The following is a 115,343-nucleotide window of genomic DNA, read 5'->3' as shown; positions in this document are numbered from 1 at the left end:
CTACGACTGGAGCAGGTGTAAACAATGGTAAACCGACTGCCAAAACCCAGCCAGCAAGTACTGTAACAACAAAGGCGAGGATGTCTCTTCGTTTCATAGAAAATCGTGTTTATCTAGACTCTGCATCAAGGGATAGAGGCTTGGTAGGATCGTACTTAGATAATTTCGATATGTACCAACCTAATTGGTAACATTATGCCAAGAAAAGAACAAGGATGGATCACTTTTCAAACATCAGAAGAGGAGCGCAAGATTCTCGAAGAGGTTTGTCAGCAGTCTCAGCGTACCAAAACTGAGATTTTGCGAGAACTTGTGCGTGGACTCAATCAGCCTGCGCCGACGGCTAAATCAATACCAACCAAGCAGGCACTCAAAATAGAACCAGAGGTGACTGAAATATCTGAGTTGGAAGTTATTAGCACCAAAAGACCTTTTAAGGTTAGTTCCCGTAATATTCTTAAAGGAGTCATCAAAAAAGTTGTTGTTGGTTCTGTTAACAGCGAAGTGACATTAGAAATTGTTCATCGAGTTGAGCTAACCTCGATTATCACGAGAATGTCAGCCGAGGAGCTAGAACTAACTGAGGGTGCAGAAGCTTATGCTGTAATTAAATCTAACGATATCGTTATAGCCAGAGATTAGGCGAGTAAACAGGCGTTAGGAGAGAATATCTTACTCAGCATTTATTATTCACTTTTTATATAGGAGGATAACCTGTCTTTAAAAGTTCGGTTATGCGAACGAGGAGATAAGAATTAAATTGCTAAATTAGTGGATAGTTGAGCAACATTTGAGATAGTGACCATGAGTGAAAATTCCCATCGTAATCCAGATGATTTTGCTAATGAAGCATTTAACAATAATGGGCTGTGGGAATATGTACAATCAATGAGTCCTCAAACTGTTACCCAGTTATCTAAACCTGGTTCAAGAGAAGTCCTGCAATTAATTCAGCGTGCTGTTGTGGCGACTTTGGGTAATTTACCTCATGAGCAATTTAACACAAATATTACTACCAGCCGCGAAGAGTTGAGTCAGCTTTTAGGCGCTGCAATGGTAGATGGGTATTTCCTGCGTAATGTTGAACAGCGACTGGAGTTAGAGAAATCATTTTTTCCTCTAGGTGATGAAACTCCAACTCATCTTTACTTAACAGCCGAAACTCCGGTAAATGATGAGTTGCAAGAACAAAACCAGGAAAATTAATCGAGTAACGTTTGTTTGGGAGCTTTTTTATTGTGCTTCCCTGCGGGACGCTCCGCTTAACGCGGAGCTATGCCGAAGGCTTTACGCGTGTCAGTTGTTGAAAGGATCTGCTGGTTTAATACCCCATCCCAAGAATTGGTGGTTTTTAGACATTTTTGCCATTGACCACTGACCAATAACAAAAACTTCATCCACAAGCGGGTGGAGTTTTTTATTATTAATTAAGTTTTTGAGACTAATTGATAATAAAAAGGTTATGTTTTTTGCAGCGAAAATGTTCAGTAAAATATACTGAGACCTTAGCTACAAGTAATACAGGAATCCGACTTGATTTCTGTTGGCGTAGCCTGCGCTTGCCCATAAAATTCTCAGTATTTGTAGGGTAGGCAAAGTGTACCGACTCATGGTTTTGGTCGGCATTACCCAACGCCACTTGCTCCAAGCCGGGAAACCCCGAAGTTCTGATCGTAGGATTCCTCTGTTCAGACTTCTCTTCGTCCAACGCAGTGGCTCCCCTACGTATATTTCAAAAATCAAGCATGAGTCTTATACCAGTAGTTTGTCAATCATGGTAATCATAAATTAAATGTTTATATTTACGAAGGCAAGCAAAATTACTGCTTTGATATAAGTTAGCCTTAGAGTGTGATTTTTAAACAGATTTTGTATCCAATTATTTATTTTTGGCAATTAATAATAAGTCGTAATTGCGGTGATTTACCGCCATGAGAATTTTATTAGTAGAAGATGACGAACTGATTGGCGAATTACTTGTTAAGTCGCTAACAAGTCAGCATTATACTGTTGATTTCGCCAAAGACGGACAAGAAGGCTGGGATTTTGCGGAGTTATATACTTATGATTTGATTCTGTTAGATTTGATCTTGCCTAAGCTGGATGGAATTAGTTTCTGTCGGCAGTTACGAGCTAGTGGTAATCAAACTCCTATTCTCCTGTTAACCTCCCAAGATACAAGTATCACTAAGGTTACAGGCTTAGACGCTGGAGCAGATGATTATGTGGCAAAACCTTTTGATTTTCAAGAGTTATTAGCTAGAATTCGGGCTTTATTACGTCGGGGTGGTTCAGCTTTACCGCCTCTGTTGGAATGGAATAACCTCCGGCTTGACCCAAGTACTTGTGAAGTCGCTTGTGATGGAAAACTCTTACATTTAACTCCTAAAGAATACGGTTTGCTAGAACTGTTTCTCCGCAATAGTCACCGCATTTTTAGTTGTAGCGCTTTAATAGACCAATTGTGGTCATTTGAAGAACCACCAACAGAAGATACAGTGAGATCCCATATCAAGGGATTGAGGCAAAAGCTGAAAGCAGCCGGAGTAGTTGAAGATCCCATTGATACAGTTTATGGGATTGGGTATCGGCTCAAACCGGTGCAACCAGGAAGAGAAGAAGAATTAAATACTGAAAAAGTTGTCGCTGCGATCGCCAATCCGGTCGAGAATGAGGTAAGAAAAGTCTGGGAAGATGTAGTAGAGAAAATAGAACAGCGCGTAGCCGTAATTGAACAAGCTTCTCATAAACTGCTACAGAACAAAGTCAGTGAGGAAATACTGTCAAAAGCCAAGGTAGAAGCTCACAAATTAGCTGGTTCTTTGGGAATGTTCGGCTCTGATGAGGGTTCCCAGATAGCACAAGAAATAGAATCTTTGTTAGATAATGGCAAAAAGCTGAAAGCTTCAGGTGGGAAGCATTTGGGGCAAGTGGTTGAGGCATTACACCAAGAATTAGAAAATTTAAAATCTGGGTATAAAACAGAACTATCAGTAGTTGAAACAAAAGCAGACGATCGCCCCTTGGTACTAGTTATTGATCAAGACCAGGAATTAGTCAGGGAGAGCAGGAGTCAGGGTTCAGAGGCGATCGCCCCTGGGCAATTAACAGATGCCAGAGTGATGATTGTAGACGATGACCCGCAAATATTAACTACACTCCAGACTTTACTCAGTGCTTGGGGCATCAAAGTCTATACTCTCCCTCATCCCCAGGGATTTTTGGCAGCGAGGTTAGGGAATTTAGCAGAAATAGATACGCTGACCTTGGTAGCTAATCGCCGTAAATCCACCCAGGAATTAAACCATTACCTTCAGTGGTGTCATACTCACCAGCAAACCCTGAGCTTCGCTGTTGTAAAACTGGATGGACTCAAGCAAATTAATTATAACTATGGTCATGAAATAGGCGATCGCGTCTTATCTCAACTGGGCGAACTGTTAAGGCAAATGTTCCATAGTCAAGATGTAGTCGGACGCTGGGGAGGCACAGAGTTTATCTTAGGAATGGCAGGAATAACCAAAGGTGAAGGGGTAAGGCGGCTAGGGGAATTACTGAAAACTTTCCGGCAAATTGAATTTATTAATACAAGTAATCAATCATTCCACGCCACCTTGAGCGCCGCAGTAGTGGAATATCCCCAAGATGGCGACAAACTTGAAGTGCTATATCAAGCTGCTGACATAGTTCTTCACCAATCAAAGGCAACTGGAAGAAATCGGGTGTTGAGTAGTTGAATCAGGTAAGGAACAGGAGAAAAAATTTTTATTCCCCATTCTCCACTCCCTTTTCTAGGAGAACATATAGCCGTAGCCAGATAGATTAGGACATCAAGGCAATATAAAACCCTGACAACACAAGGCTTTCAAGTCTGTCAACCGTCAACCGTCAACCGTCAACAGCTATATGTCCGAATTATTATATACATTTTTTATCTCAGTCCCTTATTGGCATCCTCATGATTGGTTATCTGGAGTCATCAAAACGATTACAGCCATCATTTCTCTGTATACAGCGTTTATATGTGTGAAACTAATTGCAAAAGCTGGGAAATTTCCTAGCCAAGTACAGTTAGAAGTAACAAATCAAAAATTGCAACAGGCAATTTTAAACAGTGCCAATTACACAATTATTTCCACCACACCAGACGGCATAATTCTGACATTTAATGCGGCTGCACAGCGATGGCTGGGATACACCGCCGAAGAAGTGATTGGTAAAAAAACCCCAGAGATGATCCACGACAAAAATGAAGTCGTGAAAGTGGCACAAGAACTATCTCAAGAATTAGGGGTAACCATTGAACCTGGATTTGAGGCTTTTGTGGCTAAAGCACGACTGGGACAGGTGGAAGAACGGGAATGGACTTACATTCGTAAAGATGGTTCGCGTTTCCCAGTGCTGCTATCTGTTACACCTTTGTATGATGCAGAGAAAAATATTACGGGTTTTCTGGGTATTGGTAGTGATATTACTGCACGCAAGGCAGCAGAAGCAGCTCTACGAGAAAGCGAATATCGTTACGCCACCCTGGCGCAAACTGCACCAGTCGGAATTTTTCGTAATGATGCTTTTGGGCGGTGCATTTTTGCCAATGAAAGAGCTTGCAATTTAATTGGTTCACCTCTCAAAGACATATTGGGTGAAGGCTGGATACAATCCTTGCATCCAGACGATCGCCTGCGTATTGTGAGGGAATGGAATCAAGCAGTACAACAAAATTTACCGTTTAAAGCAGAGTATCGTTTTCGCCATCCCAATAACGTCATTAACTGGGTGATTTACCAAGCAATCCCCGAAAGAGGAAGTAATGGAGAGGTGACAGGATACATTGGCACAATGACGGATATTAACGATCGCAAACGAGCAGAAGAAGAACTGCTTCACCTCAGCCAAGCCTTGGAAAGCGCTGTGGAAGGTATCTCTCAGTTAGATACTCAGGGACATTACATCAAAGTAAATCCAGCCTATGCCAAAATAACTGGCTACAAACCAGAAGAAATGATTGGTATGGAGTGGGCATTAACTGTCCATCCAGATGACAAAGAAAAAATGATGGCTGCCTATCACCAAATGCTGAAAAACGGCAAGGTAGAAATCGAAGCTAGAGCCATGCGTAAAGATGGTTCAGCCTTTTATAAACAAGTAGTAATGGTCAAAGCCTATAACCAACAGCAGGAATGTATAGGCCATTATTGCTTTATGAAAGATATCAGCGATCGCCGTGAAGTCGAACGTCTCAAAGATGAATTTGTCTCTGTCGTCAGTCACGAATTACGCACCCCCTTAACTTCCATTTCCGGGGCTTTAGACTTATTAGCTAGTGGAGTGGTGCCGGCAGGTTCTGAAGATGCCCAAAGGATGCTGAACATAGCCGCTAATAATACTGATAGATTGGTGCGTCTGATCAATGACATCCTAGATATTGAACGCATTGAGTCGGGAAAAATCCAAATTGCCCCCCAAGCTTGCAATGCTGCCGACTTAATGACCCAATCAGTAGAAGTTATGGAGGAATTAGCAGAGCAAGCGGGAATACAATTATCAATGTCACCTCTATCGGCTCATCTCTGGGCAGATTCTGATCGCATCATCCAAGTATTTACTAACCTCATCAGCAATGCGATTAAATTCTCCCCTACTGGTGCCACAGTTTGGGTGACTGCTAAAATTCTCGAAAAAGGGGAATTAGAAAAATCCCAAACCCCTATACCCCTATACCCCCAAACCCCTATACCCCTATACCCCCATACCCCTATTATCCTGTTTGCAGTCAAAGACCAAGGTCGGGGTATTCCGGCTGATAAACTGGAATCTATCTTTGAGCGTTTTGGGCAAGTCGATGCCTCCGATTCTCGTAAAAAAGGTGGCACAGGTTTAGGCTTGGCTATCTGTCGCAGCATTTTGCAGCATCATGGAGGACAAATCTGGGCTGAAAGCACTTCGGGCGAGGGCAGTACCTTCTCTTTTACCTTGCCAATTTTTCCAGAAGAGCAGAATAAAGAGGAAGAGTTTCTCCATCTTTCCCACGCCGCACCTCAGCAACCCACTGAATCAATCTCTCCTCTGATATTGCATTGCGATGATGATCTTTCCGTGCGGGCTGTTGTGCAAGTCATCCTCGAAAAGCAAGGTTATCGAGTCATGACCGTAGCATCAGGAAAAGAAGCTGTAGAAAAGGCGAAAGTCAACCAACCTGATGCAATTATTCTCAATCTCATGATGCCAGAGATTGATGGTTGGGAAACATTAGCACTGCTAAAACAGCAGCAAGAAACTAAAGACGTTCCCGTAATTATTCTTAGTGGTGTCATACCTGATCATAGTAAAGAACTTCCCCATGATGTTAGTGATTGGATTATCAAACCTCCCGACGTGAAGTTGTTATGCCAAGCTTTAGAAAAAGCCACCACCAAGCAACAAGTCATCAAAGTACTAGTTGTAGAAGATGACCCAGATTTAGCACAAGTATTGATTGCTATGTTCAATCGTCATGGTATTTCTACCTTCTATGCTCAAACAGGACGAGAAGCCATTCAAATTAGTCAAAATATCATTCCTGACTTTTTGGTACTAGATTTGGGATTACCCGAATGCGATGGTTTTGCCGTGGTGGACTGGTTACGGCAGTATCAGCGTTTGTATCATGTACCTTTAGTAGTTTACACAGCCCGCGATTTAGATGAGAGCGATCGCCAAAGATTAAAATTAGGGCAAACATTGTTTCTCACTAAAGGACGCATTAACCCCCAAGAATTTGAGCAGCGTGTCATTACCTTACTCAACAGAATAATTTGCAATTAGGCTAAAGAAAGGGCTGAGTCATGAGTGCTGAATCAGATATTCTACCCCTGCCTCTGCCAAAAAATAAGTGAACAGTATTGTGTTATGGCTACGAAACGCATTCTCATCATTGATGATGAATATGATATCCGAGCAGTGGCTGAACTCGCTTTAAAAGCGGTGGGTGGTTGGCAAGTCTCAACTGCTGCTTCTGGTAGTGAGGGAGTGGCTAAAGCGGCGGCTGAACAACCCGACGTAATTCTTTTAGATGTGATGATGCCCGACATGGACGGAATCGCCACCTTTCAAGCCCTACAAGCCAATCCAGTGACTCAGCCGATTCCTGTCATTTTGCTGACAGCAAAGACCCAAACCGCCGAACAGAGACGATTTGCGGAACTAGGAATACAAGCTATTATTACCAAACCCTTCAAGGCGATGAAATTGCCTGCTCAAGTTGCCGCAGCTTTAAATTGGTAAATTAAAAAGATCTCTAACTTTAGACGTATCTCCACAAGTTCTGCATTTTTCAAGTTTAAAGTTAGAAGCAACTAAGAAGATAACAGTTTAACAGTAATTTTACTTATAGGGTAATAAATAAATACCTATTACTTAGATTGGAACTTGGACATTAAATGCCAGCAATTATTTCCCACCGATAAAATAATTTAATTAATCGTTTTTTATTACCATTTAAAAAAAATGAAAGATTTAGAATTATTCCAATTTCATCTCGATAGAGCAATTTATATTTTAAGGTTTCAGGATAAAAAGCTAATTGAAACTTGGGTAACTGAATTAGATCAGCATTTAGCACCGGAATATATAGAATCATGTCTCACAGCAGCGATATTAGAATTATCAATATCTCATTCTCAAACATTTCACTGGATTTTAGATCATTTAGCTGATTGGAGACCTTATAAGCAATTACTAGAATCAGTAACTAGATTTGCTTTAAAAAAACTTGTCCAAAAAGGTTTTATGCCTGGTGGAGAATTTAGTTTTACTGCTGATGGCAAAATATTATTGACTGAAAATGCCAAAGCAACAATTATGAAAGATACTGCGAAAACTGACCGTCTCTTGCTAGAAAAAATACTCTTAACTCCCCAACAAATTCACTCACTCACAATATGATGTCTAGTATCACATTCAGTTTCGTCTTTGTTGTAAATCTCCTACTACAACCAATCCGTCAATGGCTGGAATCTCTAAAAATCAAAAATCACCGATTAGCCCGGTGGCTGTGTACAATTATTCCTGCCAGTTGTCCATTTGAAAGAGAATTTAAATGGGGCGATCGCATCCTAGTTCACATCCCGCCTCTATGTAAACTCAATCCTTTCTACGAACAGTTAATAGAAATTCGCTTTAAAGCTTTAATGTACTTAGCAGACGAATGTGGTGAAGATGTCACACAGTTCTGTTAAAAGACGAGTGGCAGAATATCTTACAGAGGCATCACAAGTCAAGACTTATACTTATCCATTTTGAGGTTTTACAGGTTCCGCAGTCACAAAATATAGCGCCGATACCAGAAAGCTGGTACTGTGGATTCTCAAGCATACTGACTGAGCTTAAAAAAAGTAGCTGATGAGTCCATGACAATTACGATCGCACTCAATACAGACACTGTTAATAATCTTGATTTATCACCTGCACATCAGGTAATCAACCAACTGCTGCAAGAGGGAAATATTGCTTCCCACGAACAGCAGTTAAGTTTTGCTATTGAATACACTCTAGAGCCTGGCGATCCCCGCGAATTGTCAGAAATCCCCGAATTAAGGCTGTGGTTTGTGCGTCTGGATGCCAAGTATCCCTGGTTGCCATTTTTACTAGATTGGAAAGCTGGTGAACTGGGGCGTTACACCGCTATGCTTGTACCACACCAATTCAGTGCAAAAGAAGGCATCCAGTACAATCCCGAAGCTTTAGAAATCTTTTTGATGCACAAGATTTTTGTTTTAAGTGACTGGTTAAAAGAACAAAAAATACCCTCGCAATCGCGTCTTAAGTCTATGGCGCAAATGCTGGGTTACGAATTAGAAGATGGGTTTTTTGAAATGTTTTAGTTGGGGACAAAAAAGTAAAAAGTAAAAAGATAAAAGATTTTTTCTTTTGACTTTTACCTTTTTACTTTTGCCTTGGACTGGGGATTGGGCGAAAATCTTGCAGTCAGTTCTCCCCCTGCCTCCCCTACCTCCGATCAACCTCCCCAAACTTTTTCTAATACAGCTTTGGGTAAAATATCTGCCACCCTACCTGTGGAAGATTTAATGCCCAAAAGTTTATCGCTGTTCGGTAATAACTTTACGGGATCTGTGGAACCAAATAGAGCAATAGTATAGGTTTGTACTGCCACACTTAAGTGCAGTGGCGCACTATCAGTGGTCAGCATTAAGTTAGCTCCAGCAATCATCGCCGTTAGTTTACCAACATTATCAGGGGAGGTCACCTTGATATCTAAAGAATAATCTCGAAGCGATCGCACAAATTGCTCATCATCTGGGCCTTGTATGACTACAACAGGCAAATCTGGCTGCTTTTGTCGAAAGTCTTGAATGATTTCCTGCCAGTTTTCCGCAGGGTAAATGGTCTCTAGGGCTTGAGGCTGAGACACCCAGCTAGAGCCACCATAAATCAAAACGTAACCTGTTTCGTTGACCCCAAGGCGTTTTTGTTCGCTATTTGCCCAGTCAATATCTGGTTTCGGCACATTTACCGCTAATTCTGGAGTAGGGGTTGTGATGCCGATGGGTGCCAGCAAGTCGTGGTAAACCGCCGCCGCGTATTGGGATGGTTTGAACGGTACAGTTTTGGTCAGAAATGATCTGCCTTTACCTTGGTAGCCGATACGGGTGGGGATTCCTGTTAACCAGAGGAATAAACCCACTAGCCAGCTTTGCCCAACAGTTATCACCACATCATACTCACGATCACGAATTGTGCCTACAAGATTTCCCCAATCGGCTAGGCTGTTACGGTCTTTGTAATCGAAGGTCAGTATATCGTTTACTGACTTGCTCACCCGGTAGGCAGCCTTTGACCGGGGTTCCACTACAACATCTAACTGAGCGTTTGGGTAATAGCGCTTCAGGTCGTCTAGAGTCGGAAAGAACAGAATTTGATCGCCAATTCCGCCAGGTACAAGGGCTACTACTCGCATAATATTTATTGACGCTTATCGCTCCTTATTTTAGGTGAATACGGGAAAGTCAAGTCGCTTCGCTCCAATTCAAAATTCAAAATTAAAGACAGCCACCCACAAGGGGGAGCCACTGCGGTGGACGGGTTCCCCGGCATAAAGGAGGCAGTGCCGTGGGGGGGTTTCCCGACTTGAGGCAACTGCCGTCAAGTGGCGTTGGAGCTTGAACCTTCCCCCAAAAAATGTCAAGTCGCGTCGCTCCAATTCAAAATAGCCTACGGCAAGGCTGTGCCAACAAAATTCAAAACTAAGTCATTTTCAATTCATAATTTTGAATTGGAGGTAGCCAAGTTTCCCTGTATTCATTCCCTAGTTTGGCATTAAAAGACAGTGTATTTACTAATTCCCGCCGCCGGCGTTGGCAAAAGAATGGGATGTGACCGCAATAAGCTGCTGCTAGAAGTGCGATCGCAACCTATTATTGCTTGGACTCTTTTAGCTGCACAAGCAGCCAGTGAAATTAGTTGGATTGGCATTATTTCCCAACCCACTGACTGGCCAGATTTTAAATCTATTCTTGCTAACTTGCAGCTGACTAAACCAGTGGAATTTATCTTAGGAGGCTCCACTAGACAAGAATCGGTTTACAACGGCTTACAGGCGCTACCAACAGCCGCAGAGCAAGTTTTAATTCATGATGGTGCTAGATGTCTGGCGACACCGAATTTACTCAACTCCTGCGCTCAAGCAATTCGTCACTGTTCCGGCTTGATTGCGGCTGTCCCTGTAAAAGACACGATTAAAGTTGTGGATGAAGATGGCATAATTCAAAATACACCAGACCGACGCAATCTTTGGGCTGCACAAACCCCCCAAGGCTTTAATGTTGAATTGTTGAAACAGTGCCACGCTGAAGGTGTTCGTCAAGGTTGGGAAGTGACTGACGATGCGGCTTTATTTGAAAAGTGCGGTATCGAAGTGCAAATTGTGGAAGGTGAGGAAACAAATTTGAAAGTAACAACTCCCCAAGATTTAGCGATCGCTGAATTTATTCTTAACAGTCGAGATAATTCGTAATTTAGGCTGCTAAAAGTCTTGTGTTTTGCTGCTTTGACGAACTTGGGTAAGCATCTTGACTGAAAATCAAAAAATATGTATAATCCCCCACATTTATTGGGAAGCATAATTAACCGTTAGAGTAAAACTAGGCAAAGGTCAACCGTCATACACTAATGACCATTGACTAATGACTAATGACTAATGACTCTTGATTAAATGAATACAGCCACAGCAACTAAGATAGAAGCGATTCTCTATTTAAAGGGTAAACCCCTATCGGTCGGTGAAATTGCCGAATATGCCGCGTGCGATCGCGCTACCGTAGAGGAAGGCATCATTGAATTAATGGACAGCTACGCCCACCGAGATAGCGCCTTGGAAGTCGTAGAAACTACAGATGGTTACAGTTTGCAACTACGTTCAGACTTCCAAGACTTAGTGCAGACAATGATTCCTGTAGAATTGGGGTTAGGTGCATTGCGGACATTAGCAGCGATCGCTCTCAATAGTCCCATCCTGCAAAGCGACTTGATTGAGCTACGCGGTTCCGGTGTATATCAACACGTACCAGAACTAGTTGAACTCGGTTTTGTCCGTAAGCGCCGAGATAATGAATCCCGTTCCTATTCACTCCAAGTCACACCAAAATTTCATCAATATTTCCAAATAGAGCAACTTCCTCAACCCTTCGACAATGACCAGAAAGAACAGCAGTTAGAACTAGACTTAGCTGTGGAGAGTAGGGGAGTAGAGAGCAGGGAGCAGGGAGCAGGGGAAACAACGGACAACGGACAACTGACAACTAACAACTGACTAAAGCACTACTCTTGTACTATGGTTTAGAGTAGAATTAGCAACTAAGCTAAAAAAAATTGCCAATGGTGTTTGATCCTGACTTCTTAAACGACAACTCCGAAGAACACACCAACCAAATTCTTTCTGACCATTTTGGGGAACACCCAAATCAGTTACTAAAGTATCTACAACATCAGTCTCCCGAAGTTCTAGCCCGTGTAGCCCAATCTGTCAGCCCGGAAATTAAACAAATTATTTCCCAGAACGTCCAAGGGTTAGTGGGAATGCTCCCCGCAGAAAATTTCAATGTCCAAATTACTACAGACAAAGAAAATCTAGCGGGGTTATTAGCATCGGCAATGATGACTGGATACTTCTTACGCCAAATGGAACAAAGGATGCAGTTAGATCATTTGTCTAATGGCTAAGTGTCAGTTATTAGTAGCTAGTAGTCAGTTGCAAAAGCAATCACAACTGACATCTGACCACTGACCACTAGCTATCTGTTGGGATAAACTCCCGACTGAACCTTTAAGGTGAGAATTTCACCACTGCGATTAACTTCGACGGCTAGGATATCTCCAACTGTGCTGGATTCGACCAATTTTTGTACCTGGGCTGATGTTTTCACCGTTTTACTATTGATTTTTTGAATTACATCACCAGGGAGCAAGCCTGCTTTTTTGGCTGGGGAATCATCCAAGACACTTTTAATTACCACCCCAGTGTCTTGTCGAATATTTAACTTGTTTTCAATATTTATTTGCTGTTTTTTGCTAGGGGACAAGTCTGTCATTTCAATCCCTAAAAACGGATGTTGTACACTCCCCTTAGTAAAAAGCTCATTAGCGACACGGGCGGCTGTTTCTATAGGAATAGCAAAGCCAAGACCTTGAGCATCTGCACGAATAGCAGTGTTAACTCCAATTACTTCCCCTTGAGCGTTTAACAAAGGCCCGCCAGAATTACCAGGGTTAATTGCTGCATCTGTTTGAATGAAACTGACTCGCTTATCAGGAACACCGACTTGGGCGCTGGTGCGGTCGGTAGCGCTGATAATGCCGATAGTCACAGTATTATCTAAACCGAGAGGATTGCCAATAGCGATCGCCCATTGTCCCGGAATGAGATTTTGCGAATTCCCCAAATCCACTGTCGGCAAGTTTTTTCCGGGGATTTTGACAACAGCTACATCTGTAATAGGGTCAACTCCCAGTACCTTCCCTTCAAAAGTCCGGCCATCCTTAAGAGTTACTTGTACGGTGTCTGTATCAGCTACTACATGAGCATTAGTGAGTAATTGCCCATCTTCGCTCAAAATAAATCCCGAACCTGTACCCCTCTCAATTCGTTCTTGCGGAATTGGCTGTTCATCTTCACCGAAAAATCGACGCAATAGAGGATTCTTTAAAACATCAGAGATGGGATTGGCGACTTTACGGGTGGCATTAATTCGCACTACAGCCGGGCCAACTTTCTGCACAGCACTAGCAATAAAATTGACATTATCCCCTCCATTATTTGCCGCAGAGCCTTTTACAGCATTAGGCGCTACAGACTCCGAGGGCAAACCGACTGTGACATTTTTGAGTTGTTGGAACGAGCGATTTTGTGGGAGGAGATAGCGACTGCCTAACAAACCTGCACTACCACCAACCACTAGTAGAGACAGATAAACGGCCAGTTGCTTTAGGGATAAATTCATAATGACTACGCTCAAGGACAGCAATGCAGTTGCTAATTTCTAAGTGTAGTCAAGCAATCCCTAACTGGACAGATAAATTTAACATAGAGTTGCTTTTTTAGGGATTGGGTAATGGGTAATTGGTAATGGGTAATTGGTAACGGGTTCTTCCCCCCAGTCCCCAGTCCCCAGTCCCTAATCTCCAATTCCCAAACTAAAATTTAAGGTTAAGGCTCTCTTGTAATTTGTCAACATGACTGTTTCCTACCGTCTGCTTTTACTCTGTAGTTTAGCCAGCACTATTGGACTGACGACTATACTCCCAAATGCAAACAAGGTTAACGCTGCTGTGGCGGGTTGCCCAATTCCAGCTTTATCTCGCTTCAAGCGCCATAAAGTGGTTCGTGGCGATACGTTAGTAACCATAGCCCAACGCTACAATCTCAGCCCGGAAACGCTGATTGGCATGAATCCATCTCTCCATGATGGTTCTTCCCCATCTGTGGGTAGCGAGTTACAAATTCCTCCTTACAACGGGGTGGTGGTGGAAGTGCCTCAGGGTCAAACTTGGCGGCAGATAGCTACGAGATACAAGGTTCGTCCTGATACTCTATTTGAGATTAATGGCTGTCAAGCAAATCCCAGAATTGTGTTTATTCCTGGGGTGAATTGGTCGCCTAATGGCTCTTTTACCCATTCTCCTAGACCTTCCACTGCTAGAGCTTCTGCTCAGTTAGCTGGCTATCCTTTTTCTCAGGCTGTGGAGGTAGGGTTACCTTATGGCTGGCAGATTAACCCCAATACGGGTGAAGTATTTTTCCACAGTGGTGTGGATTTATTGGCAGCATTGGGGACTCCTGTTGAGGCGATCGCACCAGGTACGGTAGTCTTTGCTAAGGAGCAGGGTACTTACGGCAATTTGGTCATCATTAACCACAATGGCGGACTCCAAAGCCGCTACGCCCATCTTGACAGCATAAATGTTAAGGTTGGTCAAAAAGTTAATCAAGGCCAGTTACTCGGCACTGTCGGCACTACAGGACAACCTACAGCCAAACAACCTCATCTTCATTTTGAAGTGCGTGTTAGTTCATCTCTAGGTTGGGTGGCAGAAAATCCTAAAGACTATTTGAAACCATAATCACGGACTGTTGGGTGACCTTTTGGTTGGTTTAAGTAGTTTCCTGTAACCATTTATCGATAGATTCAGTAGATTTAACAATTTGCATCCCTGCTGCTTGGAACTTAGCAAATGCGGCATCTGCTTGTTCTGTATAATCTACAACACCAGGAACCACAACAGGAGAAGAGGCATCTTCTAGTAAATAAACTTTTTTAGCAAGGGCTGTATCTACTTGTTGAATTTCTGTTAATAAATCATCAATTGTCCAAGCAACGCAATGACTTTTTGCTTGTCCAGCAATAATCACAGCATCAAATTCTAAAAGCTGCTTAATTAATTTTTGATTTTTATCAGCTAGCGGATTTTCATCAAAACCAATTAATACTTCTGGACGTAACACAGAATAATTTTCTGTTAACGGATTGTCACCCTTAATCTCAAACTGTGTTTGACTGTGACGAGCTATACCATGAAAAAATATTGCTTCTTCCACAGCAGAAACTAACGCATGACCTATACCACCCAACATAGAATGGTAAGGCCAAACAGTCAAAGGATATTTCCCATCTTGACTTAGTTGTTTTACGTAATGATAAGCGTGTTTTTCTAATAATTCATAATCCCCATGAGTAATACTGTTAGCCACATCTGGGTTAACTTTCCAAATCCCTTTTTCAATATCTGTAAGAGTAATACTAGTAGCTGCTGGTGTAGGATGTTCGCTTGACTCATTCACCCAAAATATGGGGTGAAAAATCTGCGTGGCAGTATGGGTATCTAAGGTAGGAATAATTTTTGTGATTAGACCCAAGTTGTGATAGATAAATTCACATATTCTCCGATTATCATCTACAGCACCAGTCCCAGATTCACCACCCACAAATAATTCAAATTCTGGGATGCAAAAGGTGTTCTGCACATCTATTAGCAATAAACAAATACGGATTTTATCAAAAGCTGCTGGTTGGATGTTGTGTTGTTTTGCCCATGCTTCCGCTTCTGCTGCACGTTCTTGGTAAGGTACGCGCCAAACTTCGCCAACTTTTGCTGAGTTAAAGTGTGGGGGTATAGGTAGCTGCATATGACATCTATGGTTATTTTGTTGAATCTACTGTAACCAGTGATATGAGCAATGGGCTACACCTAACCGGAGGTCAAACTAATTTAGGTTCTCGAAAATAAGACTGCACTAACGTGTAATATACCGGAACTCGCTCTTATTATTTCCTAGAAAAATTAAATTGGTCTTTTCATGATGCAAGCAACTTCACCATAACCAGGATTGCCAGTTAAACCTTGTAAATTATTATGCTCTATATCTTCATCTTGACCAAGCTTGCTTGTCCATTTACCGTCAGGTAATTGCCTAGCAACATGAGTTGGTACTTTGCTGGAATTAATATATATTGAAATTTTTTGAAATCTTGGTTCTAAACTATCATCTTGGCAAACTTCATAACCAAGTGTCCGAAATGCTGCTTGAAACGCCTCAAGAGTTTCTTCTCTAGGAACATCAGGCGGCCAATATTCTTGATTTTGAGCATCTGGCCACCACCAAGTTTGATCATCTTCTCCTGCCCATGCAACACAGTTATATTCAGTTGTATCTGGACTCGTTAACTTGTATCCGTGGATAATTAAGTTGGGATAATCACGTTCAATAAAAGTTTTTACATAGTTATCCCAAGCGTTATTACCTACCACTCATAACCCCTTTGCTTACCCCACTCCAGCCAAGCTCTAGTCATTTCTTTTGTGTTTCCTCTAAACTCCGAAGGTACAGGATCTTCTCTAGAAATAGATTTTAATGCCCAAAACCAACGTCCAGATTTTCTCTCAAGCTCTCTTAACAATAAAGGTATGATAGTTTCACCCATTCCTATTATTTGTTGATAAGCAGGGTGCATTGACATTTGATTAGTAGATGATATACCACGAGTTTCATCACGCCATTGCTTGGCTAGTGTTATGAAAGTTGATTCTATTTCTCCCTGACTAGAGGTGCTTTGAGAAAAATTAGAATTATTTTCATGCGATATTTGCAGTTCTTCTGTCTTCGTCAGTTGTGCCGCATAAGCAATTGCAGCTTTGATTTTTTCTAATGTTAGTGCTGGATAATCTTTGACTATTTCCTCAAATGTCAATCCTTCCGCAAGGTTATCAAGGATGACTGAAACCATTACTTGTGTACCTGTAATGTGTGGTTTACCATGACAAGTTTGAGGATTAATATTAATATGTTCGTGCCAGTTGGTCATGTTTTTGAATGATGTTGGTTAAGGTTGTTTATAAGCAAGTTAATCTCTAAACAGTAAATATTTTTTTTGCCATTTTTAGTAATTTAATTTTTCTTTGTTGGAATTGCTGGATATTCCAGTCGTCCAATTTTGCAAGTTCTCTATTTAAAGTTACATTGGAAAGCTCATAAAGATTTCTTTTATCAGCAAATAGCTTATTACTTGCAGTGCTATTGTTGCGTCCAGGCCAAAAAGATAAATTACCAATGTCATGCTTCCACGGTTCAAGCTCTTCTGAGATTAAATTACTATTGACGTTTTGTGGATATATATGCTCTATCGTGACTTTACTCAAATCGAAAATGCTAATCTCGTTTGGCTTTGGTTTACCATTTGCACCATTAGAGTACCAGCCAGTATGATCTTCCAAGGTAGTTAAAAAATGTCTTATGATCATCTTTTTGGAAGAATTATCTTGATAGCTTAATTTTTGCATTAATAAAGATTCAAAAGTTTCGTCAGGAGCATACTTCTCTTGTACAGCTTTTAGTTCACTTCTTAAAGTGGAAATTTTATAATCCTGAGGTGCTTGTCTGATCAACTTTGCATGGTCATAATATATTGTAGATATTTTTTCAGCGTGCGCTCCTACAATAGTAATATAACGAAAAGCAAAACGCTCTAAAATGTCTATGACTTCTATAAATTCTTTTTCTGAAAGGCAATGATAAAAACTCAATAATAGTGGTATACAAAGTGTATGCCTTAATACTTTTATTAAACGTTGTAGCCTTTCTTGTTGCCAATCGGAAGCAGTTGCTTCTCGATATGGCCATCTTCGTTCTGATACTTCTATAAAAACTTGTTGCTCGTTTTTTATATCAGAAATAGTCTTAGATACTTTTTTAGCTTCTTCAGTATCAGAACTTTCTAAAACAAATCCGGGCGGAAATTTAAATATATCATCTCGAAAAGTATCTGCTAAATTTCTCTTAGCTGCACCTTTTCCCTGATGAGAAGCATAGTAATTTCTAAAGAATTGTTCTACTTCTGTTGCTGGATAACTCAGTATTGTGTCCCAGTTATCTTCCACAACACTTTGTTCTCTTTCATGTTTTTCTAATAGTTCAAGAGTATCTGAACGAAGTTTATTTCCATCACTTAACTCTCTACCCCTATCGTTTAATACAGCAAATAACCTATAAGCTTCGCTTCTATCTTCACTTACAATATAGATTACATAACAGTCCTCTATGACAGATTTTCGTAATTGTAGAAGAGAATTAAGCTTATCAGAAACGCTAGCTTTACTAATATCACTTATAACTTTCTCAATAAGATTTGTCCTAATCGATTCCCATGCGCTTTGTAGTTTTTTATGAGAATCTCTTGAGCATTTAGGGCTACGACCATTTATTAGAGACCATTTATAAAGTAAATCTTTAGACGACTAGACGACGTAGCATAATACGAGTCATAACGGCATATATGGCAGCCTCACTCATTTCTGGGAGACGCTCATAATCCTTACTGAGACGACGGTACTGGTTTAACCAGCCAAATGTTCTTTCTACTACCCACCGTTTGGGCAAAACCTGAAATTCTTGATTAGTACGCCGGATTACCTCAACATGAGCTTGAATCATCAGCCAAACAGAGAGCGCAAATTTATCACCGTCATAGCCGGAATCAACCCAGATGACTTCAACTTTTTCCAGTAATTCTGGACGCTCTTCTAACAGTTCCATCAAAGTATAGGCGGCAAGTAATCTTTCTCCAGCATTTGCTTCACTTACAACCACTTTTAACAAAAGTCCCAGACTATCAACCAAAGTTTGCCGCTTTCGTCCTTTTACCTTCTTGCCACCATCAAAACCGTACACATCCCCCTTTTTTCAGTCGTTTTTACCGACTGGCTGTCTGCCGCGATCGCCGTGGGTTGAGTTGACTTCCCCATTTTTTGACGAACTTGATCGCGCAAAGTATGATTCATTTGCTCCCAGATACCTCGTTTTTGCCATTTACGATAGTAGCTGTAAACAGTTGAACTAGGAGGAAAATCCCCTGGAAGCATATCCCACTGACAACCTGTTTTCAGATGGTAGTAGATAGCGTTGCATACTTCTCGCATATCAGTTGTTCGGGGATGCCCACCGCATTTAGCGGGTGGAATCAAAGGAGCTAAAATTGCCCATTCTGAGTCATTAAGGTCTGTAGAATAAGACTTTCGTCTCATTGTTTCCTATGTAAATACACTCTACAAACAGTATCTTATCGCTGCCTTTTTATCTGATGGCTCTCCTTTAGATTTACTTTATAAATAGCCTCTTAGGTCTTCAAAAAAGACATGATCTGCTTTTGAGAGAGTAAGACGAAGACGAGGCTGTAATTGACCATTAATTACTTCCTTATATACTAAATATTCGTCTTTTGTCGTACTTGCATAAGATTTAGCTGCTTGTGCGATTTCTGTATTTTTTTCAATTTCAGATTCATTAGCAAGTGATTCAAAAGCATTAACAAGGGAAGCAATTGTTAATGTAAAAGTTGCTAGCCTTTGCTGACCATCTACTAAATCATATAAATTTCCTGTATAACTGTTAGGTATATGCTGTTTTATACTTACTAATCCACCAAAGAAATGCTTTCTTGGCTGGTTTGGATTAATTTTTCTTGAATTATACAGCACTAACAAATCTTTAATAAAGTCATCAATTTCTTCCTGCTCCCAATCAAAAGCTCTTTGGTATTTTGGCACTTTGAAAGGAATTCGGCGACAAAATAAATCTCCCAAGGATGTGCTTTCGGGCTGCATAGTCATAGTTTTTCTACAATAAATACACTTCTTCTATTAGAGTAGCGGAAGATACTCAATAGTGTATATTTAATAACTACTTAAGATAGATAAGTAAAAATCCCCTACCTTGCGGCAGGGGATTTTTTTACTTACCTACAAAACTAGCAGCCAGATCAACCGAACTTACCAGCAGTGGAGGCGATGAGGAAAGCTGCATAGGTGAGGACATAGCCGACGGTGAAGTGAGCTAGACCAACTACACGAGCTTGAACGATGGAGAGAGCAACGGGCTTGTCTTTCCAGCGAACGAGGTTAGCGATAGGAGTACGTTCGTGCGCCCAAACTAGGGTTTCGATCAACTCTTGCCAGTAACCTCTCCAGGAGATGAGGAACATGAAGCCAGTAGCCCAAACTAGGTGTCCGAAGAGGAACATCCACGCCCAGACAGACAGGTTGTTCACGCCGTATGGGTTGTAACCGTTGATCAACTGAGCAGAGTTAGCCCAGAGGTAGTCACGGAACCAGCCCATGAGGTAGGTGGAATTTTCGTTGAACTGAGCAACGTTACCTTGCCAAATACCTAAATGTTTCCAGTGCCAGTAGAATGTTACCCAACCTACTGTATTTAACGCCCAGAACAAAGATAGGTAGAAGGAGTCCCAAGCGGAGATGTCGCAAGTACCGCCACGGCCTGGACCATCGCAAGGGAAGGCATAACCGAAGTCCTTTTTATCGGGCATCAGTTTAGAACCACGAGCATCCAAAGCACCTTTGACTAGGATGAGGGTGGTGGTGTGCAGACCTAAGGCGATCGCATGGTGTACCAAGAAGTCGCCAGGGCCAATTGTTAAGAACAGGGAGTTAGTACCAGAGTTAATGGCATCTAACCAGCCTGGTAGCCAAACGTTGGCGTAGTTAGGATAGGCTGTGTAGGCAACGCTATCGGGGTTAGACAGCAATGTATCTAAGCCGTAGAGTACCTTACCGTGAGCAGCTTGAATGAACTGAGCAAATACTGGCTCAATCAAGATTTGCTTTTCAGGTGTTCCGAAAGCAACTACTACGTCGTTGTGAACGTATAAGCCTAAGGTGTGGAAGCCTAAGAATAGCGATACCCAGCTGAGGTGGGAGATAATCGCTTCTTTGTGCTGTAACACACGCTCAAGCACGTTACCTTTGTTTTGTTCAGGATCATAGTCACGGACTAAGAAGATAGCACCGTGAGCAAAAGCACCAACCATTAAGAAAATGGCTATGTATTGGTGGTGAGTATATAGTGCTGCCTGTGTTGTGTAGTCCTTAGCAATGAATGCGTAGGAAGGCAGAGAGTACATATGCTGCGCTACCCAAGAGGTAACAACACCCAAACAAGCTAGGTGCCAACCTAATTGGAAGTGCAGAGAGTTGTTGTAGGTGTCATAAATGCCTTGGTGAGGCATATTGAAGGGACCTTCAACAGGTTTGCCAAAGAAAGTTTTGGCATTCATCATTTCTTTGATGCTGTGACCAATACCAAAGTTGGTACGGTACATATGACCAGCAACAATGAACAGTACAGCGATCGCCAAGTGGTGATGAGCCATGTCTGTCAACCACAGGGATTCTGTTTGAGGATGGAAACCACCCAAAAAGGTCAGAATCGCTGTACCAGCACCTTGAGATGTGCTGAAAATGTGACCTGCTGTATCAGGGTTTTGAGCGTAAACACCCCAGTTGCCTGTGAAGAAGGGTTGCAAGCCTGCTGGGTGGGGTGCAGTGCTTAAGAAGTTATCCCAACCTACGTGCTGTCCGCGAGATTCGGGGATAGCAACGTGAATCAAGTGACCAGCCCAAGCTAGAGAGCTAACGCCGAACAAACCTGCTAAGTGGTGGTTCAGACGAGATTCAGCACTCTTAAACCAAGCTAGGCTAGGACGGAACTTGGGTTGTAAGTGCAACCAACCAGCAAACAAGAACAAGGACGCAAACAATAACAGGAATACTGAACCTGTGTATAGTTCGGTGTTTGTCCGCATACCGATGGTGTACCACCAGTGGTAAACACCAGAGTAAGCAATGTTTACTGGGCCGTTAGCGCCGGCTTGGGTAAAAGCTTCAATAGCTGGTTTACCGAAGTGGGGATCCCAAATTGCATGAGCAATTGGGCGGACGTGTAGAGGATCTTTAATCCACTGTTCAAAGTTACCTTGCCAGGCTACATGGAACAGGAGGCTAGAAGCCCATAAGAAAATGATTGCCAGGTGACCGAAGTGAGTAGCGAAAATCTTTTGGTAAAGATTTTCTTCGGTCATGCCGTCGTGGCTTTCAAAGTCGTTGCCCATAGCCATCGCATACCAAATGCGACGGGTAGTTGGGTCCTGTGCGAGATCCTGGCTAAATTTTGGAAATTTTGTTGCCATTGATATTTCCTCTGACCTTTAGCCATCAGGTTTCAGATTCCAGAGTTCTGAGTTTTGAGTCCTAAGTTCTGTTTTTACCCAGCACTTAGTACTCACTACTCAGTACTCTTTATAACTAATTGCTAGCCTACCGAAAGTATGTGTGCGTGGAAGAATGCCCAGGTTGTAGCAATTCCTCCCAGGAGGTAGTGAGCTACACCAACAGCGCGACCTTGAGTAATGCTGAGAGCGCGGGGTTGGATTGCAGGAGCTACCTTCAGTTTATTATGCGCCCAAACAATGGACTCAATTAATTCTTGCCAGTAGCCACGACCACTGAACAGGAACATTAAGCTGAATGCCCATACAAAGTGAGCGCCCAAGAACATTAGTCCATAAGCGGACAACGCACTTCCGTAGGAGTTGATTACTTGAGAAGCTTGCGCCCACAAGAAATCACGCAACCAGCCGTTGATTGTGATGGCACTTTGGGCAAAGTTACCACCAGTGATGTGAGACACATTACCTGCTGCGTCTACCGTTCCCCAGACATCAGACTGCATCTTCCAGCTGAAGTGGAAAATTACAATTGATAGGGAGTTGTACATCCAGAATAATCCGAGGAATACGTGATCCCAACCGGATACTTGACAAGTACCACCACGACCAGGACCATCGCAAGGGAAGCGGAAGCCCAGATTAGCTTTGTCTGGAATCAGACGAGAGCTGCGGGCGAACAATACACCTTTCAACAGAATTAGAACTGTTACGTGAATGGTGAAGGCGTGGATGTGGTGAATCAAGAAGTCGGCTGTACCTAATGCGATAGGCATCATTGCGACTTTGCCACCTACAGCCAATACACCGCCGCCAAAGGCGTAGCTAACAGGTTCTAAAGCGTTTGGTGCAGTGCCACCAGGAGCTAGGGTGTGCAGGTTTTGTACCCACTGAGCAAATACCGGCTGCAACTGAATTGCTGTGTCGGAGAACATATCTTGGGGACGACCCAAGGCACGCATTGTGTCGTTGTGGATGTATAAACCAAAGCTGTGGAAGCCAAGGAAAATACAAACCCAGTTCAGGTGGGAAATAATTGCATCTCTGTGACGAATCACCCGATCCAATACGTTGTTTTGGTTAACAACAGGATCGTAATCCCGCACCATAAATATTGCTGCGTGAGCAGCACCACCGACGATGAGGAATCCGCCGATCCAAATGTGGTGGGTGAAGATACACAACTGTGTTGCGTAGTCAGTTGCTAAGTATGGGTAGGGAGGCATCGCGTACATATGGTGCGCGATGATGATTGTCAAGGAACCCAAGAAAGCAAGGTTAGTTGCTAATTGAGCGTGCCAAGATGTGGTCAGGTTTTCGTAGAGACCTTTGTGGCCTTCACCTGTGAAGGGGCCTTTGTGGTTCTCTAGAATTTCTTTGATGCTGTGACCGATACCCCAGTTGGTGCGGTATTGGTGTCCTGCAATGATGAACACTACAGCGATCGCTAGGTGGTGGTGAGCAATGTCAGTCATCCACAAGCCACCGGTTACAGGGTTTAAACCGCCCTTGAAGGTCAAGAAGTCAGCGTACTGACCCCAATTCAAGGTGAAGAAAGGTGTTAAACCAGCAGCAAAGCCGGGGAATAAATCAATCAACAGGCTCTTGTTGAGGATGAACTCGTGAGGCAAGGGGATATCTTTAACTGCGACCCCTGCATCCATTAGCTTGTTGATTGGTGCGGAGACGTGAATTAAGTGTCCAGCCCATCCTAAGGAACCGCAGCCTAGCAAGACTTGCAGGTGGTGGTTCAACATCGACTCCACATTCTGGAACCATTCCAGTTTGGGAGCGCGTTTATGGTAGTGGAACCAGCCAGCAAATAGGAACAAGCCTGCTAATACCAAGCCGCCGATAGCTGTGCAGTAAAGCTGGAAGGAGTTGGTGATACCCCAGCCACGCCATACTTGGAACAAGCCTGAGGTGATCTGAATACCGTGGAATCCACCACCGACATCACCATTCAATATGTCTTGTCCAACAATGGGCCAAACGACTTGAGCACTGGGTCTCACGTTCAACGGGTCACTTAACCAGGCTTCGTAGTTAGAAAACTTCGCGCCATGGAAAATCATCCCGCTCAACCAAATTGTCACAACTGCCAGGTGGCCGAAGTGCGCCGCAAATATTTTGCGGGAGATGTCTTCTAAATCGCTTGTATGTGTATCAAAATCGTGGGCGAGAGCGTGGAGGTTCCAAATCCATGTGGTGGTTTTTGGACCTCTAGCGAGAGTTCTGTCGAAGTGTCCTGGCTGAGCCCATTTTTCAAATGAGGTAGGAACCGGATCTTTATCGACGATTACTCTTGCTTTCTTTTCCTCTCGCTCCGGAGGACTAATTGTCATTCGACCTCCTCTGGTGATAAGGAATGAGGAATCATGAAACCACAAAGTGATACTTAGTCGCTTTCTCCAGAGTGTGGCTGGAGCAGCGATGAAAGCGCTATGTGGAAATTTGTTTCTGTTGAATTATAAAGTCTTTACTTGTACTTTGTTAGACACATTTTAACAATAATTCAAAATAGCCAGAATATTTGTCTAATCTGCCTTTTCACTGCAAAGTGTTTAGCAAAAAGTCAATACTTTCTCTATTTAATTTACAAAGGATAACAATTCGTAAAACTTATGTCCTCTGATACCAAAACAACGACAAATTTGCTGAGTTTGCTTTGGGTATATTTATTTTCATCTAGTTTTTGATGTTTACAACAAATTGTAAAAAAAATCCTGATTTTTAATTTTTACTAAAAACTCATGGTATGTGATGAAGATTTCAGCTTGTAGGTGATAGTAGGCGATCGCTCAATTCAGCCACAATAATTGCAGTTGTTCAAGACTATAACTAGGTATAAGGTATGAACCCTTGGCACAAAAGGCCTTTCAGGAAAGTTCTTCTGGGAAGTTCGACTATTTTGAGGTGGCTGATCACACTAGTACTAGTCTTAGGTTTGGCTAGTTGTAGTGAGAAAGCTGTTAGTCAACAGGTATCCATTAGTGCAAGAGACAAACCTCAGCAGATTTCTCAGCAATTTTCCGAAGTCTCACCACCAGATGTGATTCAAGAATTACGTTCTAATTTAGAAATTTATCAACCACAGGTGACAATAGTTAACCCTCAACCAGAGGAAGTGATTAGTGACAATACTGTCTCGGTGAGGTTCCAAGTTAAGGATCTGCCAATTTTTAAGCATCCTCAATGGCAGTTAGGCCCTTATCTACACGTAATTGTGGATAATCAACCTTATATACCCGTTTATGACTTAAGTCAGCCTTTGGTGTTGTCTGACTTGTCTCCAGGTACTCATACTCTGCGCGTCTTTGCTTCCCGTCCTTGGCATGAAAGTTTTAAAAATGAGGGTGCTTACGCCCAGACGACATTTCACGTTTTTACGAAAAGCGACGACAATAATCCAGACTCCAGACTACCTCTATTGACTTACAGCAGTCCTCAAGGCAGTTATGGGGCAGAACCAATCTTGTTAGATTTTTACCTGGCTAACGCCCCTTTACATCTAGCTGCGAAAGAGCAATCCAATGACCAATTTAGTGATTGGCGTATTCGCTGCACTATAAATGGTGAGAGCTTTGTATTTGATCGCTGGCAAGCAGTTTACCTCAAAGGCTTTAAGCCTGGAAAAAATTGGGTGAAGCTGGAATTCCTGGATAATCAAGGAAATCCAGTCAAGAATGCTTTTAATACTACAGTCAGACTTTTTGACTACCAACCCAATAGTAAAGATACTTTGTCCAGAATTGTTAGGGGAGAATTGAACGCTGAGGAAGTACGTGGCATTGTAGACCCGATTTATGTGGCTAAACCATCGGTTGCAGAACCAACACCTGTGGCAACTCCTAGCCCAGAACCAGAAAAGTCAGCGTTACCGGAAGTTACGGAAATAGTCCCTACCCCTGAAGCTACTGAACCACCACAAACAACAACTCTTGAACCAGAAAAACCTAAAGGCGGTGGATTCTTTAGCCGCCCTCGTCCTCAACCATCTCCTAGTCTGACTCCGACATTACCAGAGGTAACTGAGTCGCCTCTACCACAACCAGAGGTGACACCCATACCATCACCCACAATTACCCCGGAACCGCAACCAGAGGTAACACCCACAGCATCACCGACAGTTACCCCAGAACCACAGCCAGAGGTAACACCCACAGCATCACCGACAATTACCCCAGAACCACAGCCAGAGGTAACACCTACATCACCAGCTGAATTAGAAAAACCAGTGACTCAACGGAAGAAAGTCAACTTGGGCGATTACTTCAAACGTCGTCCCCGCCCTACAGTAACGCCAACACCTACAGTCACAGAACAGCCGACAGAATCATCAGAATCTAGTTGAGTGAATTTCATCGGTACGGTGTGTTGTCGCCTAGCGCAACGCACCATCCGAGATTTTTGGTGCGTTCCCCACTAGATTCACTCCTAAGGCTATTGGGGTTTACTTGTAAAGCCCTACACCGAACTTGAGGAGACTGAGCTGAATACGGGTTCTCGTCGTCTGGGTACTTCATAAGTCATAAAATCATAGGCCATATCTGTACGCGGAAAGATGGCACGGGCTTCTTGTAGCAAATCTTTTAACTCTATAGTGTTACCAGGTGCATAGCGAGGACTGAAGTGAGTCATCAGTAATCGACGCACTCCAGCAGCTAAGGCTGTTTGTGCTGCCATTGTTGTTGTTGAGTGTAATCGCTGAAAAGCCATTTCTGAATCTTGATGGGCAAAGGTGGCTTCGTGAATTAACACGTCTGCATCTTGAGCTAATTCAACAGCACCATCACAGTATATTGTGTCTGTGCAGTAGGCCATTTTCCGCCCAATTTCTGTAGGGCCACATAATTCTGCACCGTTAATGACACGCCCATCTTCAAGGGTAACGGTTTCACCACGCTTGAGTTGACCATAAATTCTCCCAGGAGGGATTTGTAATTCTTTGGCTTTTTCTATATCAAAGCGTCCAGCTCGGTCTTTTTCGGCTACGCGATAGCCAAAGGCGGTGATGCGATGATGTAATAGTCCACAAGTTACGGTAAATTCATCATTTTCATAGATGACACCAGGACGGACAGTATGGACTTTAATGGGATAGGAAAAATGTGTATGAGAATAGCGAGAAGCCGATTGGATATAATCGTTTAAACCCGATGGGCCGTAAATATCAACTCTTTGAACATTACCCGCCAAGCCACAACTAGCAAGAAGACCCATTAAACCAAAAATGTGATCACCATGCAGATGGGTAATAAATATTCGGGACAATTGGCTGACTTTTAAGTCACTCCGCAAAATTTGGTGTTGAGTACCTTCGCCACAGTCAAATAACCACAACTCTGCCCGTTGCGGTAGTCTCAGCGCAACGCTGGAAACATTGCGCGCTCTTGTGGGTACACCAGAACTTGTCCCTAAAAATGTAATCTGCACAGCGTTTTCTAGCCTTCTTTTTGCTATGTTTAAAGCTATGTTTTCTATAGTGGCATGGTTGCTGGGCAAATTGCAGGGAATTGGGGATTACTATCTCCAAAACTTGCTGACTGGCCAAGATAATTCACAGATGGTTCCTTGGGGGATTTGGGGCGATCGCTGGAATTTTCCCCCTAGTTGTCGTGCTAAATTGATAAACTGTTGGGTTCCTCGTCCTTTTTTAGATGAATTTACGCCTAAGCCATTATCTATAATTTTCAACGTGTACCAACCTGCTATTAGCGAGCAAGTGACTTGGAGTTTAGTGACTCCAGTAGCGTGTTTACCTACATTACATAAAGCTTCTTCTAAAAATCTACAAATTCCTCGTTTTTGTTCCATACTTAAGCTTTGTTCATCTATTGGTTCAAAGCTACGTATAGCAACTTTAATTGTTTTAAAGCAAGGAAACTCCCGATCTAAGGTGTAACTATAAACTTGATAGAGGACTTCGTGTAGTGGATCTTGCAAACTGAGTACTAAATTATTTCCTAAATAGAGCTTGATATCTTGACTGGGATATTCTTGCTGCAAAAATTCGTAAATTCCTCGTAGCTCATGATTTAATTTCTCTAGTTCTTTTTCAATTTTTGGGAGCAATTCCTGAGTATTTGTATTCTCGCAGCGTATCAATTTCAAAACTTGGGCTAAACTTTGTAGTGGGCCGTTATGGATAGTTTCAAAGGTACTTTCTATTACGTCTTGACGGGTTTTCATCCCTAAGCGTAAAGCTTGGTCATATTGATATAACGCTATCAGTTCCATACCATTTATGGTCAAAACTAAAATTGCAGGTATGACTGGAACCCACCACCCCCAAATTAATAGTAGGTAACTAATAACTAATAAACTACTGATAGTTATTCCCACAACCAAAAAATTTATTAATGGGGATTTAGTGAACCTAGCAATCACTATTCCTAAAAAACCCCAGGCAAAAATCCAAGTATATTCCCATCCATCATTCCAAGTATTAATGAGGGGTCTACCATCAAGCACAGCACTAATAATTTGACTGATGGCGTGTGCTTGAATTTCCAATTTGTTAACTTGTGTAGAGGCTGATTTAACTGATGTAATTGCTGAAGTGGGGATAAAGCCCTGATTGTGAGTATTTGTGATACCGATAATGACTATGCGATCGCGTATCCACTCAGGGTTAAATTTACCATTTTTAATGTCCTCCCCAGATAAAGTTCTAAATCTTTGGTTACCACTCCGAAAATTTATTAGTACTTGAAATCCACTTGCATCAGCACGGATATATCCTCCAGAGTTTGGTAAAAAGCGGGGTAGTTTCGTTTTTCCTAACCGACTATTTTCTAAACTAATATTTTTCTCAGCCAAATAAATTCTTGCTAATTCCATAGCCAAAGATAATTTGTAGCCATTAGATGTATTAATTGCCAATAGACTACGCCTAGATTTACCATCATTATCTAGGATTTGGTCTGCAAAAGTAATCTGTTCATTAGGTAAATCTAGATACGAATGAACCTGGAGAGGCAAAATTTTTTCGTTAGCAATCAAATTTTTGTACTTTTGGAAAATCTTTGCTAGTTTATCCTCTTGAGAATTAATGAGTAAATGCTGATCAACTTCTAGACCAATAACTTTAGGCTGATAAACTTGTAACTTCTCTATCACCCCTATGAAACTACTATTTGATATAGTTGATGTTAGAGAATAATTATCATTTTGATTAATTTCTACTAACAAAATTCGTGCATCTATAGATTCTTCGGAACGCCAAAGTAGGAAGCTATCAAAAGCCATCCATTCTAATGACTCTAGTGAACCGATGAGTCTTGTAAAAACGACTAGTCCAATGACTGCTAATCCTGGTAATATACCTACACGCCAAATGGCAATTTCTGCTTTAATTCCACTCCAAAGTCCAGGTTGCATCATGCTATTCTCCTAGTCTTTAGTATGAGTAATTGGTCAGGTTTAATTAATTAGGGATAGATCAACTACCACCATTAATTACTCATAGTCATGTAATGTTCATTTTCAATCAATCAACCCTTCTTCTCTAGCCCGCTTTTCGGTTTGAATGCGGATATTTTTTCCCTCATCAGGATAAACACCCAAAGCATCTTGTAATTTACTCCAATAATGCCGTACCATGCGTTCTGAAATACACATTTGTTCGGCAATAGCTTTATCTTGTAATCCTTCCTCAAAAGCCAAGGTTAAAACTCTCAACCATTCTGGTTTTATTTCTAGTCCCGCATGGATTCCCTTAATATCTTTTGTATGAGTTAAGCCTTGTAATGCCCAATCTACTCTAGTCAACATTTCTTGCGTAGATAGACTTTTATCAGCAACGGTGAAACCTCCCTTATGAGTATCAATATCTGGTCGGATTCTCACTAGTGTTCTAATATGAGCGCTCTGTACAATGATGTTCAAACTGGGATAATTTTTCATCAGTGTTCTCAGCAGTCGCACACCTGTATCTGGGCGGGCTTTAATTCCTAATTTTTCAGGGATGGAAAGATCCATGACTATCAGGTCTGGTGGACAAATAGTTAGCTGATTAAAAGCACTTTCCGCATTAATCGCTACGACAAAATTGCCTTCAGGATAATGTCTTTTTAATACTTCTACTGTGCCGCTTAGAACTGATTCATGATCATCAATTACTAGAAAATTCCTTAGTGCTTTTTCAGATATGGTCTGTTGCATAATTAATCCTTTGCTGAACAAATAATTGACTAGTGATTGTTTGTAATGTCTGCCGAAAAATATTTTATGTAATAAACAATAGGTACATCTATTTGATGCAAAATCAATTTAAATGGATTAATGTCGTTAAATTCATGATAATATCTACCAATAGAAGTACCAATAAACTCTAGAGCCTTGAGTATTATAAAAGCATTTGGCTGAGGTCAAAAATTGACAACTTTGACATAGATGATCCAAGGTAGATAAACTAGAATGAAAAAGAATAGCACCTACTTCAGAATAATTTATTTTTACAGATAATTGTCCTAGTTCCTGCTTTTGTTTTAGACTTATATAGATGGAATTAGGCATCAATATCTCGGAAATTGTAATTGTTAATAACTCTTCTAGAGAATTTAAAATAATTAAACCAGATTGGGGTGGTTCTTGTCGCCAATAAATGGGCATATCTATATGAAAATATAGATGGGGATTGGCGACTAGCCAAGACTTTAATAATCCCTCAATTGCTAGAGGAAAGCTATCTTGTAGCGACTCAGGAAATAAGCGATCGCTTATGTCTACCAAAGAATGATGCAAATGATCAACTTTATCTAAATATTGTTTTATTTTTTCACTTGATAATTCCCAAGGATTCGTAGATAATAAATCTAAGTTACGTCGCATGGTAAAAGTTTCCTGTAATAGACTATCCCGAATGTTTTCAGCCTCCATAATGAATTTAGACGATTGTCTATAAGACCACCATTGTAGGGCTTTTTGAACTCTGTAATAGGATGTCAGAAACGGGATTATGGTCATAACTCAGAGGGTGAAAAGTATAATTTGTGTGCTTATTTTCAGAGACACAAAATCTATCTATTAATTATTTTGTCATCATAGGTCAATACTATTAATGAATTCACTATAGATTTATGACAAATAATCTGTCTAAAATTTCCAATTTTCTATCCAAAAATTGATAGTATACTTCTGAGAAAAGGTAAAATATCTGAATTAGTGGATATAGACAGCTTAAGATCCCCGACTTCTTTGAGAAGTCGGGGATCTTAAGTTTTAATTTGAGTATAACCCCTAGTCTCTAGCCCCTGAAATCAAGGACATATAGTTACTAAAACGAGAAACACTATACCTGGATTAACTTACAAATCAGTGATAAGTCTTGCTTTTCGTAGGATAAATCGTAGTGCTGTCTCCTCTTGAGAAATAATATGAGCCTCTGCCTGCATACCTGACTGGATATGACACTGACGATCGCCATTCCCAAATGCGAGTTTTTCTGGTTGGATAGTAGCTTCAAAATAAGGAGTTGCAGCAGCCGACAATGCTCCCCCTGGATTGTTATTTTGAGGTGCGATCGCATCTGGAGAAACAGCACTCACCACAGCATGGAGAACACCGTAATCTGGGTAAGGACAAGCATTAACACGCAATTGGACTTTCTTCCCCACCGCCACCTTTTTAATGTCTGCGGTGGGAATCATGGCTTTAACTACTAGCGGCGCATTTTGTGGTGCAATTTCCGCGATCGCCTCACTAGTGCGTACCACTTGACCAGGGTTCCGCAGATTTAACTTCAGGATAATCCCGTCACTGGTAGCGCGAATGACGCTACTTTGCAGTTGCTTTTCTACTTGTTGTAATTCTTTTTGGGATTGGTTGAGTTGGGAAAGCATTTCTAAACGTCGCTGAACTAAAGCTTGCTGTTCTTTCTGCAACGTAGCGATGGTAGCCTCACCCCTAGCAACTTCTTGAGCAATACGTTCTTGCGCGATCGCCACCGTTGCCATGCTAGGATTAACCCCAGCCTTTGCCGATTGCATTTTGGCTTGAGCAATTTCCACAGAGCGTTTTCCCGCTTCCAAGGCTGATTTAGCCTGTTCTACCACAAGTTTTTTCTGTTCATATTCCCGCCTACCAATCGCACCAATATCAGCTAGTTGCTGATAGCGATCGCGATCTGCGTTAGCAAAATTCAAATCAGCTTGAGATTTACGTAAATCTGCTATGGCTTTTTGTAAACTAGCTTCAGAAGCAATATATTCACTTTGTGTAGTGATTTGACGTTCTTGATATTCTCGTTGATTACGAACCAGGTCTGCTTGAGCAGAAGCCACTGTACGCTCAATTACCTTGGTTTCCGCGAGTATTTGACTATTGAAAGTACTGATTTGAGCATCAATTTGGACAAGCTGTAATTTAATTTGTTGGATATTACCTTGTAGTTGACTTTGCTTGATTTGTAATTGTTCTGTATTGAGAGTAGCGATCGCATCACCCCGCTTGACAACTTGATTTTCTGTAACTAACAGGTTCTGAATTGTCCCCTCAATTTCTGGCTGTACCAAGCGAGTTTCGCCTATAGGACGAACAGTAGCCGCCGCTTTGATGACAACATTATATTTAATCCATGAGGATAAGGCGATCGCTGAACCAACAGACACTACAAGAAATAACCCCAGCAAAGATGTCCAAATACCAACTGGTGGTAAAGCATCATCATCTTGCAGGGGAGGGATAAGTTTCTTATTTTGAATATACAGCATACTTCACCAAATAATTATCAGTATTTAAATAGGAAAAAATCAATAGAGAACAGGGAAAACTAAGTTACTCATATTGCACTCTTTCTCATTACCCCTAGTCCCCACTTTTCTTAAAATTCAAGGAATTAAGAAATCTAAATGCTCTCCTGCTTTAGTCCGTAAATCTTCTATGGAACCTTGAAGTTTTAAACGTCCTTGATCTAGTAAAACAATCCAATCAGCCCGATTAATTACTTTGGGACGGTGACTAATTAAAATTGTGGTTTTACCTTGGCGATGGTGTAATAATTCATCTAAAACTTGGGCTTCACTCACTGGATCAAGTCCACCAGTAGATTCATCCAAAATTAGAATTGGTGGTTCTGTAACAATAGCTCTAGCTATCGCTAAACGCTGGCGTTGTCCACCAGAAATATTTGCGCCAAATTCTCCTAAAATCGTTTGATATTTATCAGGTAGTCTACCAATAAACTCATCGGCTCCAGCAACTTGACAAGCTCTAACAATTTGCTCAAATGTAACAAATGGCGAGCCTAAACGAAAGTTTTCGATAATAGAACGACTCCAAAAATGGGCATCTTGAGGAACTAAAACTACTTGCTGGCGTAAACAATCAAGGGCAATATCTTGAAGGTTATATAGTCCAATCCGAATATTCCCAGATTGCAGAGTATATAAACTAGTAATTAATTTGGCGACGGTACTTTTACCACATCCCGATTTGCCGATAATAGCAGTGACTTTACTACCAGGAATTGTCAACGTAAAGTCTTCTAGTAAGTCAACTCGACCAGTATAGTGAAAGTTGACATTTGTACAAATAATATCAGCATCACCAGAGATCGAGGTAAAAGGCTTTTTCCCATCTCCTTCGTTTTCAGGTGTAGTATCTATGACTTCTGTGAGCCTTTGTACAGCAGTTTTCGCAGTAGTAAATTCATCAACAAAACTTATCAGAGTACTAATTAATCCTAGAAAGTTGCCATTCATTGAGTTAAAAGCTAGTAGCTTCCCAATACTCAAATTTTCTGCCGGATTAATTACTAAATTACCACCAAACCACAACAACGCTATCGAACCAATCCCAGAAACCAAACCTGAAAATGTACCATTAATAATCCCAATTTGAATTGTCCGTAATGTGATGTTAGCAAGATGACCAAACCGACTTTGTAATTCATCTAAAAAATGCGGACTAGCTGTGGTCGTCTTGACCGTAAGAGCGCCTTTAAATGTTTCTACTAAAACACCTTGAGCTTCTGCATCTTTGACTAAAAGCTCACGAGTTTTTTGCTGCAATGTCGGCTGAAACACAATAGTAGATATAGTCATGAAGGCAGATACAATCATGGCTACTACTGTTAGCTTCCAGCTATAGAAAATCATGATACAAAAAGAAATAGCCGCAATAAAAAACCGACTTGGTAAACTGATAACGACTTGAGCGACTAACTGATTAATTTGATTAATATCTCGGAGACGACTAACAATTTCCCCACTGCGCCGAGATTCGTAATATGACAGGGGTAACTGGAGAATCTGCCGACAAAATTCTAAGACTAATCCTAATTGTAGTCTTTGGGCAAAATGAGCGATTAAATTTGATTGTACCCAAGAAAGACTACTAGAAATTAAATTCATGACTAATACAGCGATCGCCATCGTAGTCAGTAGTCTTGTATCACCCCGGACTAAAATATCATCGGTAAGGACTTGTAAAAGAAACGGAGAGGCTAAAGATAGAACCCCCAACAGTAGATTTAGGGGGATAGCTTGGGCTAAGATATGACGAAAATGCCAGACACGTTTAAAGAAACGCCAAAAGCCGCTAACTTTATCATCTTCTAGCTTCCAAAATAGTTCTGGATTTGGTTCTACTAACAGCATTAACCAATCCGTCCAACCTTCAACTAAATCTTTCTCAGATAGATAACGAATACCAACGGCTGGATCTGCGATTACACATTTTTTGCCCTTCTTACCATAGAAAACAACCCAGTGATTTCCCTTCCAATGAATAATTGCAGGTAAAGGCGCTTCATGTATTTGGTTTAGAAGTTCCGGTGTAGTTTTAACTGGGCGCGCATTAAAACCAAGTGTTTCTGCACCTCGTTTTAACCCCAATAAAGTTGTCCCAAATTGCCCTGTACCTACAGCTTCACGGATACGGCTGAGAGTAAAATTGCGTCCATAATGTTTGGCGATCGATGCAATACAAGCTGCACCACAATCTTCTTGACTATGTTGTTGAACGTAAACATATTTCATGATCAAACAAGTTTTTGTTTAATAAGGTAAGTACATCGGTATTAAAAGTTGTCGTTATGACAAGGCAGGAGACAGAGGTAAAGAGGTTTTTAGAGAACTTTATTTTTTTTAAACCTCGGTTTATTTGCGCTAGTCTACTTAATTAATATGATGAAAAGTGTGGCAATTAATAAATTCAAATTAATGAATTATTATTAATAATAACTGTCATCAGTTATTGCTCTTCTAGTTCTCCGGGAAAATGTGTAATTATCATGAAATATGAAGGCTGATTCCCATGCAAATTGAATTTCCTCTGGAGTCAGTCCAGAATTGCCATATACAACACCAACACCTAAAATGAATAGATAAATGTTCAAATCAAAATCAACTCTAGTGTATCCTCCACTAACAGACTCAGATTTCTCAGGGTAAATATCTATAAAAAGATTGGTATCAATGTCTATCACTTTTTTATTACCTTGTTTTATGTGTGATGAAATTGATAAAATGTATTATATGATAATGGATTAGTATGCAGTTAAATAAAGCCATAAAATCAAAATATTTATCTCATAATCATTTCAGATTTTTATTGATTTATGCAGTTCACAATAATTTTGTATGAAATACTGGAACACTTAAGTATGTTCCAGTATTCCATAATTTGCTTATTTTCCAATTATCCAGTTTTTCTAGAGAGAGTTGACAAATTTAATGTTGCCATTTGCTGGCCTTATACTTTTATGTCATCTCCTCAGATTTTGGATTATCAGAAACTCCTATCTGTCTAGTGGGAAGTATTTTGGGTTCACATCATTAAAAGGACTAGCGAATATTGACTTCTGGGCAGCATATTCTCTAATTTCTGTGAGTTGAAGAAGAGTAGGAGGATCAACAGGAAATAGTTTGTCAATTGCAGTACCGACAATGAAGTTATAGATAGATTGATCGAAATAAACAGTAGCTCCCCCAGCAGCTACTCCAGATTCTTCTACAGAAATTTGTGTAAACAGATTGTTTTTTTCGATAACTTGCATGATTCTTACTCCGTCAAAAGAATTGTTTTAGGTTAATCCAAGCTGGTAGTTGATTACTTCTTACAAGCTACTCAACGTGTCGCTTGATTAAAAGAATAACTAGGAGTCAATATCTAAGTCATTTACATTTTGTGCCAAATTAATTTCCTATTTGATCAAACTTATTTACATACTTAAATCAGTGCAGATTCAGAAAAATACAGACATAATTTTTCTGTTCATCATACTAAAATTTATCTAATTAGATTCAATGTGTATTTTTTTCTATATATTTAAATTTGGACAAAATATCAAAAAAGCCAGAACATCATTAGATGTTTTGGCTTCTATAGTATGACAAGTTTGTATTTCAGATGAACTATAAATATAGTTCATTTGAGTACTTTATTGGATTTTATTTTTGTCACAGAAAATATGTTGATATAGAATCAATCCATTGGAGTAACTCTACAATCAGTTGAAACTAATTCAGTTCATTCCACCCTAAAAATAAAAGTGGAAATTTAATGTAATATGCCCATTAGATGTAATAGGTTTATTAGGTTTAGGAAAACCATCGCCTTTTACAAAATCTTTATCAACTTCAGCATATTCAGGATATCCCTCTTGTCTTCCTTTACCCTTGACTGGATATTCTGGATATAGTTGAAATTTTCCACTTGCACCAACTACCATTTCTTGTTGCTCAAGAGATACGTTTCTAAACAATTGGTTAGACATAATTAAAAACTCCGTAATTTAATTGATATCGAAGATTGATTGCCCTCAATTGGCTTCTTCAATCCTCGCTTGATTAATACAATAGCTGGTAGTTATTAGTTAATTCATTTATGATTCATGCAAACTTAATTGCCGATTTTTTCTGATAAAGTTACATAATTATATAATTGAATCTTCATAAAAATACAGACATGAACTACGCATTAATTATACTGTATTTTATATAAATTTTATTTACATACTTACATTTGAAAAATCTCAGGATATGCAGTAGGGCGTTTATTGCCCATAAAAAACAGCATATGTTAGGCAATACCAACGCTTCAGGCACCTAAATTTTCTCACAAATCAAATCGGATGCCTATATGATTTATATATTAGAAAAACTGGAACATCATCTGATGTTCCAGTAATTACGGAGTGAACAAATCTATGGGATTGACAAACTATGTTGAATGGATTGAGCCTAGTATGTCAATTTCTTAAAGTATTGATTGTTTTATATGTATTCAATATTTGTATATATGCAGTAGCAAGAAATGCAAATTTGTGCAAAAGTAACTACAAGCAAATAACTTTTTAGAATGTCCTTTGCTTGTACTGCTGTAAATACCTTGTAGAGAAATTGAGATAAACCGACAGTACATCGCCTAAAAATAATTACCAAATGAGCTTTCAGCATCATCTTTAGAAGATGCAATAACTAGAGTTATTTGTGTGTAGTGATATATAGTTTCTTGGTATGATGTAATTGTTTGATCATCCTCTGTAGCACTCGTTTGACTTTTGGCAGTAGTTAAAAGATTGGTTATTTGCATAAAAATGTTAGAGTTGGGAAATAAATAACCACCGCATATAATCTCTTGTTCCTGTTCGGATAAATCTTGAAGATACTGAGATTTGTTTAGGTTGATGTTTTGAGACATAGTTGTATTTACCTGCTCATAAATTTGCTGTTTGTTTGTCGTAGAGTCGCGTAAATATGCGACCCTACAGCTCATGGCTCAACTTATAACTGGATTAGTTTTCTGGCAATGACCATATTTTGTCATTATCTAGAGCTAATAAAGCCAGTCCAGCAGTTTTAATTCTCATGGAGCTACCGTTAGAGAAAGCAGTGCTACCGTTAGGGCCGGAAGTTGTACCACCATTTAGTACATTGCGATAAGTCTCGTAGAAAGTAGCATCGAGTTGAAAATCAGTACCACCAGTAACAACTGCTTGTTGTGTATCAGATAAATTGATAAATAATTGGCAATACATCGCTGACAACCTTGTATTTTTGATGGACTTAGTTATTCGTAAAGTGAGTGCTAGAAGGAATTAGAAAAATAAGATCCGCTAATTCCTTCATGACTATGCAGATGCCATCAAACTCACTTTTTAGTTGATTAGTTGATGTTGTAGCTCAACGTCATCACTGGATTAAGCAATGCTTAAAACTTCGTCTGCACCCAAAGCTAGGAAGGCTATACCAGCAGTCTCAACCTCGGTGGAGGTACCATTAGAAGCAGCAGTGCTTCCGCCAGGGCCAGAACTTGTACTACCATTTAATACATTTTGCTGCGCCTTATAAAAAGTAGCATCAAGTTGGAAATCAATACCACCAGCTACAAATGCTTGCTGTTCGTCGGATAAGTTAATAAACAATTCGTGAGACATAACTGACAACCTCGTAGTTTTAATGAACTTAGTTTGCTTATGAGTAACGTGAGTTCCAGAAGGAATTAGAAAAATAAGATCAACTAATTCCTTCATGACTATGCAGATGCCATCAAACTCACTTGCTAGTTGATTAGTTGATGTAGTAGCTCAACGTCATCACTGGATTAAGCAATGCTTAAAAGTTCATCTGCACCTAAAGCTAGGAAGGCTATACCAGCAGTCTTAACCTCGGTGGAGGTACCATTAGAAGCAGCAGTACTACCATTAGGGCCAGAACTTGTACTACCATTTAATACATTTTGCTGCGCCTTATAAAAAGTAGCATCAAGTTGGAAATCAATACCACCAGCTACAAATGCTTGCTGTTCGTCGGATAAGTTAATAAACAATTCGTGAGACATAACTGACAACCTCGTAGTTTTAATGAACCTAGTTTGCTTATTAGTAACGTGAGTTCCAGAAGGAATTAAGCACATAAAATATGCTAATTCCTTCTTGGCTGTACAAATTTCATCCAACTCACGTATTGATTGATTAGTTGATGTTGTGAATCAACTTAATCGCTGGATTACGCAATACTTAAAATATCTTCTGCACCCAAAGCTAAGAAAGCTAGACCAGCAGTCTTAACCTCGGTGGAGGTACCATTAGAAGCAGCAGTACTACCATTAGGGCCAGAACTTGTAGTACCATTCAATACATTCTGCTTTGCTTCATAAAAGGTGAAATCGACTTGAAAATCAGTACCATATCCACCTTTAACAACTGCTTGTTGTTCATCGGATAAGTTCATAAACAATTCGTGAGACATAACTGACAACCTCGTAGTTAACAATTTAAATTGACTGGAAGCTCTGAGTTGATTACCTGTTTTGTTTGCTCAACTCGTTGCTTGATTAACACAATAGTTGAAAAGCAATAGTTAATTCATTTGTAATTAATGCAAACTTTTATTCTCGGTTGTCCAGAATGAATCTCAGGAATGAGTAAATATAAGTCACGAAAAAATTAAGGTAGAATAATGCTGATTTAATAATTATTTATAGTAGATAAATTACGTACAACTTACTGTTTTAACAAAATCATACACAGTAGATTTCTAGGTGTAACAAACTTTCTTCCATGAATAAAACAGTAAGACTCCTGAAAAATACATACAAAAATTCCTAATCACAGCACAATACGGTTCAGTTAGAGTTAAAAACCTGATTTTGTGTGGGTTGCTTTCAGGAAAGAAACTCAAACTACAATTCGCGTTGGAAAACACGCTGTCATTTCCCAAGAAGCCAAACTTTTTTTTCTCTGTACCAGCATTTTGATAAGTTAGTACATAGTTTGCAACAATTGTAGTTATCGCTAAGAGGGGATTGAAGTTGAGTCAGCATCCAGATGCCATTGCCGCGCACGGTGGACAGTTGGTTAATCGCGTAGCCACACCAGCACAAAGAGAAGAGTTTGTTTCCAAAGCTGAGTTTCTGCCCCGTGTACAACTTGACGAACGGGCAGTTTCTGATTTAGAAATGATTGCGATCGGTGGTTTTAGCCCACTCACAGGGTTTATGAACCAAGAAGACTACGATCGCGTGGTTTCGGAAATGCGCTTGGCTAACGGTCTTGCATGGTCGATACCAATTACATTATCGGTCAGTGAAGAAGTAGCGTCTTCTTTACAGGAAGGTAGCCTAATTCGTCTGGATAATCCCGCAGGTGACTACATTGGGGTTTTGCAACTCACGCAAAAGTATCGCTACGATAAAACCCGTGAAGCCATCAACGTCTACCGCACAGATGATGCCAAGCACCCAGGGGTACAAGTGCTTTATAATCAAGGCGCTGTGAATCTGGCAGGTGATATATGGCTACTGGAACGCAGTTCTCATCCTCTATTCCCTGATTATCAAATTGACCCAGTTGCTTCACGGCAAATGTTTAGAGACAAGGGTTGGAAGACCATAGTCGGCTTTCAAACTCGTAATCCCATTCACCGCGCCCATGAATATATTCAAAAGTGTGCCTTAGAAACCGTGGACGGTTTATTTTTACATCCCTTGGTAGGCGCAACCAAAGAAGATGATATTGCAGCTGATGTGCGGATGCGTTGTTATGAAATTTTGCTAGAACACTATTACCCCGAAGATAGGGTGATATTGGCAATTAATCCTGCCGCCATGCGTTACGCTGGCCCCCGCGAAGCAATTTTCCATGCTTTAGTTCGCAAAAACTACGGCTGCACCCACTTCATCGTCGGACGAGATCACGCGGGAGTCGGTGACTACTACGGAACCTATGATGCTCAATATATCTTCGATGAGTTTGAGCCTGGTGAGTTAGGCATTGTACCCATGAAGTTTGAACACGCCTTCTACTGCACCCGCACCAAACAAATGGCGACTACCAAAACCAGCCCCAGCAGACCAGAAGAACGGGTTCACCTATCGGGAACTAAAGTTAGAGAAATGCTGCGTCGCGGTGAATTACCCCCACCAGAATTTTCTCGTCCTGAAGTAGCAGCCGAATTGGCGCGGGCTATGCGAGTACAGGTATTAGCGTAGAAATTAGGGATTGGGGACTGGGGATTGGGGACTGGGGGATAACAACTGTCAACTGTCAACCGTCAACTATCAACCGTCAACTGTCTTTACACTCCAGTCCTCAGCCCTATAAGCTGTTAGCTGACGAGCTGAGGACTGATTGTTTTTATGAAACGTCGGACTTTTGTACAACGGATTGGCTCAATACTGGCGGTGTTGGGTGTAGCTGAAACTGAGTGGTTGGCGATGAATAATCACTATTATCAAGCCTTAGCACAACCTACACCACGAAAATTAGCATTATTAATCGGGATCAATCAATATCGGAAAAGTTCTTCACTGAGTGGTTGTCTGACCGATGTGGAATTGCAAAAAGAACTTTTAGTGCATCGGTTTGGCTTTCAAGCTACTGATATTTTGACGTTAACAGAGGAACAAGCAAGTAGAGAATTTATTGAAGCAGCTTTTTTAGATCACCTCACCAAGCAAGCTAAACCTGGCGATGTGGTAGTTTTTCACTTTAGCGGCTACGGTACTCAGTTACCAGTAGAATCGGGTACGCTACAAAACGCTTTAGTGACAACTGATGAAAATCAAGAAGCACAGGATTCTCAGATAGCTAATTATTTATTAGAAGATACATTATTATTGTTGTTGCGATCGCTTCCTACAGATCATGCCATAGCAGTTCTGGATACTAGCTACACTTTTACTGGCATCAACCAGCCAGCAGGTTTAAAAATCCGCGCCCGCCCAGAGTCACCTGGAACGCGTTTAGCAGCAGCAGAAATCGATTTCCGCCAACAAATCAAAAACCAAAACCCTGAATTTAGCCCGCCTGTTATTCTATCCGCTACATCAGACCCCCAGCAGTCGGCTAGGGAAATATTAATGTCTGGGTTTAGTGCAGGTTTATTCACTTATGCTTTAACACGACAACTTTGGGAATCAACACCAGCAACAACAATTAGAGTCAGCCTCTCCCATGCGGCAAGTTCTATCCACCAATTGGGAAGTAAACAGCAGCCAGGGTTATTAACGAAGAAGAATCAACAAGGAGTAGCGACTGTTGAAAATTTACTATTAGACAGCCGCACTGGTGCAGAAGGGGCGATTCTGGCTATAGAAGAAGATGGAAAGACAGCCCAAGTATGGCTAGATGGATTACCTGCACAAGTTTTAGAAAATTACGGTACTAATTCTAGATTTACTCTAGCAACAGGAGAGGAGTTAGTATTGCGATCGCTTATGGCGGGGCGTAGCCCATCGCGCACAGGATTAATAGCTAAAGCCCAATTCTCTAAAGTTACAGAGACAATTCCCCTACAAGTCGGACAACTGATTCAAGAAAATGTGCGGGTATTATCCCGAAACATTAATTTGATATTAGCCCTAGATACTAAACTGGAAAGAATTGAGCGAGTAGATGCTACCAGCGCCTTTGCTAGTGTTGGTCACATTTCCACTGTAGTTGCAGGAGAACAACCAGCCGATTACTTATTTGGGAAACTCCCACAAACTCCCAGCCGTTACGGTCTGTTTACATTGGATGGTGAACTAATTCCCAATACAGATGGGGGAGTTGGGGAAGCTGTGAAAGTAGCAGCCCAGCGATTATCATCAAAATTATCCACTCTTCTGGCAGCTAAGTTATGGAGGCTGACAGAAAATCAAGGGTCTTCCCGGTTGCCCGTTAAGGTAAATTTAGAGGTTGTCAATAGCATATCGTCACAGGCAGTAATGCAAAGAGAAACCACAAGGACAACCACTACTGACACCCCCACAAAAAAATCACTCCCCACTCCCAACTCCCCACTCCCCACTCCCATCATCCCTATTGGTAGTCGGATACAATACCGCATCCAAAACTTAGGCGATCGCCCAATATATTTTATGCTGTTGGGATTAAAGAATAACCGTAGTGCGATCGCTTTTTATCCCTGGCAAAGCCGCCAAGAAACCAACAATCCGGAAAATCAGCCCCAACTGCAACAAGTAGTTATTGCCCCAAACGAAACAGTCACTCTACCGCAAACAAAAGCAACATCAGGCTGGGTAACTTCCAGCCCCGCTTACGAATGCGAACACCAATTAATTTTCGGCACCGCACCCTTTAACTCCACCCTAGAAATCTTAGATAATGCCAAATATTCCACAGCCGACCAACAACCGATTGCTACATTAGTCAATCCTTTAGAAGTGGGACAAGCCCTACTACAGGATTTACATAACGGCAGTGCAGTCAAAACAGAAACAACCACCACAGCTACAGATTATTTTGTATTAGATGTAAATAATTGGGCAAGTCTCAACTTTAGTTTTCAAGTAGCGTAAGTCAATTCAAAATTCAACATACCCTGCGGGAAGCGCACGCGCTACAAAATTCAAAATAAATTGAGTTGTGAAGTGAAGAGAAACCCTCACACCCCTAAACCCTTACACCCCTACACCCCCATGCCATCAGTCAGGGATACAGCAAATATCATTTTCAATTTAGTCCCAAAGCTGGATAGTCAACAAGATACAGAAATTGTCGATTTATGGGCAGCAAATGGGCGCATTTTGGCCACACCTGTAAATAGCACCCTAGATTTTCCTCATTGGGATAATTCAGCGATGGATGGCTATGCGGTACGTTATGAAGATGTACACAACTCCAACGCCGAACAGCCAGTTAGCCTAGAAGTTGTTGCAGAAATTCCCGCAGGCTATCAACCCAAATTTACCCTACAACCAGGACAAGCCGCCCGGATCTTTACTGGCGCAGTCATGCCCAGTGGTGGTGATACTGTAGTCATGCAAGAGAAGACACGCCAAGAGAATAACCGCGTCTTCATCCTCACAACACCAAAACCAGGGGAATTTGTCAGGCTGAAAGCAGCTTATTACCAAGCCGGGACACAATTATTACCAGCTAATACCCAATTAAATGCAGCCGAAATCGCTATATTAGCCGCTTCTCAATGCCCACAGGTAAAAGTTTATCGCCGTCCTCGTGTAGCAATTTTTTCCACTGGGGATGAATTAGTAACACTTGACCAGCCTTTACAACCAGGGCAAATAGTTGATTCTAATCAGTATGCCCTAGCAGCTTTAGTAAAGCAAAATGGTGCAGAACCTATATTATTCGGCATTGTCAAAGACAACCCAACCGCCCTTGGGGAAACAATCAGCAAAGCCATAGCTAACGCCGATATAGTCATTTCTTCCGGTGGCGTTTCCGTTGGTGATTATGATTACGTTGACCAAATTCTAGCTTCCTTAGGGGCTAAAATTCACATCCGTTCTGTAGAAATGCGCCCAGGAAAACCCCTCACTGTCGCCACCTTCCCTACACCCCCAGCCCCCATTTATTTGGGTTTACCAGGAAACCCTGCGGCTGTTTTGGTAACATTTTGGCGATTTGTGCAGCCAGTAATTCGGAAATTAGGGGGATTAGCTAAAGGTTGGGAACCAGTATTTGTAAAAGTGCGATCGCATGATGAGTTACACTCAGACGGTAAGCGTGAAACTTATATTTGGGGAAGTCTGCATCTAGTTGATGGATTATACGAGTTTCACAAAGCTGGTGGTAGCCATAGTTCCGGTAATTTGATTAATCTAGCTCAAACTAATGCTTTAGCTGTTTTACCACTAGGTGAAACATTCATTTCATCAGGAAAAGATGTATTGGTTTTACAACTACCAATTTAACGACATAAACAGACTCTATAGTCCAATTACCAATTACCCATTCCCAATTACCAGTTACCAAAATCCCTTGATTGTAAAAACTATAGTGTCTGTTCAGAATCTGATGCTTCTTCATTATTAAAAAACAACAGCCGGGCAGCGAGAATGGCGAATCCTACAGCAGCGATCGCTTTTAATATTCGTGTAGGTAATAATTCTGACACTGCGCCACCTGCTAACGCTCCTAATAAACTAGTTAATAAGAGTGCGCTAGCGGTGCCAAAAAATACAGCCTTTACAGACTGACCACGACCAGAAAGAGCGATCGCGGCTAACTGGCTTTTGTCGCCTAATTCGGACAACAAAACTGTAATAAAACTTAGTCCTAAAAGATGCCAATCCATAATATTTGTATGTATTTATAATTATCCGTGGAATATATCCCAAAACAAAGTGAGGGAGATGAACAACAACATGATTCCGGCTGATTTATCCAAAGTTTTGGGGCTGAAGCGTTTAGAAACCCAACTCCCTAGTAGTACACCTAACAAACTTGTAGTAACTAATGCTGCTCCCGAACCGAGAAAAACTACCCAAGGTAAATGAGACTCTGCACTCATTAATAAAGTTGATAACTGGGTTTTATCACCAATTTCTGCCAGAAAAATAGTCACAAATGTAGTTGCAAATACAGCCAAAGCTGGTTCCTGCTTTTTATGACTATCCTCAACTGGCTCAATAATTGCAGTAGCCAGATGGGCTTGAGTGCTTTCTTGTATTTCTGGCTGGCTGATAGTCGGATTTAAGCCAGCAAGGGTAACAGGTGCAGAGTCGAGTTTCACAGGCAGTAGATTTATTACTAGATGTTTTTCATATTCTTCTCATTTTCTCAGATTGTTGTAATAAATTGCAACCGTACCGAAAAAAAATGCAACTTTTTCGTGAGATGGCGTAGTTACAATAAGTGGTATCATTATTTGGTTGCAATAAATTCTATGGAACGTGAAGCTTTAACCATCCGTTTTCCTTCTGAACTACTTACCAAAGCCAGAAAACTGAAGGGAAGCAACGAATCTTTTAATGATTTAGTTGTTGAAGCATTGGAATCTGAAGTCAAGCGTAGAAGAGGATGGGCTGCACATCAACGAATTCTTGCCCGTAGCGAAACCATCAAAGCTAAAACTGGCATACAACCAAGTTCTACAGAGATGATTCGTAGTCTCAGAGAAGGTGAGGGAAGACGTGACTAGAGTTTTGTGCCTAGATACCAGCGTTTGGATTCCTTACCTTGTCCCAGAAGTTTATCAATCTCAAGCTGTAACTCTAGTAACAGAAGCATTGAGCTTAAATATACGTTTAGTAGCACCTGCTTTTGCTTGGGCAGAAGTTGGGTCTGTGCTACGGAAAAAAACGCGCATGGGAGTTATCACCGCAGAGGAAGCACTAGGCTTTTTTGAGGACTTTTGCGAACTGCCGATTGATTACATTGAAGAAGAAGCAATTCGCCTCAGAAGTTGGGAAATTGCGGAACAATACGGGTTATTAACTCTTTATGATGCAGCATTTCTGGCTTGTGCCGAGATGACATCTGCTGAGTTTTGGACTGCTGACGCTGCACTGGTTAAGCAAGTTATACCCAGACCGTCTTATTTGCGAGAGATCGGGGAAATATAAAAGTTTTTAAAGCTAGATAAATTACAATAACTCGGATTAATGTTTCACAAAATAATGCTTTTTAAAGTAGTCAATTGCTTCTCTAGGGGAAGAATTATAATTAGATTCTTGTATCCAGTCATGAAATTTATTAGTTTCTCCCTTCAAAACTTCAAAGTAATGAATTCTTAGTGCTACCCTGAACGGCATTTCATGGTGGTAAAAATCATCGTCATGTATTTTTAAATTTTTTTCATAGTAACTGTTTATAACTTGTAGGGCTGAGTCATCTGTATGACAGAAGTATTTCTTGAGACACCAGATAACTATTTGAAATAAGCGCACAGTGTCCTCATCGGTTTGGAAGGAGAAACTAACCATCAAATATTCCTATTAAATCTGACATATTAATTATAAAAAATACTTAATACCTGACATTGTTAGAATAGTTCTATAACAGTCTCATGCAATCAACCTCTCCTGCTCAACAAGGTTGAGGAAAAATATTATGGCTACTAACATCCTCGACAATATCAACCTGGGGACACTGGGAGAACTCCTTCAACAAGCACGTAAGAAGTGTAGTATGACGCAGGCTGATGCAGCTAAGGTGATTGATGCTGCACGTACCACGATGATTGCGATCGAAAAAGGAGAACGCCGCATTAAACCCAATGAACTGATCAAACTGGCTCGTGCTTACGGATGTTCTGTTAGTGACTTTGTGCGTCCGCGTCCGGTGGTACAACCTTTTGAGGTACAGTTTAGGGCAGTTTATCAGCGCAGTGAGGAAGAAGAGGCAGAAATTAAACCATTTATCCTCAAATTAGAGGAACTTTGCCAGAATTATCTGGAACTTGAGCAGATTATGGACGCGCCACTGCCGCAAAACTATCCTCTGGAGTATCAGGTAAAAAATATGCCGATTAAATCGGCTGCGGAGAGTCTAGCAATTGCAGAGCGTCAAAGGCTGGGTTTGGGGGATGCTCCTATTCCTAAACTTCGAGACATCCTTGAACAAGATGTGGGTTTACGTATCTTCTATTTGCAGATGCCACAAAAATACTCAGAAGTGTACAGCTATAACGAGCAAATAGGTGGATGTATGGCTATCAATGCTCATCATCCAGAGGAGCGAAGACGTTGGTCAATGGCGCACGGATACCTGCATTTTTTGGCACATCGGCGAAAACCAGAGTTCCATTTTGATAATCAGTATCAAAGAATGCCAGAAAGTGAGCAATTAGCGGAAACTTTCCCCAAATATTTTCTGATGCCTACCAGTGGATTGCTTAAGCGGTTCAATGATATGTACCGTACTCATGGCAAATTCACTCCCACTAATCTATTTACACTAGCCCATTATTACGGTGTTTCTGTAGAAGCACTTGTTTATCGACTTGAGGAAATAGAACTTCTGCCTACTGGAACTTGGGAAAAATTGCGAGATAGGGGATTAAAAGTTAGGAAAGTGCAGCAGGAACTTGGTTTGGAAGACATACCCCAAAGGGTTGATATGATGCCTCTCCACTATCAACACTTGGCAATTGAGGCGCTAGATCAGGGTTTGATTACTGAAGGGCGTTTTGCTGATTTCCTCTGTGTTGACCGCTTGGAAGCACGACGCATCGCCGAAGCGTTACGGGAATATTCAAGTGGAATGATGGAAGAAGCTCCTGATTTCGACCTGCGTCAGATCCAGGCTGGTGGGAAGTGAGAACAATTTATGCAAATTAATCATTCCCACCTGATTCTTGATGCTTGTTGTGTTCTCAACTTTTGTGCTTCGGGTGATTTTCTGGGCATCTTGAAATCTATTCCTGCTGAGGTTGTGGTTACTACAGTTGTTCAGGAATATGAGTTAAAAACACTCCAACGCCTCAAGGAAAAAGAAAACAAGGGTGCAATCAAATTTGAGGAAGCGATTAAGCAAGGTTTACTCAAAGTCGTAGATTTTGAGTCAGAACAAGAGGAAGAATCTTATGTAAACTATGCGGCTATTCTCGGTGATGATGGTGAATCGGCTACTTGTGCCGTTGCAGTTCATCGACAATGGGCGATCGCTACTGATGACAAACGGGCGATCGCATTCATACAAAAGGAAGCCGCAAATATTCAGATTTTATCCACCCCAGAAATCATCAAGCATTGGGCAGAAATAGCCAGGCTTGATTCCTCTGAACTACGTAATGTACTCAACACAATTCGGCTTCAAGGTCGCTACTTACCCGCTAAAAATCATCCTCTCCGAATTTGGTGGGAAGCAGCTTTAAAATGATGTTTCAGATTAAAACTAGCTTCACATAACTTTAAATACCCACAGCTTTATCAAAACGCAGCATTTCCAGACTTCTGTCACCGTAGACCCCTTCAATTTGTTGGCGACAGCACTCAATAGCAAAATCATTTAGTTCTTCTGACTCAATACCATACATATCCTGAAATATATCTGGCTCTACACGGCAGAAACGGGGACGTGTTGAGTAGATGCGACATTCTCTTGTGGTATGGTCAAAGTTAACGCACCATCCACCTTCGCCTACCATGCTGAAGTAAATCTCTAGTTCATCTGGTGTGAGATAGTCTTCTATTTCTGGGCGTTCTGCTGGGTCAAGATTGCAGCAGGCTCCACATTGTTTGACGCATTGCCAGTTTGCCATTTTATGTTTTTTCCTATACTTTTATTAAGTAAATTAAATATTACAGGCGATCGCCGGATATGATCTAATACGGGTTTTGCAACTGCAACTGAGTAATTCTAAGACAATTGGGAGGAATAGAGACAAATGTTTGACGCTTTAGCCAACATCAATTGGGAAGTTATTTTCCAGCTAACCTCTGTTGCACTAATAATCATTGCTGGGCCTGCTGTGATTTTTGTGCTGGCATTCCGCAACGGCAACCTATAAGAGTAATGAGCGCTGAGTGATTGTGAAATTTATACTCAGCACTCAGCACTCAGCATTGATAATGCTTGCATAGCGGCTTGAATAATAGAATCATATTGGGGTAAAGTTAAATCAATTTCTAGGGCATCTTCACGACTAGTTCCTAGTAACCCGACTATGTTTCCTGGCTGCATCACTAGAACTTTGCCATCTGAGTTTTTGATTCTGAGTTCGGGGAGAGAATTATTTTGATAAACCCCACAAGTATATTGACGTTGATTGTGCTTGAAGGCGGTTCTTAAAGGTTTGGGAGAAGCTTGATAAATAAGTTGTAACTGGTTTGACTGCTCCTCAATTTGTTTCTTTGCCAGTCTCACACCTAATAATTCTAACTCCAGACTAGTATTACCATTAAAGTTATTTTCGCGCAATTTGTAAGCTATATCTAATCTTGATGGTAAGGGGTAATAATCACGCCAACGCCAAGCGATCGCCTTAAATTGATATTGTTGACCGTTGATAGTTTGGCTGAGTGTGACTTTGATATGACCTTTGCCGACTATTTGCTGTTCTACAACTTGAACGTTGGGTGTCCAAAAAACCGGATCAGGGTTATCGATACCGCAAGGGTGGAGAGAATTTAGCTGTTGATACAGTTCTTGATGGATTTGATTAAAGTTAGCCTCAACATCAATTTGCAGTAACGGCTTGAGGTGTTGGGGTTGCAAACATTGATTAGCAAACTCACGCAGACGCGATCGCAACTTCGGTAAATTAGTAGCGGGGAAGGAAAATCCGCCGGCGGCTTTGTGACCACCATATTTACCCAGCAAGTCGTGACAATATTCTAATGCAGTAAATACATTAAATTCCGGGATACTCCTAGCTGAACCGCGAATTAGTTCTTCATCTTCATAAGTACCAATAAAGACGGGAACGCCGTAACGTTCTACTAAGCGGGAAGCGACAATACCAATTACACCATGATGCCAATGGGGTTGGATCACAACCAATACCCGGTCTTGTTGTAGAGACGTTGCATACAACTCCTCTACGTGGGCGATCGCTTGTTGTTCGATTTCTTCGCACATTTGCTGGCGACTAGTATTAGCCTGTTCGCACTGCATAGCGCGTTCCAAAGCTAGTCCCTCATCATCTGTTGTCAGTAATTCAATTACCGTCAAAGGGTCGCCAATCCGCCCCACCGCATTGATACGCGGCCCCAAACGAAAACCGATATCTTCTGGCTTGAGAGTTTTAGGGGTGGTGGCTGGGGATTGGACAGGGAGTATTAGTTTGTCTTTCCCTACACCCTTAGACCCCTGCACCCCTACACCCTCACCTGTGGCTTGTACTCCCGCAACTTGAATTAACGCTTGGATTCCTGGTAATTGGGATTTAGGTAAAAGCTTTAAACCGCGCTTTACCCAGCGACGGTTAACACCACTTAAAGGAGCTAAATCTGCGATCGTTCCCAAGGTGAACAGTGCTAACATCGGCTGAATTAAGCCTTTGGTTTTGTCTAGCTTTTGTGCCAAGGTTACTGCCAAAATATAGGCAACACCAACACCAGCCACACCCCGATATGGCGAAGATTCAGCGATCAATTTCGGGTTGAGGATTGCATCGGCTGGGGGTAGTTTTTGGGGGATGTCGTGGTGGTCGGTGATAATGACATTTAAACCCAGTTCTTTGGCTCTAGCGATTGGTTCAAATGCAGAAATACCATTATCAACAGTCAGGATTAATCTCACACCCTCATTATGAAATTCTTCTACAATCCGCTTATTAATGCCATAACCTTCGTGCATCCGGCTAGGAATAGCATAATCTACTTGAGCGCCTAAGCTGCGGAGACTACGCAAAAGTAAAGCCGTGCTAGTCATCCCATCAGCATCATAATCACCGCAGATAGCTATTTTACTTTGGCAAGCGATCGCCTCTTGTAATAACTCCACACTCATCGCCAAGTCTGGAAATTCTGCTAATGGCGAGGGTAAATTTAAGGATTCAGGTTCTAAAAATGCTTGTGCTTGTTCTGGTGTTTCAATACCCCGATTAATCAACAATTGACAAACAATAGGCGAAAGATTTGTTACATCTGCTAGTTTTTGGGCTAAATCTGTTTTTTGTAGGTGAATATGCCAACGCTGATTAGGTAAGCGCCTGCGAGGTTTTGAGAGTTCCGTAGGAGGTCGGTCTAGCATTTAGATACTATAGCTGTTGACGGTTGACCGTTAACAGTCAACCGTTAACAGCCTTGATGAGTAGTTATGCGATTTAGGGGCGCATGAGCTTACCAACAAAACCAAATATATCGTAATTGATGCGATCGCCAATTCAACGCAAAATCTGTTCTATCATTCGATTGGCTTGGGAAGCATAACCACCACCAAATAAATTGAAGTGATTGAGGATGTGATACAGGTTATATAGTGTTTTCCGTTTTTCATAGCCAGCATCTAAAGGAAAGACTTGGTTATAACCTTTATAAAAAGCTGCGGGGAAACCGCCAAAAAGTTCTGTCATGGCAATATCAACTTCTCTATCCCCAAAATAAGTGGCTGGATCAAATATCACGGGTTCCCCTGAAACTGTACATCCAGCATTCCCACCCCATAAATCACCGTGTACTAAAGATGGTTGCACTTCATGATCTGCCAATAGTTCTGGAAGCGCCCCTAGTAACTCATCTTGTTTGGGAAAACTACCACCCCGTCGCCTAGCTAACTGAAACTGATAACCAAGGCGATGTTTGCTATAAAATTCCGTCCAATCTTCCGTCCAAGTGTTGATTTGGGGTGTGGAACCGATGGTGTTATTCATATCCCAGCCGTATCCTTTCTGGCTAGTGGCTTTGTGCATTTTCGCCAAATTGCGTCCCATCTCTTCCCAAGAATTGGTGTTACCACTTCCCATTTCTAGCCATTCCAAAACAATGTAGCCAGAATTACCAGCGATTCCCCAACAAATCGGCTTGGGAACACGGATGCTATTCGTCGTCAGCATTTGCTCTAAACCCAGGGCTTCCGCCTCAAACATGGCAACTTGAGATGCTTGGTTGAGTTTGACAAAATAGGTCAATGTACCATCAGCAACAGCATAGCCTTGGTTAATACAGCCACCACTAACCGATCGCCTCTGCTGACTCTGGAACCTTTCGCCAGTCACCCGGCTAATTTGGGTATCTATTTCAGTCCACATTGTGAATTAGGGGTATGGGGGTGTAGGGGTATGGGGGTGTAGGGGTATGGGGGTGTAGGGGTATGGGGGTGTAGGGGTGTAGGGGGTGTGTGGGTGTGTGTGGGTGGTGAGTATAGAGGTATGGGGGTTAGGAGAAGAATAGTATTTATGAGGTATCTTGATTTAATTAAATTATTAGTTGTTTCCCTTAAACCCTTAAACCCTTAAACCCTTAAACCCCTACACCCCTATACCCTTAAACCCCTAAACCCAATCTACGCTGGTTTCATGACAACTACACCATAAGCTTCCGGGCAAAGATACTGGTTAGCAGCCAAAAGTAAATCTGGTGCTTCTTGGGTTTGAATGTGGGCTGGGTAGTTAAATGCTGGTTCTAAATCTCCTACCAGTGATTGATAGAAGCCATATAATCCAGCGCGATCGCTTGGTGTTTCGTTGCCAAAAATAAATCTGTTGGCTACACGCTTACGGACACGGGCGATTTCTTTTTCTGTGACTAACTCTGTTTGTAGTTTACGGATATGTTGGGCGATCGCTTCCTCTACAGCCGCTAAATCTTCTACCGCACACTTAGCGGAAATATAAAACGTTCCTTGCAAGCGATTACTCATATTGCTGACAGAAATCGAAGTCACAAGTCCTCTTTCTTCCCGCAAATCTTGAACTAGTCTAGATGTTCTGCCATGTGCCAGAATACCAGCCAAAACATCTAAGCCATAAGTCTGTTCTAGCTGGTTCAACCCAGGAACTCGCCAAACCATGATTAGTCTTGCTTGCTGGAGACTTTCATCCACAAATTCCCGACGGACAATTTCTGTAAATGCAGGTTCGAGATGAAGGGAGTGGGGAGTAAGGAGTGGGGAGTGGGGAGTTTTTTTGAGTTGGTTGAATCCTTCGGTAATGGTTTCAATTAACTGTTCTTCCGGTAAATTACCCACAGCTACAGCCGTGATTGACTGGGGTTGATACCAACTTGCGTGAAAATCTCGCATCTGTTGGGGTGTAAGTTGGGAAATTATCGATTCTGGCCCCAATACTGGACGGCGGTAGGGTAACTGTGCAAATGCTGTTTCCATTGCCCGACGGAAAGTACGGCGGCGGGGATTGTCTTCAGAACGTTTAATTTCTTCCAAAACCACAAAGCGCTCACGTTCAAAGGCTTCATCAGGAATACTGGCATTTAAAACTACATCTATTTGTAATGGTGCTAATTTGGCAAAGTCTTGAGGAGCAGTATTTATATAGTAATGAGTATAGTCTTGACTAGTGGCGGCATTAGTCACAGCACCCCGTTCTTCTATGTGACGTTCAAATTCACCACTGGCAAGGCGCTCAGTTCCTTTAAAAATCATGTGTTCTAAAAAGTGAGCCATACCGTTAATGGCATCAGATTCTACAGATGAGCCAACATCAATCCACAAACTGAGATTCACGGCTTCAACTGGCATTTGCTCCACTATGATCGTCAAACCATTGGGTAGTGTATGTAGCTTTGGGGCATTAAGTCGGGGCAGTTTCCGCAGGGTTGATGTCATGGGTAGTGGGGAATGAACTGATCTGTTACTTCTTTATCTTATCCGTCACCCCAAAATATATTTGATTGTTGCATCTGAAACGGACACACAAAGATTTTTTGAGGCTGGGTTGAAGGTTTTTTCTCAATCGGGCAAATACTCCATTCCTACCACTTCGCCATTTTTGAAATAAACATTTACCACTTCTGCATTGTAACGACCATCGTTTAGGTCAAGAATGTAGTTTAGACACTGGTTAGGTACAGCTAAAAAGCCTTTTTCTTTTGGGTTAATATTTTCTAGCACACCCTGATGTTCATCAAGAAGTTGCGATTCTGGCTGAGGAAATCTTCCACCTTTGGGAAAACGCTGGTTTAATCTGCTTTGCACTTCTTGAATTGTCATCCCATGTTTAATGTCAAGATAAAACTGAGTGAAGGGTTTGACAGGCGAGAGAGTTACAAAGTACAAAGCTAACAGACTTAGATTGAACCCGATAAACAGCCACAATTCTTGTTTCCGCCGAGATTGCAAGTACACTGGCAAAAGTAAAATGAGGGCTAAAACAGCCATAAATAAGTAATATTTCCAATATAAGGAAGCAGCGTATTTATAATCCAGAAAAAATCCCAGCAGAAATAAGACCACTAAAAAAATCACCTCGACAATAAGCTCAATTTTGTTAGCGTGACGCTTGATATATTTCATGTGACTGTATCTTGTATTTTTTTCTCAAAGCAATTTTCTCAGAAACTGAAAATTAATGTCCTCAGTGCAATTGTTAGGTTTTTTCTTTAGCGATCGCCCCAACTTCACCGCAATTAGCTTGTAAAATTATGAGTAGTAATATTAATTTTTGTAAACTAAATGTCTAATATTGTTAAGCAAAATAAACCCCGTGTAGTCGTGATTGGTGCGGGAATAGGCGGACTAACGGCTGGTGCATTATTAGCCCATCGCGGTTACAGCGTCCTCATATTAGACCAAGCCCTTGTTCCTGGGGGTTGTGCTTCCACATTTAAACGCCAAGGATTCACCTTTGATGTGGGTGCAACTCAGGTTGCAGGCTTAGAACCAGGGGGAATCCATCACCGCATCTTTTCGGAACTGGAAATAGATTTACCAGATGCAACACCTTGTGACCCTGCTTGTGCAGTTTATTTACCGGGGGAAAATACACCTATCAATGTTTGGCGCGACCCAAAAAAGTGGCAGGAAGAACGCCAAAGACAATTTCCTGGGAGTGAACCATTTTGGCAATTGATGGCTACTTTATTTGATGCCAGTTGGGAGTTTCAAGGACGTGACCCAGTTTTACCGCCGCGTAATTTGTGGGATTTGTGGCAGTTAACCCAGGCGGTACGTCCTAGTACCTTAGTTACTGTACCCTTCACACTATTTACCGTGGGTGACGCTTTAAGGTTGTGTGGTTTGGGAAATGACCACCGACTGAGGACATTTTTAGATTTGCAACTCAAACTATATTCTCAAGTCAACGCTGAGGAGACGGCTTTACTTTATGCTGCAACGGCGTTGAGTGTGTCCCAACTACCACAGGGATTATTTCACCTAGAAGGTAGTATGCAGGTATTAAGCGATCGCCTAGTCGAAGCGTTAGAAAGAGATGGCGGTAAATTATTGATGCGTCATACCGTTGAACAAATCAAAGTGGAAAACGGTAAAGCATCTGCTGTCGTCATCAGAAACCAAAAAACAGGGGAAGTTTGGACAGAAGAAGCAGACCACATAGTTGCTAACGTGACTGTGCAGAACCTAGTGCAACTATTAGGCGACAAGGCTCCATCAGGTTATAAGCAGCGTGTCAATAAACTCCCCCAAGCATCAGGGGCGTTTGTTGTGTATTTGGGTGTAGATGCTAGTGCTATCCCGCCCGAATGTCCCCCCCATTTGCAGTTTTTATATGATGCTGATGGTGTGATTGGGGAGAATAATTCTTTGTTTGTGTCGGTGAGTCATGCTGGTGATGGTCGCGCGCCAGAAGGAAAAGCTACAATTATTGCCTCATCTTTCGTAGACCCCGAACGGTGGTGGAGTACGGAAGATTACCCTGGTTTGAAACAGAAATTTACCCAAGAAGCGATCGCCAAATTAGCCCAATACTTTTATCTCAAACCAGAGACTATTATTTATCAAGAAGCTGCTACACCGCGTACCTTTGCCCATTACACAGCACGCGATCGCGGTATAGTCGGTGGTATTGGTCAAAGAATCCCCACATTCGGCCCCTTTGGTTTTGCCAATCGTACACCCATTGACCATCTGTGGTTAGTCGGTGACTCTACCCACCCAGGTGAAGGGACAGCCGGCGTAAGCTACTCGGCTTTAACTGTAGTTAGGCAAATTAATCATAGTCATTAGTAAGAAATATTCGACTTTTGACTCAATCAGCAATTTATGACACCTGTGTAACTCCTAACAGATAAGGATATATTTATCCTAAACTTACACTTTAGATAGTAATAAATTTCGCATAACATAAGTATCTAATTGTGTAAACATCTACACTAGGCTGGATAGATGAATTACGAGATAGCTCACAAACTCCTAGTAGGACAGACAATAGCAAGTGAGGAAAACCCTGATGCCTTGTTGATGCGAATGAGACACGGCAAACCGCCAGTGCCTGGTCAAATTACCTCAATTTTATTAGCGTTGAAAGTAGTATTTGAGGCGCTGAAAGATTCCCCTAGTCTGGACAGGGAATTAGTTTTTGCACTTTATCAGTTAACCGTTAAGGCTCAACAGCTATTTGTGGCAGGGCGTAGAGCCGGTGTAGATTGGCCACCACTACTCAAGGAAGATTTGCTACGAATTGCTTTAGCTACGGAAAGTATTTTTTCTGGTGTTTGGCAAACCCTACCGCCTGGAAATTTATAATAGAAACATCCCCGACTTTTTATAAAAAGTCGGGGATATAAATATAACAGCCATATCCTAGCTAACGATTTCGCAGTTCTGCTTCTAACTTGTCCAAGTCATTCTTGAGTAAAACAGTCATCTGCCCAGTAAAAGCCTTGCCGTTTCTAGGTTGGGCGACTTCTAGCCAATAAGCATAGCGATCGCCTACACGTAATTCTCCCTTCAAAGCTTCCCGGATGGGAGTTTTCGCCAGCCGCGCTGAGTTAATGGCGCTTTCGTTGGGATATTCGTACACCACTTGGGCGCGTTTAAAGTCTTGATAAATATCTAAACCATAAATCACCCGCAAGGATTCTTGTAAACGCTGCAAGCTCATACCGTTAATGGCATCATACATAGCAATGCGTTCAGTCCGAATTACACTCCGGTCTTTGGTAAATCCTACTTTACCAGGGGGTAATACCGACGCTTGAAAAGTGAATCGCTGGGCGGCTGTATCACTTTTCTGCACAAATAATTTTTCTCCAGCCCTGGGACGGAGAGTGGGATGGGCTTTAATCCAAGTACCCACTTCTTCCGTACTTTGTCCGGGTAACGCATCAGCCTGGGGGTTAGTCAATATTCCTAGACACAACCAGGAAACTAGAGAAAAGGGCAAAATCAAAAAGTTCAGCCGAAATTTTTTGAGCATTTTCCTATTCGGGACTCATATAGAAATTTACCCGTGAGGGAATAACCATAGTTTTCCCGTTTTGCAGGAAGATTATTTCAATCACCTGCCTAATCAACAAAAGCAGATGTCTGAACTATCGATGAGTTAATATCTTAGCAATAAGTATAATAGGCGTTGATTATACATAGATTTTACTGATAATTACTCAACTTGAGGCGTTAGGTGTGAGGTTCCAATATGCTGACTGGACTAGTCTTATTATCCTTAGTGATTCTTTGGCTGATTTTTCACAATTCTGAGCGAGATTGGCGTAGTGCTGTGTTATCAGCAGCAGTTTCCTGGGGTGTTCTAGTCACGATTTCCACGGAAGTTTTCAGCCTTTTGCGAATCATCACCTTTGGTTGGGTGCTAGCTTTGTGGTTGCTGGCTAATCTTGCTTTGGGATGGATTTACTATCGCCTCGTTAAAACAGGAAAGCGCACGCTCTTTTCCCCAAAACTTCCCTCAATCACTCCCGTTTCCTTAGTATTATTGGGTGGTGTAGCTTTTATTATTGCCACCATTACTATAATTGCGATCGTTGCTCCCCCAAATAACTGGGATTCCATGACTTATCACATGGCGCGGGTGGTGCATTGGATACAAAACCGTAGTCTGGCTCATTATCCTACCTACTACTCAGCCCAATTAGTTCACCCACCTTTTGCGGAGGTGGTGATTTTACATCTGCAAATTTTGAGTGGGGGCGATCGCTTTGCCAATTTAGTACAAGTGTTTAGTATGATTGGTAGCATCATCGGCGTATCATTAATTGCCCAGCAATTAGGAGCAGATAAGCGAGGACAGATTTTTGCTACCGTATTCTGTGCTACTCTCCCGATGGGTATTTTGCAAAGTTCTAGCACTCAAAACGATTATGCGGTTTGTTTTTGGCTAGTTTGTTTAGCCCATTTTGTGCTGTTGACTTTACCTGATAAAAATCCTCCCACGCACTTAGTCTTAAGTATTGGCGCCAGTTGTGGATTAGCCGTGTACACAAAGAGTTCTGGTTATATCTTTGCTTTTCCCTTCATGGTTTGGTTATTTATCTGGTATGTCAACTCAATGCGCTGGAAAATGTGGAAGTCAGGAGTGATTGTAGCTGCTATTTTCTTCACCTTAAATATCGGGCATTATTTACGTAATTTTGATTTATATGGTAATCCTATATCAGCAGCAGAATACTCCAAAGAATACAAGATAGAAATATATAGCCTACCTACATGGATTTCTAATATCATTCGTAATTTATCTTTGCATACAGATATTGTTAGACACTTAGGTTTGCAAAAAATTATAGAACCATTGACGGGTAAGCTAACTAAAATAATTACTATAATTCATGGCTTTTTAGGGGTGGATATGACCGACTCGCGGATAACCCATCCCCCCAACTCTTACAATGGTGTACCAGGGCTGTCTTTTGACGAAAATGTTGCGGGTAATCCTTTACATTTGTTACTGACTTTAATAGCTATAGCCATATTTATCTTTCATAAAAGATTGAGGAGCAATAAAGAATTACTAGCTTATGTCTTATCTTTGGTTGCTGGCTTTTTACTGTTATGTTGGATGCTAAAATTGCAGCCATATCAAAGTCGTCATCATCTTTCTTTATTCGTACTGTTCTCTGCTTTTGTCGGCTTAGTTTTCTGCCAAGTCTGGAGCCGTTATTTTGTCACATTCTTAGCGGTGATTCTTTTAGTAACATCCATGCAGTTTGTGTTTATCAATAAATTCCGACCCATAGCAGCAGAAAATAATATTTTTAATACTAGTAGAAACGAACTTTACTTTACTAATCGACCTCATCTGATCAATTCATATTTTGAGGCAACTAATTTTGTAAAAACTATACAATGTGAAAATATTGGACTTTCCTTGGGAACCGAACAAACTCCATCTGCCCGTTATTGGGAATATCCATTTTGGGTTCTATTAAATAATCAGCAGCAGCGAGTAATTAAGTTTGGACATATCTTAAACCCTACTAATTTTACTGCTGTGAAATCTCAAGTGTATCCACATAATCAATTTCAACCTTGTGGTATTATTGCCGTGAGAAGAGACGAAGAAGCGCCAGTAGAGTCAATGATTTTTAAAAATGTAAAATATACGAAAAAATTATTTTCTAAACCAGTGACTGTGTTGATGAAAGAGTAAAGATAGTTATGTAATGAAATCAATGAATCAAAACGGTGTTAGCGATCGCCTTCCTTAGTCAAAAACAGATCGATGAACGGGACTGCGTTCATCAGATGTCAGGTTGAACAACTAGGAGTCTTAATTAATGCTGAATGCTAAAACCAGTTTCGCCTTATTGATGGCTGTGTGTCTCATAGCCACAGGAGTTACAGGATATCTACTGGGGGGAATTAATCCAGAGTTAATTCAAGCTTGGTTAAAGGCTGCGGGAATTTGGGCCCCTGTTACTTATGTAGCTGTATACGTGGTGGCGACTATTTTGATTTTGCCATCAACGGCATTGAATTTAACTGGTGGAGCGATTTTCGGCCCTTGGATGGGGACATTCTGGACAAGTGTAGGTGCAATTATTGCGGCGATCGCTGCCTTTATTTTTGCGCGGACAGTAGGACGGGAAATTGTGGCTCAAAGACTGGCTGGACGTTGGCAAGCTATCGATGCCGAAGTTAGGCAGGGAGCCGTTTTTTATATGTTTGCTATCCGGCTGATGCCCATCCTACCCTATGGATTAGTAAATTTTGCTGCCGGTTTGACATCAATCAGCTTTAAGGATTATCTAATTGGTACAGCCTTGGGAACAGTACCCGGAATCTTACCATTTGTCCTTTTGGGGAGTTCTGGTTTAAAAGCCATCCGTACTGGTGAGGTTCTACCATTAGTTGGTGCTTTGGCATTGATTGGAATGCTAGTTGGTGGTTCCACTTGGTATCGTCGTCGTCGCTCTTTTCCCACTCGTAAAAAACCCTAACAAATTTCAACTATGCCACCTAAATATTCTTTTATCGTCCCAATTTACAACGAAGAAGAAACCATCACAGAAATGTATCGCCGCATTTCCCAGGTAATGGATCAGATGGATGGTTCAGTCGAGTTGTGTTTAGTCAACGATGGTAGCCGCGATCGCTCTCTAAAAATGATGCGAGAATTACATCAAAAAGATCCGCGTGTTGTCTACTTAAGTCTTGCCAGAAATTTTGGTCACCAAATCGCCGTCACCGCAGGTTTGAATTTTGCCCGTGGACAAATAGTTGTGATTCTCGATGCTGATTTACAAGATCCACCAGAATTGATCGCGGAAATGGTGGAACTATGGCGGCAAGGATATCATATAATTTATGCCCAAAGAATCAAACGCCGTCAAGAAGGCTGGTTTAAACGCTTTACCGCCTACGCTTTTTATCGGATTCTCAAACAGCTAGCAGATGTTGATATTCCTACAGATACGGGAGACTTTTGTTTATTAGATAGACAAGTTGTCGATGTACTCAATGCCATGCCAGAGCGAAATCGTTACATTCGCGGCTTGCGTTCTTGGGTAGGTTTTAACCAAACAGCCGTTAAATTTGAACGAGATCCGCGTTTTGCTGGCGATGTCAAATATACTTTTCGTAAATCTTTCGCATTGGCAATTAATGGCATAGTTTCCTTTTCTAAAGTGCCATTAAGGCTTTCAACTTATTTAGGACTATTTGCCGCAATAGCCTCATTATTAATGTGTCTATTAGTTTTATATTGGCGGATTTTTACACCCCATTCTCCCCTAACTGGAATCGCCATTATTCTCATAGCTATCTTCTTTTTGGGAGCAGTACAACTTGTCAGTATTGGTATTTTAGGTGAGTATATCGGGCGAATTTATGAAGAGGTTAAACAAAGACCACTTTATACATTGTCAGAAGTTAGCGGCTTTGAGCAGCAATATCCTGATGTTCAACAATCATTAGATACTTCCTCATCTTCATCAAATTAAGAACCAATTATTACAGTTAAGTAAATCATTAGAACTGAGTTCGTAGCTGTATTTTCTAACTACAAACCATTGCTACCTTAATTACTTTCCGCGCTTTCATGTCATAAAATACTTGTTCTAAATCTTTTAATGGGCGCTGTTCACTAATTAATAATTCAAAAGGAATTTTACGGCTAGCTATTAGAGCCAGTGCTGCACGTACATATTCAGGGGTGTTGTGAAAAACGCCTTTGAGAGTCAGTTCGCTATAGTGGAGTTGTTCTGTATTGACTGTAATTGTTGTATCCCGTGGACAACCACCAAATAAATTGACGATCGCACCAGGACGAGCGCAGGCGATCGCAGTTTCCCAAACGCTGGGTACACCAGTGGCTTCAATCACTACATCTGCACCCCAACCTTGGGTGAGTTCTTTCACTACATGGGGAATATCTGGATTTTGATGATAATTAAAGGTTTTCGTCGCCCCCAACTTTTGACCAATTTCTAGCCGTTGGTCGTTACCACCCCACAACAATACCTCAACCTTATCAGCCAAGACTGCCACAAACATTAACCCAATTGCCCCATCCCCCAAGACAACAACCCTATCTTGAGGTTTAATGTGAGAACGAGCTACCCCATGCAGCACACAAGCCAAGGGTTCAGTCATAGCGGCTAATGATAACGGCAACTCATCAGGAACCTGCAATAAATTATGCTGTACTATGGGGGCGGGGATTTTTAAGTATTCGGCAAATGTGCCATTATTCCAAGTCAAATTGGGACATAGGGAATATTCTTGACGTTGACAAAAAAACATTTCATGCAGGGTGCAGAATTATTGGCAACTACGCGATCGCCTATTTGCCAACCCGTCACATCCGCACCTACCGCCACAATTTCCCCAGCTGCTTCATGACCAAATAAAGTGGGCAATTTTAACATCTTGGCATGACCACCACGCCGCCAAACTTTTAAATCTGTGCCACAAGTTGTTGCTGCTCCCACTTTAATTACCACCTCCCCAACGTCTGGAGATGGGTCAGCAACTTGTTCTAAGCGTAAATCTTCCTGACCATAAAGCAAGGCTGCTAACACAGCTTTAACCCATAAAACTTAGTTTTCATGATTGTATCAGGAGAAGTGGGCATCGGTGATGGGTGAAAGTAATTACACTTCTGCCATTAAGTACTTTGAGGAAAAACCGTATTTATGCTGATGATTACTGTAAAAAATATAGAGATCATGTGTAATTAAACATACCCGTTAAACCAAAGTATCGGGATTTAAATATATGAATGTAAATTCAGAATTATTAGTTTCATATACAGAAAATTCCATTACTAAACTCAAACTTCTCAAATATGCTTTTGTGGTAGCAGCAGTATTATGCGACTATCATCCAGCGATCGCCCAAACACCTGACCCTGGCTCCTTGCCAAAGGATCGTTTAGAAGATATTCCTACGAGGACTTTACCGTCGGAAGTATTGCAAAAACCATCAGATCAAGAGCAATTACCTGCTCCTACGGATCTACTAGAGCAGCAAAATCCAGTAGAAAATGATACTAATGCCAAATTTCGAGTTGATCGTATTGAAGTTGTTGGTAGTCAAGTTTTCCCACCAGAAAAATTTACCCCTATTACAGATCCCTTCGTGGGACGAGAAGTATCATTTGCAGAACTGTTGCAAGTTAGAGACGCTATCACCAAACTCTACACTGATAACGGCTATGTAACGACAGGGGCTGTAATTACACCGCAGACAGTAGAAGCTGGAGTAATTACTATTCAGATAGTAGAAGGCAGTTTGCAGGACATTAAAATAGTTGGTAATCGGCGACTGCGTAGTCAATACATTCGCGATCGCATTCAATTGGGTGCTGGTAAGCCACTCAACGTACCGCGCTTAATAGAAAAGCTACAACTACTGCGCCTCGATCCGCGTATTCAAAATTTGTCAGCCGAGTTGCAAATGGGTGTAGAACCTGGAACTAACATCTTGCAAGTTGAGGTACAAGAAGCCGATACCTTCTCACTGACAGCAACTTTAGATAATGGGCGATCGCCTAGTGTGGGTAGTTTTCGCCGGGGGGTAAATCTGCAAGAGGCAAATTTACTAGGTTTAGGCGACACTCTCAGCGTAGGGTACAACAACACAGATGGCAGTAATGCCATTAATTTAAATTACCAACTGCCCATTAATGCCCGCAATGGTACCGTATCCTTCGGTTTTAACCAGGGGTGGAACCGTGTAATTGAAGACCCATTCAGCGTCCTAGATATTCAATCCAACACGACCTCTTATGAATTTGGCTATCGACAGCCACTCATTCAAAAGCCAACCCAAGAATTAGCGGTGGGGCTATCCTTCTCGCGCCAAGAAAGCCAGACTGAGTTAGGGCTGGATAATATTGGTGGGTTTCCTTTATCACCTGGTGCAGATGCAGAAGGAAGAACTAAGATTTCTGCCTTCCGCTTTACCCAGGAGTATACCCAACGCAGCAATGAGCAAGTTTTTGCAGCGCGATCGCAATTTAGCTTGGGAGTAAATTGGTTCGATGCTAATGTGAATCAGGATGAACCAGATAGTCGCTTTTTCGCCTGGCGGGGACAGGCGCAATGGGTAAGACAGTTAGCACCAGACACCCTATTTTTAGCCAGAGGCGATATTCAACTAGCCTCAACTTCCCTAGTACCCTTGGAACAATTTGGTCTTGGTGGTCAGCAAAGTGTCCGGGGTTATCGCCAAGATACATTACTTACAGATAATGGTTTATTGTTGTCTGGAGAATTGAGGTTACCGATTGTCCGTGCTGATAACTTGGGAGGCGTGCTACAACTAACACCATTTATCGACATAGGCACAGGCTGGAATACCCAAGGTAGTAACCCGTCACCAAGTACCTTTGTGGGTACTGGGTTGGGGCTGCTATGGAAACAAGGGGATAGTTTCTCAGTTAGGCTAGATTGGGGTATTCCTCTAACATCCGTAGATGGTGAAAAGCGATCGCTCCAAGAAAATGGTTTGTACTTCTCATTACAATATTCTCCGTTTTAATACCTGTTTTGCCCCTGAGGCCTTCTTGTAGTTTATTTGTGCCTAAGATACGGATATTTATACATTGGGCGGATCGCTTACACGCCCTAACCTCTAATCAGTCCCCCTGGTTACTATTGTTAAAAACAATACTATTTAGGGAATTATAAATTGAGTATTATCAGGAAACTCTGAAGATGAGACAGCCTTTTTTTGGGTGGGGTTTGGCAAATCGAATCATTACAAGTTCGCTGCTGTTGCCATTAGGAATCATTCTATGGAATAGTTGTGCCTCTGCTCAGGTCACTTCAGACGGCAGTCTCAATACTGATATCACTAAAAATGGCAATCATTTCACAATCACTAATGGTAGTGCCTCAGGTAGTAATCTATTTCACAGCTTTGGGCAATTTTCCGTTCCCAATCCAGGTTCAGCCACATTTGATTTAGTCAATACACCTAATATTTCTACTATCTTTAGTCGAGTCACTGGAGGTAGCATTTCCCATATCGATGGCTTAATTCAGACTATCAATAGCAAAAACCCTGTTAGTCTGTTTCTACTTAACCCTAGCGGAATTGTATTTGGGCCTAATGCCCGCCTCAACATTAGTGGGTCTTTTGTTGGAACTACTGCCGAAAGTATTCAATTTGCTGACGGGAGTAAATTTAGCGCTACCGACTCTACAACACAGCCTTTATTAACCATGAGTGTGCCTGTGGGACTACAACTAGGCAGCAATGCTGGAGCAATTCGTACCCAAGGCACACCAGCACTTAATTTCCTGTTTCGCCCCGCGCAAAGTTTTAAGGCTCAAACCGTCGCTTTAGTTGGTAGTGAAATTGATCTTAATCAAACTAGTCTTGCCAATCCAGACGGCAGAGTGGAATTGTGGGCATTGCGGAATGCAGAGGTAGGATTAAATAATCAAACAGGATTACAACTAACTAGCCCTACGACAGCTGACTGGGGACTGATTTCCCTCAGACAAGCCTCATATATCGATACTAGTGGAATAAATGGGGGAGCTATTAACATCCGTGGCCGAGGTTTAACACTTCAGGAAGGTTCGGGGATTACTTCGGCTACAGGAGCATCTGGACAAGGACAAGGGATTACCGTCAAAACCACTGAATTTATTGATTTGTTGGGAGTATCAGATCCACAAAATTATGACACCCCTGGATTATTCACTACTGTATCTGGAAGTGGGGCAAAGGCGGGAGATATTACCATCGAGACTGAAAGTTTACGGATTCAGAATGGAGCATGGTTGCAATCTATCAACAATGGTTTTACCTTCGATTTCTCAACCTTCAGCCTTACTCCCATCAACGATACTACTACAGGCAACATTACCGTTTCTGCTAAGGACGTGGAAGTGAGTGGCTATAACCCATTTCCCAATCCTTTTACTGGAGTTGCTAATTTTAGACCTAGTGCTATTACCACCTTAGTTAATAGTGGCAAAAGAAATAATAGCGGTACTATCACCATTGAAGCTAATCAAGTTCGTCTGCTGAACGGTGGACGTATTAGTGCCAGTATAATAGGTTTCCCAATTCCTGGTTTAGACTCAATCACCATCGGTAATTCTGGAGATATCTCTATTCAAGCTAGCGAGTCTCTGGAAATTAATGGAACTACGGCTGGGGGATTGTCTGGTGCTATCATTAGTTCAATTCAAGCTTTTGCTCAAGGTGAAGCTGGCAATATTACTATTAACACAGGAAATTTGCGCGTCACAAATGGTGGGTCTATCGCTAGTGAACTATCAGGTACTGGCAATGCCGGGAATATAGCAATTCAGGCTCAAAATGTAGAAGTCAGTAAGCCAACGCTCGATAGTTTTAGTAATACAGTTAGTGGTATTACTGTGGCAGTGAATAAAAATGCGATTGGTGATGGTGGTAATATCAATCTGCAAGCTGAACGCTTACGCGTGTTCCAAGGTGGCCAGATCACTTCATCTAGCTTGGGTCAAGGATCTGCTGGCACGGTGAATTTACTGGTTAATGATATTGATGTACAGGGTCTTTCTAAACCTTTAAGGGATGGTCGGATACTGCCTAGTACTATTACAGCATCTGCCACCAATAATTTTTCTGCTCGGTCAGTTAATATTAATGCCGACCGCTTGAGTGTTCGTGATGGGGCAGAAATTACTGTCAGCAATCTTGGTTCCGGGGATGCTGGTAACTTAAATATTAATGCTAGTCAGATATTTTTAGATAATGGCGCAAGTCTGCGAGCCGAGGTGAATGGAGGTGGTCGTGGTAACATTCAACTTAGCGCCAGTGATTTTGTTCTCCTCAGACACGGCAGTAATATTGTTACCAATGCTCGTGGTACTTCCACGGGTGGTAACATTAATATTAGTGCCGAGTCGATTATTGCTGTCCCTAAAGAAAACAGTGATATTGCTGCCAATGCAGTCTTAGGACGAGGTGGTAATATTCTAATTACAACTCAAGGTTTGTTAGGGTTTGAGTTCCGTGACCGACTCACCCCTGATAGTGACATCACCGCCAGTTCCCAATTCGGGCTAAGTGGTACGGTTCAAGTCAATACTATCGGCGTTGATCCCAACTCAGGTTTAGTAGAATTACCAGCAAATGTAAATGATCCGTCACAAAAAGTGTCTACAGGTTGTTCTGGTGATAATGGTAGTAGTTTTGTCGCCACAGGCAGGGGTGGAATACCACAAAATCCCAATCAGGAAGTGAGGAGCGATCGCACTTGGTCTGATGTGCGCGACATCTCTGCATTCCACAAAACTGGTAATGTGACGGCCCAAATACCGACAACACCACAAGTTCTCATCCGGGCTACTTCTTGGCATCGCAACGCCCAAGGCAAAATTGAACTGGTTGCAGATAACTCTCCGAATCAGGTACAACCATCATTAACCTGTGCTGCTGTTCCTAAAATTCAATAATGTTATTTTTCATACCTTCAAGGGAACTTTAACTTTAACGAGGTCAATCTAAGGTATTGGTGATGAGAATTAACTACAAAGAATCAAATCTCTGGTTTCAATTGTTGTTAACAGCATTGACCACTGGCTTGTTCACTTCCACTCTCTCACTACCAACCCTAGCTCAAGTCACATCTGATAACACAACTAACACTACTGTCAACGCCATTGGTGATGATTTTTCTATTCTCAATGGTATTGATAAGGGAAATAATTTATTTCACAGCTTCAGTAATTTCTCTGTGCCGACAGGTGGCAAGGCAACCTTTGATTTAACAAATACGCCAAATATTACAACGATATTTAGCCGAGTCACAGGCGGTAATGTTTCTCAGATAGATGGGTTGATTCGGACGCTCAGTAGCAATAACCCAGTCAGTTTATTTTTGATGAATCCTAACGGGATTGTATTCGGGCCAAATGCCAGCCTAAATATCGGTGGTTCGTTCGTCGGAACAACAGCGAGTAGTATTAAGTTTTCCGATGGGACAGAATTTAGTGCAACTAACTCTGCTGCACTGCCATTATTGACTATGAGTGTACCCGTGGGGTTACAGATGGGAAGTAATGCCGGAGCAATTCAAGTCCAAGGCTCACCAATTCAAGTGCAAGGGCTTCCAGAGTTAGGTTTCGGTTTGTTCTTTGTTAGATTACCAACATTATCAGTGATTCCCAATCAGACTTTAGCTCTTGTGGGTAGTCAGATTGATATTGATAGTGCCAGTATTTCTGCTCCTGATGGACATATCGAATTATGGGCGCTGCAAAGTGGAGAAATTGCCCTAGACAAGGAAACCGGATGGCAACTCACTTCTTCGCCAAATACTGTCAACGGGGGTACAATTACACTTCAACAAACTTCTTTTGTTACTGCGGATGGTAGCAACGGTGGCGCAATCAATATTTGGGGACGGGGATTAACCTTAAAGGATGGCTCGAACATAGGTGCAAAAACATTTGCTGGACAAGGAAAAGGTATTACTATCCACACTACAGAATTTATCGATCTTTTAGGAACCATTGATTTTGTTAACCAACCTCTTTTCGCTGGGATCAGCACTTCCGTAGGCAATTCATTAGGATTATTTGTACTTCCAGGGCCACCAGCAACAGGACAAGCAGGAAATATAACCATCGAAACTGGACGTTTAAAGATGACGAATGGAGCTTGGCTTGTGTCCAGCACTTCTGGTAATAACTCTAGGACTGGAGACATCACCATACACGCTACAGATGTGGATCTATTGGGATATGAAACTTTATTTGGAGCTTCTGCAACTTCAATTGGTAATTTACTTCTATCGGGAAGCAATAATCAGAGTGGACAAGTTACTGTTGATGCTCAAAGGATTCACCTATTCAATGGTGGTCGTATTAGTAGCAGTGTGTTGGGAGGGAATGGTAGAGGAGGAGAAGTCACCATTCGAGCTACCGAGAGTTTAGAGATTCAAGGCGCTAACCCTGTTGGTATATTTAGTGCGGTTCTTGCTTCACTGGAATCTGGGACAACAGGACAAGGAGGACGCATTTCTATCGATACAGGGAATCTCATATTATCAAATGGTGGGGGCATTACTAGTGAGGTAGTAGGTTCTCAAGTAAATTTCTTGGGTCTTTTTATACCAGGAGCAAACGGTACAGCAGGAGATATTGAGATTCGAGCTAAAGATATACAGGTCAGCGAACCGATGATTGATGGATATAGCCAAACTATCACAGGTATCAAAGCCTCTCTGGGCAATGGTTCTACGGGTTCAGGTGGCAACCTTAACCTGACAGCCGATAACCTGCGTGTGTTCAACGGTGGACAAATTACCTCCTCCGCAGATGGTAATGGTGCGGCGGGTAATGTTAATTTGCAAGTCAACAATATTACTGTAGAGGGTATGTCCAAACCCTTAACTGATGGTCGCATTCTCCCAAGCACCATTACGGCAGCTTCTACTACAACCTCTGATGCTGGTTCAGTTAATCTAGTGGCGAATCGGCTCAATGTTCTTAATCATGGGCAAATTTCTGTCAGTAATACAGGTGGTGGCAATTCAGGTAACTTGATCGTGAATGCCAACCGGATTAAGCTGGAGCAAGGAGGCAGTCTGCTTTCAGAAGTTTCTGTAGGCGATCGCGGTAATATTAGTCTAGCTGCTGATGTTCTACTGATGCGTTCTGGCAGTAAAATTAATACTAATGCTACAGGTACAGCCACAGGTGGCAATATCAGTATTCATGCACCGATTATTATTGGTTTAGAAAACAGTGATATTACTGCCAATGCGATTGAAGGGGCTGGTGGTAACATCGATATTCAAACTCAGGGTTTATTTGGACTAAAATTCCGTCCCCAAGCTACCTCCGAAAGTGATATTACAGCCAGTTCTCAATTTGGAGTTAGCGGCACTGTACAAATTAATAACTTTGGTGTTGACCCTAATTCTGGCTTAATTGAACTACCTGGGAATGTTACTGACTCGTCACAACAAATTGCTACAGGTTGTTCAGCAAATACTGGTAGTAGTTTTGTCGCCACAGGCAGGGGCGGAATACCACAAAATCCCACGCAAGATATGAGGAGCGATCGCACTTGGTCTGATATCCGCGACATCTCTGCATTCCAGAACACCCCTTCAATACAAGCACAAATACCCGCACAGCCACAAATTCCCGTCCAAGCTACTTCTTGGCATCGTAATGCTCAAGGTAAAGTTGAGCTAGTCTCTACACTCTCTTCCACATTGCACTTATCACAGTTGACCTGTACTGCTATAGTCGAAAATTAATTAATGTTCCAAAACTTACCAAAATGGGAACAATAGATTGCAGACGAAGAAACAAAAACTGGATTCATGAAATTAACTTTTGTCGGGTTTGGTGTGCTGAGTGTAATCTGGTTATCTGTTGTTTACAACAATAGTGTTCACGCACAAGTAAGTCCCGATAATACCCTCAATACTTCTGTTACGTCCACTACTTCCATAAATGGAAGCAATAGTTACATTATTAACAATGGCACTCGTATTGGGAATAATTTATTTCATAGTTTCAGCCAATTTTCCTTGCCTAGTGGTGGTTCTGCTTCATTTGACAATGCCACTGATATCCAAAATATTTTTAGTCGGGTGACTAGTGGTAATATTTCTAACATTGATGGTGATATTAGTGCCAAGGGTAGTGCCAACTTATTCTTACTCAACCCCGCAGGAATTATTTTTGGGCAAAATGCCAGCTTAAATATTGGTGGTTCATTTATAGCCACAACTGCCAATAGTATCAAGTTTGCCGATGGGACGGAATTTAGTACTGTGCAAGGTGCTGATAAACCTCTGCTGACAATGAACGCACCAGTGGGGTTGCAAATGGGTAGTAATTCTGCTGCTATCAAGGCTCAAGGAAGAGGATATACAAATAGCGGTTTTTTTATCGTTCCAACACCCAACTCGACAGAACTACAAGTGAAACCAGGAAAAACCTTAGCATTGGTAGGCGGTAATTTACAAATAGATGGGTTTATATTGACTGCCCCAGAAGGACGGGTAGAATTGGTTAGTACCAATGGAACTGGGCAAGTTGATTTAATCCCAAATGCACAAGGTTATATGTTGGGTTATGAGAATGGACAAATTTTCGGTTATATTCAATTAGCAGAAAAGTCACTGATAAATGTAAGTGGTGTAAATTCAGGTTCTGTTCGTTTACAAGCCGGAAATATCCGTTTAACAGATGGTTCATTGATACTTGCACAAAATTATGGCTATCTTCCTGGTGGAGAAATTAACCTTCAAGCATCAACAGGAATTGATTTAATTGGCACAAGTAGCGATGGAGAAGTGTTGAGTGGAGTTCGTAGCGAAACTTATGGAATTGGAGCAGGGGGAAATATTGGTATTTTTACGCGAAAATTTACCCTCCAAGAAGGATCTGGTTTAAATAATCTAACTTCGGGAATTGCTCCTGGTGGTAATATTGAAATTGATGCAAAAACAGTTGAAATATCTGGTTTTTCGCAAATAAACCCCAACAGAGTTACTGGTATTAGCACTTTGAGTTTTGCTTCTGGCAGTGCTGGTGATATATTCGTTAATGGTGATAATTTACTAATATCCGGTGGAGCTTCCCTTTCTTCAGTCACATTTGGCAGTGGAAGTAGTGGTAAAATTTCAATTCGCAATCAAAACACCACAGTGGTCGGAAACAGCCCTTCCGGATTTGACAGTGCGATTACTTTAGCTACATTCGCGTTCGGAGATAACAAAGATTTGATATTGAATACTGGCAAATTACAAATTTTAGATGGGGGAAGAATTGGTTCATCTACACTGTTTGCTGGTAACGGGGGAAATGTCAGTATCAATGCAAGTGAAGCGATCGCAATTAGTGGTCGTAATAATAATAACAACAGTGCAATTAATTCTTCTGCAATGCGTCTTAATGCACAGTTGCGTCAATCATCTGACTTTCCAGATATGCTGACGGCAGATGCTGGTAGTCTTAGCATTACAACACCAAATCTGAGCCTGATGGATGGTGCTACTGTGACTGTAACGAGTGAAGGTACTGGTAATGCCGGCAACCTGAATATTACCGCAGATATTATCCAATTAAAAAATCAGGCTTTGATTCAAGCACAGACTGAATCTGGGAATGGTGGAGATATAGACTTAAAAGTGGGAAGTTTGCTGTTAATGCGCGATCGCAGTAAAATGACAACCACAGCAGGCAGTACGGGTAATGGCGGCAATATCAACATTAGTTCACCCACCATTGTCGGCTTAGAAAACAGTGATATCACAGCTAATGCTGTTCGAGGTCAAGGTGGCAATATTAACATCACCACTCAAGGAATTATTGGTTTAGAATACGGTTCTCAACTGACACCAGGAAATGATATTACAGCCAGTTCAGAGTTTGGAGTAAATGGTACAGTACAAGTCAATACCATCGGTGTAGACCCGAATTCGGGTTTAGTTGCATTACCAACAAATTTCACCGATTCATCGCAAAAGATTGCTAGTGGATGTGCAGAGAACAGTGATAGTAGTTTTGTCACTACAGGTAGAGGTGGAACACCGCAAAATCCCAATCAGGAGGTAAGGAGCGATCGCACTTGGTCTGATGTGCGCGACATCTCTGCATACCGGAATACTGGCGCAGTGACAGCACAAATCCCCGAATCTCTGGTTCTTGTCCAAGCCACTGGTTGGCGACGTAATGCTCATGGCAAAATCGAGATACTTGCATATAAATCTCTTACTCAGGTGCAACCACCATTAACCTGTGCGGCGGCGGCTCAAAGTTAATTGGAGTGTTGAGTCAAACAAATATTGTGGGAAACCTAAGTATAAAGTTGTATTGTGGGAAACCTAAGCATAAAGTTGAAATGGAGAAGGGGTGATGAAAGTAACTTCTGTATGCTTGGGTTTAGCCTGTGTGTTCTTAGCTGCGGGAAGGTCTTTACCAGCAACGGCTCAGGTGACTTCTGATGGTACTACAAACACTACTGTCAACCCAAGCAGTAATAATTTTCAGATTATTAACGGTACTGCCAGAGGCAATAATTTATTTCACAGCTTTAGTAATTTCTCTCTACCAAAAGACACTTCAGCAACTTTTGACTTAACAAATACACCAAATATTACAAATATATTTAGCCGAGTTACGGGTGGTAATATTTCTCATATTGATGGACTAATTGAGACTATTAAGAGTAATAATCCGGTAAGTTTGTTTTTAATGAATCCGGCAGGGATTGTGTTTGGTTCCAATGCCTCCTTGAATATTGGCGGGTCGTTTGTAGGAACAACGGCAAATAGTCTTAAGTTCGCTGACGGGACAGAGTTTAGTGCAAATAATCCCAGTTCAATACCATTGCTGACAATGAGTGTTCCAATTGGCTTGCAAATGGGCAGTAATCCCAACCCCATAATAGTTGAAGGCACAGGTCATGCCCTAACCGCGCCCAGTACCGTCGCCCCCATCACTCAAAATCCCAGTGCCTCAGAACTGAGGGTAAAGCCAGGAAAAACCTTGGCACTGGTAGGGGGTAACTTGAATCTCATTGGTGCAACCTTGAATGCACCCGAAGGACGTTTGGAATTGGGAAGTTTAAGCGGAGTGGGAATGGTTAGTTTAAACCCCATCGCTCAGGGTTATCAGTTAAGTTATCAGAGCGGACAAAGCTTTGCAGATATCCAACTTACCCAAAAATCCTTGCTGACTGTAGGAGCATTATTAAGTGCAGGGGCATTGAATGCTGGTTCAGCACAATTACAGGGACGGCACATTCAAATCAGTGATGGATCAATTATATTTTCCAAAAATCTGGGAAATGTTGCTGGGGGTGAAACTTTTTTACAGGCTTCAGAAGGGATTGAGATTTTTGGTACAACTGCCAACGCCCAAATTCGTAGTGGTATCCGCTCTGAAGGGTTAAATACTGGCACAGGTTCATCCATTTATATCATCACTCCCCACTTAACCATCTCACAAGGTGCAGGAGTCAACACCAATGCTTTTGGATCGTCTGCCAGTGGCGATATTCAGATTGATGCCGAGAGAGTGGAGTTATCTGGTTTCTCTCCCATCAATCCTACAGGAGTAACCTCCCTGACTACCTCTTCCCGAACAGCTAAATCAGCAGGCAATCTCTCCATTAACAGTAATAGTCTACTGGTTTCTCAGGGAGCAGCCATCTCTTCACTGGCATTGGCGAGTGGTTCCACGGGACAAGTAACTATTCGCAGTAAAAATACGACTGTCACAGGAGACAATCCGGCAGGACTCTATAGCAACATTAGTGCAATCACTTATGGCACAGGCGAAGCCCAAACCTTAACGTTAGATACGGATCGATTACAACTGCTCAATGGGGGAGCAGTTGCTACCACATCCTTCTTGATTGGTGAAGCTGGAAATTTAAACATTAACGCGAAGGAATCAATTTTGATTGACGGACGCAGTCAAACTAACAATAGCAGTATTAACTCAGCAGTCCTTTCCTCTACGGCATTAATCAAACAATTATTCAATTTGCCAAATATTCTGTCGGCGAATGCCGGAACTGTGAATGTAACCACCCCTACCTTGACGTTAACCAATGGCGGCGCAGTTAGTGTGACTAATGAAGGGACAGGCGATGGGGGTCATATAAACATTACTGCCAATAGGATATTTTTAGATCGTCAAGGTAGCATTCAAGCTCAAACGTTATCGGGTGAGGGAGGTAATATTACCTCACAAGTCAGTGATCTGTTGTTACTACGTCACAATAGCTTGATTAGTGCGACATCCGGGGGTACTGGTAATGGCGGCAATATTAGCATTAATGCTCCTGTGATCGCTGGGCTAGAAAACAGTGACATTATTGCTAATGCAGTGAAAGGAAGAGGCGGCAATATTGATATCAGCACTCAAGGTATTATTGGTCTAGCATTCCACAATACTCTTACCCCAAGAGTTGACCAGACCAACGACATCACAGCCAGTTCCGAATTTAATATTAATGGCACGGTAAAAATTAATAACATTGGTGTTGATCCCAATTCTGGTTTAGTTGAATTACCAGAAAATATAACCGACCCATCGCAGCAAATTGCGACAGGTTGTTCTAACACCTTTGGTAGTAGTTTTGTCGCCACTGGAAGAGGGGGAATACCGCAAAATCCCACACAGGACGTGAGGAGCGATCGCACTTGGTCTGATACTCGTGATATCTCTGCATTCCAGAACAGACCACAAATACAAGCACAAATACAGAAATCCCCAGAAACACTCGTCCAAGCCACAGGTTGGCGACGTAACGCTAATGGCAAAATTGAGTTAAGAGTCGCTCAATCACCTGCTCATGTGCCATCGCCATCATACTTAACTTGTGCTGCCGTTTCCCAAAATTAACTGTCCTGAATCTCCACAAGTGAGGGTTAGAAGTATCTATCTGAAGGGAATCATAAGCATAAATCATTAAGTATCACAGACATAAGTGATGAAAGTAAGTTCTGTTGGTTTAGTTTTACTCAATCAATTGTCATTAGGTTTCATGCTGATTTGGTGTCATACTGCTCATGCTCAGGTGACATCTGATGGTACGACTAACACCATTGTTAACCCCAGTGGCAATAATTTCCATATTCTTGATGGTATTGAAAAAGGTAATAATTTATTCCATAGTTTTAGTAATTTTTCTGTGCCAACTGGTGGTTCAGCCACTTTTGATGTTACTAATACACCAAATATTACAACTATATTTAGTCGGGTAACAGGTGGGAATATTTCTCAGATTGATGGCTTGATTCAAACTCTTGGTGGTAATCATCAAGTGAGTTTGTTTTTAATGAATCCCAACGGGATTATGTTTGGGCAAAATGCCAAGTTGGATATTGGTGGTTCGTTTGTGGGGACGACGGCAAATAGTATCAAGTTTACCGATGGCACAGAGTTTAGTGCCATCAATCCCATTAGTCCACCATTATTAACGATGAGTGTACCCATTGGTTTACAGATGGGGTCTAGTGCCAGTTCCATTACGGTACAAGCCAGACCATTACAAGTGGATACGGGGCAAAGTTTGGTATTATTGGGAGGCGACATTGACCTCAATGGTACGGGCAATGCAAGACTTCTAGCAAGAGATGGGCAGGTGATACTTGGCAGTGTTGCATCTGAGAATTTTGTTCCCTTTAGCTTCAGTAACGCCCGATTTAACTTTGATTTTAGCGGCATTCCCACCTTCCAAACAGTGCAACTACGAAATGGATTTACTGTAGATGTGAATGGCTCTAGGGGAGGCAATATTCAGATTCATGGGCAACAAGTCAATATAACGGGGAATTCTCAATTAATGGCCAACAGCACAGGCAAAACAGCCGATGGGGAAGGGGTTGTGGTGCGTGCCTCTGATGCCTTAAACATTATAAATAGTGAAATACGAGTGCGATTGACCGCAGATGCTCAAGGGCGGGGTGGAAACATCACACTGGCTGCTCCTGTTATGCAAATCACAGGCAATTCCAACATCGCAACCAACTTAAGAGGAAATGAAACCTTTGGTACATTAGGACTAGACAAGGGTAGCAATATTACCATCACATCTCAGGATTTTTTGCTACTTGGCAATGCTACCTCAAGAACTGGTAATGGATCTGCCAGGATCACAACCCAGGGTCAAGGAGGTGTTGGTCGTGTAGGGGATATCAGAATTACAGCTGATCGTGTCCGCCTTTTGAATAACGCCCGTGTCATTACAGATGTAACCAGCACTCCAGTAGGTGGAAAAGCCCAGGCAGGAGACGTGGTTGTGAATGCAGGGGATGTGGAAATCAGTGGCTCTAGCTCCTCACAGATCAATAGTTGGATTTCATCCACACTCGAACGGGAGACATCTGGATGGGGGGGCAATATTGAGATCAATGCCAGTCGCTCCGTCCGGCTTTCTGACAGTGGAACTATTCGGGCAGATAGTTTTGGTAATGGCAACGCCAGTAATATTACCATACGCACCCCAGACCTAGAAATTGTGGGGACTAACGGACTGTCTCGGCAATCTCGTATCTCCTCGTCCACGGCAATATTTGCTGCTGCTCCAGGCTTTCAGGCAGGAGATATCCAAATTGAAACACAGCGACTAAGATTGCTGGATGGTGGTTCGTTGCTAGTCAGTAGTGAGACAAAAAGCTCTAGTGGTAGCATCAACATTAAAGCTACAGAATCTGTAGAGGTGATAGGGGCAGCACTCGATGACAGGGGAGGATGGAGAATCAGTGGGATTGATGCCAGTAGCCGGGGAGAACCCTTACCCAATGGTGATCCGGGGGATATTTCCCGCATTAATATTACAACGGATACACTGCGAGTTCTCAACAGTGGCGCAATTAAATCTTCTGTGACAGGCGATCGCATTGGTGGTGATATCAGTATTAATGCCCATACCATTGAAGTTGGTGGTCGAGCAGTACATAGCGAAACGATGCCAACTAGCCAAATATCCTCTGCGGCAAGCAATCCCTTGACACCCGGAGCAGGCATTGCTGGTAATATATCGTTGACGACTAATCGGTTATTTGTCCGGGATGGTGGATTAATTTCGGTCAGTGGGCAAGACCAAGCACAAGCCGGAAATCTGCAAATCACAGCCGCACAAAGTATTAACCTAGCTCAAAATAGTAGTTTGAGTGCGGTATCAAGTGTGGGCGATGGTGGCAATATCAATATCGATCTCAACTCATCAGGATTGCTATACCTGCGGGATATGAGCCAAATCAGCACCGAAGCAGAGGGCAATGGTAATGGTGGCAATATCAACATCAATCATGCTTTGTTTGTGCTGGGATTAGAAAATAGCGATATCGTCGCCAATGCTTTCCAAGGTCGCGGCGGCAACATTAATATCACCACTCAAGGCATCATTGGTTTAGAATTCCGCAACACCCTCACCCCCAGAGAAGACATCACCAACGACATTACAGCTAGTTCCCAATTTAGTGTCAACGGCACAGTGCAAATTAATAATGTGGGGATTGACCCCAATTCGGGTGTAGTAGAACTACCCACAAATGTTAGCGATCCATCACAACAAATTGCTAATGCTTGTGATAGCAATCAGGGTAGTAGTTTTATAGCTACCGGACGGGGTGGGATACCGCAAAATCCTATGCAGGAAGTAAGGAGCGATCGCACTTGGTCTGATACTCGTGATATATCTGCATTCCAAAACACACCACAAATACAAGCACAAACACCTATACAACCACAAATTCCTATCCAAGCAACTTCTTGGCATCGTAACACCCAAGGCAAAATAGAATTAATTGCCGATAAATCTTCTGTGAATTTACAACCATCATTAACTTGTGCTGCTGTTAATAAAAGCTGAAAAAACTCATCGTAAAATTACACAGCTACCCCAATAGCAAAATTTACCTTGGGAATACTAGATACAAGGTAAATAATTACAAGTTTGGCTGATGAAAATAACTTTTGCTAACCTAAGCTTACTTAGTGCAATCTACATCTTAGTTATTGGCAACATTAGTGTTCACGCACAAGTAACACCCGACAACACCCTCAATACTTCTGTGAGCGGTAGTAATCATTACAGCATCACCAACGGTACTCGTGTTGGTAATAATTTATTTCATAGCTTTAGCCAATTTTCTATTCCTAACAATGGCTCTGCCTTGTTTGACAACGCTTCAGATGTCCAAAATATTTTTAGTCGAGTGACTGGTGGTCATGTTTCTACCATTAATGGTTCTATCAATGCCAAGGGAAGTGCCAATGTATTTTTAATCAACCCAAATGGGATTATTTTCGGAGCTAATGCCAGGTTAAATATTGGTGGATCGTTTGTCGGTACAACAGCTAACAGCATTCAGTTTCTTGATGGAGTTGAGTTTAGTGCCACCAATCCTACAATATCTCCTTTGTTAACCATCAATATACCTCTCGGTTTGCAGTTTGGGCAGAATCCTAGTGCCATTCAAGTTCAAGCATCTGGAACTCAACTTCAAGTACCCACAGGAAAAACTTTAGCACTTATAGGAGGAGATATATTTGTAGACAGTCGTAATCTTTCCACTTCTCAAGGACGAATTGAATTCGGTGCAGTTGGGGAGGGGACTGTTAGCCTTACTCCCAATAATTTAGGTTGGAGTTTAGGTTATCAAGATGTTCAAAGTTTTGGGAATATTGACCTATCTAACCAAACTTTACTGTCAACAGGTGGCAATGGTGAAATTCATTTATGGGGGGCTAATGTCTCTTTGAGTGGGGGTTCTCGTGTATCGATTCAAAACATGACAAATGTCCAAACTCCGGGCAAAATTTCAGTCCATGCTACAAAACTACTAACGGTCACTGGTGATAATCCCAGTGGTACTACTACTAGTGCAGTACGAGCAGGAGCGATCGGTACTGGGATGGTAGGCAATATTGAAATATCCACACGAGACCTGATGGCCAATAATGGTGGTATTATTCTGACCAGTAACATTAGTAATTCCGTAGGCGGAGGCAATATTACTGTTAATGCCTCTGGCAATATTCAAGTAGCAGGAGTAGGAAAGATATCAACTAATCGTAGTGGTATTTCTGGACTGACTTTTCTTTCTGGAAAGGGTGGAGATGTGAGCGTAGTTGCGAATCGCTTAGAAATTCTTGATGGTTCTGTAGTCACGACCTCTACAATTGGAACAGGTGCGGCAGGAAATGTGACAGTCAAGGCCACAGAATCTATTGAATTAGCCGGAGTTGAAACCGTCTCCACAAGTTTTGCACCCAGTTCCCTAAGTTCTTCAACTCTTGCTGCTGGTAATTCTGGCAATTTGATTGTGAATACAGCTAGATTATCAGTTCAAAGTGGGGCGAGAGTGGAAGCTTCTTCCTACGCCAGTGGGAAAGCCGGAAATGTCACTCTCCATGCCACAGAATCAATAGAAGTTGCTGGCAAGCCCAGACAATCATTCTTAATTCCCAGTTTTATAGGTTCATCAACAGTTCAACAAGCCGGTACATCAAGAGTTTTGACTGGAAATAGTGGAGATGTACAAATTACCACTCAGCAATTGAAGGTTGCTAATAGTGGATTAATTAATGTTAGAAATGATGGTCGAGGTAATGCTGGAATGGTAAAAATAAATGTCAATTCTCTAGTGTTGAATACTCAAGGTGCTATTACTGCTGTCACACAAATGGGAGAAGGGGGCAACATTGATGTTAATACCCAAACCCTATTGATGCGTCATAATAGTGCCATTAACGCTACATCAAATGCAATTGGTGATGGTGGTAATATCACTATTAATTCGCCTATCATTGTAGGTTTAGAAAACAGTGATATCATTGCCAATGCTGTCCACGGAAAAGGGGGCAATATTCAAATCACAACTCAGGGAATTATCGGCTTACAATATAGTCCTCAACTCACTTCCGAAAATGATATTACTGCTAGTTCTCAATTTGGTGTGAACGGTACAGTTGAAGTAAATAATATTGGTGTTGATCCCAAATCCGGTTTAATCCAATTGCCGGCCAATATCACCGATCAATCACAACAAATTGCTAGTGGTTGTTCTAATACTACTGGTAGTAGTTTTGTCGCCACAGGCAGGGGTGGAATACCACAAAATCCCACACAAGAAATGAGGAGCGATCGCACTTGGTCTGACATTCGTGATATATCTGCATTCCAGAACAGACCACAAATACAATCACAAACACCCACACAGCCACAAATTCTCATCCAAGCTACTTCCTGGCATCGTAATACCCAAGGCAAAATTGAATTAGTTGCAGAGCAATCTTCTACTCAGGCACAACTATCTTTAACCTGTGCAGCAATTTCCAAAAGTTAGTTACACATCCGACAAGGTTAGCAAAATCATCTTTTGGGAATACTACTTACAGGGTAGAAAATGGAAATAGCTTGATGAAAGTAACTTTTACGGTCTTTGGTGTAATCGGCGGAATGTTCATAAGCGTTATTGGCAGCAGTTGTGTTAACGCTCAAGTTATTCCCGATGGAACTCTCAACACCGATGTTTCTCAAAGTGCTAATCATTTCACTATCACTAATGGCAACCGTGTTGGGAATAATCTGTTTCACAGTTTACAGCAATTCTCAATTTCCACCAATGGCTCTGCTTTCTTCGACAATGCTTTAGATATCCAAAATATTTTTAGTCGTGTGACGGGCAGTAGTATTTCTCATATTGATGGTTTAATTCAAGCTAATGGTAGTGCCAATTTATTTTTACTCAATCCCAATGGAATTATTTTTGGCTCTAATGCCAGGTTAAATATTGGTGGGTCTTTTCTAGGAACGACAGCCGATAGTATTAACTTTAGCGATGGCTTTATCTTTAGTACAACTGATACAACCACACCTTCTTTGCTCACGATGAGCGTACCCATTGGCTTACAGATGGGACAAAATTCAGGTAGCATTCAAGTCCAAGGACAAGGACACAATCTTCTCCACCCCACCAATTTTTTAGCCCCAGTGACTCGTGATCCACAACTTGGTGGTTTGCGCCTGTTTCCAGGGAAAACATTAGCCCTCTTGGGTAATGGTATTCAATTGGATGCAGGGGTGTTAATTGCTGAAAGCGGACATATTGAACTGGGAAGCATGACAGCAGGAACAGTTCATCTCAATACTAATACTCCTATTTGGAAATTTGACTATCATTCTGGTCAAATTTTATCAGATATCTATCTCACTCGCGCTGCTCTCATCGATACAAGTGGTAATCCTGGAGGTTCGATTCATCTTCAAGGAAAAGATATTCACATTCAAAATAGTTCTAGTGTATTTATTCAACATCAAGGACAGCAACGCCCAGGTAGCATCAAAATTAACGCAGATTTATTAGCAATGAGTGGTGCATTGCCGCAAAAAAATCCAAGTTTCATTTTGTCTGAAAATCTGGGTAGTGGATATGGGGCGAATATAGATGTTTCAGCTAGGCAGTTGATTGTGCAGGATGGGGGCGGAATTTTATCCACAACCTATACAAATGGGGGGAAAGGCGGCGATATTACTGTCACTGCCGCAGAATCAATCCAAATTATAGGTTTTTCTCCTATTAATTTTCGTGCTAGTGGCATTAATAGCCCATCTTTCCCAGGAGGAGGAAAGGGTGGAAATATTTCGATCGCCACTAGAGATTTAATTGTGAAAGAAGGGGGAACGATTACATCACTGGTTGAAGGAGGAGGTAGTGGCGGTAATATTCACATGACCGCAGATATAATTTCTCTATTTGGTGAAAATCCAGGATCAGGTGGAGCATCCGCTATTGCTACATCGACCTTTTTCGGGGGAGATGGCGGTGTAATAACTATTAATACCAGACAATTAATACTGAGAGCATCTGGCGTAATTTCTGCTAGCACTTCTGATACTGGTAATGCGGGTGATTTAACTATTTATGCTAGTGAATCTGTGGAAGTTGATGGTTCTAATTCCGTGTTGCGGGATCATAGTCGTATTACTGCATCAGGGCAAAGATTTCGACCCAGGTATTTACAAAATAGAGGTTTGTCAGCATTTCCTAGTGGCAATGGCGGAAATTTAACTATTATCTCTCCCACTATTAAAGTTAGTAATGAGGGCTATATCGCGGCGGAAAATATAGGTAGTGGCAATGGTGGATATTTACAAATTCAAACCGACTCGCTCTTGTTAGAGCAACAAGGTCAAATTAGAACTGCTGCTGCATCCGGGCAAGGCGGTTCTCTAGGACTGATTGTAGGAGATATTCTCCTGATGCGCCACAACAGTCTCATCAGTGCTAGAGCTGGAAATAATGGTAATGGGGGCAACATTACTGTTATTTCTCCCTTAATTGTCGGACTAGAAAACAGTGATATTATTGCCAATGCCGTTGCAGGAAATGGAGGCAAAATTCAAATTACCACTCAAGGTTTATTGGGCTTAGAATTTCGTGATGGCGAAACTTCCGAAAGTGATATTACTGCCAGTTCTCAATTTGGGGTAAGTGGTACAGTTCAAATTAATAATGTCGGTGTTGATCCTAATTCCGGTTTAGTAGAATTACCGGAGAATGTGACTGATCCATCACAGCAAATAGCTACTGGTTGTTCTAATACTAATAGTAGTAGTTTTGTCGCCACTGGTAGGGGTGGTGTGCCGCAAAATCCTACACAGGAAGTGAGGAGCGATCGCACTTGGTCTGATACTCGTGATATATCTGCATTCCAAAACACACCACAAATACAAGCACAAACACCTATACAACCACAAATTCCTATCCAAGCAACTTCTTGGCATCGTAACACCCAAGGCAAAATAGAATTAATTGCCGATAAATCTTCCGTGAATTTACAGTCATCATTAACTTGTACTGCTTTTCATAAAGGCTAAAAAGAACTCACCATAACATTACAAACTTCCTCAACTTGTAGCATTTTGCTTGGGAAAACTATACACAGGCTAGAAAATTAGAGATAAGTTGATGCAACTAAATTTTACTGGTTTAGCCTTAATTGGCACAATCTTCATATCTGCTATTGATAACAGTAGTGTTCACGCTCAAGTTATTCCTGATCCCACTCTCAACACCACTGTGACTGGTAGTAATCATTTCACCATCACCAATGGTAGCCGGGTAGGTAATAATTTATTTCATAGCTTCAGCCAATTCTCGTTTCCTATCAACGGTTCGGCATTTTTCAACAATGCCGCAGATATACAGAATATTTTTAGTAGAGTAACAGGTGGCACTGTCTCCAACATTGATGGTCTAATTAGAGCCAATGGTAGTGCTAATTTATTTTTGCTCAATCCCAGTGGGATTATTTTTGGCAAAAATGCAAGTTTGAAAATTGGTGGTTCGTTTGTTGCTACTACTGCTGAAAGTATTAAATTTGCTGATGGATTTAAGTTTAGTGCTACAAGTCCACTGGATTCAGCTTTACTCACCTTGAGCGTGCCGATTGGTTTGCAAATGGGCAGCAGTCCCAGTTCAATTAACGTTTATGGGTCAAAATTAGCAATTCCCGCGAGAAACACATTTGCACTAGTAGGAAATAACTTAACTTTTGACCAGAGTACAATTACTGCTACCGATGGCAGAGTTGAATTAGGGAGCGTTGCAGCAAATAATATTGTGGGACTGTCTGCAAACACTACTGGATTCAGCTTAGATTTCAATACTGTGGCTCAGTTCCAAGATATTAACTTTAGCAATGTAGCCAAGGTTGATACCAGTGGAAACCAAGGTGGGGCGATCGCTCTCCATGGGCAAAAAATAACTTTGTCTGGTTCTTCAACTATCACTTCCCACACTTTAGGCACAAGTTCAGGACAAGGTATTCTAGTCAAAGCCTCTGAATCCCTTGAACTTATTGGTCGCTCATCCCTTTCTAACACTGCAATTGCTACTCACTCTCAACCAACAGCTAGGGGACGGGGTGGTGATATAACAATTGAAACACCTCTTCTTAGTGTTTTAAATGGCGCACAAATTAACACCCGTACCAATGGAATTGGAGATTCCGGCAATATTACAGTTAAAGCTACAACTGTTAATGTGATTGGGGAAGCCATCCATGCGCCGACAAAGCAGCGATTTAGCGTCAGTACACTAGCATCTAATACGATGAATGGTTCCCAAGGTCGAGGTGGTAATGTCACGATTGATGCCACCCAAGTCAATATTCGGGACGGTGGTGAATTACGCGCTACTGCTAGAGGAACTGGTGATGGTGGCAATATTATTGTCACAGCCAAGAACTTAAGTGTGACAGGTGAAACTGCAACAGGTGAACCTGCATTTTTGACGGGGATGAGTACCAGTATCCGTGAATTTGCCACAGGTAGGGGTGGAGATATAATTCTCAATGTCGGTAAACTAGAGGTCTTAAACGGCCCTGGTATTCGGACTGGTACTTATGGTGAAGGTACATCAGGTAACATTATTGTTAATGCTGACGAAGTAATTTTGGGTGGCAGTTCGTCAACTGGAGTTGCCACACGATTTTTCGCATCAACAAATGGTAACTACGATTTCTCTACTGACAAACTGATTAGTCTGGGTCAGGGACAAGGTGGCGACATTACTTTTAATGTTGGTAAGCTCAACTTACTGGACGGAGGGCGAATTTCCACCTCAACTGAAACCTATGGTAAAGCCGGAAATATTGCTATTCAAGCCAATTCCATCAATATTGCAGGTGTGAGTCAAGTACCAAGTGGGCAACTGCTTTACTCTCTGGATGCTACTGGCCCAAGTGGGTTGTATGCCTCCTCTACAGGCCCTGGTGTTGCGGGTTCCGTATATGTAACGACAAAAGATTTGAGTCTTAGCGATCGCACCGAAATTGTAGTTAGCGGCAAAGGCACAGGAAATGCCGGCAATATGCTCATTCAGGCTAATTATTTGAAGTTGGATCTAGCTAGCAAACTTCGTTCTGAAGCCAATGCAGGCGAAGGAGGTAATATTGATCTGCAAGTGCGCGATGTCTTACTGATGCGTAATGGCAGTTTCATCAGTGCAGAGGCAGTTGGTAATGGCGGTAATATTAAAATTACAGCCCCAAATATTGTCGGTTTAGAAAACAGTGATGTTATTGCCAATGCCGTCCAAGGAAGGGGCGGTAATATTCATATTGCAACTCAGGGAATCATTGGGTTGCAGTATCGCAATCTTCTCAATCCTAGAGAAGTTTTGACAAATGACATTACTGCTAGTTCCCAATTCAATGTCAATGGCACTGTGCAAATAAATAATATTGGTGTCGATCCAAATTCTGGGTTAGTAGAATTATCAGAAAATCTCACCGACCCATCTCAACAAATCGCTAGTGGTTGTTCTAATAATACTGGTAGTAGCTTTGTTGCCACAGGCAAGGGTGGTGTGCCACAAAATCCTATGCAGGAAATGAGGAGCGATCGCACTTGGTCAGACATCCGCGATATCTCTGCATTCCACAAAACAGAATTAGTACAAGTACAAGCACAAACACCAAAATCTCCAGAATTACTGCTGCAAGCTAATTCCTGGCGACGTAATGCTAACGGCAAAATTGAATTAACTGCCAATCAATCTCCGACTCAGGTACAAACAGCCTTAACCTGTGCATCTGTACCTCAAAATAAATTAATGTTGTAAAGTTTACTAAGCTGGGAATAATATATACGTAATAGAAACAAGAACTAGACTAATGAAATTCGCTTTTGTTGGCTTTGTTATACTGAGTGCAATTTGTTTATCTGCTGTTAATAACAATGGTGTTTATGCACAAGTAACTTCTGATAACACCCTTGGCACTGTTGTGGATAGTAATTACAGCATTACAAACGGCATTCAGGTCGGCAACAATTTATTTCATAGCTTTAGTCAGTTCTCTATTCCCCCAGGTAGTTCTGTATCATTTGACAATGCTACTGATATTCAAAACATTTTTAGTCGGGTGACTGGTGGCAATATTTCTCACATTGATGGTGAAATTAGTGCTAAGGGTAATGCCAACTTGTTTTTAATCAACCCTGCTGGGATTATTTTTGGCAAAAATACCAGTTTGAGTATTGGTGGTTCTTTTGTCGCCACAACTGCCAATACTATTAAATTTGCTGATGGAACAGAATTTAGTGCAACGAAGCTCAGTCAGTCGCCATTGTTAACTATGAGTGTACCAATAGGCTTACAGCTTGGTCAAAACTCAGGAAAGATTGCCTTACAAGGAACTGGACATCATCTGACCTCTCAAAATCCACTGATCACACCCTATGTTCCTACAGTATTAGAGACTAATTTGGCCGTGAAATCGGGACGTACATTAGCACTTGTGGGTTCTTCTATTGACCTGAATGGTGGGATTTTGTTTGCTCCCCAGGGACGAGTTGAACTCGGTGGTGTAACTGAAGGTGAAGTTACACTCAATAGAGTCAGTCAAGGATTTAACCTGGATTATCAAAAAACTTCTACATTTGGTGATATTGATTTTACAGAGCGATCGCTTGTGAATGTCAATGGTATCAATGCAGGTTCTATTCAAGTACAAGGTCGCACAGTTAGCCTCACAGATGGCTCTGTATTATGGGTGCAGAACCGAGGAATTCAAAAGGGTGGAGATATTTATGTGTTCGCCTCTGATACTCTGAAATTATCTGGTGCGACTACTGACTTGAAAATCCGTACCAGCATAATCAACGAGGCCGTCAGCAGTGGTAGGAGTGGTAATATTAGCGTTGTCACACCAAATTTAAGTGTTAACAACGGTGCGGTAGTTGCTAACCGTAATTATAAATCTGCCGATAGTGGTTATATCAACATCACAACCTCTAATTTGAATGTCAATGGTTACATTTCTACCGACCCTTCAGTCTATGCAGCAATTGGAACACTCACATTCTCTACAGGGAAAGCTGGTGATGTGATAGTCGCAACACAGAATTTATCTGTGTTGGATGGTGGTTATCTCGGCTCCACAACTTTTGGACTTGGTACGAGTGGTACAGTTACAATTGATGCCGCTCATGTAAATGTCATTGGAGCAACGCCCATCAGTATTCCTAGTATTATTTCTAACACTACTATTGGACGTGGTGGTAATGCTGGAAAACTGAGACTAAATACTCGCACACTCACAATCAAGGAAAGCGGTAGTGTAACTACTGCCAGTCTTGGAGTAGGTAATGCCGGTGATTTGACTGTCAATGCGACGGAATCCATTAATATAAGTGGTCGATCACCAAGTGTTCCCTATGGTAGTAATATTTCTTCAACTGTTGGCTCTTTGACGGCTAATTATTATACCCAATTATCAAATGTGAGCGAAATTCCCAGAGGCTCTTCCGGACAGGTAACTGTCAATACTCCTATCCTCAAAATTAGTGACGAAGCCAGAATTAATACTGGTAACTATGGAATTGGGAATGCAGGCGCACTGAACATCAATACTGAAATGGTGGAGTTAAATAAGGGGTTTTTAGCGAGTTTTACAGCTTCAGGACAAGGTGGTGATATGAATATCCACACAAACGCGCTCATTCTTCGAGATCAGAGTTTGATTATAGGAACAGCTTTAGGTTCAGGAGATGGTGGCAATATTATGATTAATTCGCCAGTTATTGTCGGATTTAACAACAGTGATATTATGGCTAATGCAGTCACAGGTCGCGGTGGTAACATTCAAATTACAACTCAAGGTATTTTTGGCCTGAAGTTTCGCCCCCAACTGACACCAGAAAACGATATTACTGCCAGTTCACAGTTTGGGGTGAATGGCACAGTACAAGTTAATAATGTTGGTGTTGATCCCAATTCAGGTTTAGTAGAACTACCCGCCAATGTCACCGATCCATCCCAACAAATTGCTACAGGCTGTTCTAATGCTAATAATAGTAGTTTTGTAGCTACAGGACGGGGTGGTGTGCCGCAAAATCCTACTCTGGAAGTGAGGAGCGATCGCACTTGGTCAGACATCCGCGATATCTCTGCATATAGGAAAATCAACGAAGTCAAGGACCAAATACCAACACCTCCACAAACTCTTGTGCAAGCTACATCTTGGCATCGCAATACTGACGGCAAAATTGAGATAGTTGCAGATAAATCTTCTGCTCAGGTGCAACAACTATTAACCTGTGCTGCGGTGTCTCAAAGTTAAGTTTTAAGCAGTTCACTTGAAGCGTTAGTAAAAAAATATTCAGGGCATCCTAAGGCTACAATTTTAATGGAGTTGGGGTAATGAAAGTAACTTCTGGTTGCTTTGGTTTAATTGGCGGAATCTTAATATGTTCAACTTGCAGCAGTGTTAATGCCCAAGTCATTCCTGACAGCACTCTCAACACTGAAGTCTCTCAAAGTGGTAATGATTTCACCATTATCAATGGGAATCGCGTCGGGAACAATCTGTTTCACAGTTTCAGTCAATTTTCTATTCCCAGTAAAGGTTCTGCACTCTTCGACAATGCCCCAGATATCCAAAATATTTTTAGCCGTGTGACTGGTGGTAGTGTTTCCAACATTGATGGTTTAATTCAAGCTAACGGTACTGCAAATTTATTTTTACTCAACCCTAGTGGAATCATATTTGGTAAAGATGCCAGTTTGAATATTGGTGGTTCGTTTATTGGTACAACAGCCAATAGTATTAAGTTTGCTGATGGGACAGAATTTAGCGGAGTTAAAACCAATACAACTCCTTTATTGACTATGAGTGTCCCAATCGGATTACAGTTTGGCGGCAATCCAGGAACTATTTCTGTTGAGGGAACAGGAAACAATCACATATTAAATGGTATATCTCCGATTTCGGGATTAACCAGTACCGATGGGTTACAGCTATCATCTGGAAAAACACTAGCTTTGGTTGGTGGTAATCTTGTCCTCAATGGGAGCTTTCTGTCCGCACCAGGAGGACGCATTGAACTGGGAAGCGTCAATCAAGGCGATGTCAATATCAATGTCGATTCTTCAGCATTCACCCTGAGCTATCCTCGTGACAACTATAGCTTTGGTGATATTCAAATGAGCCGACGTGCTATAGCATCTGTGCGTGGCATCATTCCAGGCGCAATACAAGTTCAGGGAAAACAAATCAGTCTTCAAGACGGTTCTTTGGTGGTAGTACAAAATCTCGGTAGCCAGACTGCGGGTGATATTACAATCAATGCCACAGAGTCGTTGCAAGTGATAGGTATGTCCTCAAACTTTCAAAGTTCCAGTGGTATCGTCAATGAAACTCTGCAAGCAGGAGCAGCAGGAAATATTGCTATTATCACCCCAAAACTCACCATTGATCGAGGTGCGATCATGATTAACCGTACCTATAGTTCAGCACCCAGTGGTAATGTCGTAGTTAAAGCCAATGAAGTTTTAGTGGGTGGGATTCAACCGGGGAATCCTAGTGCTAATCCGATATTTGGTGTGCTGATGGCTGCAACTTATGGTAAAGGTCAAAGTGGAGATTTATTGCTTTCTAGCGATCGCCTGTCAATTTTTGGTGGTGGTAATGTCGGTACGAGAAGCTTTCTTACAGGTAATGGTGGCAACGTTAAAATCAGTGCTGACACTGTTGATATATCAAGCTTAAATACCCTCCCAGGGTCTTATTTAATTAGTCTGTTATCAGCTAATACTTTTGGCTCTGGGAATGCTGGCAATCTTCAGCTTAATACGCGCAAACTGTCGATTCAAGATGGCGGTTTAGTTTCAGTTTCGACTGTAAACTTTGGCAACGCTGGCAACCTGACGATTAATGCCACTGAATCAATTGATGTAAATGGAATCAAAGACCCACAAAATCCTAGCTATATTGGAGCGATCGCCCGTCCATTAACTGTGTTTACAACTTCTGGTATCAGTAATAATAGCAACTCTACTGCCAAAGCCGGTAATATCACCATCAATACGCCTCAATTAACCGTTCGCAACCAGGGACAAGTTTTTACCCAAAACCAGATTCTAGGTGATGCCGGCACTTTAAGAATTAACGCAAACACCTTACATCTTGACAATGGTGGTAGTCTTTCGGCATCTACAAAAGCAGGGGAAGGCGGTAACATCAATCTACAACTGCGGGATGTATTATTGATGCGTCAAGGTAGCTTTATCAATGCCGAAGCAGGTAGTAATGGCAATGGTGGCAACATTAACATTAACTCACCCAATGTGATTGGTCTAGAAAATAGCGATATCATTGCCAATGCAGTGCAAGGAAATGGTGGCAATATCGACATCACTACCCAAGGCATTATTGGTCTAGAATTTCGTAACACCCTCACCCCCAAAGATGACCTCACCAATGATATTACCGCCAGTTCTCAATTCAATCTCAACGGCAATGTGGAAATTAATAATGTTGGTGTTGACCCCAATTCTGGTTTAATTGAACTACCAGCAAATCTCAGTGATTCATCTCAACAAATTGCTAGTGGTTGTGATGTCAACCAAGGTAGTAGTTTTGTCGCTACAGGACGGGGTGGGATACCACAAAATCCTTCTCAGGAATTGAGGAGCGATCGCACTTGGTCTGATATCCGCGATCTCTCTGCATACCATACAACACAACCAGTACAGGCCCAAACACCGAAATCCCCAAAATTCCTTTTACAAGCTACTTTCTGGCGACGTAATGCCCAAGGCAAAATAGAGTTGGTTGCAGCTAAATCCCCTTCGCAGATGCAAACAGCCTTAACCTGTGCTGCTGTAGCCGAAAATTAATTAACGTTACAAATTTACTCAATTGGGAACAATAGATACGTAATAAAAACAAGAACTTGATTGATGAAATTAACTTTTGTTGGGTTTGGCGTGCTTAGTGTAATCTGTTTATCTGCTGTTTGTAACAATAGTGTTCATGCCCAAGTAACTCAAGATAATACCCTCAATACTTCTGTTACTGCCACTACTTCCGTGAATGGAAGTAATATTTACAACATTACCAACGGTACTCGTGTCGGCAATAATTTATTTCATAGTTTTAGTCAGTTCTCTATCCCTACAAGTGATTCTGTATTATTTGACAATCCTACAAGTATTCAAAATATTTTTAGTCGTGTGACTGGTGGTAATGTTTCCAATATTGATGGTTTGATTCAAACTAATGGCAGCGCCAATCTATTTTTACTTAACCCCACAGGAATAATTTTTGGTTCTCATGCCAGTTTAAATATTGGTGGATCATTTGTCGGGACAACTGCTGAGACTATTACATTTGCGGATGGGAGTAAATTTAGTAGCACAGACACCAACACATCCCCCTTGTTAACCATGAATGTACCTGTTGGGTTGCAATTTGGTAGTAATCAAGGAGGGATTACAGTTCAAGGTACAGGACATAATGCCCAATTAAGTGACTCAGTGCAAGTTTCTGGACTAAATCTCAATTCCAGAGGATTACAACTACAACCAGGGAAAACACTAGCGTTATTAGGCAAAGATATTGCCTTAGATGGCGGACTGCTCTCTGCACCAGGAGGACTAATAGAATTGGGTGGTGTGACTAATGGCAATGTGATTCTCAATTCTACTCCGCAAGGATTTGCCTTCCAGTATTCTCAAGTTCCCAGTTTTGGCAATATTCAAATCACCCAACGAGCCTTAGCATCGACACGGGATTTAAATGGGGAAAGTGGAGGAGCCATCCATATCCAGGGAAAACGAGTCAGTATCCGCGATGGCTCGATGATATTAGTACAAAATCGCAGTCAAAAGACAGCTGGTGATATTGCTGTTGATGCTTCAGAGTTTTTAGAAATTACTGGCAAGTCGCCTGATTTTCAAAGTTCTAGCAGTTTAGTGAATGAAAGTACAGCCTTGGGTGCGGCGGGGAATATTATCATTAACACTCCACGATTGAATATTGATCAGGGTGGTTATATTTATAACCGGACTTTCAGCACAGCATCAGGGGGCAATATTATCGTCAACACCGATGAAACGCGGGTTAATGGTTTTGCAGTTGGTGATCCTTCAGCCTTTCGAGCAGTTAGTCAAATATTAGCTGCTTCCTATGCAGGCGGGAAAGGCGGCAATATTTCTGTCTCTACTCAAAAGCTGTCTGTTTTAGCTGGGGGAAATATAGCAGCCAGACCCTATGGTGTGGGTAGTGGGGGTGATGTGACGGTGAAGGCGGATACTATTGAAGTAAATAACACTGGAACTCCCACTGGTTTTTATTTTAGTCTCATCTCTACTGCCACATTTGGGTCTGGTAATGCGGGAAATTTGGCGATTGATACTCGTAAATTGTCAGTGCAAGCTGGCGGGAGAGTGTCTGCTTCTAGCATAATTTTAGGTAATGCTGGTGTACTCAATATTAATGCTTCCGAATCGATTGATGTAAATGGCGTAAAGGATGCAAACAATCCCAGCTATATCGGTACGGCTGTGCGTCCTTTTGGTACATTTGCCCAAATTTCCCGTGCTAATGCAGGTAACACCACCATAAACACTCCTGTTTTGAATGTTACCAATGGGGCAACGGTTTTTGTAGAAAATTCTGGTTTGGGTACGGCTGGTACTCTGCAAATTAATGCCAACGTCCTCAAACTTGACAATAATGCAAGTATCCTAGCATCTAAAAAAGCTGGAGAGGGGGGCAATATCAATCTGCAACTGCGGGATGTATTATTGATGCGTCGTGGTAGCTTGATCAATGCCGAAGCAGGTAGTAATGGCAATGGTGGCAACATTAATATTAACTCTCCCATTGTGATTGGTCTAGAAAATAGTGACATTATTGCCAACGCCGTACAAGGAAAGGGGGGCAATATTCAAATCACAACTCAGGGAATTATCGGTTTGGAGTACCGTAATCTTCTCAATCCAAGAGAGGTTTTGAGCAATGATATTACCGCAAGTTCCCAATTCAGTGTTAGTGGTACAGTCCAAATTAATAATGTTGGCATTGATCCTAATTCTGGTTTAATAGATTTACCAACAAATCTCTCAGACTCATCCCAACAAATTGCTACAGGCTGTTCTAATACTAATAATAGTAGTTTTGTCGCTACAGGACGGGGTGGTGTCCCACAAAATCCTATGCAGGAAGTGAGGAGCGATCGCCCTTGGTCTGACATCCGCGATATCTCTGCATTCCACAAAACGCCAGCTTTACAAGCCCAAATACTTGAATCTCCAAAAGTTTTTGTCCACGCTACATCTTGGCATCGTAACGCCCAAGGAAAAATTGAGCTTTTTGCCGCTAAATCTCCTACAGGTGTGCAACCGTCATTCACCTGTGCATCTCTTGCCAAAAGTGAACTTTAGTGCTTTGTCATGACTCTAACCAAATCAAAATAGTACCAATTTGAAAAAAGAATGTGGCAGTCCTTAATTCTAAAATTTTAAGAGATGGGTGGGCATTACCCACCTTGATTTCTTAGAGTTTAAACTTCTCAGTAATTCGCTTCATTGCCTCCTCCACATTCTCCCTGCTGTTAAATGCGGAAACACGGAAGTAGCCTTCACCAGCTGCACCGAAACCAGAACCAGGTGTTCCGACTACGTTGACGGTTTGCAATAGCTGATCGAAGAAATCCCAACTGGAAAGACCATTGGGTGTTTTTACCCAAACGTAAGGTGCATTTACACCACCATATACTGATAAGCCTGCGGCTGTAAGTTTTTCGCGGATGATTTTGGCATTATCTAAGTAGAAGCTAACCAGTGCTTTAACTTGGGCTTGTCCGGCTTCGGAGTAGACAGCTTCGGCTCCCCGTTGCACTATGTAAGATACACCATTGAACTTGGTAGACTGGCGACGGTTCCATAGTTTCCACAGTTCCACATCGGAACCATCGGCGGCTTTGGCTTTTAGGGTTTTGGGTACGACGGTTAAGGCGCAACGAGTACCTGTGAAGCCTGCATTCTTGGAGAAGGAACGAAACTCGATCGCTACTTCTCTGGCTCCTTCAATTTCGTAGATAGAATGGGGTAGGGATGGGTCTGTGATATAAGATTCGTAGGCAGCATCAAAGAAGATAATTGAGTTATGTGCTTTGGCATAGTCTACCCACGCTTGGAGATGTTCTTTGGTGGCGGTTGCACCTGTGGGGTTATTGGGGAAGCAGAGATAAATTAAGTCTACTTTTTGGGAAGGAATTTCTGCGGTGAAGTTATTTTCTGCGGTGACAGGTAAATAAACTAAACCCTCAAACTCACCTTTCTCATTAGCCGCGCCAGTATGTCCCGCCATGACATTAGTGTCTACATACACAGGATAAACTGGGTCGGTAACAGCAATGATGTTATTATCACCAAAAATATCGAGAATGTTGCCTGTATCGCACTTAGAGCCGTCGGAAATGAAGATTTCGGCAGCGTCTACATCTGCACCCCGCGCTTGAAAATCTTGGGTGGCAATTTTCTCCCGTAACCAAGCATAACCTTGTTCTGGGCCGTAACCTTTAAAAGAAGAGCGATCGCCCATTTCTTCCACTGCTTGAATCATGGCAGATCGGCAAGCTGCTGGCAATGGTTCGGTGACATCACCAATACCTAAGCGAATAATCTTAGCATCAGGGTTGGCTTCGGCAAAGGCATTTACCCGCCGCGCAATTTCGGGAAATAGGTAGCCTGCTTTCAGTTTGAGGTAGTTGTCGTTAATAGTTGCCATAGTAGAGATGAAAAAATTGCCTAGCTAAAATAGCTTATACCAAATTAATATGAAGCTGTATAGAATCCTATGTCGATAATAATTGAACGCAGATGCACGCAGATAGACGCGGATAAATCAATGAATTTTATATTATGTGCAACCTCATATAAAACTGTACATACATTTCTAGAGTAGAATTATTTAATGTAAAATTATATCTTTTTAAGGCTGTTTTTTATAACTAAATATATATAAAACTCGACTTATAACTGTTGCTAATCTTGGTTGGAATAATTTATCAACTGATATCAGATCTAAAAGATTTAATATTATTTGTTTAAGTTGGTAATGTGACATGAATAATTCTGGGTAAGGAATTTAGTACAGGTAATCATGGAGCAAAATTTGAAAAATATTAAAATTTCTATTATTATCCCGACATTAAATGAGGTGGGTAATATTCAACAAACTATTGCCACCACTCAACCTAGTGTAAATATAGAAGTCATTGTTGTTGATGGCGGCTCACAAGATGATACAGTGGCGATCGCTCAATCTTTAGGTGTAAAAGTTATCTCCTCGTCTCCTGGTCGGGCGGTGCAAATGAACACCGGTGCGGCGCTGGCTGCTGGTGAAATTTTGTTGTTTCTCCATGCAGATACGCGTTTACCTGTTGGTTTTGATGAAATGATTCGCGCCGCGTTACAACAGCCTGGGGTGGTGGCTGGCGCCTTTGCGTTGCGGATAGATGCAGACTTGGCAGGTTTGCGCTGGGTAGAAAAAGGGGTGTATTGGCGATCGCATTTTTTCCAAATGCCCTATGGAGATCAGGCAATTTTTATGACAAAGGCGGTATTTGAGAAAGTTGGTGGTTTTTCTGAATTGCCCATAATGGAAGACTTTGAACTCATGAGACGTTTAAAGCACATTGGGAAAATTACTGTTTTGGGTGTAGCAGTAATAACCTCTGGACGGAGATGGTTACAGAGGGGAGTTTTTCAAACTACGCTGATTAATCAAGTCGTGATTATTGCTTATTTACTTGGTGTAGCACCAGCACAACTACATAGCTGGTATCGTCAGGGGAAATTTTTCAGAATAGGGGGTAGGCTTTAGAAATTTCTTTCACAGTTAAGAATTACCAATCGAGAAACCCCTACGTGTCGGTTTAATACTTGCCCGTTTCACCTGGAATTTTACCTTATCGCTCATTTCACCGCTTCTCGCCTCTAAAGTCCAGTTACCAGGACGCAGCGACCAAAATAAGGAATTAGCTGACTGGGTGTTCAATTTTTCACCGTTGAGCCACCACTCTATAGGTGTAGAGTTATTTCCTATTAACTTAAATTCTAATTTTTGTTGTGTTTCTTCACCTGGATACACTAAGAATACATCGCCTTCATGAGGAGATAAAATTCTCAGGCTGCTAGAGGTAAACTGCGATCGCTGTTGCGTGGCTAACCACTCGTTATACTCTGGTGGTAATGTAAACTGAGTGTCCCTTTCGTAGCTAGTTTTATCTTCGGGATAGAAATATTCTTGCACCACTGAAGTACAGTCTGGTGTGGGACGTAACCCAGAAACTGCACAGATTGGTAGTTGCAATAAACCTGCTGGAGTGAGAAAACTGGCTGGTTCTTGATATTCGTGCAGATGTAACATAATCCGATTCCACAAGGGTGCTGCGCCTGTCACCCCGGAAACTTGACGCATGGGTTCACCGTTAAAGTTACCTACCCAGGTAGCGACGGTGTAATCAGTGGTAAAGCCGACTGTCCAAGTGTCACGATAGTTGGAAGATGTACCGGTTTTCACAGCCACGGGGAATGGTAAGTTTAATACTGAATCTACACCGAAGGCTGTAGCACGAGCATGGCTGTCGCTGAGGATGTTGGTGATTAATTGCCAGATGGTGGGGTTTGGGGGTTGGGTATGATGGGGGACTGGAGACTGGGGAAGGGTGGTAATGAGGGGGGCGGGTTGTCCTTGTCTTGCTATAGTCAGGTAGGCTTGGGCTAGTTCCCAGAGGCTAACTTCACCACTACCCAGGGTTAAACCTAAGCCATAGTATTCTGGGGTTTGTTTTAGATGGACAAATCCCAGTTGATGTAGACGTTCTAGGAAAGTTGGTACACTCACTTTTTCCAAGACGCGTACGGCTGGTATATTGAGGGAATTGGCTAAGGCGATGCGTACCCGCACAGGCCCAAGAAAGTTTTCGGTATAATCCGTTGGGCTGTAGAGTTGTGCGCCGGGGATGGCGTAATGGGTCGGGACATCTGCCAAAATAGTATTTGGGCGAATTAACCGCTTTTCTAATGCTAATTCATAGACAAATGGCTTCAGGGTAGAACCTGGTTGACGTAGGGCTTGCACTCCGTCATTGCGTCCCAGTTGGGCTTGATTAAAGTAATCCGGTGAACCGACGTAAGCTAAAACTTCCCCTGTGTGGTTGTCAATTACTAGTGCGGCTGCATCATGAACGTTATTGGCGGAAAGAGTAGAAATTACCTGCTGTACTTGTGCTTCGACAAATTGCTGCAAAGGACGATTGATAGTTGTGTGGATAACTGATTGATTTGTGTCAGCAGGAGTGGGGGGAATTTGATTAGCTAACCAAAATAAAAAGTGTGGTGCGGCGATAATTCCTCGCTGGTTGGACTGAAACACAACTTTTTCTGAGGATGTGCGATATGCTGTGTCTTTGCTCACATACCCTTCTTGTACCATACGATTGAGGACGTATTTTTGTCGTTGCTTCAGTCGTTCCCAATGTTCGTAAGGGTTAAAGTAGGTGGGGTTATTAGGAATGGCAGCTAACAAACTAGCTTGGGCAAGATTTAATTCACTGGCTGGGATGGAAAAATAAGTACGGGCTGCTGCTTCTACACCATATATATTCCCTCCCATGGGCAAGCGATTGATGTATGCAGAGAGGATTTCATTCTTGTTCATCCCGGCTGCTAACCGCCACGCTAACCAAATCTCCTGCATTTTCCCTGACAGGTTGCGGGGTACTGGTTCTAACATCCGCGCTAACTGCATGGTAATCGTGGAAGCGCCGGAAACAATTTTTTTGGCGTGGATAGCTTCTTTGATGGCGCGGACAATTGCTTTCAAGTCCAAAGCCCCATGATGATAAAAACTACCATCTTCGGCGGCTAAAATAGCTTGGATAAATTGGGGCGAAATCTGATTTAGTGGTACTACTGATGTATGCTCTTGGTCACGGGTGAGTATTGTTCCTAATGGTAGCCCATTGCGATCGCTAAATTGCATTGCTAGTTGATTTTGGGCAATATCTACAGCACGAATCGGCGCAAAATAAGGTATCAAGCGGATTAATAAGCATATTAGCAGCACAGCTATGATCACCTTACTAGTGTGCCGCATTCTGGTAAGCGATAGAGATATGAATTGCATCAGGGAGTACCCTGTTTAAGAGAATTTACTTTAATTTTGCCGTGGCGATGATATCTACATCAGTAAGTATGTCTATTCCTTAATAATAAAATTAAAAATAATTCATAGTTAAGAATTGTAGTTGTTTTTTGGAATTACTGCTTTTGATTGGTTATCTATGTAAATAAATTTTGATTTTTAAATCCAAAGGAGTGTGGGGGTTGGCGCGGAGGGGCGCAGATTTTAAGAGAGATGGGATGAGACTAGTTGCTGTAATTTTTAATCTTAAATTTATAAAAATATGATTATTAGAGTCTGTATACGGTGTTTTATTGTTCTAACGTTGGTGTTAGGAATAGGGGGATGTAATTTTTTTGGTATCAACTCAGGTAGGGAACCATTACCAGCAGTTTCCCCACTCACACCGCCAAAATTACCGGACTGGATTGAACAAATTAGTCCCATCGGAGAAGCCCAACCTCTGAACCAAATCCGTATTCGTTTTAAAGAGGCTTTAATACCAGTTGAAAGTCTAGACAGTCCAGAACAACAGCAGTTATTACAAAAGTTTGCCCTTTGGCCGCCATTACCGGGACAATTTCGTTTTTTGACACCGCGCATGGTAGGTTTTCAAGCTGATAAAGCATTGCCAATAGCCACAAGATTACAAGTTACTCTCAAAGCAGGTTTAGCAGATTTAAAAAATCATCGTTTAGACAAAGATTTATCTTGGACTTTTAATACTCAATCTATCAATTTAACAAATTTACCCGGTGTGAATCCGATTGAGAAAGCTGATGCTGAACCTATTGATTTACAGCCAAAGTTACAATTTACATCTAATGTAGAACTAGATTTAGCTTCTGTACAAGAACATTTACAGCTAATCCCAGAAGGTAAAAATGAGGGTTTGCGTTTCCAAGTAACCTTAAACAAGGAAGAAAAACCTCTAGATAAGGAAGAACCTCTCAAGAAATTTGACCCTTCAGCACGTAATTGGATTTATAATCTCAGACCTCAAAAAAATCTGAAAACAGCTACTCGTTACCGTTTAGTATTCTCTCCGGGAATACGTCCTGCTTATGGCAACCTAGTTACAGATAGAGAATTTGTTAGTAAGTTGTCAACTTATTCGCCTTTGGCTTTTCAAAAAATTAACTTTTATGGACAACCAGATGCAGGGGGAACTTATGGAAGATTTATTAAAGGTAGTCCGCAGTTAGAATTTAATAATATATTGGTGGCTGAATCAGCTAAAACCAATATTAAAATTAACCCAGCACCAAAAGATATTTCTCGACTTTTACAAGTTAATGATGAAGATAGAATTATCGGGATTAATCCTTATGCCTTAGAACCAGCTAAGACTTATACAATTACTATCGGCGAAAATCTCCAAGATAAGTTTGGACAGACTTTAGGTAAACCTGTTTCACTTAAATATGATACTGGAGATTTAGCAGGGGATATCTGGGTTCCCTCAGACTTGAATATTTTTCCCGCAGGTAAAGATTTACGGTTAAATATTAGTACTGTAAATTTACCAGAATCTAAATATCAGGCTGCTTATCGAGTAGTTAAACCAACAGATTTGGTTTATTTTAACTACGGTAATGATTTATTACCAAAACCTGCTGAATGGAAAAGCTTCCAGGTATCAGGTAAGAAAAATCAGTCAGTTGATGTAACTGTACCTTTGCGAGAAAAAATCAACGCTAAGACGGGAATGTTAGCTTATGGAGTCCAAGCCCGTACTAATAAATATCAGGAAAATGGTAAAGAGTTGTGGCGAGAACCTACGACTTATGGTTTGGTGGAATTGACTAATTTGGGTGTATTTAGTCAATGGTTTCCTGAATCGGGATTAATTCGGGTGAATCATTTAACAGATGGTGCGCCAGTAAAAGCGGCTGTTATAGAAATTTATCAATCAAAATTGCAAGCAAAATCTCGCCCTGAACCTGTACCTTGTGCGACAGGTAAAACCGATGAAAATGGGACTTTTAGAGTTAATCGTGAAGCATTACAGCAATGCACTGCTGGTAGTCAAAATTCTATTAAATCACCAGAATTATTAGTAATTGCCAGTGAAAAGGAAGATTGGGCATTTACTAGAACTGAAGAATATAGCGGTGTTTATGGATATGGTATTGATGCAGGTTGGCAAGGGAATAAACCGGAATCAAGGGGAGTAATTTTTTCAGATAGACAGTTGTATCAATCAGGAGAAAAAGCTTGGTTTACTGGTTTTGCTGATTACTTACAAAATGGTGTCATACAGCAAGATAAAAACGCTGACTACCAAATAACGTTGGTAAATCCTGATGGACAAAAGACCAGTTTAGGGACACAAACTACAAATGAGTTTGGGACATTTTCTTTAGAAATGCCCATCAATAAAACTCAAGGCTTAGGCTACTACACAATTCAAGCTAAAGGCAAGAATGGTCTGGAAATTTCTGGAGAATTTCGGGTGGCTGAGTTCAAACCACCTAATTTTAAAGTCGAAGTCAAGCTAGATAAAGAGTTTGCTTATATTGGCGATGATGTTGATATTAATGCTACAAGCAATTATTTATTTGGTGCGCCTGTAGAAGGTGGAGAAGCGAAATATTTTATTACTCGTCAACAAGCTAATTTTATCCCTAAAGGTTGGGAAGAGTTTACTTTTGGTCGCCAATGGTTTTGGCCGGAAGAAGCCCCCACTATATCTAGTGATGTATTGCAAAGTAATTCTCAGTTAGATGGTAATGATAAAAGTAGCCAAATGGTAAATGTGGCTAAAGATTTACCATATCCTATGACTTATCGAGTAGATGTACAAGTTGCTGATGTCTCTAATCTTTCTGTAGCCAATTCTCAAAGTTTTACAGCTTTACCAAGTAATCGTTTAATCGGTTTAAAAAGTAATTTTATTGCTGATGCAGGTAAGGCTTTTCCCATTGAAGTGATTATTGCTGACCCTACTGGAAAACTAATCACAGGTCAACGAGTCCGACTGGAATTGCAACAGATAAAATACAGCAGCGTCACTCAATTGGTAGAAGGTAGCCAAACGCCAAAAAATCAAGTTGAATATAAAACAGTCGCCCAAACAGAAATTACATCTACTAGTAATCCGCAATCGGTAAATTTAACCCCACCTGAATCTGGTACATATCGAATTAGAGTTAATTTTAGTGATGCCAAAAATGAATTAGGTGCTACAGATTCACAAATTTGGGTAACTGGAGGAAATGCAGTCTTTTGGGGTACGCGAGATAAAGATGTTTTAGAAGTTAAGTTAGATAAAAAAGAGTATAAAGCTGGTGAAACTGCTACCGCCTTAATTCAATCTCCCTATGCAGATGCAGAATTATACTTTGCAGTGATTAAAGATAAACCCATTTATCAACAAATTACCAAAGTACAGGGTAGCGCACCACAAATTCAGTTTCGGGTTACGCCAGAAATGCTACCAAATGCAGCCGTTGAAGCTGTGTTAGTTAGACAAGGTAAACCTATTAACCAAGTGGAAGTAGGAAGTTTAGATAACTTGGTAAAAATTGGCTTTACTCCTTTTAAAGTTAACCTGGAAGATAAATATTTAAAACTGCAAGTTAAGCCAGCACAAGCATCACTAGAACCTGGTGCAGAGGAAACAATCCAACTGGAAGTGAAGGACAATCAAGGTAATCCCACCAAAGGACAGTTAACAGTCATGGTGGTAAATGAGGCGGTACTGCAACTTTCTGGTTATCGTCCGCCGAATTTAGTAGATACTGTTTATGCAGAACAGCCAATATCTACCCGCTTTACTGATAACCGTCCAGATGTGATATTACAACCGCAAGATGTCGCAAAACCTAAAGGCTGGGGTTACGGTGGTGGCTTCTCCACAGGTGCAGCAAATACTCGCACCCGCACCGACTTTCAACCCTTAGCTTACTACAACGGTTCTGTTCTGACCGATGCTAGCGGTAATGCACAGATAACCGTCAAATTACCAGATGATTTGACTACTTGGCGTGTGATGGCTGTGGCTACAGATGGAAACCTGCGTTTTGGCAATGGAGACGCGACATTTATCACCACCAAACCACTACTAAGTAATGCCATCTTGCCACAATTTGTCCGTCCAGGCGATCGCATCCTCGCTGGTTTATCCGTAACTAATAACACCGGAAATACAGGAAATCTCTCAATTAACGGTGAAATTAGCGGGGCTGTGAAGTTTAACAGTAAAAATCCGACAACTACTACGTTGCAAACCCAAGCTGAATCTGCAACTCAAGCCTATCGCTTCCCAATGGTGGCGGATAGTGTGGGAGTTGGTAAAGTTCGCTTCACCACTCAACTAAATGGTACAGCCGATGCTTTTGAATTACCTTTGCAAGTCAAGCCATTGGAAATTACTGAACAAATAGTTGAGACTGGTGTCAGCCAAAAACAAATCAAGATTCCCTTAAATGTTGATAAAAATACCTTTCCCGAAGCTGGCGGTTTAGATATTCAGTTGGCGAGTACTTTGATTCCCGAAATTAAAGCACCAGCAAAACAAGTATTAACAGATAATGATTTGCCATTCACAGAACCATCTGCAAGTCAATTAATCATTGCGACTAATCTGCAAACTATTGCCCAAAAATATGGTCAAACATTTGCTGAATTTAACTCTAGACAACAGGCAAATTTAGCAGTCGAAAAATTGCAAAAACTACAAATCTCTGATGGTGGTTTTGCGGCTTTCCCTGGACAAGAAAAATCAGACCCTTGGGTTTCTGCTTATTCTGTTGAATCCTTAGTGAAAGCCAGTCAAGTCTTCCCCAATTTAGTTGATACGGGAATGCTATCTCGCCTCAAAACCTATTTGCAAAAAGTTCTCGCCAACCCCGGAGAATATGATTTTTGCAAACAGCAACTATGCAAAAGGCAACTACAACTTAATGCTTTAATAGCGTTATCAGAACTGGGAGATAAACGCAACACCTTCCTAACAGATATTTATGAACAACGTAACAACTTTGATTTAGTCACTCAAATTAAACTAGCGCGATACTTATCTCAATTTCCAGAATGGCAAGATGAATCTCAGCAATTAGTAAACAAGCTGCAACAAAACATATCTGAAACTGGACGCACAGCAGTTGTTAGTTTACCACCTAGTTGGGGATGGATGAGTTCACCAACCACAGCACAAGCGCAAGCTTTACGCTTATTTATCGCCAAACAAAGTAAACCGGAAATCATAGATAAATTACTCCAAAGTCTGCTGGCACTACGCCGGGATGGTACATGGCAAACTGACTATAATAATGCCCAAGCACTAACAGCATTAGTAGAATATGGTCAACTACAACCCACGCCACCTAATTTTGTTGCCACAGTGCAGTTAGCCGGGAGAAAGTTAGGAGAAAATCGCTTTACAGGCTATAAAAATCCCAGCCTCCAGTTAAGTGTACCGATGAATCAATTACCCCGTGGCCGTCATGATTTAACGCTACAAAAATCAGGTAATGGAACTCTACACTACTTGGTTGCTTATAACTATCGCCTGCAAGGAAATCAACCAGGACGCTTCAACGGCTTACGCATAACACGAGAAATAAGTCAAGTAAATGCAAAGAGAATTTTACGAAAAACAGGAATTTACGCCCTCGATCAACCCTTGACTTTAGCCCTCGGACAAGTGTTTGATATTGGTTTAGAAATCATCGTTGATCGCCCTGTAGATCATCTAGTAATTAAAGACCCCTTACCAGCAGGTTTAGAAGCCGTTGACGCGAGTTTCCAAACTACCACCGCCGCATTACAAGCAAAAGCCGATAGCTGGGAACTGGGTTTTAGGAATATTTATAGCGATCGCATTATCGCCTATGCCGACCATCTAGAACCAGGAGTCTACAGCCTCCATTATTTGGTACGTTCTGTTACTCCTGGGACTTTTTCCTGGCCTGGTGCGGAAGTTCATCTGCAATATGCACCAGAAGAATTTGGACGCACTGCGGAAATGAAACTAATAGTGGAGGAGAAAGGAAGGTAAATCAGGCGCGCCATTCCTCCATACCTCCGCTAATTACCTAATTCCTGATACCTTTGTTGAAGATCCATAATTGTAAACACCGCCTCAAACTTCAAACCAACCGACTGATAAAATTCAGCCCCCCCTTGCTGTCTATCCACTAATGAAATGACCTCATCAACAACATAACCAGCAGCCCTCAGTCGGTCAACAGCTTTCATGACGGATTGTCCAGTCGTCACCACATCTTCCAAAACCACCACCTTTGCACCCTCTGGTAAATTGGGGCCTTCAATATAAGCCTTAGTCCCATGACCTTTAGCTTCTTTGCGAATAATCAAAGCTGGTATTGGTCGATTTTCATACGCAGAAACCACACTCACAGCTGTCACAATTGGATCAGCCCCTAATGTTAAACCAGCTACCGCTTGAGTATCTGAAGGTAACAGTGATAAAAGAATGCGACCAATTGCCAAAGCACCTTGGGGATGCAATGTCACTTGTTTGCCATTTATATAGTATGAGCTAGGCTGTCCAGACGAGAGAACGAAATCACCCTCTTTATAAGCAAGTTGACAAAGTAAATCCAGCAGTTTTCGCCGCAGAGTAGATACATCAGCAGTGGCTGGCCAAATATCTGACTGGGCAAGGCTTTCAGTAGAATACGTCATTACAAAACAGTAAAAGTTGTGCTACACCAAAGGTTGAACTCATGGGAGTTCTGAAATTAAGCATAAATGAAGATTTGCCCAAAAATTGAGGAGTAAAAAAGATGGGTATAAAACTTAGACCCCTCAGTGGTTTTTTAGTGCTATTAGCTACGGCTATAGCTTTTCCTGCTGTGGCGACTGCCGAAACAGCAACCCCCAATTATGAAAGCACAAATGATGTATTTGAGCGAGCTTACTTTCGCCACGATCGCAACTTCTACGAAAACAGCACCCCCAAACGGCAGTTAGACGCATTTTTGGGTTCTGGTTCTGGTTTTCGCAATTCCTTCCCAGAAAATGAAATTGCCCGTGATGCCGAATTAGTTAACACTCTCTACAGAGATGTTCTCGTTCAACAATCCATGAATGATCCCTATCTGCGGACACCAGATTTACCTAACCCCTACGGTACATCCTTACTCATGTCCCCGCAAATGAATGCCAACAAGTTGAGGATGGGGACGGAATTCCGGTTTGAAACAGCACTACCTCGTTAATATAACTCGCCAAAGTTCATAACTGATAGTCAAAAGTCAAACCTCTTGACCTTTGACTATTGAATTTTGAAAAATCCAGGGTGCAGGAGTTGAACCTGCCTTGGGCGAATTATGAGTTCGCTGCCTCAACCGCTCGGCCAACCCTGGTTAGTTTACAATTGTATCTTAGAGTGTAAAGCTTGTGTACCTTCTAAGATAATTTATTAGATTTTTATACTACATCATTTAATTATGGAATAGTGGGAACTATGATTAATTGAGTTATGTTAAGGATTGAGGCAGACAGCTTCAACACTCTTAACATAGACCAGCTAATATAGACCAGCATTCTTCTGCAATCGCTTGTCAGCAATGAGAATAAATTCTACTGTACTTCTTACTTTGATTTTGTTATTCCTAATGTTAGGAGCAGGCTCTGTGAGCGCATTTTTGGGATTTGACTTGGGTAGTTCCGCCCTCAAAGGCGTAACTACCCCAGATGGCCGCCCCACTAGCAAGTTTGCTAGCAGTAAAGCAAATAACTCCCAAGCAGGTGCCACGACCTTTTTAAAAGAAGAAGAAATATTAAAAATTGTTAAGTCCCGTATCGAAGGTAAATCTAAAGTTGCTAAATCCGAAAAACTGGATGAAGACGAAGAGGATATCAACGGCAAGAAGCAGAAACCAGAAGAAAAACCCCCAGAAGTCGTAACGGAAAAACTCCAACCAGGTTTTCCCGTTAGTGCCGAGAATCAAGGCGTATCTTTAGCGGTACAATCTGCTCGTTACTCTGGTGGTGATTTACTACTAAAAGTAAAAATGCAGAACAAAGGCGCTGATTCTGTCCGCTTTTTGTATAGCTTTTTAGATGTCACCGACGACAAGGGTAGAACTCTCAGTGCTAGTACAGAAGGTTTGCCAGCAGATTTACCTGCCAACGGCCCGGCGTTTACTGGTACAATCAGCATCCCTACGGCTTTACTTGATGATGTTAAAAAAGTATCTCTTGCTCTTACAGATTATCCCGATCAAAAACTGAAGCTAGAAGTCACAAATATTCCTGTAGATAAGTAGGGACTGGGGACTAGGAAGCAGGGGAAGCAGGGGAAGCAGGGGATAAATTCCATCCCCAATCCCCAGTACCCAGTAACCAATACCCAATACCCAATCCCCAATAGCCAATCCCCAACATCATAAATTTTGCAAAAACTTTGGCGGTGAATGAATTTTCTAATTTGAGTTTGACAGATGTGGGGCTGCGGTTGCTATCAGTACTGCTGCTGATTGTGATTAATGCTTTTTTTGTCACAGCCGAGTTTTCCATCGTAACTGTTAGGCGATCGCGCATTCATCAGTTAGTTCAATCTGGGGATATTCAGGCGATCGCAGTTGAGTCACTACAGCGCAACATTGATCGAGTGTTATCAACAACCCAATTAGGTATCACCCTCTCTAGTTTAGCCGTGGGTTGGATTGGCGAAAGTTCCATTGCTGTAGTCATGCGTTGGTGGATAAAATCCTGGCCATTACCCGCCAATGTGAATCATTTTGTTGCTCATTCTCTGTCAATTCCCATTGCCTTTTTCTTGATCGCCTATCTACAGATTGTGTTAGGTGAACTGTGTCCAAAATCAGTCGCCATGCTGTACTCAGAACAGCTAGCGCGTTTTTTGGGGCCTGCTATAAAAGCGATCGTGCGTTTTTTCCGTCCCTTTATCTGGATTCTCAACCAATCCACTAGTTATCTGCTGCGGCTATTTGGCGTTGAATATACAGGTCAAAGCTGGCGACCACCAGTAACACCAGAAGAATTACAGTTAATTATCTCTACAGAGAGAGAATCTACTGGTTTGGAGATGGCAGAGAGGGAACTGCTTAATAACATCTTTGAGTTTGGTGATGTCACAGCACAAGATGTGATGATTCCCCGCAATGGCATTATTGCTCTATCTAAAGATGCTAACTTCCAAAACTTGCTCCAACAAATGACAGCCACCGGACATTCACGTTACCCCGTGATTGGCGAATCCTTAGATGACATTCGCGGTATTGTTTATTTTAGAGATTTAGCTAACCCCTTGGCGATCGGTAAGTTATCTCTAGAAACCCAAATTCAACCTTGGATGCGTCCAGTGCGGTTTGTACCGGAACATACCCCCCTCAGCGAACTATTACCTATGATGCAGCAAGAAAAGCCTGCAATGGTCATAGTAGTAGATGAATTTGGCGGTACTGTAGGACTAGTGACCATCCAAGATGTCATTGCGGAAATTATCGGCAACGCTGGCGAAACCTCAAGCAGTGAAGACTTGCTGATTCAGATGTTAGACCAGGAAACATTTTTAGTGCAAGCCCAGGTTAACTTAGAAGACCTGAACGAAGTCTTGCACCTGAATTTACCCTTAACAAGACAATATCAGACCCTAGCTGGCTTCTTACTTTATCAATTGCAAAAAATGCCCATAAAAGGCGAAATTTTCTGCTACGACAACATCGAATTTACAATAGTCTCCGTTGATGGGCCGAGGCTGCATCAGATTCAACTGCGGCGCTTGGGTTAGGGATCAGAGACTTTTATGAGACAGTCCCAATAAAACAAGTTTCACCGCCAAACCAGAAAAATATCTTTTCCCTACACCCTTATACCCTTAAACCCCTACACCCCTTTCAAGTAAGCATAAGGAAGCGGATCTTCTAACCCTAACTCTGCGAAAGCTGCTAGGCGTAAGCGGCAAGAATCACAGACACCGCAAGCAACATCACCACCCGCATAACATGACCAAGTTAAGTTCCAGGGAACGCCTAATTGATTGCCTAGTTGAATAATTTCGGTTTTTTTCAAATTAATCAAGGGAGCAACAATGTTAATGGGTTGACCCTCCCGTCCTTGTTTGGTTCCCAGACGGAAAACTTCCTGCATCGCCTCGATATAGTCAGGACGACAGTCAGGATATCCTGAATAATCTAGGGCATTGACTCCTATATAAACTCGCTGTGCGGCGATCGCTTCAGCATAAGCCAAAGCAAAACTTAAAAAAATTGTATTTCGTGCTGGTACGTAGGTAACAGGAATATTTTGTGACATGGCATCTAGGGAACGTTCTTGCGGTAAATCGATATTGTCATCGGTTAATGCTGAACCACCCCAAAGCCGGAGGTCAAAATTGATAACTTGATGTTGTACTATTCCTGCGGTCTGCGCCACCAAAAAAGCTGAGTGCAGCTCTCGTCGATGTCGCTGCTGGTAATCAAAAGAAATAGAATAACATTCACAACCATCGGCTTTTGCTTGGTACAAAATTGTGGAAGAGTCTAATCCCCCAGATAATAAAATGACAGCTTTCATTTAAGTTCCAAATTTTGGATAGTTAATTACTCGATCACCCTGCTAGCAATAGCCAGACAACTATGGGTAAAAGCCCACAACCAAGTTTCAAAAATATATTGTCTTCACTCCTTACTCTCCATTTCCCTATCTCCATAAAAATAGAAGAATAAATCTGCAAATAATGACAATTATTATGCAAAAATTATCTGAGTAAATTCGTTCAGACAATTTTCCATAAATATTTTTTTATTTGTTCATCTCCGTGTATTATTTATATTAATTAGTGATTTTACTAACAATGAAATTATTAATTACTCATCAAACTACTAGACTACCTAAAAAGATTGAGAAGATAACTACTTAGAGTATACATGGGTGATTATGCGTAAATAAAAATACATAAGCTGTGCTTTGAAAAGCACACGCAAACCAGAAATCTAGAAATGTCCCAACAAAAGACATCTAGATTACGGGAACTGATTACAAACTTTGAAATTCTTCATAAACAAGGCCTCTATGTTACCATCTGGATGGTTTTAGACGGATCATAACTGGCTGTACTGGCTGTTTAGTATAAAAGCCAAAGGCCATAGCGTCTCTAAGTTTGGTGGTTGAGGAGAGAACAATAGTGCAAAATAGCATGTCAGTGGCAGAACCAAATTCACATACACAGCGCAACCAGCCACGACCGATACGCGTAGGCGTAATCGGCGTAGGTAACATGGGACAACATCACACCCGTGTACTCAGTTCAATGAAAGATGTTGAACTAGTTGGTGTTTCCGACATCAACGTCGAACGAGGCCTAGAAACCGCTAGTAAATACAAAGTGCGGTTTTTCGAAGATTACTGTGACCTGCTTCCCCATGTGGAAGCTGTGTGCATAGCTGTTCCCACTCGCTTACACTATGCTGTAGGCATCAACTGTTTGTTAGCGGGAATTCACGTTTTAATTGAAAAGCCGATCGCTGCTAGTATTTCTGAAGCAGAATCACTTGTCAATGCTGCCGCCGAGTCTCAATGTATCCTCCAAGTTGGGCATATTGAGCGCTTCAACCCAGCTTTTAGAGAACTGAGCAAAGTGATGAAAACTGAAGAAGTTCTCGCACTAGAAGCTCACCGCATGAGTCCTTACTCAGACCGCGCCAATGATGTTTCAGTCGTGCTGGATTTAATGATCCATGATATTGATTTACTGCTAGAATTGGCTGCTTCACCAGTAACAAAATTAACTGCCAGTGGAACTCGCGCCTTAGACTCTGGCTATTTGGATTATGTGACTGCAACTCTAGGGTTTGCTAATGGGATCGTTGCAACTCTAACTGCCAGCAAAGTGACTCATCGAAAAATCCGTCGCATAGTTGCCCATTGTAAAAACTCTTTCACTGAAGCAGATTTTCTCAAAAACGAAATTTTGATACACCGTCAAACTGCTGCTAGCTCAGTAAATGACCATCGCCATTACAGGCAAGATGGTTTAATTGAGAAAGTTTATACTACTAACGTTCAACCCTTGAGTGCAGAGCTTGAGCATTTTGTCAACTGTGTACACGGTGGGAATCAACCTTCTGTGGGTGGTGAACAAGCTCTTAAAGCCCTCAGATTAGCAAGTTTAATTGAGCAAATGGCTTTAGAAGAGCGGGTATGGAACCCGTTAGACTGGCAATCAGAATCAAGGGTACAATCACTGACTCAAAGCATATAAATGAAGTAAGGGAGCAGAGGCGAATACTTAGTCTAGGTCTTCACCCCTCTGCTTTTTCAGTGCATATCAGCCTAAGCCATAAAATCATACTGTTGACGCAGCTAAAAAATTAGAATTTCAATTGTCAGACGGCTATAATGCTTGGCTCATGGTTATTAATCTTACATATTGAGTAAGTAACCGTTAGCCGTTTTTACCCATGCGAAAAAGCCTACATCTGGTGCTAGACTCTTACTATCCAGACCCTAATTTGTTACCTTGAAGAAGGGAAAATTGTTAAGTTTTACTAAAACTAGAGTTAAACTTAGCAACTAAAATAATACAACAGTCCCAAAAGATGTCATCCGACTGGATAAAAAATATTATTGAATCTCTGGGTTATTGGGGAATTGGTCTTTTAATGTTTGTAGAGAACCTGTTTCCGCCAATTCCTTCAGAATTAATCATGCCATTGGCCGGTTACACAGCCAACTTGCCAGGCTCAAGACTGAACATCATAGGTGTGTTTATTGCTGGACTTTTAGGTTCTACAATTGGCGCACTTATCTGGTATTATCCAGGGAAGTTTTTGGGTGAACAGCGTTTACGATATTTAGCAGATAAATATGGCAAGTGGATTAGTGTATCTAGCAAAGATATAACCAAAGCAAAGCGCTGGTTTGACTCTCAAGGTAACAAGGCGGTTTTCATGGGTCGTCTGATTCCGGGAGTTCGGACTTTAATTTCCGTACCGGCAGGGGTCAGTAATATGCCCTTGCTACCTTTTCTATTTTATACAACTTTAGGTAGCGCCGCCTGGGTTGGTTTGTTAACATACTCAGGGTATCTTTTAGGTAGTCAGTATGAACTTGTGGATAAGTACCTTGCCCCTGTATCCAAAATTGTACTAGGGGCTTTATTTCTGGTGTTTGTACTCTGGGCAGTCAAACGTAAGCTTAGAAACACCAGAATTTGAAGCAAAGTTCTTTTTTGTTTACAACTGGGGGTTACATCTGGTAAAAATTCGCCTACACTATGCCAAATAATGCTGAAGAAGCGATCGCCTAAATTTTACTAAAATTTTAAAATTTGGCGTATTTATAGCTACACTTGACGAAACTCAGAAATTCTGGTATCCCCCATGTTTGTACGACGGGCATGATAACTTTTTACAGGTAAGTAAGCACGAGGAATTTTATGACAGACCAACCTTCCGCCGCTACTCCAATGAATGCTGCTGCCATCCCTTTAAACAGAGTGTCAGCATCTACCCCAATCAATGCCGCTCCAGCCAACAACAAGCCAAATAATGGTTCGAGCAAATCGATTCTCAGTGTTGACTTAGGCAGAACTTCCACAAAAACCTGTGTCGGACGCGAACCCAATAACGTTGTGTTCGTACCCGCCAACGTCAAGCAAATGTCAATAGAACAAGTACGCGGGGGCGTTTTTGAAGCCCGTGCTACTGACCCGTTAATGGATTTGTGGTTGGAATATCAAGGCAAAGGCTATGCCGTTGGTCAATTAGCAGCAGACTTTGGGGCTAATTTGGGAGTCGGTCAATCTAAAGTAGAAGATGCACTAATTAAGGTACTGGCTAGTGCTGGCTACTTCAAACTCAAAGATGAAATTTCTGTTGTACTTGGTCTACCTTTTCTCTCGTTGGAGCAATTTGAAAGGGAAAAAGCACAGTTAACTAGCCAAGTCACCGGGCCTCATGTTCTCAATTTTCGAGGTGAATCTGTATCTTTGAATATCACCAAGGTTTGGGTAATGCCAGAAGGCTATGGTAGTCTTCTCTGGTCGGAAGCTCAACCTAAAAAAGGTGGTGCTAGCCCCGATTTTACAAAAATCTCCACAGCAATTGTTGATATTGGGCATCAAACTATTGATTTATTGATGGTAGATAATTTCCGCTTTGCACGCGGTGCTTCTAAGAGTGAAGATTTTGGCATGAACAAGTTCTATGAATTAGTAGCTGCCGAAATTGATGGTGCAGATAGTCAGTCTTTGGCCTTAATTTCTGCTGTCAACAAACCCAAAGGCGAACGCTTTTATCGTCCTAAAGGTGCTAGTAAACCAACAAATCTAGATGATTCTCTGCCCAACTTGATAGAGCAATTTTCACGAGAAATTTGCAGTCGTGTGTTGGCTTGGTTGCCAGAACGTGTCACCGATGTGATTATCACTGGTGGTGGTGGCGAATTTTTCTGGGAAGATGTACAACGTCTACTTAAGGATGCCCAGATTAGCGCCCACTTAGCTGCTCCTTCTAGACAAGCGAACGCCTTGGGGCAGTATATTTATGGAGAGGCCCAATTATCCTCCAATCGTGCTGCTAGGGCTTAAAACGAATGTTCCAATGGTCAAAAAAAGTAGTTAAATCGGTTACGTTCAACCCAGAAGTCGCTGATGAAAGCTTATTAGCGGTTGTAGAAAACTATCTAGAAAAACAACCGGAAAAGACCTTTAGCGACCTCTGCAAAGAAGCTTTGTGGCAAGCTCTATGCGTACCGGAATCTGTAAAACCAGCTCTCAGAACAACTACAACAGAGCCGGTTGAACAAAAAATCGATGAACTGCAACGTCAACTAGCTGACCTTGAGGAACGTTTTTTTGCCAAGGAATCTAATCGCTTGGAATCACTTGAGCGCCAGATTTTGCAGTTGACGCAACAACTGGCGCACCTCGCAATTGTGGTGACAGAGCGACCTGTGGTTTACTCTCCGCCCCAATCAGTACCAGCAGCAGATGTCGTAAACCCTGCTAATTATGCTGTTGAGTCAACAGAAGAAGTTGACCCCGTTATTAGTCGCTTAAGTCAATATCTAGATGATTTTTAACGGAAAAACATAATTGTCAGCCATTTATAAACTATGGCTATCAATCCTTAATAGTATTCTATTAAGGATTATTAATATTTATGTCTATATTGATACGAATATAAGATTAAAGACGTTGCAGTGCAACATCTCTAAATACATCTGTACTCATCCGCAATTGCTCCCTGCATTCTGCACCATATGGTCTGCCTCTTTTGTTACTTGAGTGACTGTACAAATGCTAGAATCCTCAGGTGTAGACGGAGGATAATCTAATGCCAGTTATAGCTAGCTCTATCAAATTTGGTACAGACGGCTGGCGGGGTGTGATTGGTGACGAGTTTACCTTTGAACGCCTAGCTTTAGTTGCGCCAGTTGCAGCAAAAGTATTATATGATACTTATTACTCGACAGTAGGCAGCCGAACAATTATAGTCGGTTACGATCGCCGATTTATGGCAGAAGATTTTGCCCGTGCTGTGGCCGATGCGGTCACTGCTGTCGGATTTGATGTTTTGCTCAGTGAAGGCTATGCGCCAACTCCTGCATTTAGTTGGGCTGCAAAACAACTCAATGCTTTGGGGGCGCTAGTTATTACAGCTAGTCATAATCCAGGAGCTTATTTAGGATTAAAAGTTAAAGGTTATTTTGGTGGTTCGGTATCGCCAGAAGTCACAAAAGATGTAGAAGCATTATTATCAACAGGAGTACCACCCGCCGCTACTCCTGGTAAGTTAGAAAAATTTGACCCTTGGCCTAGTTATACCCAGGGTTTAGAAGGCAAAGTTGATATTGCCAAAATTCGCAAAGCGATCGCCTCTGGTGAACTGACGGTGTTTGCTGATGTGATGCACGGCGCAGCAGCAACAGGCTTGGGGCGATTATTGGGCGAACGGGTACAGGAAATAAATAGCGATCGCGATCCTTTATTTGGTGGTGGCGCGCCGGAACCCTTGCCCAAATACCTTTCCCTGTTATTTGAGACTATCCGCAACCACCGAGAAACAAATCCATCTAGTTTATCTGTAGGGTTAGTTTTTGATGGTGACTGCGATCGCATCGCTGCTGTAGATGGAAATGCTAACTTTTTGAGTTCCCAAATTTTAATCCCCATCCTCATTGACCACTTGACTCAAAGACGCAACTTTACAGGGGAAATCGTCAAAACTGTGAGTGGTTCTGATTTAATTCCTAAGGTAGCCGCCCTACATAACTTATCAATATTTGAAACAGCCGTTGGTTATAAATATATTGCTGACAGAATGTTAGCTGCACCAGTGCTGTTAGGTGGTGAAGAATCGGGGGGAATTGGTTACGGTAGCCACATACCAGAACGGGACGCTTTACTATCAGCCTTGTATGTCTTAGAGGCGATCGTTGAATCTGGGTTAGATTTAGGAGATTATTATCGTCAGTTGCAAGAGCAAACAGGCTTTTCCTCTGCTTACGATCGCATCGATTTACCCTTAGCTAGCATGGACGTAAGAGCGCGTCTTTTACAACAACTACAAAGCCAACCCTTAACTGAAATTGCAGGTAAAGCAGTAATTGATTGCAACACCATCGACGGCTACAAATACCGCCTGGTAGATAATAGCTGGTTAATGATTCGCTTTAGTGGCACAGAACCAGTATTACGCCTTTACTGCGAAGCCTCTACCCTGAAACAAGTTCATCAAACTCTTGCTTGGGCAAAACACTGGGCAGAGTAAAATTTAGTTAATAGTCAATAGTTCAAAGGTGTTTTGACTGTTGACTGTTGACTGTTAACTGTTGACCGTTGACTAATGACTAAAATCCTCATAGTAGCTACAAGTAATGCAGGTAAGCTGCGGGAAATGCAGGCTTACCTCGCCAACACCGATTGGGAATTAACTCTGAAGCCGACAGAATTAGAAG

Annotated in this window: 85 protein-coding genes, 1 tRNA gene and 1 pseudogene (2 of these 87 only partly in view); 49 read left to right on the top strand and 38 right to left on the bottom strand. The window is 41.7% G+C overall.

Features of this window, described 5'->3' with window-relative positions; all coding sequences use genetic code 11:
• A protein-coding gene (modA, locus tag ACN222_RS25835; protein WP_010999302.1) for a molybdate ABC transporter substrate-binding protein crosses the window boundary here: on the bottom strand, nucleotides 1-97 show its 5' end (the start). The gene continues 701 nt to the left of window position 1, outside the view; the window shows 97 of its 798 coding nt (coding positions 1-97); the start codon lies at nucleotides 95-97; the stop codon falls past the left edge of the window.
• Between the two features lie 98 nt (nucleotides 98-195).
• On the opposite strand from modA, the gene ACN222_RS25830 reads away from it, so the two are divergent.
• The 8 genes from ACN222_RS25830 (at nucleotide 196) to ACN222_RS25795 (ending at nucleotide 8,861) form a co-directional block, all read left to right on the top strand.
• Entirely contained in the window at nucleotides 196-642 is a 447-nt protein-coding gene (locus ACN222_RS25830; RefSeq protein WP_010999301.1) for a TOBE domain-containing protein, read from the top strand.
• A gap of 162 nt (nucleotides 643-804) precedes the next feature.
• Complete coding sequence (locus tag ACN222_RS25825; protein WP_044522544.1) at nucleotides 805-1,206, top strand: DUF760 domain-containing protein; 402 nt, start codon at nucleotides 805-807, stop codon at nucleotides 1,204-1,206.
• A gap of 725 nt (nucleotides 1,207-1,931) precedes the next feature.
• Nucleotides 1,932-3,737 (top strand): diguanylate cyclase, encoded by a 1,806-nt coding sequence (locus ACN222_RS25820; RefSeq protein ID WP_010999298.1) that lies wholly within the window; start codon nucleotides 1,932-1,934, stop codon nucleotides 3,735-3,737.
• A gap of 169 nt (nucleotides 3,738-3,906) precedes the next feature.
• On the top strand, nucleotides 3,907-6,804 hold the full coding sequence (locus ACN222_RS25815; RefSeq protein ID WP_010999297.1) for a PAS domain S-box protein: 2,898 nt from the start codon (nucleotides 3,907-3,909) through the stop codon (nucleotides 6,802-6,804).
• Between the two features lie 84 nt (nucleotides 6,805-6,888).
• Nucleotides 6,889-7,263: a response regulator gene (locus ACN222_RS25810; RefSeq protein ID WP_010999296.1), complete on the top strand. Its 375-nt coding sequence runs from the start codon at nucleotides 6,889-6,891 to the stop codon at nucleotides 7,261-7,263.
• Between the two features lie 222 nt (nucleotides 7,264-7,485).
• Nucleotides 7,486-7,923 (top strand): hypothetical protein, encoded by a 438-nt coding sequence (locus ACN222_RS25805; RefSeq protein ID WP_010999295.1) that lies wholly within the window; start codon nucleotides 7,486-7,488, stop codon nucleotides 7,921-7,923.
• The gene (locus ACN222_RS25800) at nucleotides 7,920-8,216 is read left to right on the top strand and encodes a Mo-dependent nitrogenase C-terminal domain-containing protein (protein ID WP_010999294.1); all 297 of its coding nucleotides are present in this window, start codon (nucleotides 7,920-7,922) and stop codon (nucleotides 8,214-8,216) included. The genes ACN222_RS25805 and ACN222_RS25800 overlap by 4 nt, the downstream gene beginning before the upstream one ends.
• A gap of 171 nt (nucleotides 8,217-8,387) precedes the next feature.
• Complete coding sequence (locus ACN222_RS25795) at nucleotides 8,388-8,861, top strand: CRR6 family NdhI maturation factor (protein ID WP_010999293.1); 474 nt, start codon at nucleotides 8,388-8,390, stop codon at nucleotides 8,859-8,861.
• Between the two features lie 134 nt (nucleotides 8,862-8,995).
• On the opposite strand, the gene ACN222_RS25790 is transcribed toward ACN222_RS25795, so the two are convergent.
• The gene (locus ACN222_RS25790; protein WP_010999292.1) at nucleotides 8,996-9,955 is read right to left on the bottom strand and encodes a glycosyltransferase family 9 protein; all 960 of its coding nucleotides are present in this window, start codon (nucleotides 9,953-9,955) and stop codon (nucleotides 8,996-8,998) included.
• Between the two features lie 369 nt (nucleotides 9,956-10,324).
• On the opposite strand from ACN222_RS25790, the gene ispD reads away from it, so the two are divergent.
• The 3 genes from ispD to ACN222_RS25775 all read left to right on the top strand — a co-directional run bounded on the left by ispD (nucleotide 10,325) and on the right by ACN222_RS25775 (nucleotide 12,216).
• Nucleotides 10,325-11,011, top strand: a complete 687-nt coding sequence (gene ispD / locus ACN222_RS25785; RefSeq protein ID WP_010999291.1) for a 2-C-methyl-D-erythritol 4-phosphate cytidylyltransferase — start codon at nucleotides 10,325-10,327, stop codon at nucleotides 11,009-11,011.
• A 198-nt stretch (nucleotides 11,012-11,209) separates the two neighbouring features.
• Complete coding sequence (scpB, locus tag ACN222_RS25780; RefSeq protein WP_010999290.1) at nucleotides 11,210-11,806, top strand: SMC-Scp complex subunit ScpB; 597 nt, start codon at nucleotides 11,210-11,212, stop codon at nucleotides 11,804-11,806.
• Between the two features lie 65 nt (nucleotides 11,807-11,871).
• Nucleotides 11,872-12,216: a DUF760 domain-containing protein gene (locus ACN222_RS25775; RefSeq protein WP_010999289.1), complete on the top strand. Its 345-nt coding sequence runs from the start codon at nucleotides 11,872-11,874 to the stop codon at nucleotides 12,214-12,216.
• A 71-nt stretch (nucleotides 12,217-12,287) separates the two neighbouring features.
• Here the strand turns inward: ACN222_RS25775 and ACN222_RS25770 are convergent, their stop codons facing one another.
• Nucleotides 12,288-13,493 (bottom strand): HhoA/HhoB/HtrA family serine endopeptidase, encoded by a 1,206-nt coding sequence (locus tag ACN222_RS25770; protein WP_010999288.1) that lies wholly within the window; start codon nucleotides 13,491-13,493, stop codon nucleotides 12,288-12,290.
• A 232-nt stretch (nucleotides 13,494-13,725) separates the two neighbouring features.
• Between ACN222_RS25770 and ACN222_RS25765 the strand changes: the two genes are divergently transcribed.
• Entirely contained in the window at nucleotides 13,726-14,613 is an 888-nt protein-coding gene (locus tag ACN222_RS25765) for a LysM peptidoglycan-binding domain-containing M23 family metallopeptidase (RefSeq protein WP_010999287.1), read from the top strand.
• Between the two features lie 31 nt (nucleotides 14,614-14,644).
• Here the strand turns inward: ACN222_RS25765 and ACN222_RS25760 are convergent, their stop codons facing one another.
• The 8 genes from ACN222_RS25760 to psaA all read right to left on the bottom strand — a co-directional run bounded on the left by ACN222_RS25760 (nucleotide 14,645) and on the right by psaA (nucleotide 24,409).
• A complete protein-coding gene (locus tag ACN222_RS25760) occupies nucleotides 14,645-15,676 on the bottom strand; it encodes a cysteine hydrolase family protein (RefSeq protein WP_010999286.1) in 1,032 nt (343 codons plus the stop codon).
• Between the two features lie 155 nt (nucleotides 15,677-15,831).
• Nucleotides 15,832-16,299, bottom strand: coding sequence for a DUF7689 domain-containing protein (locus tag ACN222_RS25755; RefSeq protein WP_010999285.1), 468 nt, complete (start codon nucleotides 16,297-16,299; stop codon nucleotides 15,832-15,834).
• Nucleotides 16,293-16,853, bottom strand: coding sequence for a DUF433 domain-containing protein (locus ACN222_RS25750; protein WP_010999284.1), 561 nt, complete (start codon nucleotides 16,851-16,853; stop codon nucleotides 16,293-16,295). Before ACN222_RS25750 ends, ACN222_RS25755 begins: the two co-directional genes overlap by 7 nt.
• A 46-nt stretch (nucleotides 16,854-16,899) precedes the next feature.
• Entirely contained in the window at nucleotides 16,900-17,925 is a 1,026-nt protein-coding gene (locus tag ACN222_RS25745; protein ID WP_010999283.1) for an HNH endonuclease family protein, read from the bottom strand.
• A gap of 349 nt (nucleotides 17,926-18,274) precedes the next feature.
• Nucleotides 18,275-19,068, bottom strand: a protein-coding gene (locus tag ACN222_RS25740; RefSeq protein WP_096637171.1) for an IS5 family transposase whose coding sequence is annotated in 2 segments (ribosomal slippage) — nucleotides 18,275-18,729 and nucleotides 18,729-19,068 — 795 coding nt in all. Because the reading frame shifts where the segments join, the coding sequence is not laid out codon by codon here.
• 78 nt (nucleotides 19,069-19,146) lie between these two features.
• Nucleotides 19,147-19,647 (bottom strand): DUF262 domain-containing protein, encoded by a 501-nt coding sequence (locus ACN222_RS25735; RefSeq protein ID WP_158303727.1) that lies wholly within the window; start codon nucleotides 19,645-19,647, stop codon nucleotides 19,147-19,149.
• Nucleotides 19,648-19,802: 155 nt separating this feature from the next.
• Complete coding sequence (gene psaB / locus ACN222_RS25730) at nucleotides 19,803-22,028, bottom strand: photosystem I core protein PsaB (RefSeq protein WP_010999281.1); 2,226 nt, start codon at nucleotides 22,026-22,028, stop codon at nucleotides 19,803-19,805.
• 122 nt (nucleotides 22,029-22,150) lie between these two features.
• Complete coding sequence (gene psaA, locus ACN222_RS25725) at nucleotides 22,151-24,409, bottom strand: photosystem I core protein PsaA (RefSeq protein WP_010999280.1); 2,259 nt, start codon at nucleotides 24,407-24,409, stop codon at nucleotides 22,151-22,153.
• A 509-nt stretch (nucleotides 24,410-24,918) separates the two neighbouring features.
• Between psaA and ACN222_RS25720 the strand changes: the two genes are divergently transcribed.
• The gene (locus ACN222_RS25720) at nucleotides 24,919-26,418 is read left to right on the top strand and encodes a hypothetical protein (protein WP_096637216.1); all 1,500 of its coding nucleotides are present in this window, start codon (nucleotides 24,919-24,921) and stop codon (nucleotides 26,416-26,418) included.
• A gap of 113 nt (nucleotides 26,419-26,531) precedes the next feature.
• Here the strand turns inward: ACN222_RS25720 and ACN222_RS25715 are convergent, their stop codons facing one another.
• The 13 genes from ACN222_RS25715 to ACN222_RS25655 all read right to left on the bottom strand — a co-directional run bounded on the left by ACN222_RS25715 (nucleotide 26,532) and on the right by ACN222_RS25655 (nucleotide 39,262).
• Nucleotides 26,532-27,500: a ribonuclease Z gene (locus ACN222_RS25715; protein WP_010999278.1), complete on the bottom strand. Its 969-nt coding sequence runs from the start codon at nucleotides 27,498-27,500 to the stop codon at nucleotides 26,532-26,534.
• A 90-nt stretch (nucleotides 27,501-27,590) separates the two neighbouring features.
• On the bottom strand, nucleotides 27,591-29,450 hold the full coding sequence (locus tag ACN222_RS25710) for a CHASE2 domain-containing protein (RefSeq protein WP_010999277.1): 1,860 nt from the start codon (nucleotides 29,448-29,450) through the stop codon (nucleotides 27,591-27,593).
• Nucleotides 29,451-29,552: 102 nt separating this feature from the next.
• Complete coding sequence (locus ACN222_RS25705; protein WP_010999276.1) at nucleotides 29,553-30,230, bottom strand: response regulator transcription factor; 678 nt, start codon at nucleotides 30,228-30,230, stop codon at nucleotides 29,553-29,555.
• Nucleotides 30,231-30,374: 144 nt separating this feature from the next.
• Complete coding sequence (locus ACN222_RS25700) at nucleotides 30,375-30,947, bottom strand: hypothetical protein (protein WP_231865496.1); 573 nt, start codon at nucleotides 30,945-30,947, stop codon at nucleotides 30,375-30,377.
• Between the two features lie 428 nt (nucleotides 30,948-31,375).
• Nucleotides 31,376-32,779, bottom strand: coding sequence for an HlyD family secretion protein (locus tag ACN222_RS25695; RefSeq protein WP_010999274.1), 1,404 nt, complete (start codon nucleotides 32,777-32,779; stop codon nucleotides 31,376-31,378).
• Between the two features lie 117 nt (nucleotides 32,780-32,896).
• Nucleotides 32,897-35,047 (bottom strand): peptidase domain-containing ABC transporter, encoded by a 2,151-nt coding sequence (locus tag ACN222_RS25690; protein WP_010999273.1) that lies wholly within the window; start codon nucleotides 35,045-35,047, stop codon nucleotides 32,897-32,899.
• Nucleotides 35,048-35,808: 761 nt separating this feature from the next.
• Nucleotides 35,809-36,066, bottom strand: a complete 258-nt coding sequence (locus ACN222_RS25685) for a hypothetical protein (protein ID WP_010999271.1) — start codon at nucleotides 36,064-36,066, stop codon at nucleotides 35,809-35,811.
• A gap of 483 nt (nucleotides 36,067-36,549) precedes the next feature.
• Complete coding sequence (locus tag ACN222_RS25680; RefSeq protein ID WP_010999270.1) at nucleotides 36,550-36,786, bottom strand: hypothetical protein; 237 nt, start codon at nucleotides 36,784-36,786, stop codon at nucleotides 36,550-36,552.
• Between the two features lie 650 nt (nucleotides 36,787-37,436).
• On the bottom strand, nucleotides 37,437-37,712 hold the full coding sequence (locus ACN222_RS25675) for a hypothetical protein (protein ID WP_126987618.1): 276 nt from the start codon (nucleotides 37,710-37,712) through the stop codon (nucleotides 37,437-37,439).
• A gap of 94 nt (nucleotides 37,713-37,806) precedes the next feature.
• The gene (locus tag ACN222_RS25670) at nucleotides 37,807-38,049 is read right to left on the bottom strand and encodes a CTB family bacteriocin (RefSeq protein WP_010999268.1); all 243 of its coding nucleotides are present in this window, start codon (nucleotides 38,047-38,049) and stop codon (nucleotides 37,807-37,809) included.
• Nucleotides 38,050-38,211: 162 nt separating this feature from the next.
• Nucleotides 38,212-38,448, bottom strand: a complete 237-nt coding sequence (locus tag ACN222_RS25665; RefSeq protein ID WP_044522531.1) for a CTB family bacteriocin — start codon at nucleotides 38,446-38,448, stop codon at nucleotides 38,212-38,214.
• Nucleotides 38,449-38,615: 167 nt separating this feature from the next.
• Complete coding sequence (locus ACN222_RS25660; RefSeq protein WP_044522528.1) at nucleotides 38,616-38,852, bottom strand: CTB family bacteriocin; 237 nt, start codon at nucleotides 38,850-38,852, stop codon at nucleotides 38,616-38,618.
• Nucleotides 38,853-39,019: 167 nt separating this feature from the next.
• Complete coding sequence (locus ACN222_RS25655; RefSeq protein ID WP_010999265.1) at nucleotides 39,020-39,262, bottom strand: CTB family bacteriocin; 243 nt, start codon at nucleotides 39,260-39,262, stop codon at nucleotides 39,020-39,022.
• Nucleotides 39,263-39,824: 562 nt separating this feature from the next.
• Between ACN222_RS25655 and sat the strand changes: the two genes are divergently transcribed.
• The 3 genes from sat to glp all read left to right on the top strand — a co-directional run bounded on the left by sat (nucleotide 39,825) and on the right by glp (nucleotide 44,675).
• Entirely contained in the window at nucleotides 39,825-41,003 is a 1,179-nt protein-coding gene (gene sat, locus ACN222_RS25650; protein WP_010999264.1) for a sulfate adenylyltransferase, read from the top strand.
• 147 nt (nucleotides 41,004-41,150) lie between these two features.
• Nucleotides 41,151-43,316 (top strand): caspase family protein, encoded by a 2,166-nt coding sequence (locus ACN222_RS25645; protein WP_010999263.1) that lies wholly within the window; start codon nucleotides 41,151-41,153, stop codon nucleotides 43,314-43,316.
• Nucleotides 43,317-43,436: 120 nt separating this feature from the next.
• Nucleotides 43,437-44,675, top strand: coding sequence for a gephyrin-like molybdotransferase Glp (gene glp / locus ACN222_RS25640; RefSeq protein ID WP_044522519.1), 1,239 nt, complete (start codon nucleotides 43,437-43,439; stop codon nucleotides 44,673-44,675).
• Nucleotides 44,676-44,755: 80 nt separating this feature from the next.
• Here the strand turns inward: glp and ACN222_RS25635 are convergent, their stop codons facing one another.
• Both ACN222_RS25635 and ACN222_RS25630 read right to left on the bottom strand, forming a co-directional pair.
• The gene (locus ACN222_RS25635; RefSeq protein WP_010999261.1) at nucleotides 44,756-45,058 is read right to left on the bottom strand and encodes a TMEM165/GDT1 family protein; all 303 of its coding nucleotides are present in this window, start codon (nucleotides 45,056-45,058) and stop codon (nucleotides 44,756-44,758) included.
• Between the two features lie 21 nt (nucleotides 45,059-45,079).
• Nucleotides 45,080-45,496, bottom strand: a complete 417-nt coding sequence (locus ACN222_RS25630; RefSeq protein WP_010999260.1) for a TMEM165/GDT1 family protein — start codon at nucleotides 45,494-45,496, stop codon at nucleotides 45,080-45,082.
• Between the two features lie 153 nt (nucleotides 45,497-45,649).
• Here ACN222_RS25630 and ACN222_RS25625 point away from each other — a divergent pair, with 153 nt between their 5' ends.
• From ACN222_RS25625 to ACN222_RS25610, 4 genes are all read left to right on the top strand, one after another.
• Nucleotides 45,650-45,904 (top strand): YlcI/YnfO family protein, encoded by a 255-nt coding sequence (locus ACN222_RS25625; protein ID WP_044522515.1) that lies wholly within the window; start codon nucleotides 45,650-45,652, stop codon nucleotides 45,902-45,904.
• Nucleotides 45,897-46,328 carry a type II toxin-antitoxin system VapC family toxin gene (locus tag ACN222_RS25620; protein ID WP_044522513.1) on the top strand — a complete coding sequence of 144 codons (432 nt, stop codon included), beginning with the start codon at nucleotides 45,897-45,899 and terminating at the stop codon, nucleotides 46,326-46,328. Before ACN222_RS25625 ends, ACN222_RS25620 begins: the two co-directional genes overlap by 8 nt.
• Nucleotides 46,329-46,815: 487 nt before the next feature.
• Nucleotides 46,816-48,024, top strand: coding sequence for an XRE family transcriptional regulator (locus ACN222_RS25615; RefSeq protein ID WP_010999257.1), 1,209 nt, complete (start codon nucleotides 46,816-46,818; stop codon nucleotides 48,022-48,024).
• A gap of 9 nt (nucleotides 48,025-48,033) precedes the next feature.
• Nucleotides 48,034-48,585, top strand: coding sequence for a hypothetical protein (locus ACN222_RS25610; protein ID WP_010999256.1), 552 nt, complete (start codon nucleotides 48,034-48,036; stop codon nucleotides 48,583-48,585).
• Between the two features lie 31 nt (nucleotides 48,586-48,616).
• Here ACN222_RS25610 and ACN222_RS25605 read toward each other — a convergent pair whose 3' ends face one another.
• A complete protein-coding gene (locus tag ACN222_RS25605; RefSeq protein WP_010999255.1) occupies nucleotides 48,617-48,967 on the bottom strand; it encodes a YkgJ family cysteine cluster protein in 351 nt (116 codons plus the stop codon).
• Between the two features lie 126 nt (nucleotides 48,968-49,093).
• On the opposite strand from ACN222_RS25605, the gene psb30 reads away from it, so the two are divergent.
• Nucleotides 49,094-49,216: a photosystem II reaction center protein Ycf12/Psb30 gene (psb30, locus tag ACN222_RS25600; protein ID WP_010999254.1), complete on the top strand. Its 123-nt coding sequence runs from the start codon at nucleotides 49,094-49,096 to the stop codon at nucleotides 49,214-49,216.
• 35 nt (nucleotides 49,217-49,251) lie between these two features.
• Here the strand turns inward: psb30 and ACN222_RS25595 are convergent, their stop codons facing one another.
• The 4 genes from ACN222_RS25595 to ACN222_RS25580 all read right to left on the bottom strand — a co-directional run bounded on the left by ACN222_RS25595 (nucleotide 49,252) and on the right by ACN222_RS25580 (nucleotide 54,621).
• Nucleotides 49,252-51,402, bottom strand: coding sequence for a single-stranded-DNA-specific exonuclease RecJ (locus tag ACN222_RS25595; RefSeq protein WP_010999253.1), 2,151 nt, complete (start codon nucleotides 51,400-51,402; stop codon nucleotides 49,252-49,254).
• A gap of 133 nt (nucleotides 51,403-51,535) precedes the next feature.
• Nucleotides 51,536-52,399, bottom strand: a complete 864-nt coding sequence (locus ACN222_RS25590; RefSeq protein WP_010999252.1) for a fructosamine kinase family protein — start codon at nucleotides 52,397-52,399, stop codon at nucleotides 51,536-51,538.
• A 254-nt stretch (nucleotides 52,400-52,653) separates the two neighbouring features.
• Nucleotides 52,654-53,934, bottom strand: a complete 1,281-nt coding sequence (locus tag ACN222_RS25585) for a M16 family metallopeptidase (protein ID WP_010999251.1) — start codon at nucleotides 53,932-53,934, stop codon at nucleotides 52,654-52,656.
• Nucleotides 53,935-54,057: 123 nt separating this feature from the next.
• Nucleotides 54,058-54,621, bottom strand: a complete 564-nt coding sequence (locus ACN222_RS25580) for an MARVEL domain-containing protein (protein ID WP_010999250.1) — start codon at nucleotides 54,619-54,621, stop codon at nucleotides 54,058-54,060.
• Nucleotides 54,622-54,780: 159 nt separating this feature from the next.
• On the opposite strand from ACN222_RS25580, the gene crtD reads away from it, so the two are divergent.
• A complete protein-coding gene (gene crtD, locus ACN222_RS25575; protein WP_010999249.1) occupies nucleotides 54,781-56,292 on the top strand; it encodes a C-3',4' desaturase CrtD in 1,512 nt (503 codons plus the stop codon).
• Between the two features lie 159 nt (nucleotides 56,293-56,451).
• The gene (locus ACN222_RS25570; protein ID WP_010999248.1) at nucleotides 56,452-56,811 is read left to right on the top strand and encodes a hypothetical protein; all 360 of its coding nucleotides are present in this window, start codon (nucleotides 56,452-56,454) and stop codon (nucleotides 56,809-56,811) included.
• A 61-nt stretch (nucleotides 56,812-56,872) separates the two neighbouring features.
• Here the strand turns inward: ACN222_RS25570 and ACN222_RS25565 are convergent, their stop codons facing one another.
• On the bottom strand, nucleotides 56,873-57,484 hold the full coding sequence (locus ACN222_RS25565) for a hypothetical protein (RefSeq protein WP_010999247.1): 612 nt from the start codon (nucleotides 57,482-57,484) through the stop codon (nucleotides 56,873-56,875).
• Between the two features lie 219 nt (nucleotides 57,485-57,703).
• On the opposite strand from ACN222_RS25565, the gene ACN222_RS25560 reads away from it, so the two are divergent.
• The 3 genes from ACN222_RS25560 (at nucleotide 57,704) to ACN222_RS25550 (ending at nucleotide 61,460) form a co-directional block, all read left to right on the top strand.
• Complete coding sequence (locus ACN222_RS25560; protein ID WP_010999246.1) at nucleotides 57,704-59,668, top strand: ArnT family glycosyltransferase; 1,965 nt, start codon at nucleotides 57,704-57,706, stop codon at nucleotides 59,666-59,668.
• Nucleotides 59,669-59,795: 127 nt separating this feature from the next.
• Nucleotides 59,796-60,458, top strand: a complete 663-nt coding sequence (locus tag ACN222_RS25555; protein WP_010999245.1) for a TVP38/TMEM64 family protein — start codon at nucleotides 59,796-59,798, stop codon at nucleotides 60,456-60,458.
• Between the two features lie 12 nt (nucleotides 60,459-60,470).
• On the top strand, nucleotides 60,471-61,460 hold the full coding sequence (locus tag ACN222_RS25550) for a glycosyltransferase family 2 protein (RefSeq protein WP_010999244.1): 990 nt from the start codon (nucleotides 60,471-60,473) through the stop codon (nucleotides 61,458-61,460).
• A gap of 55 nt (nucleotides 61,461-61,515) precedes the next feature.
• On the opposite strand, the pseudogene ACN222_RS25545 reads toward ACN222_RS25550, so the two are convergent.
• A pseudogene (locus ACN222_RS25545) lies at nucleotides 61,516-62,540 on the bottom strand (zinc-dependent alcohol dehydrogenase).
• A gap of 196 nt (nucleotides 62,541-62,736) precedes the next feature.
• On the opposite strand from ACN222_RS25545, the gene ACN222_RS25540 reads away from it, so the two are divergent.
• The 12 genes from ACN222_RS25540 (at nucleotide 62,737) to ACN222_RS25485 (ending at nucleotide 93,691) form a co-directional block, all read left to right on the top strand.
• Nucleotides 62,737-64,503 carry a ShlB/FhaC/HecB family hemolysin secretion/activation protein gene (locus ACN222_RS25540; RefSeq protein WP_010999242.1) on the top strand — a complete coding sequence of 589 codons (1,767 nt, stop codon included), beginning with the start codon at nucleotides 62,737-62,739 and terminating at the stop codon, nucleotides 64,501-64,503.
• Nucleotides 64,504-64,679: 176 nt separating this feature from the next.
• Nucleotides 64,680-67,421 carry a filamentous hemagglutinin N-terminal domain-containing protein gene (locus tag ACN222_RS25535; RefSeq protein ID WP_010999241.1) on the top strand — a complete coding sequence of 914 codons (2,742 nt, stop codon included), beginning with the start codon at nucleotides 64,680-64,682 and terminating at the stop codon, nucleotides 67,419-67,421.
• A gap of 62 nt (nucleotides 67,422-67,483) precedes the next feature.
• On the top strand, nucleotides 67,484-70,237 hold the full coding sequence (locus ACN222_RS25530) for a filamentous hemagglutinin N-terminal domain-containing protein (protein WP_044522498.1): 2,754 nt from the start codon (nucleotides 67,484-67,486) through the stop codon (nucleotides 70,235-70,237).
• A 66-nt stretch (nucleotides 70,238-70,303) separates the two neighbouring features.
• Entirely contained in the window at nucleotides 70,304-72,754 is a 2,451-nt protein-coding gene (locus tag ACN222_RS25525; protein WP_010999239.1) for a beta strand repeat-containing protein, read from the top strand.
• 94 nt (nucleotides 72,755-72,848) lie between these two features.
• Entirely contained in the window at nucleotides 72,849-75,347 is a 2,499-nt protein-coding gene (locus ACN222_RS25520; RefSeq protein ID WP_044522495.1) for a beta strand repeat-containing protein, read from the top strand.
• A gap of 88 nt (nucleotides 75,348-75,435) precedes the next feature.
• Complete coding sequence (locus tag ACN222_RS25515) at nucleotides 75,436-78,321, top strand: filamentous hemagglutinin N-terminal domain-containing protein (RefSeq protein WP_049942513.1); 2,886 nt, start codon at nucleotides 75,436-75,438, stop codon at nucleotides 78,319-78,321.
• A gap of 91 nt (nucleotides 78,322-78,412) precedes the next feature.
• Entirely contained in the window at nucleotides 78,413-80,800 is a 2,388-nt protein-coding gene (locus ACN222_RS25510; protein ID WP_010999236.1) for a filamentous hemagglutinin N-terminal domain-containing protein, read from the top strand.
• Nucleotides 80,801-80,874: 74 nt separating this feature from the next.
• Complete coding sequence (locus tag ACN222_RS25505) at nucleotides 80,875-83,334, top strand: filamentous hemagglutinin N-terminal domain-containing protein (RefSeq protein WP_044522492.1); 2,460 nt, start codon at nucleotides 80,875-80,877, stop codon at nucleotides 83,332-83,334.
• A gap of 91 nt (nucleotides 83,335-83,425) precedes the next feature.
• Nucleotides 83,426-86,083, top strand: coding sequence for a filamentous hemagglutinin N-terminal domain-containing protein (locus ACN222_RS25500; RefSeq protein ID WP_010999233.1), 2,658 nt, complete (start codon nucleotides 83,426-83,428; stop codon nucleotides 86,081-86,083).
• 52 nt (nucleotides 86,084-86,135) lie between these two features.
• On the top strand, nucleotides 86,136-88,583 hold the full coding sequence (locus ACN222_RS25495; protein WP_190449718.1) for a beta strand repeat-containing protein: 2,448 nt from the start codon (nucleotides 86,136-86,138) through the stop codon (nucleotides 88,581-88,583).
• An 80-nt stretch (nucleotides 88,584-88,663) separates the two neighbouring features.
• Nucleotides 88,664-91,141, top strand: a complete 2,478-nt coding sequence (locus ACN222_RS25490) for a filamentous hemagglutinin N-terminal domain-containing protein (protein ID WP_044522489.1) — start codon at nucleotides 88,664-88,666, stop codon at nucleotides 91,139-91,141.
• A gap of 63 nt (nucleotides 91,142-91,204) precedes the next feature.
• On the top strand, nucleotides 91,205-93,691 hold the full coding sequence (locus tag ACN222_RS25485) for a beta strand repeat-containing protein (RefSeq protein ID WP_010999230.1): 2,487 nt from the start codon (nucleotides 91,205-91,207) through the stop codon (nucleotides 93,689-93,691).
• 112 nt (nucleotides 93,692-93,803) lie between these two features.
• Here the strand turns inward: ACN222_RS25485 and ACN222_RS25480 are convergent, their stop codons facing one another.
• Nucleotides 93,804-95,039: an LL-diaminopimelate aminotransferase gene (locus tag ACN222_RS25480; RefSeq protein WP_010999229.1), complete on the bottom strand. Its 1,236-nt coding sequence runs from the start codon at nucleotides 95,037-95,039 to the stop codon at nucleotides 93,804-93,806.
• Nucleotides 95,040-95,414: 375 nt separating this feature from the next.
• Between ACN222_RS25480 and ACN222_RS25475 the strand changes: the two genes are divergently transcribed.
• On the top strand, nucleotides 95,415-96,137 hold the full coding sequence (locus ACN222_RS25475) for a TIGR04283 family arsenosugar biosynthesis glycosyltransferase (RefSeq protein ID WP_010999228.1): 723 nt from the start codon (nucleotides 95,415-95,417) through the stop codon (nucleotides 96,135-96,137).
• A 15-nt stretch (nucleotides 96,138-96,152) separates the two neighbouring features.
• Here ACN222_RS25475 and pbpC read toward each other — a convergent pair whose 3' ends face one another.
• A complete protein-coding gene (gene pbpC, locus ACN222_RS25470) occupies nucleotides 96,153-98,444 on the bottom strand; it encodes a penicillin-binding protein 1C (RefSeq protein ID WP_010999227.1) in 2,292 nt (763 codons plus the stop codon).
• Nucleotides 98,445-98,724: 280 nt separating this feature from the next.
• On the opposite strand from pbpC, the gene ACN222_RS25465 reads away from it, so the two are divergent.
• Entirely contained in the window at nucleotides 98,725-104,445 is a 5,721-nt protein-coding gene (locus ACN222_RS25465) for an alpha-2-macroglobulin family protein (RefSeq protein ID WP_010999226.1), read from the top strand.
• A 29-nt stretch (nucleotides 104,446-104,474) separates the two neighbouring features.
• Here the strand turns inward: ACN222_RS25465 and pyrE are convergent, their stop codons facing one another.
• Nucleotides 104,475-105,095 carry an orotate phosphoribosyltransferase gene (pyrE, locus tag ACN222_RS25460; RefSeq protein ID WP_419756879.1) on the bottom strand — a complete coding sequence of 207 codons (621 nt, stop codon included), beginning with the start codon at nucleotides 105,093-105,095 and terminating at the stop codon, nucleotides 104,475-104,477.
• A gap of 101 nt (nucleotides 105,096-105,196) precedes the next feature.
• Between pyrE and ACN222_RS25455 the strand changes: the two genes are divergently transcribed.
• Nucleotides 105,197-105,631: a hypothetical protein gene (locus ACN222_RS25455; protein ID WP_010999224.1), complete on the top strand. Its 435-nt coding sequence runs from the start codon at nucleotides 105,197-105,199 to the stop codon at nucleotides 105,629-105,631.
• Nucleotides 105,632-105,705: 74 nt separating this feature from the next.
• Here the strand turns inward: ACN222_RS25455 and ACN222_RS25450 are convergent.
• Nucleotides 105,706-105,778, bottom strand: a tRNA-Ile gene (locus ACN222_RS25450).
• 204 nt (nucleotides 105,779-105,982) lie between these two features.
• On the opposite strand from ACN222_RS25450, the gene ACN222_RS25445 reads away from it, so the two are divergent.
• Together ACN222_RS25445 and ACN222_RS25440 are read left to right on the top strand one after the other, a co-directional pair.
• On the top strand, nucleotides 105,983-106,684 hold the full coding sequence (locus ACN222_RS25445; protein WP_010999223.1) for a hypothetical protein: 702 nt from the start codon (nucleotides 105,983-105,985) through the stop codon (nucleotides 106,682-106,684).
• 143 nt (nucleotides 106,685-106,827) lie between these two features.
• Entirely contained in the window at nucleotides 106,828-108,171 is a 1,344-nt protein-coding gene (locus ACN222_RS25440; protein ID WP_190449720.1) for a hemolysin family protein, read from the top strand.
• A gap of 95 nt (nucleotides 108,172-108,266) precedes the next feature.
• Here ACN222_RS25440 and queC read toward each other — a convergent pair whose 3' ends face one another.
• Nucleotides 108,267-108,956: a 7-cyano-7-deazaguanine synthase QueC gene (gene queC, locus ACN222_RS25435; RefSeq protein ID WP_010999221.1), complete on the bottom strand. Its 690-nt coding sequence runs from the start codon at nucleotides 108,954-108,956 to the stop codon at nucleotides 108,267-108,269.
• Between the two features lie 610 nt (nucleotides 108,957-109,566).
• Between queC and ACN222_RS25430 the strand changes: the two genes are divergently transcribed.
• The 6 genes from ACN222_RS25430 to rdgB form a co-directional block, all read left to right on the top strand.
• Nucleotides 109,567-110,643 carry a Gfo/Idh/MocA family protein gene (locus tag ACN222_RS25430; protein WP_044522479.1) on the top strand — a complete coding sequence of 359 codons (1,077 nt, stop codon included), beginning with the start codon at nucleotides 109,567-109,569 and terminating at the stop codon, nucleotides 110,641-110,643.
• A gap of 337 nt (nucleotides 110,644-110,980) precedes the next feature.
• A complete protein-coding gene (locus tag ACN222_RS25425; protein WP_010999219.1) occupies nucleotides 110,981-111,598 on the top strand; it encodes a DedA family protein in 618 nt (205 codons plus the stop codon).
• 221 nt (nucleotides 111,599-111,819) lie between these two features.
• On the top strand, nucleotides 111,820-112,971 hold the full coding sequence (locus ACN222_RS25420; RefSeq protein WP_044522477.1) for a ParM/StbA family protein: 1,152 nt from the start codon (nucleotides 111,820-111,822) through the stop codon (nucleotides 112,969-112,971).
• A 5-nt stretch (nucleotides 112,972-112,976) separates the two neighbouring features.
• Nucleotides 112,977-113,465, top strand: coding sequence for a hypothetical protein (locus ACN222_RS25415; protein WP_010999216.1), 489 nt, complete (start codon nucleotides 112,977-112,979; stop codon nucleotides 113,463-113,465).
• Between the two features lie 254 nt (nucleotides 113,466-113,719).
• Complete coding sequence (locus ACN222_RS25410) at nucleotides 113,720-115,156, top strand: phosphoglucomutase/phosphomannomutase family protein (RefSeq protein ID WP_010999215.1); 1,437 nt, start codon at nucleotides 113,720-113,722, stop codon at nucleotides 115,154-115,156.
• A gap of 75 nt (nucleotides 115,157-115,231) precedes the next feature.
• A protein-coding gene (gene rdgB, locus ACN222_RS25405; RefSeq protein WP_010999214.1) for an RdgB/HAM1 family non-canonical purine NTP pyrophosphatase crosses the window boundary here: on the top strand, nucleotides 115,232-115,343 show its 5' end (the start). 479 nt of this gene lie beyond the right edge of the window; only the first 112 of its 591 coding nucleotides appear in the window; its start codon is at nucleotides 115,232-115,234; its stop codon lies off the right edge, out of view.

This window comes from Anabaena sp. FACHB-595, assembly GCF_048568275.1.
GTDB lineage: Bacteria > Cyanobacteriota > Cyanobacteriia > Cyanobacteriales > Nostocaceae > Trichormus.
The sequence above is the reverse complement of the archived record's forward strand: the minus strand, read 5'-3'. Positions and strand labels throughout refer to the sequence as shown.

Excerpts from the sequence above, each read along its gene's own strand:
- ACN222_RS25830 (WP_010999301.1), top strand. The coding sequence starts at position 196 with ATGCCAAGAAAAGAACAAGGATGGATCACTTTTCAAACATCAGAAGAG.
- ACN222_RS25825 (WP_044522544.1), top strand. The coding sequence starts at position 805 with ATGAGTGAAAATTCCCATCGTAATCCAGATGATTTTGCTAATGAAGCA.
- ACN222_RS25820 (WP_010999298.1), top strand. The coding sequence starts at position 1,932 with ATGAGAATTTTATTAGTAGAAGATGACGAACTGATTGGCGAATTACTT.
- ACN222_RS25815 (WP_010999297.1), top strand. The coding sequence starts at position 3,907 with ATGTCCGAATTATTATATACATTTTTTATCTCAGTCCCTTATTGGCAT.
- ACN222_RS25810 (WP_010999296.1), top strand. The coding sequence starts at position 6,889 with ATGGCTACGAAACGCATTCTCATCATTGATGATGAATATGATATCCGA.
- ACN222_RS25805 (WP_010999295.1), top strand. The coding sequence starts at position 7,486 with ATGAAAGATTTAGAATTATTCCAATTTCATCTCGATAGAGCAATTTAT.
- ACN222_RS25800 (WP_010999294.1), top strand. The coding sequence starts at position 7,920 with ATGATGTCTAGTATCACATTCAGTTTCGTCTTTGTTGTAAATCTCCTA.
- ACN222_RS25795 (WP_010999293.1), top strand. The coding sequence starts at position 8,388 with ATGACAATTACGATCGCACTCAATACAGACACTGTTAATAATCTTGAT.
- ACN222_RS25790 (WP_010999292.1), bottom strand. The coding sequence starts at position 9,955 with ATGCGAGTAGTAGCCCTTGTACCTGGCGGAATTGGCGATCAAATTCTG.
- scpB (WP_010999290.1), top strand. The coding sequence starts at position 11,210 with ATGAATACAGCCACAGCAACTAAGATAGAAGCGATTCTCTATTTAAAG.
- ACN222_RS25775 (WP_010999289.1), top strand. The coding sequence starts at position 11,872 with ATGGTGTTTGATCCTGACTTCTTAAACGACAACTCCGAAGAACACACC.
- ACN222_RS25770 (WP_010999288.1), bottom strand. The coding sequence starts at position 13,493 with ATGAATTTATCCCTAAAGCAACTGGCCGTTTATCTGTCTCTACTAGTG.
- ACN222_RS25765 (WP_010999287.1), top strand. The coding sequence starts at position 13,726 with ATGACTGTTTCCTACCGTCTGCTTTTACTCTGTAGTTTAGCCAGCACT.
- ACN222_RS25760 (WP_010999286.1), bottom strand. The coding sequence starts at position 15,676 with ATGCAGCTACCTATACCCCCACACTTTAACTCAGCAAAAGTTGGCGAA.
- ACN222_RS25750 (WP_010999284.1), bottom strand. The coding sequence starts at position 16,853 with ATGACCAACTGGCACGAACATATTAATATTAATCCTCAAACTTGTCAT.
- ACN222_RS25735 (WP_158303727.1), bottom strand. The coding sequence starts at position 19,647 with ATGCAGCCCGAAAGCACATCCTTGGGAGATTTATTTTGTCGCCGAATT.
- psaB (WP_010999281.1), bottom strand. The coding sequence starts at position 22,028 with ATGGCAACAAAATTTCCAAAATTTAGCCAGGATCTCGCACAGGACCCA.
- psaA (WP_010999280.1), bottom strand. The coding sequence starts at position 24,409 with ATGACAATTAGTCCTCCGGAGCGAGAGGAAAAGAAAGCAAGAGTAATC.
- ACN222_RS25720 (WP_096637216.1), top strand. The coding sequence starts at position 24,919 with ATGAACCCTTGGCACAAAAGGCCTTTCAGGAAAGTTCTTCTGGGAAGT.
- ACN222_RS25710 (WP_010999277.1), bottom strand. The coding sequence starts at position 29,450 with ATGATGCAACCTGGACTTTGGAGTGGAATTAAAGCAGAAATTGCCATT.
- ACN222_RS25705 (WP_010999276.1), bottom strand. The coding sequence starts at position 30,230 with ATGCAACAGACCATATCTGAAAAAGCACTAAGGAATTTTCTAGTAATT.
- ACN222_RS25700 (WP_231865496.1), bottom strand. The coding sequence starts at position 30,947 with ATGGAGGCTGAAAACATTCGGGATAGTCTATTACAGGAAACTTTTACC.
- ACN222_RS25695 (WP_010999274.1), bottom strand. The coding sequence starts at position 32,779 with ATGCTGTATATTCAAAATAAGAAACTTATCCCTCCCCTGCAAGATGAT.
- ACN222_RS25690 (WP_010999273.1), bottom strand. The coding sequence starts at position 35,047 with ATGAAATATGTTTACGTTCAACAACATAGTCAAGAAGATTGTGGTGCA.
- ACN222_RS25685 (WP_010999271.1), bottom strand. The coding sequence starts at position 36,066 with ATGCAAGTTATCGAAAAAAACAATCTGTTTACACAAATTTCTGTAGAA.
- ACN222_RS25680 (WP_010999270.1), bottom strand. The coding sequence starts at position 36,786 with ATGTCTAACCAATTGTTTAGAAACGTATCTCTTGAGCAACAAGAAATG.
- ACN222_RS25675 (WP_126987618.1), bottom strand. The coding sequence starts at position 37,712 with ATGTCTCAAAACATCAACCTAAACAAATCTCAGTATCTTCAAGATTTA.
- ACN222_RS25670 (WP_010999268.1), bottom strand. The coding sequence starts at position 38,049 with ATGTATTGCCAATTATTTATCAATTTATCTGATACACAACAAGCAGTT.
- ACN222_RS25665 (WP_044522531.1), bottom strand. The coding sequence starts at position 38,448 with ATGTCTCACGAATTGTTTATTAACTTATCCGACGAACAGCAAGCATTT.
- ACN222_RS25660 (WP_044522528.1), bottom strand. The coding sequence starts at position 38,852 with ATGTCTCACGAATTGTTTATTAACTTATCCGACGAACAGCAAGCATTT.
- ACN222_RS25655 (WP_010999265.1), bottom strand. The coding sequence starts at position 39,262 with ATGTCTCACGAATTGTTTATGAACTTATCCGATGAACAACAAGCAGTT.
- ACN222_RS25645 (WP_010999263.1), top strand. The coding sequence starts at position 41,151 with ATGAAACGTCGGACTTTTGTACAACGGATTGGCTCAATACTGGCGGTG.
- glp (WP_044522519.1), top strand. The coding sequence starts at position 43,437 with ATGCCATCAGTCAGGGATACAGCAAATATCATTTTCAATTTAGTCCCA.
- ACN222_RS25635 (WP_010999261.1), bottom strand. The coding sequence starts at position 45,058 with ATGGATTGGCATCTTTTAGGACTAAGTTTTATTACAGTTTTGTTGTCC.
- ACN222_RS25625 (WP_044522515.1), top strand. The coding sequence starts at position 45,650 with ATGGAACGTGAAGCTTTAACCATCCGTTTTCCTTCTGAACTACTTACC.
- ACN222_RS25615 (WP_010999257.1), top strand. The coding sequence starts at position 46,816 with ATGGCTACTAACATCCTCGACAATATCAACCTGGGGACACTGGGAGAA.
- ACN222_RS25610 (WP_010999256.1), top strand. The coding sequence starts at position 48,034 with ATGCAAATTAATCATTCCCACCTGATTCTTGATGCTTGTTGTGTTCTC.
- ACN222_RS25605 (WP_010999255.1), bottom strand. The coding sequence starts at position 48,967 with ATGGCAAACTGGCAATGCGTCAAACAATGTGGAGCCTGCTGCAATCTT.
- psb30 (WP_010999254.1), top strand. The coding sequence starts at position 49,094 with ATGTTTGACGCTTTAGCCAACATCAATTGGGAAGTTATTTTCCAGCTA.
- ACN222_RS25595 (WP_010999253.1), bottom strand. The coding sequence starts at position 51,402 with ATGCTAGACCGACCTCCTACGGAACTCTCAAAACCTCGCAGGCGCTTA.
- ACN222_RS25590 (WP_010999252.1), bottom strand. The coding sequence starts at position 52,399 with ATGTGGACTGAAATAGATACCCAAATTAGCCGGGTGACTGGCGAAAGG.
- ACN222_RS25585 (WP_010999251.1), bottom strand. The coding sequence starts at position 53,934 with ATGACATCAACCCTGCGGAAACTGCCCCGACTTAATGCCCCAAAGCTA.
- ACN222_RS25580 (WP_010999250.1), bottom strand. The coding sequence starts at position 54,621 with ATGAAATATATCAAGCGTCACGCTAACAAAATTGAGCTTATTGTCGAG.
- crtD (WP_010999249.1), top strand. The coding sequence starts at position 54,781 with ATGTCTAATATTGTTAAGCAAAATAAACCCCGTGTAGTCGTGATTGGT.
- ACN222_RS25570 (WP_010999248.1), top strand. The coding sequence starts at position 56,452 with ATGAATTACGAGATAGCTCACAAACTCCTAGTAGGACAGACAATAGCA.
- ACN222_RS25565 (WP_010999247.1), bottom strand. The coding sequence starts at position 57,484 with ATGCTCAAAAAATTTCGGCTGAACTTTTTGATTTTGCCCTTTTCTCTA.
- ACN222_RS25560 (WP_010999246.1), top strand. The coding sequence starts at position 57,704 with ATGCTGACTGGACTAGTCTTATTATCCTTAGTGATTCTTTGGCTGATT.
- ACN222_RS25555 (WP_010999245.1), top strand. The coding sequence starts at position 59,796 with ATGCTGAATGCTAAAACCAGTTTCGCCTTATTGATGGCTGTGTGTCTC.
- ACN222_RS25550 (WP_010999244.1), top strand. The coding sequence starts at position 60,471 with ATGCCACCTAAATATTCTTTTATCGTCCCAATTTACAACGAAGAAGAA.
- ACN222_RS25540 (WP_010999242.1), top strand. The coding sequence starts at position 62,737 with ATGAATGTAAATTCAGAATTATTAGTTTCATATACAGAAAATTCCATT.
- ACN222_RS25535 (WP_010999241.1), top strand. The coding sequence starts at position 64,680 with ATGAGACAGCCTTTTTTTGGGTGGGGTTTGGCAAATCGAATCATTACA.
- ACN222_RS25530 (WP_044522498.1), top strand. The coding sequence starts at position 67,484 with ATGAGAATTAACTACAAAGAATCAAATCTCTGGTTTCAATTGTTGTTA.
- ACN222_RS25525 (WP_010999239.1), top strand. The coding sequence starts at position 70,304 with ATGAAATTAACTTTTGTCGGGTTTGGTGTGCTGAGTGTAATCTGGTTA.
- ACN222_RS25520 (WP_044522495.1), top strand. The coding sequence starts at position 72,849 with ATGAAAGTAACTTCTGTATGCTTGGGTTTAGCCTGTGTGTTCTTAGCT.
- ACN222_RS25515 (WP_049942513.1), top strand. The coding sequence starts at position 75,436 with ATGAAAGTAAGTTCTGTTGGTTTAGTTTTACTCAATCAATTGTCATTA.
- ACN222_RS25510 (WP_010999236.1), top strand. The coding sequence starts at position 78,413 with ATGAAAATAACTTTTGCTAACCTAAGCTTACTTAGTGCAATCTACATC.
- ACN222_RS25505 (WP_044522492.1), top strand. The coding sequence starts at position 80,875 with ATGAAAGTAACTTTTACGGTCTTTGGTGTAATCGGCGGAATGTTCATA.
- ACN222_RS25500 (WP_010999233.1), top strand. The coding sequence starts at position 83,426 with ATGCAACTAAATTTTACTGGTTTAGCCTTAATTGGCACAATCTTCATA.
- ACN222_RS25495 (WP_190449718.1), top strand. The coding sequence starts at position 86,136 with ATGAAATTCGCTTTTGTTGGCTTTGTTATACTGAGTGCAATTTGTTTA.
- ACN222_RS25490 (WP_044522489.1), top strand. The coding sequence starts at position 88,664 with ATGAAAGTAACTTCTGGTTGCTTTGGTTTAATTGGCGGAATCTTAATA.
- ACN222_RS25485 (WP_010999230.1), top strand. The coding sequence starts at position 91,205 with ATGAAATTAACTTTTGTTGGGTTTGGCGTGCTTAGTGTAATCTGTTTA.
- ACN222_RS25480 (WP_010999229.1), bottom strand. The coding sequence starts at position 95,039 with ATGGCAACTATTAACGACAACTACCTCAAACTGAAAGCAGGCTACCTA.
- ACN222_RS25475 (WP_010999228.1), top strand. The coding sequence starts at position 95,415 with ATGGAGCAAAATTTGAAAAATATTAAAATTTCTATTATTATCCCGACA.
- pbpC (WP_010999227.1), bottom strand. The coding sequence starts at position 98,444 with ATGCAATTCATATCTCTATCGCTTACCAGAATGCGGCACACTAGTAAG.
- ACN222_RS25465 (WP_010999226.1), top strand. The coding sequence starts at position 98,725 with ATGATTATTAGAGTCTGTATACGGTGTTTTATTGTTCTAACGTTGGTG.
- pyrE (WP_419756879.1), bottom strand. The coding sequence starts at position 105,095 with ATGACGTATTCTACTGAAAGCCTTGCCCAGTCAGATATTTGGCCAGCC.
- ACN222_RS25455 (WP_010999224.1), top strand. The coding sequence starts at position 105,197 with ATGGGTATAAAACTTAGACCCCTCAGTGGTTTTTTAGTGCTATTAGCT.
- ACN222_RS25445 (WP_010999223.1), top strand. The coding sequence starts at position 105,983 with ATGAGAATAAATTCTACTGTACTTCTTACTTTGATTTTGTTATTCCTA.
- queC (WP_010999221.1), bottom strand. The coding sequence starts at position 108,956 with ATGAAAGCTGTCATTTTATTATCTGGGGGATTAGACTCTTCCACAATT.
- ACN222_RS25425 (WP_010999219.1), top strand. The coding sequence starts at position 110,981 with ATGTCATCCGACTGGATAAAAAATATTATTGAATCTCTGGGTTATTGG.
- ACN222_RS25420 (WP_044522477.1), top strand. The coding sequence starts at position 111,820 with ATGACAGACCAACCTTCCGCCGCTACTCCAATGAATGCTGCTGCCATC.
- ACN222_RS25415 (WP_010999216.1), top strand. The coding sequence starts at position 112,977 with ATGTTCCAATGGTCAAAAAAAGTAGTTAAATCGGTTACGTTCAACCCA.
- ACN222_RS25410 (WP_010999215.1), top strand. The coding sequence starts at position 113,720 with ATGCCAGTTATAGCTAGCTCTATCAAATTTGGTACAGACGGCTGGCGG.